This window comes from Nocardioides sp. WJ219, assembly GCF_058559815.1.
This window is the reverse complement of sequence record NZ_JBZUJV010000001.1, coordinates 675643-785919: the sequence shown is the minus strand read 5'-3', so window position 1 is coordinate 785919 and position 110277 is coordinate 675643. Positions and strand designations below refer to the sequence as shown.

Here is a 110277-nt window from a genome sequence, read left to right as displayed (position 1 = left end):
GACGTTGGCTCTTCGTCGTCGGCGACGCGAGTTCGCACTGCTCCGTGCCGTGGGCGCCACCCGGGCCCAGGTCCGCCGCATCATCACCTTCGAGCTGCTCCTCCTGAGCGTGGTCGCCGTACCGTTGGGCGCCGGTCCGGGGCTCCTCGTCGCCCGGTGGCTCGACCCGGTCCTCCGCAGGGCAGGAGTCGTCGATGCGGACTTCACCTCGACCCTGTCCCCTGTTCCTGTGGTGGGCTCGGTCCTGCTCGTGGTCCCGACCGTGCTCCTGGCGGGTCGCCTCGCCTCCCGGGAGACCGTCCGGGCCTCCCCGACCGCAGCGATCACCGACAGCGCAGCCGAGACCAGACCGATCGGCCGCGTACGCCGTTACGCCGCGGTGATCACGGCGCTCGGCGGACTCTCCGCGGCAGGGACTCCGCTGGTGGTCCCCGGCACGGTCGGTGCCGCCTTGGCCGCTTCCTCCGGGCTCCTGCTCATCGCTGCCGCTGCCCTGGCCGGTCCGGTCTTCGTCGGGTGGACCTTCCGACGCGCTGCGAAGGTGGTCCCCGACCGCGCCGGAGCGGCCACCCGGCTCGCGCTGTGGAACCTGGGCGGCTTCTCGCGCCGCCTGACCACCGTGGTCGTCCCCCTCGCGCTGGTGCTGGCGGTCGGCACCACTCAGAGCGCCCTGGAGCGGACGTTGCAGCGCGCCGCCTCCGAGCAGCTGGCCGCCGCGATCGGCACCGAGCACGTGGCCTCCTCCCCCACCGGGCTCGACCCGGCGCAGCTGGCCGCCTTGGCCGGTGAGCCCGGCGTCAGGGAGGTCGTCCCGCTCGCCGACGCCCCCGCCCAGTTCCGTACCCCCGAGGACGCGGGCCTCCCGGACAGCCTCGCGTTCGTCACGACCCTCCTGCGCGCCGTGCCGCCGCAGGTCGCGCCCGACATCTTCGACCCCGCGGTCACCCAGGGGTCCCTGGAGGACCTGCAGGGTGACGACACCGTCGCGATCAGCGCCGACACCGCGTTCGACACCGGTCTCGGACGAGGCGACACGATCGACGTACGCCTCGACGGGTCTGCCACCGTCGGTCTCGAGGTCGTCGCCGTCTACGACCGCGGGCTCGGTGTCGGCGGGCTGCTGATCGGGCCGCAGACCCTGACGGCCCACGAGGTGACCCCGGTCGTGCACCTGGCCCTGCTCGCCGCCGACGAGACCGCCACCTTCGCATCGAGCGGGACGGGTCTCACCACGACGGAGCGCTACGCTGCCGACGCCAGCAGCCCGGACGCCGAGGCCCAGCGCCTGTCCGCGCTCCTCACCCTCTTCCTGCTGCTCTTCGTCGGCGTCGGCTCGCTCAACGCCCTCGCGCTCCTCACCGCCGGACGAGTCCTCGAGCTCCGCCTCCTGCACCGCAGCGGAGCCACCGCGCGCCAGCTCCGGGCCATGACCGGTGTCGAGGCTGCGCTCACTGGTCTGGCGGCTTGGGCCGTCGGCACCGCAGCCGTCCTGCCTGCGCTGACCGGTGCCAGCGCCGGGCTGCTCGGGTCCGGCCTTCCCGTCCTCGACCTCCGCACGTACGCCGTGCTCAGCGGTGTCGTCCTCGGCCTGCCCCTCCTGGTCACCCAGCTCATCGCCGTCCGCACCGTCAGCGCCGCCACCCGCGTCACGCGCTGAACCCCTGGACCGAGGTCGACAGGGCCTGATCCACCCCACTCTGCCGCGGCGCAGCGCTCCGCCTAGGACGGTCGGGGGGCGGTGGCTTCGACGATCCCGGCGTGCGCTGTCCCTTCCCCCGCCGGCGCGACGGTCACCTCGGTCACCATCACCATGGCGCGGAGGGACTGCTCGACGTTGGCAGCTTGGCGCGGTGTGCCCGAGATGGTGGCCTCGAAGGCCCTGGTGTCCTGGGTGAGCCACACGAGCTCAGCGCGGAGCACGTCCACGGCACGGCGATGGAGCACCGAGGCGAGGCTCAGCAGTGTCGAGCGGTCCCGGCTGCCGACCACCACACGCACGGAGTAGACACCGGCTCGCTCCTGGCCCGGCCCGGCCGAGGCCGGTACGGCGGGGTCGAGGCCAGGTCCGACCCGGGCTGCGGGCGGGACGCTCACCGAGACCGGAGACCCGTCGGCGCTGGGGATGACGTGGGGAGGAGTCGCAGCTCGAGCATCGCGTGGCAGCGCGCCTCGGATCGGCCAGAGCGACGTGGCAGTGAGCTTCATGGTCGGTCCTCTGGGAGCGAGCGGGGCGGGCAGGACGGGGCAGGACGGGGCAGGACGGGTGGAGGGTCAGGCGCCGGCGCGGCGGACCGCGCGGCCGACGTGCATGAAGAGGGCGTGGCCGTCGCCGTCGTCGCCGAGGAAGGCGTGCGGCATGAACATCCCGCGGTCGGCCTCGATCGGGATCAGGCTGTCGCCGGCGTGGTGCACGAGCTCCTTGCGCTCGGCCTTCCCCCCGAGGCCCTCGGCGATGTCGCTGGGGGTCAGGTCCATCCAGATCCGACCGTCCTCGTCCTGGGAGACGACGATGTCGAACACCTCGGCCGAGTAGGTGCCGACGTAGCGGGAGGCGTCGATCGTCTCCGGGTGCGCCGGTGGTTCCGGCAGGGCCGGCAGGTCGACGTCGGCCAGGGCGGGGAGCAGGTGGGAGTAGATGTCGCGGTAGAGCGAGAACGCGTCGCCACCGTTGGTGAGCAGGGCGATGGCGACTCCCGTCTCCGGCACGATCCGGAGGAACGCGGCCTGGCCGATGGTGTTGCCGTCGTGACCGACGAGGACACCGTCGGGAGTCTCGTACAGCTCCCACCCCAGGCCCCAGTGGGTGCCCATCACGCCGAGGTCGGGCAGCCGCACCTGCTTCTCCTGCATGGCTGCGACGGTCGACTCCTGCAGCAGGCGCGTGCCGTCGGCGGCGGTGCCGCCGTCGAGGTGCATCCTCGCGAACGCGATGAGGTCGCGCGGCCGCATGGCGAGCATCGAGCCGGCCGGGCTGTTGGACCGCGTGATGGCCCAGACCGGCGCCGCCTCCGCCGGAGCCCCGGGCCCGGGCTGCAGGTGGCCCACGGCAGCGCGGAACAGGATCGCCTCGTAGGGGCTGGTGGCGGCGTGGGTGAGCCCGAGGGGCTTGATCAGGTGCTCGCGCAAGCAGTCGTCGTACGGCTTGCCGCGCAGGACCTCGATCAGGCGTCCGAGGACGCTGTACCCCGCGTTGTTGTAGGAGAAGAGCTCGTCCGGTGGGAACAGCTGCGGGACGTCGTGAAGGACGCCGAGGTACTTCTCGACGCAGTCGTCACCGACGCCGGTGTCGGTGAAGATGTCGCCCTCGAACCCGGCGGTGTGCTTGAGCAGCTGCCGGGTCGTGACGCTCGCCGACACCGACTCGTCAGCGATCCGGAACTCCGGCAGGTAGGTGCGCACCGGCACCTCCAGGTCCAGCAGGCCCTCGTCGACCAGCTGCATCACCAGCGTTGCGGTCCACACCTTGGTGATCGACCCGATCTGGAACACCGAGTCGGGGGTGGCCTCGACCCCGGTGCTCCGGCTCAGCAGACCTGCGGCATGGTCGACGACCTCGCCCTCGGCCAGCACGGCGACCGCGGCCGCCGGCACGTCGTACTTCTCGATCAGCAGGGGGAGCTGCGTGGCGATCCAGGTGTCGACGTCCTCGAGTGCGGTCATGTCGTCACGCTAGGGACGGCGGCAGCGGGGGTGTTCGTCGTGCACCACGAGAGCACCCGGACCCGTTGGTGCTGGACGACAAACCCACGCGGCAGGCCCGGGGTTGGTGTCCCCCGGCCCCGCGGGACGCAGGACCGCGGATGTGCCCGCACCACCACCACAGCCTCTGACCTGCGCCAGCAGGTCAGAGGCTGTTCTGCGTCATGACGAGGGCTCGAGGAGCCACGGGGGGTGCCGCCGGCACGCAGCAGCGCGCGACCGGGGCGGCGAGGTCGGCCGCTCAGCAGTACTCGACGACGACGCGGAACCGGGCCTGGCCCGACGCGGCGCGGTCGTACGCCGCGGCGACGTCCTGGGCGTCGAACGTCTCGACCATCGGCGTCACGGCACCGGAGGCGGCGAGGTCGAGGGCCTCGACGAGGTAGGAGGTGCCGTTGTGCGCCGAGCCCAGGATCGAGTGCCGGTTCATGATCATGGCCAGGGTCATGCCGCCCAGGTCGAGCTCGTCGAACGCGATGCCCATCAACACGGCACGACCGTAGGGAGCCAGGCCCTGGAGCGCGTCGACCGCAGACCGGTTGGAGCTCGTCGTCGAGAGCAGCACGTCGGCGCCGCCCATCGCGGCCAGCTCGGCCCCGTCGGCGACGACGTGGTGGGCGCCCAGCCGGGTGGCGATCTCCTGCTTGTCGCCGGAGGCCGTCACGGCGATCGTCTCGAACCCCGCCGCGCGCGCGTACTGCACGGCCAGGTGGCCCATGCCGCCGATCCCGACGACGGCGATCCGCTCGCCGGGCTCGGGGTCGGCCCGGCGGATCCCGCTCCACGCCGTGTAGCCGATGCACATGATCGGCGCCGCGTCGCGGTAGGTGAGCCCGTCGGGGAGCAGCACGGTGCCCGCGGCCGCCGCGATGACGTACTCCGCCTGCGCGCCGTCGACGTTGAAGCCGGACAGGACGGCGCCGGCGCACTGCGCCGCGGTGACGAAGTCGAGGGATCGGCCGCCTCGGCACCAGGCACACCGCCCGCAGGACTCCTGCAGGGCGATGATCCCGACGCGGTCCCCCAGGACCCGAGAGGTGACGCCGTCGCCGACGGCGACGACCTCCCCGACGCCCTCGTGCCCCGGGACGCCCGGGAGGTCGCGGAAGACGAGCTGCCCGCCGGTGATGTAGGGGTCGGTGCCGCAGATGCCGGAGGCGTGCACCCGGACCAGGACCTGGCCCGGCGCGGGGGTGGGCACCGGGACCTCCTGGAGGCGCCACGGCGCGCCCACGGCGTCGATGGTGGTGGCCAGCATGGTGGTCGTCATCGCGTCACCCGGCCCGGTGCTCGAGGCCGCGGCCGCCGAGGAGGTCTCGGGTCACCCGGGCGACCCGGGTGCCGGCGTACCGGGTGGAGTCGCGCGTGTCGTCACTGAGCGGGATCGTGCCCTGCCCGTCGACGTGGGACGGGCCGTACGGCGTGCCCGTCACGAACTGGATCGGGTCGGTGTAGCCGGGGGTGACGAGGACGCCGCCGAAGTGGTGGACGGTCTGGTACAGCGCGAGCAGGGTCGACTCGCGGCCTCCGCCGGTCGAGGTGGAGGTGAACCCGGAGTAGACCTTGTCGGCGAGCAGGCCCTGTCCCCACGGTCCGCCGAGGGTGTCGATGTACTGCTTGAGCTGCGCGGCGACGTTGCCGAAGCGGGTCGGTGTCCCGAAGACGATGGCGTCGGCCCACAGGGCGTCCTCCGTCGTCGCGCGGGGCTGGTCGGCCATCGCGTCGGTGTGCGCACGCCAGGCGGGGTTGGTGTCGATGGCGGCGTCGGGAGCCAGCTCGGCCACCCGACGCAGGCGGACCTCGGCGCCGACGGCCGTGGCGCCGGCGGCGTACTCGGTGGCGAGCTCGTGGACCGTGCCGGTCGCGCTGTAGTAGATGATCGCGATCTTGGGCCGGGCCGGGGTGTCGTCGGTCATGGTCGTCCTCTCGATTTGAGTGATCAGTAGTGATCACTCAAATGACGGTACGAGGCCGGGACCGCCACGTCAACTTCAGTGATCGGTTATGGTCATCCAAATGGCCAACCGCAAGTACGAGCTGCGCCAGCGCGCCGCCGACATGGACGCGACCCGCGACCGGATCACCCAGGCCGCGATCGACCTGCACGGCACGGTCGGCCCGGCCCGTACGACGATCTCGGCGATCGCCGAGCGCGCCGGGGTCCAACGGATCACCGTGACCCGGCACTTCCCCGACGACGCCGACCTGTTCGCGGCCTGCTCGGGTCGGTACTGGGCAGACCACCCGCTCCCGGACCCGGCCGGCTGGGCCGCGCCGGGCCAGGACGCGGCGCGCAACGGCTTCCGGGAGACCTACGACTTCTACGCCTCGGTCGAGCCGATGCTGACCAACGTGCTGCGCGACGCCACGGCCTCCCCCGTCATCGAGGTGTCGCTGGATCCCTACCGTGCGTTCCTCGACGCCGCCTCCGCGGTGCTCCTCGAGACCGTCCGCAGCCCGGCTCTGCCCGAGGCCCGGCGCAGTGCCCTGCGGTGGGGCCTCTCGTTCGAGACCTGGTTCCGCCTGCACCGTCTCGAGGACCTGCCGAACGACGCTGCCGCCGCGCTCGTGCTCGAGCTGCTGGTCCCTGCCTGACCCGCACCGGCACCCGACCAGCGCTCGGACCGTTCGGCCCGTTCGTCAGCCGGTTGCTGGCGCACCGGTCCTCAGGAAGCCGCGGCGGAGGGTCGCGGCGGCACGGTGCCGGTCCGGTCGGGCCCCTTCAGCATCGTGTAGGACCCCGGCGTGCGGGCCTCGCCACGCATCCACTGGACGGTCTGGCGGCACACCCGCTCCTTGATGAAGGCGCCGGCCCGTCCCCCGACGTAGATGTTGCGCGGAGTGTCGTCGCTGCGCTGCAGCTGGACCGTCCCCCGGGCGCGGCCGACGCTGATGCACTGGGCGTACATGGGCACGCTCACGTCGGTGACGGGCGTGTCCCCCCACCGGGCCAGCACGGTGTCGCCCGCGTGGACGCCCAGCGGCAGCCCTGACTGGCAGCTCATCCTGAACGGCATGCCGGACGGTGCCGCAGCGTCACCGGTGGCGACGATCCGGGCGTCGTCGACGCTCGTGAGGGTCTCGTCCGTCAGCAGCCGTCCCCGCGAGTCGGTGGTCAGTCCGCTCGTCGCAGCGAGCCGGGGCACGCTGAACCCTGCCGCCCACACCGTGAGCTCGCTCGCCAGCACCGTGCCGTCAGCCAGCTCCACATCGTCAGCGGAGACCGCGGCGACGGCGGCGCCGGGCCCTTCCACCATGGTGACCCCCAGCTTGGTCAGCTGCCGGGCGACGGACCGGCGGCCCGGCCTGCTCAAGGTCGGTGCGATCTGGTCGCTGACCAAGGTCACGCTCCGCCCCGCCGCAGCGAGCTCGGAGGCGGTCTCGATGCCCGTCAGACCACCGCCGACCACCACGATCGGTGCCGTCGTCGGCAGGTCCGCGAGTCGGGTCTTGAGCCGCTGGGCCTGCTCGAGCTCGCTGATCGGGTACGCGTGCTCCGCAGCGCCACGCACGGCTGCGGGCACATGGCTGGTGCTGCCGACGGCGTAGACGAGGTAGTCGTACTCGAGGGTCGTACCGGAGACGAGGACGACCCGACGCTCCGACGACAGGATGCGCTCGGCTGTGTCGACCACGAGCTCGGCGTCGGGGTTGAGCAGGGTCGCGTAGTCCTCGATCGCGTCATCGTCGTCGATCACGAGCTGGTGCAGCCGGATCCGCTCGACGAAGCTGGGACGGGGGTTGACCAGGGTGACGCTGACCCTCCCACTCCCCTGCATGCGGTTGGCGGCCATGACGCCGGCGTATCCCCCGCCGATGACGACAGCGCGACACATGGTGGTGTCCATGGAGCTCCTTCGGTAGCGCGACAGTGACTGATGCCTGCTACGACCACCCTCGACCTCCGGATGTGAGGTGGGGTGGAGAAGAAGGTGGAGCGTCAGGGGCAGGTCCGACCCGGACGCCGCTGCTACTCGACCAGCTTGCCGGCCGTGGACACCTCGCGGAAGCGGTCGGAGATGTCGTCCGGCACCGGCGGGATGGCCTCGCGCACCACACCCGTGCTCGGGGACCAGACCAGGTTGACCTGCAGCTCCGGGTCGAGGTCGGGAAAGTCGCTCCTGTGGTGGCATCCGCGCGACTCACGTCGTTCGAGCGCTGAGGCCAGGGTCGCGCGCGCGGCGAGCAGGGACGACCTCAGGTCGAAGGCGTGGGCGAGGTCGTGGAACCCGGCGATGTCCGGGTGGATGCCGAGATCTGCGGCCCGCTCGTCGATGCGGTCGATCTGCGCCAGGCCGCTGGCCAGGCTCACCTCGTCGCGGACGACACCGGCGTGCTCGGTCATCGTGTCGCGAACGGCGCGCTGGAGTGCGCGGACGTTCTCGGGACCTTGCGCGGCCAGGAGCGTGTCCACCTCCACTCGCGCCTCGTCGATCGCCGAGGGCGAACGGCGTGGGGTCCCCAACCCGGCGACGTACTGCGCAGCAGCCTGACCCACGATCCGCCCGTACACGAGGAGCTCGATGAGCGAGTTGCCGCCCAGCCTGTTCGCTCCGTGCAGTCCGCTCGCCGCCTCACCGATGGCGTAGAGGCCGTCGACGTCCGTGCCGTGGTCACCGGGGCGGACCCACACCCCACCCATCGAGTAGTGCGCAGTGGGCGCGACCTGCATGGCCTCGCGCGTGACGTCGAGCATCTGCAGCTCGAGCATCGTCTGGTAGACCCGCGGGAGCCTGCCCATGACGACGTCGCGCGGTAGGTGCGAGATGTCGAGCCACACCCCGCCCTCGGGTGTGCCCCGCCCTTCCTTGATCTCGGTGTAGGCGGCAAGGGCGACCCGATCGCGCGTGGAGAGCTCCATCCGCTCCGGGTCGTAGCGCTCCATGAAGCGCTCGCCCAGCGCGTTGCGCAGCACCCCGCCCTCGCCGCGCGCGGCCTCGGAGACCAGGGTGCCCGCGACGCTCTCCGGCTCGATGATCCCGGAGGGGTGGAACTGGACGAGCTCCGCATCACGGAGACGCGCGCCGGCATCGACCGCCAGGCGGAAGGAATCGCCGGTGTTCTCGTCGCGTCGGGACGAGCTCCGACGCCAGATCCGGTTGTGGCCGCCGGCCGCGAGGATGACGGCATCCGCGACGATGACGTGACGGGTGCCGGTCGAGACGTCGAACGCGTAGGCGCCGAACGCCACGTTGTCCTCGACGAGGATCCGGGTCACGTACAGGCCATCGAGGATCGAGACGCCCAGCTGCTCGGCGCGCGCGACCAGGGTGCGTTGGATCTCCAGACCGGTGTAGTCGCCCGCGAAGGCGGTGCGGCGCCAGCTGTGTGCGCCGAAGAACCGCTGCGAGATGCGGCCGTCGTCCTCCCGCGCAAAGGTCATGCCGTACCGCTCCAGGTCCCGGATCCCCTGCTCGGCGCCGCGCGCGACGATCTCGACGGTGTGCGGATGTGCGAGGTGGTAGCTCTCCTGGATGGTGTCGGCCGCATGCTGCTGCCACGAGTCCTCCGGGTCCATCGTGCCCAGGGCCGCGTTGATGCCGCCGGCGGCGAGCGCCGTGTGGGCGTCCAGACGGTGTCGCTTCCCGACCGCGACGACGTCGAACCCTTCCTCGGCGAGCTCGATCGCGGCTCTGAGACCGGACCCGCCGGTGCCGATCACCAGCACGGTGGTCGCTAGACGACGTTCGGTGTTGCTCAAGGCAGGTCTCCTTCTCGACGGTCGTGCTCTCCCGCCCATGACCGTTCGCCGACCCGAGATGTGATGTGGATGCTCACGCCAGGATCGTCCACGGCTGCTCGAGCAGGCCCGTGAGCGTCTGCAAGAACTGTGCGGCCAAGGCTCCGTCGATGATCCGGTGGTCCGAGGCGAGCGAGAGCCGCATCCGGTGCCGGATGGCCACGTCGTCACCGACCGCGACCGGCTCCCGCACCGTCGCCCCGACCGCCAGGATCGCGCCTTGCGGCGGATTGATGATCGCGGTGAACTGTTCGACGCCGAACATGCCCAGGTTGCTGATCGTGAAGGTTCCGCCCGACATCTGCTCAGGTGTCAGCCTCCGCGCGTCGGCCGCCGCCACCAGGCGCCTGGTCTGCCGCCCGATCTCCGTCACGGTCATGCGATCTGCGTCGTCGATGACGGGGACCACCAGTCCCGTCCGCGACGCCACGGCGACGCCGACGTGGACCCGCCTGTGGACGAACATCGTGGCCGCGTCGTCCGACCGGAAGCTCGCGTTGACGTGAGGGTGCGCGCGCAGCGACAGGGCGCACGCGCGGACCAGGATGTCGTTGACGCTCACCCTCTCGCGGTCGGCGGCTCCCAAGCGCTCGTTGACCTCCTTCCGCATCTGCACGAGCTCCTCGACGTCGGCGACAACCGTGACGACGAAGTGCGGCACGTCCCTCGAGCTCTCGCTGAGGCGCTGCGCGATGACCCTTCGCACGGAGTCGAACGGGACCTCCTCAGGTTCGCGCCGGTCGTGACCCGGCGAGGCACCTGGCGGTGGTGGTCCGTCGGGGACGTCGATCGTGACGGGGGCGCTCGGAGCCGCTCCTCGAGCATCGGGTTCGGGGCTCGCCTCCACGCCCGGCTGCCCATCGGTGTCGAGCAGGCGCATCACGTCGGCGCGGATGATGCGACCTCCCGGACCGGAACCAGCGATGTCGTCCAGCACGAGACCCTGCTCCCTCGCGAGGCGGCGGACCAGCGGGGTGGCCAGGAGCCGGTCCGGTCGCTGACTCGGTGCGGCGTCGGACACCGGTTCGTCAGGAGCAGGCCGGTCAACGGCGGGCCGGCCCGTGGTGGGCCGGCCCGTGGTGGGTTGGGCGTGGCCTTCCTGCTCGTCGGCGTCGGTGGCGACCTCGTCAGCGACCGCTTCCTCCCGTGCTGGCGCCGTCTCGCCCGGTGCCAGGAGCTCGGCGATCACCGTGCCGATGGCAGCCCGTTCGCCTTCCGCGACCAGGACCCTGGACAGGACTCCCGACTCGTAGGCCTCGAACTCCATCACGGCCTTGTCGGTCTCGATCTCGACGAGCGCCTCGCCGGCCTCGACGGTGTCCCCCGGCTGCTTGAGCCAGCTGAGGACCAGACCCTCCTCCATCGTGTCGGACAGCCGCGGCATCGTGATGTCACTCATGCGGCCCCCCTCCATTGGTACGGCGGCCCACCGCTGCGAGCGTGGCCCGGATGGCGTCCACGACGTCCTGACGCGAGGGCAGGGCTGCACTCTCCAGGGGTTTCGAGTAGGGCAGCGGTACCTCAGCCATGGCGACGCGACGAACGGGCGCGTCCAGGTGGTCGAAGGCGCCGTCCGAGATCGTGGCGGCGACCTCGGCGCCGATGCCGTAGGTCAGCCAGTCGTCCTCCAGCATCACTGCTGCATGGGTCTTCCGCACCGACTCCACGACGGTCTCCCGGTCCAACGGGCGGAGGCTCCGCAGGTCGACGACCTCGATGTCCAGCCCGTCGCTCTCCGCCAGCTCCTCGGCGACCTCGAGGGCGACCATGGCCATGCGGGAGTAGCCGATCAAGGTCAGGTCGCGTCCGGGGCGAGTGACCCTCGCCTTGCCGATCGTGGCGGCAGGGAGGTCGTCGGGCACGTCCCCCTTGGTGTTGTACAGCGCCAGGTTCTCCAGGAACAGGACCGGGTCGTCGTCCCGGATCGCAGCGAGCAACAGCGCTCGCGCATCGGCGGGGGTCGAGGGTGCGACCACCTTGAGCCCCGGGACGAAGGCGTAGTAGAGCTCGACGTTCTGCGAGTGCGACGCCCCCAGCTGCTGCCCTCCCCCACCGGGTGTGCGGATCACCATCGGCACGCTCATCTGGCCGCCGAACATGCCGTGGATCTTGGCCGCGTGGTTGACGATCTGGTCGAGGGCGAGGAGCGAGAAGTTGATCGTCATGATCTCCACGACCGGACGGAGCCCCAGCATGGCCGCCCCGATGGCGGCGCCGGTGAAGCCCTCCTCCGCGATGGGGGTGTCCCGCACCCGCCGAGGGCCGAACTCCTCCAGCAGCCCCGCCGTGATCTTGTACGAACCTTCGAACACGCCGATCTCCTCGCCCATCAACATGACGTTCTCGTCGCGTGACAGCTCGGCGCGCAAGGTCTGCCGAAGTGCTTCGCGGTAGGTCACGACGGCCATGCCGCGCCTCCCGGCATGGGCGCCGCGGGGTACAGGGCGTCACCGGGCAGGAGCCGCGAGTCGTTGGGAACGGGGCTGGCGTAGGTGTGGTCGAACAGGGTGCCGGCGTCGGGGAGCTCGCTGGCCGCGGCGAACGCGGCGACTGCGTCCACCTCGCGCCGCACCTCGGCGTCGAGCTGCGCGAGGGACCCAGGGTCATGGACCCCTGTCGCCGTGAGGTGTTCCGCGAAGGCGCGGACGGGGTCGACGCCCTTGAGACGCTCGACCTCCTCGCTGCTGCGGTACTTCGCCGGGTCGACGACGGAGTGCCCCTTCAGCCGCTCGGTGACTACTTCCAGCAGGTACGGCCGCCCACCCCGTGCGACGTCGACCGCCCTGGCAGCCGCGGCGGCGACCGTGTGGGGGTTCATGCCGTCCACGCGCGCCGACTCGATGCGATACCCGTCGCCGTGGCGGTAGAGGTCGGGCAGAGCCGACGAACGGGCCACCGGGGTCCCCATCCCCAGCCCGTTGTTGATGATGACGAACACGATGGGCAGGTCCCACAGGCTCGCCAGGTTGAGGGATTCGTGGAAAGCGCCGGCTGCGACCGTGCCGTCGCCCATCGTGCACATCACGATCTCCTCAGCGCCCTGGTACTGCAACGCCAAGGCGGCTCCCGTCGCGATCGGAAGCTGTCCCCCGACGATCCCGTACCCCCCGAGCAGCCGGTGGGAGACGTCGAACATGTGCATCGAGCCGCCCCAGCCCCTGGAGACCCCGTCCACGCGCCCGAAGAGCTCTGCCATCACGGCGTTCGGGTCGATGCCTCGAGCCAGGGCGTACCCGTGCTCGCGGTAGTTCGTGAACAGGTAGTCCTCGGGCCGGAGCTCGTCCATGAGGCCTGCGATGGCGGCCTCCTCACCGAGGTTCAGGTGGCAGTACCCGCCGATGAGCGCCTGCGTGTAGGCGCGCTGGGCACGTTCCTCGAAGCGCCGGATGAAGAGCATCTGTCGGTAGAAGCGCTGCGACCGCTGACGCTCCTCCTCGGTCGGCGGGGTTGCTGCTGGTGCCCTCGTCCCCGTTGTCCCAGTCCGGCGCCTCGTGGGCGTCGAGGACCGCGTCGTTCCTGACATCACAGATCTCCCGGTGGTCGACCGGCGCCTCGATGACGCCGGACAGTCTCATGAGGCATGCCGGTCATGGGGAGGGCGACATGTCGGCGTGCGACGTCCCTCGACCCGCTGTCGCCGCGCGCTCCTGCTGCTCCCCGCGTCACGCGACGCGGCGCGAGCCCTGGGGCGGCTTGACCCAGCGATACGCGCCGGCGCGCGTCCGCTCCCAGGCGAGCACCGATCTCGCGTACCTGTTGTTCAGCTCGTTGAACACCGCGGCAGGCCTGCCCTGGAGAACGGTGCCGGTCGGGCTGTCGTCAAACCGGGTCCGTTGCACCAGTCCGTCCCCGGGCCCCAGGCTCATCGCGAGGACGAGGTAGGCGAGGCCGAAGGGGTCGGGCGAGCGTCCCTCGAGTCCCGCGATGATCGTGGCGGCAGCATGACCGCCCTGTGGGATCGCGGTCGCGCACGCCATCCGCAGGGTCTCGCCGGGTGGTCCGTCGACGAAGCACCCGTCGCCCGCACCGAGGACGTCCGGGTATCTCGTGGTCTGGAGGTACTCGTCGACGACGAGCCGGCCGGAACGGTCCACGTCGAGGCCGCTGTCCCGGGCGAGCGTGGGCACCGCGAACGACGCGGCCCACACCACGCAGTCCGCGGCGATGGCCTCGCCGTCGCCGGTGCGGATCCCGGCCGGGGTCACCTCGACGACCGGGGTGCGCTCGAGGACGTTCACGTGGGACATCGCCCGAGCCTGCGTGAGGTAGGTGCGCGCCTTCGCCGAGAGGGTCGGCCCGAGCTGGGACGAGGTGACGACGCTGAGCCGGAGGGTCGGTCGTAGCGCGGCGAGCTCCGTGACGAGCTCGATGGCGGTTGCTCCTCCACCGACGACGAGGACGGACGCGTCGTCGGGAACCTCGGCGAGCCGGCTGCGGAGCGCGTGCGTTGCCTCGAGGCTGGAGATGTTGTGGGCGTGCTCGGCTGCGCCGGGCACCGAGGTGACGGGAACACCGCTGCCGACCGCGTAGACGAGCGTGTCGTAGCGCTCGGCCCAGGGCACGTTCGACGCGACGTCGACACCGTCGATCCGGTGCTCGTCGGGTCGGATCAACGTCACGCGGCCGAGCCGGAGCTCCACCGCGGGCTTGAGCAGGGAGCGGAGCGAGTGACGTGTGGCCGGCTCGGCGTCGGTCCTGGCTGCGACCTCGTGGAGACGGATCCGGTCGACGAACGACTCGATCGGGTTGACCAGCGTGATCCGCGCTCGCGACTTCAGCTTCCCCGCGAGCCGGTTGGCGCACAGGATCCCGGCGTAGCCGCCGCCGATGATGATGATGCGATGAGGGTTCGAGTCGTTCATGCTCCCTCGACGAGACACAGCCCGGTTTTGTGAGGTCTGCGTCGGACCGAGCTCCTCGGGAGCCGCAGCCGCGCGCGGTGCGCGGCGGCGGGGCTGGACGACTCAGCGAGCGTCGAGCGAGCAGGCGGGCGTCCCGCCGGGCAGTCGCGTGCGGTTGGCGGCGACCCAGTGGTAGGCGCGTCGGGCGATCGGGTCGAAGGGCCAGGTCGTCATCAGCCGACCGACCAGGCGCCACGGCAGCGGGCCGGTGCGGAGGATCGCCGCGTAGGCCCGGTGGCCGTAGTCGACGCGGCCGTCGGGGTGGACGTAGGGCATCTCCACCTGCGCTCGTTCCTCGTCGATGCCCAGCGCCGCCAGGTCGACCGACTGCACGGTGGAGCTGTCGACGTCGACACCCAGGCGCGGCACGAGCAAGGCGGCGCGCATGCAGAAGCCGCAGTCCCCGTCGTTGAGCATGAGTCCTCGGTCCATGCCACCAACGCTACGCGGGCGTCCTCAGCACGGTCCTGGGTCCGCGGAGGCGCCCGCTGTGGGACTGATCTCACCGCGGCGGCGATCCGGCTGGCAGCCTCACGATCGACGTCCGGTGGCGGTCGTGGGTGCTGAGGGGGTTCACCCTCACCGCATCCAGGAGGCACACATGCCGAGTTCGGGCAGAGCGCGGTACGACGCGTTCGACAGCCGCTGCGTGGTCCGGGGAACCCGGCGATGACCGGGACCGACGCCGCTCGGTCCGTGGGGGTACGCCCCTCGTCCAGGCTGCCGCAGCGCAAGCACCGCCAGCGGTTCGTGAGCAGGGCGCGCAGCCTCGACCGGACGCGAGCCATTCCTGGGCGGGATCGCCGAGGGTGGACGGAGGGAGACCTCGGCGGCGAACGGCTCCTGCTCGCACTCGACCAGATCCAGCAGGGTCCTCCGCGCACGGTCGCCGGCTGGAAGGCCCTGGCCGAGGGGATCCTGGTGGACGAGTGCTGCGCCGCCCACCGCAACCGGGAGATCTCGGCGTGCTACGCCTGGGCCTACATGGCTCTGCCCACGTGCTTCAAGTGGGCCGGGATGGCGGCGATCGCGTCGCACCACGTCCGCGTCGCCCTCCTTCCCCTCCACCTCGAGACCGCTCTCAGGGGCTCCTCGGACCACCCGCACAGACCGGGGATGTGGCGGGTGCTCACGGAGGACGTGAACACGATCCGGGCGACGAACAACGACATCTTCGACGACCTGTTCTGGGTCCACCTCGCCTACGTCACCTCCGAGGACGGGATCGGACTGCTCCGCGCCCTCCTGCGGGACGAGCGTCGCTACGCACCCGTGCTGGCCGGGTTCGAAGCACTCGACCAGGGCCGCCGGGTGCTGGAGGACCCGACGGCGTCACCGGCCGCTCGCGGAAGAGCACGGGACCTCGTCTGGGAGGGCAATCTCCTCCTCCTCGAGCACGAGCAGCGCGTCGTGGTGCAACCACGCTTCGATCGCCTCTCCGACAGGTACGCCCGGGTCGTCTCGCTCGGATCGGCCACCACGTTCGAGACACGTGGACCGTGGCATGCGGTCGAGTACTTCACCTCGTTCTACCTCTACACCCTCGTCCGTGCGAACCCGCGTGGCCTCAGCGGACGGGTGGATCCGCGCATCACCGACTACGACGACCGGTGGCGCTGGCTCGTGTCGAGCGTCGTGCCCCGGTTCAAACGGTTCGATGCAGATCCGCGCGAGATCCGAGCCATCCTGCGACGCATCCTCGACCAGGACCGTCGCCGCGTCTCCTCGCGTGGAGCACCCCGACCAGGAGGGACCGAGCGTCCTGGTGGCGCGTGGCGTCCCGGCGCCCCGGAGCGCCGCGCCTGCAGCGCGTGAGACCCGATCTGCCTGCGGGTGTCCGACCTGCCGTTGCGCACACCGGGCCCCTACCGCACCCGGACGTCCGTCCCGGCCGTCTCACGCCTGCCTCCGCCGGCGACGAGCCGGACGGGGTGACGAGGCGGACATCTCACCGCCCACGCATCACATCCAGCCGCGCAGAGGTGTCGAAGCAGTGAGACCCCGCACGGGATCTCGACCAGTCAGACCAGGAGGAGCGATCGTGTTCCGTACTCCACACATCCTCATCGTCGGTGGCGGCTATGCCGGCTTCTACGCCGCGTGGCACCTCGAGAAGCGCCTCAAGCGGTCCGAGGCATCCGTGACCATCCTCGATCCCCGTCCGTACATGACCTACCAGCCGTTCCTGCCCGAGGTCGTGGCGGGCTCGATCGAGGCGCGCCACGTGGCCGTGTCGCTGCGCAGGCACCTACGGCGGACCACCGTGCTGAGTGGACGCGCGACGTCCATCGACCACGGGAGCAAGTCCGTGCACGCGCGGATGAACGACGGGCGGGAGGTGGAGCTCGCGTACGACGTCATCGTGGTCACGGCTGGAGCCGTCACCCGGACGCTGCCGGTGCCAGGCATCGCCGAGACGGCTCTCGGCCTCAAGCACGTCGAGGAGGCCGTCGCGATCCGGGACGGGTTCCTCACCGCGCTCGACCGCGCAGCGGCCATGCCGAAGGGACCGGCACGCACCAGAGCACTGACCGTCACGTTCGTCGGTGGTGGTTACGCCGGTGCCGAAGGGTTCGGGGAGCTGCTGGGCCTGTCGCGCGCCGCCCTGAAGAGGTACCCGGAGATCTCCCCGGACGAGCTCAACTTCCACCTGGTGGAGGCGAGCGAGCGCATCCTGCCCGAGGTCTCCGCCAAGACCGGCGCGTGGGTGGTGCGGTCGTTCGAGCGCAGGGGCGCTCGTGTCCACCTGAGGACCACTGTCACCTCGGCTGTGGGAGGCGACGTCGTCCTGTCCTCGGGCGAGCGCTTCGAGTCCGGCCTGATCGTGTGGACAGCCGGGACCGCCGCCAACCCGACCATCTCCAAGCACACCGACCTGCCCGTCGACCAGCGCGGCCTGGTGGTCGTGCGCCCCGACCTCCGCGTCGGCACGGACGAGCACCCGGTGGTGGACGCGTGGGCTGCGGGCGACGACGCCGCCGTACCGGACCTGACACGCACCGCGTCCCCGCCCTACGTCTACACGGTGCCCAACGCACAGCACGCTGTCCGTCAGGGCAAACGGCTCGCTCGCAACATCACCAGGACACTGCGGGGCTCGGCGACCCGGCCGTACCGACACCGCACGCTCGGCACCGTCGCGACGCTGGGACTGGGGACCGGAGTGTTCGAGGCCGGACCCCTGGCCATCAAGGGGTTCCTCGCGTGGCTGATCCACCGGGGTTACCAAGGCCTGGCCATCCCGACCTGGGAACGCAAGGTTCGAGTCTTCTCCGCTTGGTTCACCGCGTTGTTCCTGGGACGCGACATCGTGTCGCTGACCTCGGTCCAGCAGCCTCGGCACGAGTTCGTCAGCGGTGGTCGTCTCGAGCACCACCCGCGGCCGGAGCGCGGTGACAGGCATGTTGCCTGAGCGGTGGGCGACGCAGCTTCGCGGACGCGTCGTTCCCAACCGCTGGGCTCACAGGTTCGGCGTCATCTCCATGGCGGCGATGGTGGTCCTCCTGGTGACGGGGATGTACCTGGCGTACTTCTACGACGCCTCGGGCCCCCACGTCACCTACGACGGCAGCTACGAGCCGTTGACGGGCGCCGAGATGTCGCCGGCCTATGCCTCGACGCTCCACCTCAGCCTCGAGGTGCGCGGCGGCCTGCTGGTGCGGCAGACGCACCACTGGGCCGCACTCGTGCTCCCGGCTTCCTTGATGCTGCAGCTGTTCAGCACGTTCTTCTCCGGCGCCTTCCGCAAGCCGCGTCGGGGGATGTGGCTGCTGCTGTTCGCGACCTTCGTGCTCGCGCTGGCGGCAGGTGTGACCGGCTACGCGATGCCGGACGACTCGTTGTCGGGCACGGGGCTGAGGATCATGCACGGGATGATGCTGGGCATCCCCGTCGTCGGCCCTCACCTCGCGTCCCTCCTCTTCGGCGAGTTCCCCGGGCACATCGTCGAGACGCTCTACCCGCTGCACGTGGTCGTGCTCCCCGGACTCCTGGTCGCCGTCGTCGCGCTGCGACTGCGCCTGGCCTTCAAGCGCGGCCCCATGCAGGTGGCGGCCGAGCGGCGCCATCACGGCGAGGTCAGCCACGCGGCCAACCTCCGAGCGGCGACCGCGCGCTCCGGTGGCCTGTTCGTCATCTCGGCCGGGTGGCTGGTGCTCATGGGCGGAACGATGACGATCGCTCCCATCTGGCTCTACGGACCCGCGGACAGCGGCAGCGCATCGAACGGCAGCCAGCCCGACTGGTACCTCGGGTTCCTCGATGGCGCTCTGCGGCTCGTGCCACCCGGTTGGGAGGTCGTGCTCTGGGGCAGGACGTGGCCGCTGGCGCTGCTCGTCCCCATGGCGGTCGTGGGCCTCTTCCTGATGCTCGTCGCTGTCTACCCGTTCATCGAGAGCCGGCTCTCCGGGGACGACGAGGAGCACCACGTCCTGGACCGCGCGCGGGACAACCCGGCGCGGACCGGCGCAGGAGCCGCCGGCGCAGTGTTCTACGGCGTCCTGTTCGTCTCCGGGGGCGTCGACATCATCGCGACCCAGTTCCACCTCTCGTTCGAGTCCCTCATCAACTTCTTGCGGGTGGCGATCGTCGCGGGCCCGGTGCTGGCCTTCGTCGTGGCGCGCGCCGTGTGCCTCGGCCTTCGAGACCGCGAACGGGTGGCGGAGGCTGTCGGCTTCGAGACCGGAGTGATCGTGCGGGCACCCGACGGTGGCTACACCGAGCTCCACGCGCCGGTTCGGGCGCCGTCCACCCGGCCGCCCGACCCGGCACTCGACCCGGCACTCGACCCGGCACTCGACCCGGTGCCGGCACGTGCGGACAGCGTGGCGTAGGCACCGACGTGGGCAGCAGGCGAAGACCTCCGGGGCTGAGTGCCCGGAGGTCTTCGCTCTGCTGGGGGGACGAGACCCACGATGCGTCGTCGGCGTCGAGGTGCCCGTCGTCGTGGGGCCGCGGGCTCAGTTCCAGAGCGTGAGCTTGTGCGGGTTCCTGACCGTGCGGATCTCGGTGATGAGGCCGTCCACGACCTCGAGGGTGGCCACAGCGACGACCCGGCCCTCGTCCCACATCACGAAGCCGAGGCCGTCCGGCGTCTCCTGCTGCTCGACCGTCCCGTACCGGTTGTTCGCCAGCAGGCTCAGGATGAAGCTCGCGACGCGACGTGCTCCGACCACGGGCTTGCGCGCGGCCGTGACGACACCGCCCCCGTCGGACCTGGCGGTGACGTCCGCGTCCAGTACAGCGATCAGTCCGGCGAGGTCCCCGCTCCGGATGGCGGCCGCGAACGCCGTCACGACCCTGTCGTGCTCTGCACGGGTCACCTGACGTCCGCGTCCCTTCTGGACCCGACGTCGGGCGGAGGTGGCGAGCTGACGGCAGGCCGCTGGGGTCCGTCCGACGATGTCGGCGATCTCGTTGAAAGGCATCGCGAAGATGTCGTGCAGCACGAACGAGACCCGTTCTGCAGGGGTCATGGACTCGAGGACGAGGAGCAGGGCCGTGCTCACCGTGTCGTCCAGCGTGACCTGCTCGAGCGGGTTGGTGGCCGCGACCGACAAGCCGTTCGCCGCGTGGGCCGGTAGGGGCTCTGGCAGCCACGGTCCGACGTAGGTCTCTCGCCTCCACCGCGCAGAGCTGAGGACGTTGAGGCAGACACGGCTGGCCACGCGGGTCAGCCACGCGCCAGGAACCTCGATCGCGTCCCGCTCCTCCTGGCTCAGCCGGTACCAGCGGACGTAGGTCTCCTGGACCGCGTCCTCGGCCTCGGCCATGGTCCCGAGCATCCGGAACGCCAAGGAGATGAGGTGCCGTCTCTCGGCGAGGACGTCGGCCCCCGGCTCAGCCTCGTCCGTCCTCCGCGCGTCAGGGCCCACTGCGTCTCCTGAGTCGTCCACCCGTCCACCTCCTCTGAGCTCTCGACCGGGTGCGGGACTGGAATGTGAGGCGGTCCCTCACATTCCCAGGTCGTGGCAGGTCGTAGGGGTGACCCACCCGGCACGCTGCGGTCGCCGTCCTCATCGATGGCGCCGAGAACGGAGACCCATGCGCATCTTCCTCGCCGGCGGCACCGGGGTCATCGGCAGGAGACTCGTGCCCGCACTCGTCGCCGCGGGGCACGAGGTCGTCGCCACGACGCGTCGGCTCGAGAACGTCGCGCAGATCGAGGGGTCGGGTGGCAGGGGCGTCGTGGTCGACGTCTACGACGCCGAGCTCCTCACCGAGCTGATCTCGACGGAGGCACCGGACCTGGTCATGCACCAGCTGTCCGACCTCCGCTTCTTCGACACCCACGCCACTGCGCGGATCAGGAGAGAGGGCACGAGGAATCTCGTGGCGGCCGCCGAGCGGGTCGGCGTCGGGCGGATCGTGGTCCAGAGCATCGCGTGGGCCTACGAGGACGGTCACGGTCTGGCCCAGGAGGACGAACCGATCGAGGAAGGGTCTGCTGTGGCGGTGATGGAGGAGCTGGCGGGACGCCTGGCCACTCCGACCATCCTGCGCTACGGCTGGTGGTACGGCCCGGGCACCTGGTACGCCGAGGGGGGCCGGGTCGCCGAGGCCGTGGCTGAGGGGCTCCTTCCCGCGACCCGCACGGTCAACTCCTTCCTGCACGTCGACGACGCCGTCTCGGCGACCGTCCAGGCGATCGACTGGCCCGAGGGCGTCTACAACATCGTCGACGACGAACCTGCGCCGGCGACCGAGTGGTTGCCCGTCTACGCGCGTGCCATCGGTGCACCTGCACCGAGCTCGACGGTCTGGTCCCCCCGGCCCTCGGGCGGCCGGGGCGCGTCGAACGCCAAGGCGAGGGCCGCGGGCTGGGAGCCCCGCTACCGCACGTGGCGGTCAGGGTTCTGCGCGGCCGGGCTGGGCGCCGAGTAGGACGCCCCCTGCGGCCGCGGTGGGAAGGCGGCCCGCTGCCCGGTACGCCGCGACGTCTCGCCGAGCCGTCGCGCGGGCCCGGCAGTCCGTCGGATCAGCGCTCCCAGGGGATGACCGTCCAGATCGGCCCCAGGTCCAGGTGCCAGTCGAGCAGGTCCTCGCGGGTGAGAGGCGGCAGGGCCGGGGCAACGTCGTCGGCCGGCAACGACGGCTCGCTGAGACGCAGCGGCTCGATCCCCACGAACAGCAGCTTGGCGACGAGGTCTCCGACGATCCGCCAGGTGGCGGGCAGCTCGCACGCCGGGCACGAGCACAAGAGCTCGGCCTCGGCGCGCGGTGTCACGTCCATCCGCAGGACGGCCGACGCCATGTCCACGGCGATCTCCGCATCGCACCGTGGACAGGTCATCAGTACCTCGATCACGACAACCTCCTCCACTGGTCCGGATGTACTTCTCCGACCGGGCAGCACCCGGTCTTGTGAGGCCACCGGTGCGCCCCGCGATGTGTGGTGCCGTACACCGGAGGCGGCCCTCCCGCCGATTCGTGCGCGACGGACGGTCGTAGCCGAGGCCTGAGCGCGGCAGCCGCGACGAGGGAGTGGGGTCGCGAGACCTAGGCTTCGCCCATGACCACCGGCGAGAAGCGGCCGTGGTGGTGGGCAGAGCAACGTTCCTCGAGCATGCAGACGTCCGTCGTGGTCGTCGGGTTGCTTCTCGCCCTGGTAGGCGTGGTCCAGGCGTTGCTCCACCTGGACGTGCGGGAGCCGCTCTTCTGGATCGGCATCGGTCAGCTGCTCTGCGGATCGGTTCTTGCTGGCACGCACGCGGCCACGCGGACTGCGCTCCGCCGCCGTGCGGAGAGGCAGTAGCTCGACAACGTCTCGCCCTGGGTGGCGCCTCACACCGCGCCGGGCAGGCCCGCGCGTGCTGCGTCGCCCTTGGTCGGTGCCCTCCTGCGCGTACCGGCGATCACCGGGAGAGCACCGTGCGCAGGGCGGTGAGCTCGGCCTCCACCCCGTGCATCTCCTCCTGCACGACGGTCGGGTCGGTGTCGCCGGGAAACAGGATCGTGAAGGTCACGAGGCTGCCGTCGCCGGCCGGGTGGACGCGCAGGAACGCCCCGAGGTCGGGGCGCTCCACCGAGAGGTAGTCGACGACTCCGAGGGCGTCGGAACGTCGGACGCGGATCCGTCGTCCGTGGTCCGGCCTCGTCGAGACCCGCCACACCCCGTCGCCGAGGTCCTCGACCCGGAGGGCAAACGCGGGAGCCCACTCCGGCAGGCGCCGCGGGTCGGCCAGGAGGTCGACGACCGCGCCCGGTGGCGCGGCGATCGCGGACGACCTGGTCGCCGAGGTGAGCGGGACGGGCGAGGCGGTGGACGGGTCCGGGGTGGCCACGGTCAGGGCCTCCCCGGCCGCAGGTCGCGGAGCCGGGCCAGCTTGCCCTCGCTCCTGGGTAGGCTCCCCGGCTGCTCCCGGCGCACGCCGACGGTGACCCCCACCTGGTCCTTGATCCGCTGACCCAGCCGGTCGGCGGCCCGCCGCGCGGCATCGTCGGCCACGCCGGGGCGCGGCTCCACGCAGACGATGAGCTCGTCGAGCCGGCCGGGACGGGTCAGCTCCAGGACGAAGTGCGGGGCCAGCTCCTCGATCGCCAGCACGACCTCCTCGACCTGGGTCGGGAAGAGGTTGACGCCGCGCAGGATGATCATGTCGTCGTTGCGCCCGGTGACCTTCTCCATCCGCCGCATGCCCGGGCGCGCCGTCCCCGGCAGGAGCCGGGTGAGGTCGCGGGTGCGGTAGCGGATCACCGGGAACGCCTCCTTGGTCAGGCTGGTGAGGACGAGCTCCCCCACCTCGCCGTCGGGCAGCACCTCGCCGGTGGCGGCGTCGACGACCTCCGGCAGGAAGTGGTCCTCCCACAGGTGCGGTCCGTCCTTGGTCTCCAGGCACTCCATCCCGACGCCGGGACCCATCACCTCGCTGAGCCCGTAGATGTCGAGGGCGTCCAGGTCGAGGCGCTCCTCGAGCTCGCGGCGCATCTCGTTGGTCCACGGCTCCGCCCCCAGCACCGCCAGGCGCAGGCTGGTCGACCGCGGGTCCACCCCCTGCTCCTCCAGCGCGTCGGCGATCGTGAGCAGGTAGGTGGGCGTGCAGAGGATGACGTCCGGGCGGAAGTCGCCGATGAGCTGCGCCTGGCGCGCCGTCTGCCCGCCGGAGATCGGCACCACGGTCGCACCCAGGGCCTCGATGCCCGCGTGGGCGCCGAGGCCGCCGGTGAACAGGCCGTAGCCGTAGGCGTTGTGGACCAGCATCCCCGGCCGCACGCCGGCGGCGCGGAGCGACCGCGCCATCAACCCGGCCCAGACCTGCAGGTCGGCGGCGGTGTAGCCCACCACGGTGGGCCGTCCCGTCGTCCCGGACGAGGCGTGGATGCGCGCCACCCGCTCCCGCGGCACCGCGAACATCCCGAACGGGTAGGTCGAGCGGAGGTCGTCCTTGGTGGTGAACGGCAGCAGCCGCACGTCGGCCAGGGTCCGGACGTCGGCCGGGACCAGCCCGAGCGCGTCGAGCTTGCGACGGTAGAGGTCGACGTTGTCGTAGGCGTGCGCGACCGTCGCCCGGAGGCGCTCGAGCTGCAGCTCCTCGACCTCCTCGCGCGTCATCCGCTCCGCGGCGTCGAGGTCCGCGGCCGGCACCGCCCGGTCCATCGGGGTCAGGGTCACCGGTTCTCCGCCAGCCAGGCGTCCGCCGTGGCCAGCACCTCCTCCCGGTCCCAGTCGTTGATCTCCTCGATCAGCTCGTCGGTCAGGAACGTCTCCAGGTCGGCGCCGCCGCTCATCGCCCCCACCTGGACGAGCAGGTCCTGGGCGTTGGCCCAGCGCTCCTGCTTGATCTCGCCGAACGTCGTGCCGTCGAACGGCGCGAGCGTGGAGGCCAGGCCCTCGAGGAGGAACGTCGCCAGCTCCGGCTCCCGCCACTGCTCGGCCGCGACCTCCTGGGTCGCCAGCTCGGCGACCTCGGGGCGCTCGATCGCGACGTAGGTGCCCTTGGCCAGCGCTCGGAGGAACTTCACGAGGTCCTGGCCCTCGAGCGCCTCCGCGGTGCTGACGTAGCCGCCGACCGGGATGCCCTCGAGCCCCTCGGGGATGATGTTCTCGACCTCGAGCCCCGCCTCGTCGAAGGCGGCGAAGTCCTGGAGGGTGCCGGTGTACGCCGCGATCCGCCCGGACTCCAGCGACTGGGCGACCGACGGCCCGCCGGGTCCGACCACCGTGGTCGTGACGTCGTCGAGGCTCATCCCGACCTGCTCGAGCGCCGAGGCGAGCAGGGCCAGGTCCTGGTCGGGCGAGGCCAGCCCGATGTTCTCGCCCTCGAGCGCGGTGAGGTCCTCGGTCCCGCTCTCCTCGGGGACGACGATGCCGTAGATGAAGTCGGTCCCGCCCGTCCGCTCGTCGTAGGGCAGGCGCAGGTCGTCGGACCGCGCCGCCGCGGCGAGGGCGTCGCTGGAGGCGATCAGGGCGGCGTCCACCTTGCCGTTCTCGACCAGCGCCGCCGCGGGGACGGCGTCGGAGATCGCCACCAGCTCGACCTCGAGGTCCTCCTCGGCGTAGAAGCCGAGCTCGCGGGCGATGACCTCGTTGTAGGTGAACAGCGAGTGGGGAGCGGGGCTCGCCACGACGATGGTGCCCGAGTCGCCGCCCCCGCTCGCGCCCGACCCGCCACCGCCTCCGCAGGCGGCCAGCACGACCGCGCTCATGGTCAGTCCCGTCGCGAGGATGCCTCGGGTCGATCTCGATGTGCTCATGCGCCTACCTCCAGGTGGGGGTGCTTCTCGTCGGTGTCGCGGCTCGTCGCGCCCGCGCGGGCGTCGACGGTGGCGCCGAGGTGGCCGAGACGTCGCTGGTAGCGACGGCGGCGCACCTTGCTGCGGAAGTTCAGACCGCTGTCGCGTCGCCAGAACACGACGAGGTGGTCGACCACGGCCACCGCGCCGTACAGGGCGAGCCCGATCGCGGTGAGGACGAAGATGACCGCGAAGGCGTCGTCGAGGTTCAGCTGGTAGCTGAAGCGCTGGACCAGCAGTCCGAGGCCCTTCTGGGCGGAGACGAACTCCGCGACGATCGCACCGGCCAGCGCCAGGGTGAGCCCGATGCGGAGCCCGGCGAAGATCAGGGGCGCGGCGGTCGGCAGCAGCACGAAGGTGAAGGTCTTGGCGCGGCCGGCCCCGAGCGAGCGGAACAGCTCCTCGGTCTGCGGGTCCGGCATCAGCAGGCCCGTCAGCGTGTTGACGAAGATCGGGAAGAAGGCGATCAGTCCCGCGACCACGATCTTGGACGAGTACCCGAACCCGAAGGTGGAGATGATGATCGGCGCGAGCGCGAGCATCGGCATCACCTGGAGCACCACCGTGTAGGGCTGGATCATGCTGCGCAGGAGCGGCGACCAGCCGGCGGCGAGCGCGAGGCTGACGGCGATCACCGAGGCGAGCCCGAAGCCGGCGAGGGTCTCGAAGAGCGTCGCCCACAGGTGCTCCCAGATCAGGCCGGTCGAGAACAGCTCGTAGGTGGACCTGACGGCGTCGCCCGGGCGGGGCAGCACGAGCGCGCTGACCCACTCGTTGCGGGTGGCCACCTCCCAGGCCGTGACCACGACGACCAGGAACACGGCCGGGGGCACGATCCGCGACCATCGCAGCCTCCCGGCGCTCCTGCCCCCCGCGGCCCGACCGCCCTGCCCGGTCATGCGGCGCTCAGCGGGTCGTCGCGGCCGGCCAGGGCGAGACGCACCTCGGCGGCGATCTCCTGGAACCCCGGCAGCCGGATCATCTCCGTGGTGCGTGGACGCGGGAGCGGGACGGCGATGTCCGCGCGGGTACGGCCGGGCCGCGGCGTCATCACCACCACCCGGTCCGAGAGCAGCACCGCCTCGGTGATGCTGTGCGTCACCAGCACCGTGGTCGAGGTGTCGGCGTCGTGGATCTTGAGCAGCTCGAGGTTCAGGTGCTCGCGGGTGAGCTCGTCGACGGCGCCGAAGGGCTCGTCGAGGAGCCGGACCGTGGCACCGGTCATCAGGAGCCGGGCGAGGGCGACCCGCTGCTGCATGCCCCCGGAGAGCTGCCGCGGGAACTTGAACTCCGACCCCGCGAGGCCGAACAGCCCGAGGAGCCGCATGCCCTCCCTGATGTCGGCCTCGGTCACCCGGCGGTGGATGCCGAGCGGGAGGAGCACGTTCTCCAGCGCCGACCTCCAGTCCAGCAGCGCCGGGCTCTGGAACATCAGTCCCACGCCCGGGTGCGGCCCACGGACGGGCTGCCCGCTCACGTCCACCTCGCCCCCGCTGGCGGGCGTCAGACCGGCGGCGATGCGCAGCAGCGTGGACTTGCCGCACCCACTGACCCCGACGATGGAGACGAACTCACCGGGCGCCACGTGCAGGTCGGCGCTCGCGATGGCCTCGAAGCCGTTGTCGAACGTCTTGCTGACCCCGGTCAGCTCGACCGAGGCAGGGGCCGGCGCTGGCGGGACGACGGAGGCGCGGGACCTGCCGCGGAAGAGAGTGGGCATGCGGTCAGGCTAGGTTCGTGACTCACGACACACCAGTGCATTCTCGGTACGAGATGAGTTACCCGGACGCATTGTCCGTGGAGTGCGTCGAGGTAAGTCACGACTTAGCGAACATGCAGTTGAGTGCCTGACTGACCCGCCCTAGCGTGGGCGGGCCGCCGACCGTCGGCCGGCATCGACGAGACGAGGTCCCATGGCACGCGGCGTGAAGAAGAGCACCACCGTGCACCACGAGCAGCGAGGCGCGGTCGCCATCGTGCTGCTGAACCGACCGGCGCACGCGAACGCGATCGACCCGCCCACGTTCGCCGCCCTGGCGGCGGCGTACCACCGGGCCGAGCACGACACGGCGACCCGCGCGGTGGTGCTCGCCGGCACCGGCGACGATTTCAGTGTCGGTCTGGACCCGGTGGCCTTCCTCCCCGAGCTCGTCGAGCGCCGGTACAGCACGGACGGCCCGGGCTGGGTCAACCCCTTCGGCACCACCACGCGGCTGTCCAAGCCGCTGGTGGTGGCGGTCCAGGGCCGCGTGGGCGCGATGGCCCACGAGCTGCTCCTGGCCGGCGACATCCGGGTCGCCGCCGAGGACAGCGTCTTCGGTCAGGGCGAGGTCAGCCGGGGTACGACGCCAGCCGGCTGCGCGACCGTCCGGATGCCGCTGGAGGTGGGCTGGGGGAACGCGATGCGCTGGATCCTCACCGGCGAGGACTGGGACGCCGCCGAGGCGCTGCGGCTCGGGCTGGTCCAGGAGGTGGTGCCCGTGGGCACCCAGCTGGACCGGGCCGTCGCGCTCGCCACCACCATCGCGGCGCACCCGCCGCTGGCCGTGCGCGAGACGCTGCGGATCGGCCGACGGGCGTTCGAGGGGCCGGCCCACCAGGTCTTCGCCGCCCAGCTGCCGGCGCTGCACGACCTGATGGGCACCGAGGACTTCGCCGAGCGCTTGTCGGCGATGCGCGAGGAGCGGGAGCCCGTCTACACCGGGCGATAGGCACCCGGCGCGAACGCCCCGCTCTCCTCGAAGAGCGGGGCGTTCGTCGTCGTGGTGCTCAGGACGCGCCGAGGGCCCGCTCGACGGCGGCCCCGAGCGCAAGCAGGGCGGCGTCCTCGCCGAACGCGCCCTCCATCGTCAGCCCGACGGGGAGGCTGTCGGCCGACCGGCGGACGGGCAGGGCGAGCATCGGGACGCCGGCGACCGTGCCGGGAGCCGTGTGGCGAGTGACGGTCGCGAAGACGGGGACCTCACGGCCGTTGAGGTCGATGACGTCGTCGGCGCCGACCGGGGGTGCGAGCACCGGGACCGACGGCGCCAGCAGCGCCTGGACACCGGACTGCTCGAACAGCTCGGCGTAGGTGCGGCGCAGGCGCAGTCGCGCCCGTCGGGCCTCCTCGTAGTCCGCGGGCTGGAGGGGCTGCTCGGCGATGTGCTGGGCCAGGCCGCGGACGTCGGGCGAGGCCAGCTCGGGCACCAGGTCGCCGAACGTCCCGAACCGGCGATCGACCGCCGTCGCACGGGCGAGCAGCAACCGGGCGGCCTCGTAGAGCACCATGGCGAGCCCCGGCCCTCCGCCGATCGCGAGGTCGTCGGTGACCTCCACGTCGACCAGCTGCACCCCGTGCTGCGCGAGGGTGGCGAGGGCGGCCTCGGTCGCCTCCGCGACGGCCGGCTCGAGGTCGTCCGTCCGCGAGCGCAGCACGCCGAGCCGGAGGCCGTCCAGCCCCGGTTCAGCGACGGCGGGCTGCCGGGTGATCACGCGGTCGACCCGCTGGACCTCCGCGACCGCGAGGGCGTGGACGCCGACGGTGTCCCGCGTCCAGGAGAGGTTGACGAGCCCGTCCCCCGGGTACCTGCCGGTGGTCGGCCGAAACCCCACCACGCCGCAGAACGCGGCGGGGACGACGACGGAGCCGCCGGTGTCGGTCCCGAGGCTGAACGGGACGACGCCGAGGGCGACCGCCGCGGCGCTCCCCCCGCTCGAGCCGCCCGCCACCCGCGTCGGATCGACCGGGTTGCGCACGGGGCCGAAGGCGGTGTTGTTGGAGGTGATCCCGAAGGCGAGCTCGTGCATGTTGGTCTTGCCGATGACGACGGCGCCGGCCTCGCGCAGCGCGGCGACGACGCCGGCGTCGGCGTCGGGCACGTGGTCGCGGAACAGCGGGCTGCCTGCCGTCGTCCGGGTGCCCCCGACGTCGATGTTGTCCTTGACCGCGAACGGGACGCCGGCGAGCTCGCCGGAGCCGTCGAGGGACTCCAGGCGGTCGGCGTCGTGGACGTCGATGAACACGCCGTGGGAGTCCGTGCTCGCCAGGGCGGCGTCGCGAGCAGCCGTGAGCCGGCGACCCGGCTCGGTCATGACAGGACGGTGAGGGCGAAGGGCATCATCCCCCGAGCCTGCATGATGTGGGGCACCAGCAGGATCATCGCCTCGGGCCCGCGCGCCGACGCGACGCCACCGAGGTCCAGGACCTGGTCCTCCGGCCAGCCGAGGTCGCCCAGCAGGCCCCGCACCTCGGCCTTGGCCGACTCGTCGTCGCCGGAGAGGAAGGCGGTGGGTGCTGCGGACAGGCTGTCGGGGGCGACCATGACCGTGAAGAGCATCGTGTTGAGCGTCTTGACGACCCGCACGCCCGGGAGCGCCGCCTGCAGCTCCTCGGCGAGGCTGCCGGTGGGGTACAGCAGCCCGCCGGGCTGTCCGGCCCCGCCACGCACGGTGGCGTTGGCGACGTCGACCAGGACCTTGCCGTCGAGCTCGGCCGCCAGCTGGCCGAGGCGCTCGACGGAGGAGTCGCCCGGGGTGGCGTTGACGACGACCGAGGCGGCCGAGATGGCGCCGGCGACGTCCTCCACGGTGACCGAGGAGTCCTTCCAGGAGGCGGCGGAGGCCTCGGGGTCCCTGCTGCCGATGTGGACGTCGTGGCCCGCGGCGGTGAGACCGTCGGCGAGGGCGTGCGAGACGCGGCCGGAGCCGAGGATGGCGATGCTGGTCATGGGGTTCTCCTGTTGTGGGTGAGCTCGCGCTGGTCGGGACTGACCTGCGGGACTGTCGAGAGGACCTCGACCGCGGCGGGGTGCAGACGAGGGGTGGTGGCGAGGAAGTCCGGGCTGCCGAGGTTCCACGGCAGGCCGCGGGTGTCGGTGACGACGCCCCCCGACTCCGCCACGATGAGCGCCCCGGCGAGCAGGCCGGAGCGGACCTGGCTGAACTGCCAGAACGCGTCCATCCGGCCGGCGGCGACCTGGATCAGCTGCAGCGTCGCGGGCACCGAGACCCGCAGGACCATCGCGTGGTCGAGCATCAGGGTGCTGGAGGTGCCGATGCGGTCGAAGACCTCGGGCGACTCGCCGGGCGCCGCCTGCCCCGTGCCGACCATGGCGGCGGTCAGCTCGCGCTTCGCCGACGGGACCAGGGGCCGGCCATCGACGTCGGCTCCCCCGCCGAGCACGGCGGTGTAGGTCTCGTCGGTGAGGGGGAGGTGGACCGCGGTGACCACCGGGACGTTGTCGCGCACCAGGGTGGCGGTGACGCCCCAGTCGGGCAGTCCGTGCGCGTGGTTGATGTTGCCCTCGACGGGGTCGGCGACCCACCACTCCCCGGGCGGGAGGAGGCCGGCCTCCAGCTCGTCGTCGACCCAGCCGGCGTCGGGCCGCAGCGCGGACAGTCGCGGCCTGAGCACGGCGAGCGACGCGTCGTCGTTGGCGTAGATGGCGGCGACCACGTCGTCGCGGGTCTCGAACTCGGGTCGTCCGGGCTGGCGGGCGACCATCGCCCGGCCGGCCTCCTGCACGGCCGCGACCAGGCCGGGGAGGAGCGCCCGGTCCTCCTCGAGGGCCGGGTTGGGGTGCGTGGACACGTCAGCTACCTCCGGGGCGTGGGTTGAGCGGGGTGAGTACCCCGAGTCGGGACTCGATGACCTCGCCCGCTGCCAGGACGGCGTCCTCCTCGAACGGCCGGCCGACGACCTGCACGCCCAGCGGCGCTCCGTCGCTGGCGACGGCCGGCATCCCCAGCGCGGGGACCCCGAGCATCGCGACCGACATCGACGGCCACTGGTGCCCCATCAGCTCCGCGGACCGGTCGACGCACTCGGCGTCGGCGCCCATCGGGAACGGCGGCTCACCGGAGACCGGCGTCAGGACCAGGGGGTAGCGGTCCATGAAGACGGACAGCTCGCGCTGGAGCATCCCCCGCCGCGACCACCCGGCGATGAACTGCGGGAGGTCGACGGTGCCGACCTCGCGGTCGTAGACGTCGTACATCAGGTCGAAGAAGGCGCGGTAGCCGGGCTCGGCCACGCGGGCGACCTCGGCCTTGAGGGCGACCGCGAACTCCGTCAGCGCGAGCTGCCACCAGAGCCGGGACGCCTCGCCGAGGATCGGCAGCGACACCTCCTCCACGTCGTACCCGGCGTCGGAGAGCCAGTCGGCGGCGACCCGGGTGGCGGCGGCCGTCTCGGCGCCGGTGGCCCCGCTGAGCACGTCGCCCGGTCCGGGGTCGGTGACGACGGCGACGCGGGGGCGGCCGGGGGTGCGGGGGATGCGGCTCGCGCCGGCGACGGCGCGGGGGTCGCGCGGGTCGAAGCGCTCCATGGCGGCGAGGCCCAGGCGCAGGTCCGCCACGGTGCGGGCAATCGGCCCCTGCGCGACGAAGGCCTGGACCGACATCGGCGGGTCGAACGAGGGCGAGCCTGCCCACGACGGGATGCGTCCGGGGCTCGGACGGAGGCCGACCACGCCGCAGCAGGCGGCGGGGTAGCGGATGGAGCCGCCGATGTCGTTGGCCTGGGCGAGGAAGCCCATCCCGGTGGCCACGGCCGCGGCGGCACCGCCGCTGGACCCGCCCGGGGTCACGGCCGGGTCGAAGGGGTTCAGGGTGGCGCCGTAGAAGTCGCTCTCGGTGGTCCACCGGGTGGCGAAGGGCGGGCAGTTGGTGCGCCCGACGAGGACCGCGCCCGCCGCGAGCAGGCTCGCGGCCTGGGGGTCGGTCTCGGTCGCGAGGTGGTCGGCGTACGCCGCGACCCCGTCGGTGGTCGGGAGGCCCTCGACACCGGTGTTCACCTTGGTGGTCAGCGGGACGCCGTGCAGCGGCCCGAGGACCTCGCCGCTGCGGCGCTGCTCGTCGGCCAGGCGGGCCCGGGCCATCGCGGTCTCGGCGTGCACCTCGACGAGGGCGTTCACCGTCGGGTTGACGTCGTCCACGCGATCGAGGACGGCCCGGGTCACCTCCTCGGAGGACAGCGCTCCCGTGCGCAGGGCGCCCGCCACGGCGGTCGCCGTCAGCTGCCAGATCTCCACGGAACTCCTCTTCTCATCGGGTGTGGAGACGAACGTAGGACGCGTGGGGATGACTTGCCAGTGCATCCTTGGTACGCCTAGGTTTACCGCCGTGCACTTGGATCTGAACCTGCTCACCGCCCTCGACGCCCTCCTGGAGGAGGGCAGCGTGGCGGGGGCGGCCGAGCGCCTCCACCTCTCGGCACCCGCGATGAGCCGCACCCTGGGCCGGATCCGCCGGGCCACCGGGGACCAGATCCTGGTGCGCACCGGCCGCACGATGACCCCGACCCCGCACGCCCTCGCGGTCCAGGGCGAGGTCCATGACCTCGTGCAGCGGGCCCGGGCAGCGCTGGCCCCGGAGCGCGAGCTCGACCTCGCGTCGCTGGACCGGGTCTTCACCCTCCGCGGTCACGACGCGGTCACCGTCGCCATCGGCCCGAGGCTGCTGGACTCGGTGCAGCAGCAGGCGCGGCTGGTCTCGCTGCGGCTGCTCGCCGAGCCGAGCGGCGACACCAACGACCTGCGCCACGGCGCGGTGGACCTCGAGATCCAGTCCACCGAGCCGGAGCTGCCCGAGATCCGCTCCGAGCTGCTGGGCGAGGACGAGCTGGTCGTCGCCATGCGACCCGACAACGCGCTCTACCGCGGCCGGATGACCGTACGGCGGTTCGCCCGCGCCGACCACGTCATCGTCTCGCGGCGGGGCCGGCTGAGCGACCCGGTCGACGGCGGGCTCGCCGAGCTCGGGTCGCCTCGCCGCGTGGTGGCCTCCGCCCCCACCAGCACGGCGGCGCTGTACTTCGTCGCCCACAGCAACCTCGTCGTCGCCGTACCGCAGCACATGTGCCACGAGACCGTCGTGCTGCTCGGCCTGCGCACCAAGCCGATCCCGCTCGACATCCCGGCCGTGCCCCTCTACCTCGCCTGGCACCAGCGCTACGACAACGACAAGGCGCACGCCTGGATGCGTGGGGTCGTCCGGGAGGCGTTCGCCGACCTCTACGACCGGCCGACCTGAGGGCGCAGGCGTCAGGCCCTCAGGCCGTCAGGCCGTCAGGCCGTCAGGCCGTCAGACGAAGATCTGCGAGATGCGCTCGTGGGTCTCCTCGTCCAGGCGGACCCGGACCGCCTCGTGCACCGCGTCCCACTGCGACGCGCGGCTCGGCGCGACGATCGGCGCGGTCACCCCCGGGTGGTCCCGCAGCCAGGCGAGCGCCAGCCCGGAGACGCTGGTCCCCTGCTCGGTGGCGACGGCGCGGAGCCGGGCGACCCGCTCGAGGTTCTCGGGCGTGTAGAAGCCGGTGTAGTACATCTCGCCGGCCACCGCGATCCGGCTGCCCTCCTCGGGGGGCGCGCCGTCCAGGTAGCGGTCGGAGAGCACGCCGCCGGCGAGCGGCGAGAACGGCGTGTAGCCGATCCCCTCGCTGATCACGATCGGCAGCACCTCGGCCTCGTCCGCACGGTCGAGCAGGTTGAGGCGGTTCTCCACGATCACCGGCCGGGGTGCACCCAGGCGGTCGGCCACCTCGAGCACGGCGGTCAGGCGGTCGGCCTTGACGTTGCTCAGTCCGTAGCCCTGGATCCGTCCGGCGTCCTGGGCCTCGGCGAAGGCGGTGACGGTCTCCTCGAGGGGCGTGACCGGGTCGGGAGCGTGGGAGAGGAAGAGGTCGACCCTCCCCAGGCGCTCGAGGGACTGGTCGAGCTGGCGCCGGACGTGCTCGGCGGAGTTGTCGAACCCGCGCGTGCCGTCCGGCCGGCTGACCAGGCCGACCTTGGTCGACACCAGCATCTCCGCGACCGGCCGGTTCTGCAGCCACTCGCCCACCGTCTTCTCGCTCTGCCCCCCCGCGTAGGCGTCGGCCGTGTCGATGAGCCGGATGCCGGCGTCCCAGGCCTCGTCGAGGCGAGCCATGCCCTCCTCCGGCGAGATGCCGCGACCGCGCGTCGCGGTCGACGTGCCCACGCCTCCGATCGACCCGGCCCCGAACACGAACTCGCTGACGGTGATCGATGACTGGCCGAGTGGTACTCGTCGCATGGGGTTGCTCCTCTGTCGGGCGGATGTCCGCCTCGACCGTAGGGGTCCCCCGATACGCGCACAAATGCAACCTTCGCATCCCTGAAGTGCATCGGACGCACTCCGCAGGAAGCGGCTACCAGGCGTAGAAGCCCCGCCCGGTCTTGCGTCCGAGGTGCCCCGCGGCGACCAGGTCGCGGAGCACCCGGGGCGGCTCGAACCTCGGTCCGAGCTCGCGAGCGAGGTGCTCGGCGATGGCGAGTCGTACGTCGAGACCGACGATGTCGGTGGTGCGCAGCGGTCCGACCGGGTGGCGGTAGCCCAACGTCATGGCGGTGTCGATGTCGTCCGCGCTCGCCACTCCCTGCTCGAGCATCCGCATCGCCTCGAGCGCGATCGCGACGCCGAGGCGGCTGCTGGCGAAGCCGGGCGAGTCGGTGACGGTGATGGCGGTCTTGCCGAGCGCCACGACCCACCCCTGCGCCTCGGCCACCAGGCGCGCGTCGGTCTGGGGACCGACGACGATCTCCACCAGGTCGCTGGCGGGAACGGGGTTGAAGAAGTGCAGGCCGAGGAAGCGCTCCGGCGCCCTCAGGCCGGACGCGAGCCCGTCCAGCGACAGCGAGCTGGTGTTGGTGGCCAGCACCGCGTCGGGGGCGGCCTGCTCGACGACCGCCAGCACCGTCGCCTTGAGACCGGCGTCCTCGGGCACGGCTTCCACGACCAGACCCGCGCCGACGAGCCGGGCTGCGTCGGTGGTGACCTCGAGGCGGGCCACGAGGTCGTCGACCGGCTCGCTCAGCAGGCCCCGCTCCGACGCCCGCGCGAGGCTCGTGGCCACGCGCTCGCGGGCCGCGGCCGCGGTGACGTCACCGGTCTCGACGACCACCACGCCCGAGCCGGCGACCAGGAAGGCATGGGCGATGCCCGCGCCCATCCGGCCGCCGCCGTAGACGCCGACGTGGTGCGGGAGGGTCATGGCTTCTCCTTGCGGCGTTCGAGGAACGCCGTCATCCGGTCGTGCTTGTCCTGGGTCTCGAAGAGCACGGCCTGGGCGACGTCGTCGAGCAGCGGGTGGGCCGAGCGCGGCGCGTGGAAGACGGCCTTGGTCAGCCGCACGGCCAGCGGCGCCTGGCGCGCGATCCGGTCGGCCCACCGGTGCCCGGCGGCCAGCAGGTCGTCGGGCTCGACGACCTCGTTGAGCAGCCGTACGGCGTGGGCCTCGGCCGCGTCGAGCACGCGGCCGGCGAGCAGGACCTCCTTGGCGAGCGGCTCGCCCACCAGCTCGCGCAGGCGCCAGGAGGCACCGGCCGCGGCGAGGATGCCGAGCCCCGGCTCCGGGTTGCCGATGCGGGTGCTGGGCGTGCCGATCCGGAAGTCGCAGGCGTAGGCGAGCTCGGCGCCGCCGCCGAGGACGTGACCCCGGAGCAGGCCGATCACCGGCATCGGCAGCCGCTGCACGCGGTCGAAGACGCTGGAGTTGATGCCGCGCAGGGCGTCCTCGCGGCGTCGCTCCCGGAGCTGCCCGATGTCGGCCCCCGCCGCGAACGAACCGCCCTCGCCGGTCAGCAGGGCGACACGGGGGTGCTCCTCGAGCAGCGCGCACGCGGCGTGCAGGGCGTCGACCAGCTCGCGGTCGATGGCGTTGCGGACCTCGGGCCGGTTGAGCCGCAGGACGACGCGGTCGTCGCGCTCCTCGACGAGGAGGACGCTCATGGCCGCTCCAGCAGCAGTGCAGCACCCTGGCCGACGCCCACGCACATGGTCGCCAGTCCGCGCCGCGCGTCCGCGCGCTCCAGCCGGCCGAGCAGGGTGAGGAGGATGCGGGTGCCCGACGCGCCGAGCGGGTGACCGAGGGCGATGGCTCCCCCGTCGGCGTTGACGACGTCCTCGTCGAGCCCGAGGTCGCGGATGCAGGCCAGCGACTGGGAGGCGAAAGCCTCGTTGAGCTCGACGGCGTCCAGGTCGTCGACGGACCAGCCGGCCCGCTCGAGCGCGACCCGGGTGGCCGGCACCGGTCCGATGCCCATCACCTCGGGCGGGACGCCCGCGGTGCCGGAGGCGACGATCCGCGCCCGCGGCGTCAGCCCGTGCTGCTCGACGAACCGCTCGCTGGCCACGACGACCGCGGCGGCGCCGTCGTTGAGCGAGCTGGAGTTGCCCGCCGTGACCAGTCCACCCGGGCCGTTGACGGGGCGCAGCGCCGACAGCGCCTCGAGGCTGGTGTCTGCGCGCGGACCCTCGTCGACGCCGACCTCGCCCGTGCGCACCGGCACGGCCACGATCTCCGCGTCGAAGCGGCCGGCCGCGATGGCGTCGACGGCCCGCTGGTGCGAGCGGACGGCGTAGGTGTCCAGCTCGTCGCGGGTCAGTCCCCACTGCTCGGCCACCCGCTCGGCGGTCTGGGGCATCGAGAGCGTGGTGTCGGCGTCGAAGCGCGGGTTGACCAGGCGCCAGCCGATCGAGGTGTCCACGACCGTGCCCGGCTTGGCGAAGGCCTTGGCCGGCTTCTCCATGACCCACGGCGCGCGGGTCATCGACTCCACGCCCCCTGCCACCACGAGGTCCGCGTCGCCGGCGGCGATCAGCTGCCGCGCGGTCGCCACCGAGGTCAGCCCCGACGCGCACAGCCGGTTGACCGTGAACCCCGGCACCGTGTGCGGGAGGCCGGCCAGCAGCGCCGCCATCCGCGCGACGTTGCGGTTGTCCTCGCCGGCCTGGTTGGCGGCGCCGAGGACGACCTCCTCGACGAGGCCAGGCTCGACGCCCGCCCGGCGTACGGCCTCGGCCACGACGAGCGCCGCGAGGTCGTCGGGGCGGACACGGGCCAGGGCGCCGCCGTAGCGGCCGATCGGCGTGCGAGCACCGTCGATCAGGAAGGCGTGGGACATGGCGGCCTCTCGTGTCTATTTACTGACCGACCGGTCTGTATTAGCGTGGCACACGATCCGAGCCGGGCGCAACGGCTCGGCGACAAGAGATGGAGACTGCCCGTGTCGAGACTTCTGGAGTCCTACGCCGCCGGCCGCTGGTACCGCGCCACCGACGAGGGGAGCCCGCTGCTGGACGCCGCGACCGGCGAGGAGGTGGCCCGGATCTCCGCGACCGGGCTCGACCTGGGCGAGATGACGACCCACGCCCGCACCGTCGGCGGTCCGGCCCTGCGCGCGCTGACCTTCCACGAGCGCGCCGCCCTGCTCAAGGTGCTGGCCAAGCACCTGATGGCCGACAAGGACGACCTCTACGCCCTGTCGTTCCGGACCGGCGCCACGACGCGCGACTCGGCGGTCGACATCGACGGCGGCATCGGCACGCTCTTCAGCTACGCCAGCAAGGGTGTCCGCGAGCTGCCCGACGACACCGTCGTGCTCGACGGCGGGCTCGAGCGTCTCGGCAGGACCGGCGCCTTCGTCGGCCAGCACGTCCACACCTCCCGCCCCGGCGTCGCGGTGCAGATCAACGCCTTCAACTTCCCCGTCTGGGGCATGCTCGAGAAGCTCGCCCCGGCGTTCCTCGCCGGCCTGCCGACCATCGTCAAGCCCGCCAGCCAGACCGCCTACCTCACCGAGCTCGCCGTACGCCGGATCGTCGCGTCGGGCATCCTCCCCGAGGGCACGCTCCAGCTGCTGTCCGGCAGCGCGTCCGGTCTGCTCGACGAGCTCACCGTGCAGGACTCGGTCGCCTTCACCGGCTCGGCGCACACCGCGGGGATGCTGCGCAACCACACCAACGTCCTGCACGGCGGCGTCCGACTGGGGGTCGAGGCCGACTCCCTCAACTGCTCGATCCTCGGTCCTGACGTGACGACCGACGACCCGGAGTTCGACCTGTTCGTCAAGGGCGTCGTGGCCGAGATGACGGTCAAGGCCGGGCAGAAGTGCACGGCGATCCGACGCACGATCGTGCCGGCCGCGATGGCCGACGCGGTCGTCGAGGCGATCTCGGCGCGGCTGGCGAGGACCACGGTCGGCAACCCCGCTCACGAGGACGTGCGCATGGGAGCCCTGGCGTCGCTGGAGCAGCGCGACGAGGTGCGCAAGGCCGTCCAGCAGCTGCGCGCGTCGGCCGAGGTCGTCTTCGGCGACCCCGACCGCGTGGACGTCGTCGACGGCGACGCCGAGCGCGGCGCCTTCATGTCGCCGGTCCTGCTGCGTGCGCCGAGGGGCGCGGTCGAGGCGCACGACGTCGAGCCGTTCGGCCCGGTCAGCACCGTGCTCACCTACGACTCCGTGACCGAGGCCGTCGAGCTCGCGGCCCGGGGGCGGGGCTCCCTGGTCGGCTCGCTGGTCACCCACGACCCCGACGTCGCCCGCACCGTCGTGCTCGGCGTCGCGCCGTGGCACGGGCGCGTGCTGGTGCTCGACCGCGACGACGCGGCGGAGTCCACCGGCCACGGGTCGCCGCTCCCCGTCCTCGTGCACGGCGGCCCCGGGCGCGCCGGCGGCGGCGAGGAGCTGGGCGGCGTCCGCGGCGTCCTGCACCACATGCAGCGCACCGCGATCCAGGCGTCCCCGGACATGATGACCGCGATCACGGGCCGGTGGACGACCGGCTCGCAGCGGCACGACGACGGGGTGCACCCGTTCCGCAAGAGCCTGGCCACGCTGGCGATCGGCGACACCGTCGCCTCGGCCGCGCGCACCGTCAGCCTCGAGGACATCGAGCACTTCGCGGAGTTCACGGGCGACACCTTCTACGCCCACACCGACGAGGCGGCCGCCCGGCAGAACCCCCTCTTCGGCGGCATCGTGGCCCATGGCTACCTCGTGGTCTCCCTCGCGGCGGGCCTGTTCGTCGACCCCGCGCCGGGGCCGGTCCTGGCCAACTTCGGCGTCGACTCCCTGCGCTTCCTGACCCCGGTCAAGGCCGGCGACTCGATCGCCGTCACGCTGACGGTCAAGCAGATCACCCCGCGGTCCGGCGCCGACTACGGCGAGGTCCGGTGGGACGCGGTCGTCACCAACGCCGACGGCGACCGGGTCGCCACCTACGACGTGCTCACGCTCGTCGCCAAGGAGTGGGACCGCTGAGACCTCCTCGGGACCCGGTCGGCCGGGTCCCGGGGCACGCTCAGAGCCGCGCGATCGCCGCCGCTGGGTTCTCGACCGCGTCGGCGACGCGCCGCATGAACCCGGCGGCCGTCCCCCCGTCGCACACGCGGTGGTCGAACACGAAGGACATCTGGGTGACCTTGCGCGGCACGACCTGACCGTCGACCACCCAGGGCCGGTCGATGATCCGGCCGAACCCGAGGATCGCGACCTGCGGGTGGTGGATGATCGCGGCGCTGCCGTCGACGTTGAACCCGCCGTAGTTGTTGAGGGTGAACGTCCCCCCGGTCATCTCCTCCGCGGTCGCGCGACCCTCGCGGGCGCGGGCGGTCAGGTCCCGGATGGCGCCGTCGAGGTCGCTGGTCGTCATCGTCTCCGCCCGCAGCACGGCAGGCACGACCAGGCCGCGCTCGGCCTGCACGGCGATGCCGAGCCCGATCGTGTCGCTGAGCACGATCTCCTGGCGCTCGGTGTCGAGGCGCGAGTTGAGCACGGGGTACTCGCGCAGTGCCGCCACCACGAACCGGGCCAGGTAGGCGAGGATCCCGGGCCCGGGGTCCGCAGCGGTGCGGGCGCTCTCGCGCAGCTCCCACAGCGGGGTCGCGTCGACGTCGACCCAGACCGTCGCCTCGGGGATCTCGGCCCGGCTCCGCGAGAGGGCGGCGGAGACCGCCCTGCGGAACCCGTTGAGCGGGACCCGCTCCCCCTCGCCGCTGACCCGACCGACAGGTCCCGGGGAATCGACGGGTACGGCGGGACGAGCGGCCTGCTCGGCGATCGCGCGCTCGACGTCGGCGCGGACGATGATGCCGTTGAGACCGCTCGGGGTGACCGAGTGCAGGTCGACGCCGGCGTTCGCCGCGATCCGGCGCACGAGCGGCGAGACCACCCGCGGCGGCCGGCGGCGGCCGGCGGCGGGCGGGACTGGGGTGGGCGCGGCCGCCGGGGCCGGCACGGCCGTCGGGGCGGTCACCGCTGCTCGCGGACGACGACGGCGGCGCGCGCCACCGCCCTCGGGCGTGCCGTAGCCGATCAGCACGTTGCCGGAGCCGGCCCTCTCCTCCTCGCGATAGACCTCCGCCTCGTCGGCGGGGCCGGTCGCGGCGTCGACGGTGATCAGCGGCGTGCCGACGGCGAGGGTCTCGCCCGCGGCGCCGTGCAGGACGGCGACCCGTCCGGCGTACGGCGAGGGCACCTCGACCAGCGACTTGGCGGTCTCGACCTCGACGACCGCCTGGTCGACGACGATCTCGTCGCCGACGGCGACCAGCCAGCCGACGACCTCTGCCTCGGTGAGGCCCTCGCCGAGGTCCGGTAGCAGGAAGACCTGCGCGGTCGAGGTGGTCACGAGTCCTCCCACTGGAGGTCGTCGACCGCGTCCAGGATGCGGTCCACACCCGGCAGCTGGAGGTGCTCCAGCTTGGGTGGCGGGAACGGGATGTCGAAGCCGGTCACCCGCCGGATCGGCGCGGCGAGTGAGTGGAAGCATCGCTCCGTGACGCGAGCAACGATCTCCGACGCCACGCTGGCGAAGCCCACGGCCTCGGCCACGACGACGGCGCGACCGGTGGAGCGCACGGCCTCGCACACGGTCGCGTCGTCGAACGGCACGATCGAGCGGACGTCGACCACCTGCAGGCTGCGCCCGTCCTGGGCGGCCACCTCAGCGGCCTCGAGCGCCGTCGGCACCGACGGCCCATAGGCGATGAGGGTGGCGTCGGTGCCCTCGCGCACGACGGCGGCGCTCCCGATGCCCGGCACCGGAACGGAGAGGTCGACCTCCTCCTTGGACCAGTAGAGCTTCTTGGGCTCGAGGAAGACGACCGGGTCGGGCGAGGCGATCGCCTCGCGCAGCAGCCCGTAGGCGTCCGCCGCGTTGGCCGGCGCCAGCACGTGGAGGCCGGGCGTGTGCGCGTAGTAGGCCTCGGAGGAGTCGCAGTGGTGCTCCACGCCGCCGATCCCGCCGGCGTACGGCACCCTGATCACCATCGGCACGCTCACGGCGCCGCGGGTGCGGTTGCGGAGCTTGGCGACGTGGCTGACGACCTGCTCGAACGCCGGGTAGGCGAACGCGTCGAACTGCATCTCGACGACGGGCCGCATCCCGTTCATCGCCAGGCCCACGGCGAGCCCGACGATGCCGGCCTCGGCGAGCGGGGTGTCGAAGCAGCGCTCGTCGCCGAACTCGGCCGTGAGCCCGTCGGTGATCCGGAACACGCCCCCGAGGGGGCCGACGTCCTCGCCGAACATGAGCACCGAGGGGTCCTCGGCCATCGCGTCGCGCAGGGCCCGGTTGAGGGCCTGGGCCATCGTGAGCTTCTCGTGGGTCACGACGCGTCGTCCCGGGCGAGCTCGTCGGCGACGAGCGCGGCCTGCTCCTCCAGCTGCGGCGTACGGCGGGCGTAGACGAAGTCGAAGAGGTCGTCGGGGACGGGTTCGACATCGCGGTTGAGCCCGTTGCGCACGTGGGCGGCCATGCGCTCGGCCTCCTCGGCGTACGCCGCCGCCCGCTCGTCGTCCAGGGCACCGCGGGCGCGCAGGTAGGCCTCGGCGCGCACGATCGGGTCGCGCTCGACCCAGGCCGCCACCTCGTCGTCCTGGCGGTAGCGGGTGGCGTCGTCGGCGTTGGTGTGGGCCTGCATCCGGTAGGTGTGGGCCTCCACGAGCTGTGGGCCCTCCCCGGCGCGGGCCCGCGCGACCGCTGTGCCGAGCACGGCCAGCAGGGCGGCGACGTCGTTGCCGTCGACGCGTTCGCCCGGCACGCCGTACCCGACGCCCTTGTGGGCCAGCGACGGCGCCACCGACTGGCGTGCGAGCGGCACCGAGATCGCGTACTCGTTGTTCTGGACGAGGAAGACGACCGGCGCCTGGAAGACCGCCGCGAAGTTGAGCGCCTCGTGGAAGTCGCCCTCGCTGGTGGCGCCGTCACCACACAGGGCCATCACGACGGTGGGCTCGCCGCGCAGCCTGGCGGCGTGGCCCACCCCGACCGCGTGCAGCAGCTGGGTCGCCAGCGGGGTCGCCTGTGGCGCGACCTTGGCCTGGTAGGGGTCGTAGCCCGAGTGCCAGTCGCCCTTGAGCAGCACCAGCACCTCGACGGGGTCGACGCCGCGGGCGACCGCGGCGGCGGTGTCGCGGTAGGTCGGGAAGAGCCAGTCGTCGGCGCCGAGCACCTGCGCCGCGGCGACCTGGCAGGCCTCCTGGCCGTGCGAGGACGGGTAGACCGCGAGCCGTCCCTGGCGCACCAGCGCGTAGGCCTGGTCGTTGAGGCGGCGGGCCGCGACCAGCGCGCCGTACGCCGCCAGCAGCGTGGCGTCGTCGGGCACGTCGTGGCCGGCCAGGCCGGTGGCGGTCCCCTGGCGATCGATCAGCATCACCGGCACGGCCGACGGCAGCAGGGCACCCGGGTCGCGTGTCATGTCGTGATCCTGCTCGTGCGGCCGTTGTGGTTCCACTGGCCGGCGAGATGCGAGAACATGTCTCGTCAGCAGCCGTTCGGCGTTGCCGATCGTCCATCGCCCGCCCGGGCCGGGCGGGAAGGACGAGACACGTGGTCAGCACCCTCGACGACACCGATCGGCGGATCCTCGACGCCCTCACCCGCGACGGCCGGATGTCGATGCGCTCGCTCGCTCAGTCGCTGCACATCTCCCGCGCCAATGCCTACGCCCGCGTCGAGCGGCTCCAGTCGGCCGGCGTGATCCGCGGCTTCTCGGCCGTCGTCGACCCCGTGCTCAGCGGCCTGGGCACCTCGGCGTACGTGACGCTCAACGTCCGCCAGGCCGACTGGCGCACCATCCGTCACCAGCTGCAGACCCTCCCCGGCGTCGAGCACATCGCCCTGGTCGGCGGCGAGTTCGACGTCGTCCTGCTCGTCCGTGCGTCCGACAACGCCGACCTGCGCCGCGTCGTCCTCGACGAGATCCAGGGCATGTCCGGCGTCATCGCCACCCGCACGCTCCTGGTCTTCGAGGAGCCGGAGCCGCTCGGGCCGGCCTAGCCCCAGCGACGCGGTCGAGGTGGGTGACGTCGGGTCGACTCAGGCGGGAGGACGACCGATCTGCAGCGCCTGCCGCTTCTGGTGCACGGTGAGGTAGCGCAGGCCGTCCGGGCCGGCGGCGAACCCGCGCCGTGACCCGCGAGGCAGCCACGCGACGTCGCCGGGTCCGAGCCGGACGTCGTCCGCGTCGACCGGGGTCAGCAACTGCCCCGAGCCGTCGACGACGTGCACCAGGACGTCGACGTCGGGTCCGTCGTGCACCTCCACACCGTCCCCGGCCGGCAGGCTGACGAGGTTCGCGTCGAGGTCGCGCGGCGTCGGGTCGAGCCGCCAGACGGCGCCCCTCCCCTCGGGCAGGCGCTGGGAGTTGGTCAGGACGCGCGCCTGCTGGGGCTGCGACGGGGAGGCCATGCCCCCACGGTAGGGACACGACGCACGGCGCCCGCCGCCGCGCCGGGGCACGTCGTCGCCGGGACCTCGCGTCGACCCGGACCCGCTCGCGACTCCCCCAGCAGCCGATGGCCCACCCGGGCCAGGCCGGTCGTGGTCAGGGCGCCGTCGGGGAAGGCCGAACGGTCGGGTAACCGGCGTTCGCGCCCGGGGCCGTCTGCGTCGTGGTCGGATCGGGCCGTCAGCCGCCGTCGTCCCCGACGACGGGCGGCACCACGGTCCACAACTCGTTCTCCCCACAGACCCCTGAGGAAGCCCTCGTGTCATCTCGTCATGTCCTGACCTGCGTCGCACTCGCTCCGTTGACGATCGGCGCCCTGTACCTGGGCGGACCGGCCTCCGCCGCGACCGCGCGACCGACCCCCGACGCGCTCCGCCTGGTGCAGGTCGGTGGCGAGAGCCTGCCTCCGGGGGCGTACACCCAGGTGGCCACCGGCTACTGGCAGACCATCGCCGTCGCCCTCGACGGTCAGGTGCGAGCCAGCGGCTACGACTACGGCGCGGTGGCCGTACCCGTCTCGCTCTCCGGCGAGGACGTCGTGCAGGTCTCCTCCGGCTACCGGCACGCGCTCGCCGTCGATGCCGACGGCGACGTCACCGCCTGGGGCCGCCGCGGGGACAGCCAGGACGCGCCGGCCGCGACGGTGTCCGCCGAGGTCCAGGACGCCGACGTCGTCCAGGTCGCGGCCGGTGACCACCAGGACCTCGCCCTGACCGCGGACGGCGAGGTCCTCACGTGGGGATCCGACACGCCCTCCTTCGGTGAGGTCCCGGCCGCCGTCTCCGACCTCGACGTCGCCTCGGTGCACGCCGACCTGCACAGCGCGGCCGTGCTCAGCACCGACGGGCGGGTCGTGTCCTGGGGCGCCGTCGGTCCGGCACCGGCCAGCCTGGCGGAGTCGACCGTGGTCGCGCTCGCGGTGGGCCGGTTCAACGCCCTCGCCCAGACCGACGACGGCGGACTCGTGGCGTGGGGGCAGGACTCCACCGGCGTCGTCGACCTCCCGCAGGCCGTGGTCGACGGCGACGTCACCGCGTTCGACGTCGGCGACCGCGGGGCGATGGCTGCCACCGCCGACGGCGTCGTGCACTCATGGGGCAGCTTCGACCGCGACATCTCCCCGCCCGCCGCCACCGAGCCAGTCGCCGACCTCCAGGTCGAGCGGTACGGCGTCACCGTCGCCTACGCCACCCTCGTCGACCTCGAGCGGCCGGTCGTCGGCGGCGAGCCAGTGGTCGGCAAGACCCTGACGGCGAGCAAGGGCTCCTGGTCGACCGAGCCCGACACCTACCACTACCAGTGGCGCAGCAACGGCGAGCCGGTCGGCACCGACTCACCGACCTACGAGCTGACGCCCACCGACGTGCACCGCTCGGTCACGGTCGAGGTCACCGCCTCCAGCGCAGGCGTCTCGGGCTCGTCCACCGCCGACGCCGTCACGGTCCGCGCCGCCACCTTCACCACCGCCCCGACGGTGCGCCTGGCCGGCACGGCTCGGGTCGGCCGGGAGCTGACGATGCGCGTCACCGACGCGGTCCCCACCCCCAGCAGCTACCTGCGCGGCTGGTTCCGCGACGGCCAGTTCATCGAGGGTGCCGGCGGGGCGACGTACCGCCTGACCAGCGCCGACCTCGGGCACCGGATCAGTGCAGGCGTCGTCGCCCTGCGCGACGGTCACGAAGCGCTCGAGGTGAGCTCGACCGAGGTGCGGGTCGGACTCGGCGCCGCCGCCTTCCGGGTCCAGACGCCCGCCGGGGCGAAGCGCGGCGCCGCAGTGGGCCTGCGCGTCACCGGGCTGGCCCCTCGCGAGTCCTACACCGCTCGCCTGGACGGCAGGGTGCTGGCGCGGGGGCGGGCCGACGCCGCCGGCCGCATCGTCCGGACCGTCACGGTGCCCCGCTCGGCCAAGGTCGGCCGGCGCACGCTGAGCGTCACCGGGTCCTTCAGCGACCGGACCGGCCGACGGGCTCTCGCCGTCCGACGCTGAGGGTGCGCGGGGTCCGCCAGCCCAGGGTCGCGGCCATGGAGGCGACGACGGCGGACGCGACGAAGGCCGAGGAGAGTCCGCGCGACTCGGCCACCACGCCGGCCGCCGACGACCCCGCTGCCTGCCCGATCACGAGGGCGATGAAGAGGAGGGCGGTGCCCGACGCCGCGGCTCGCGGGAGAAGCTCGGCGGCCCACGCGATGAGCGCGGACGACGCCGCGACGTAGGCCCATCCGAACGTCGCGCACGCGAGCAGTGCGACCGCGAGCGAGTCGCCGGTGACACCGAGGACGGCGATCGAGACCGTCACGCTCGCCGCGGTCAGCGACCAGGCCGTCGCCGGGCGGAGCCGGACGAGCAGGCGCGAGGTCAGGACCGTCGCCGTCCCGCCGACCCCCAGGGCGATCCAGGCCACGGTGGAGGCCACGTCGCTCGCTCCACCCTCGACGAGCTGGGACCGGCCGTAGGTCCACACCACGGCCGACCCGGCCCCGAGCAGCAGTGCCGCCGCTGCCGGTACCGCGAGGGGCGACCACCGGCCGAACCCCTCCTCCGCCTCGCCCTCCGGTCGCGTCCGCACCGTCTCGGGATCGGGTGCGGGTGCGGGACGATCGAGGAGCAGGACGGCGACGCCCGCCGCGGCGGTGAGCACCGCGGCGACGGCGAACCCGAGGCGCCAGTGCGGCAGGAGCAGCAGCGCCAGCACCCCGGCCGCCACCAGGCCGGGGCCGGTACCGGCGTTGACCGTCGCCTGCGCCCGGTCCCGGCGCGCGGGTGAGACGTTGCGCTCCACCACCGCCACGAGACCCGGTGAGGCGAGGCCGGCGCCCGCGGAACCGAGGACCGCCGCCGGCACGAAGACGGCGGTGCTCGTCGCCACGGCCATGCCGGCCGCGCCGGCGGCCGCCGTCAGGAGCGCGCCGAGGACCAGCAGGCGGTGCCGGTGGGGTGCGACGAGGCCTGCGACCGCGCCCACGCAGTAGGCGACCGAGCCACCGGAGGAGACCTGCCCGGCGAGCGCCGGCCCCAGGTCGAGCGACGCGTCGATGTCGGGGAGGAAGAGCCCGTACGCCAGGCGGACCAGTCCGTAGGTGCCGGCGATGAGGCTGGTGCCGGCGACGACGACTGCGGCGTCGTGCCTCCGCAAATCCGATAACGACCGTTTCACTTTGCTGAGTCTAGGCTGACGGGGTGGCCAGCCGCGCGAGCACCCGCACCAAGCTCCTGGACGCCGCGGACGAGCTGTTCTTCACCCGCGGCGTGACCCGTACCCCGGTCGACGAGGTCCTGGGTCGCGCCGGCGTCTCCCCCGCCACGCTGTACCGCGCCTACGGCAGCAAGGAGGGCCTGGTCGCCGCGGCCCTCGACCGGCGCCACCACGACTGGCTGGGCGTCTGGGACGCCGCCGTGGCGCGCGCCGGCGACGACCGGGGCCGGCTGCTCGCGGTCTTCGACGCGCTCGAGGAGTTCCAGGCCCGGCCCGAGGGCGCCCGGTGGTGCGCCTTCCTCGGGACCGCGGCCGAGTACGCCGACCCCCCGCCGGTCCTCGCGGCGGCGATCCAGCAGGACTCCGACTCCATGCGGGGGCGGTTGCGCGAGCTCGCCGAGCCCGTCGTCGGGCCCGGGGCGCCGCAGCTGGCTGACGCGCTGGTGCTCGTGGTCTCGGGTGCGCTGGCGGTGCGTCTGCGCGACGGCGGCGCGCCGGCGGTCGGGCTCGCGAGGGTCACGGCCGAGACGCTCCTCGACCACCCGGACCGGCTCCGGTAGGAGACCACCGACGCGTGGCACTCGCGTCGTTGCGGGGGTCACCGGCGCAGTCGGGTCGCGGCGCGGTCAGGATGGTCGCGTGGTCGGACGTCTGGGTGGACCGTGGGCCGGTCGGCCGCGGGCGCTGCTGCTCGTCGTCCTGGCGCTCTCGGCGGTGGCCGACCTCGCGTCGTACGTCGTCCTGGTCGGCCGCGACGAGGATCCCGTACGTCCGGCGTCCGCGTCGTCCGTGGCCCGGACCGTCGTCCAGGCGGTGGCCGACGACGACTGCGACGAACTCGATCCCCTCCTCGCCGAGGATGCCGACCTGCCGCCGGTGGTGGCGGCGTGCCTGCGCGGCGAGGTCGGCGCCGTGGAGCTGACCGGGGTGACGGTCATCGACGACACGACGTCCGGCGGCACGGCGGCCGTGACGGTCGGGGTGGCCGGGGACGGCCAGGACGCGCAGGTGGTCGTCGACCTGCGCCGCGACGACGACCGCTGGCTGGTCACCGGGATCCGGGCCGGCGACTGAGCCGGGCCCTCCTGGTCTCGTCTGGTCCCGCTTCGTCACGTCGCCGCGACGAGACGGACGAGGGCCCGGTCCGTCCGGACCGGGCCCTCGTTGCTCCGCGACGAGCGCGGACGGTGCGTCAGGGTGCTGCGCTGATCGGGCCGCCGGTCTCGGCAGCCTTTTCCTTGGCGGCGCCGACGGCGTCACCGGCCTTCTCCTTGGCGGTGTCGGCGACGCTGCTGGCCACCTCGCCCGCCTTCTCCTTGGCGGCACCGGCGGCGGCCTGGACCTTGGGGTTCTCGGCGACCTTCTGGGCGCCGGCGCGGATCTGCTCGTAGCGGTCGCGACCGGCCCGGGCGCCGACGACGTACCCGGCGGCGAAGGCGAGCCCGAGAGACAGCTTGGACATGAGGGACCTCCTGGTGGGTGTCCCTCCTGTCTACCCAACGCGTCGCGACGCCGGGCACACGCTCACGGGTGAGGCGAGCGAGAGCGCCGTCCAGGGCGAGCCGGTTCAGCCGCGCAGACGCTGGACCCGGACCGTCTGACGCCGGATCTCACGGTCGGTCCACGGGAACCGGACCCACTTCTCCTGCGAGAAGAGACGGGTCTGGTCGGCGGAGTAGCGCGAGCGCGGGTCCTCGTCCTGGCCGTAGGTCAGGATCGTGCGCGCGGTCAGCCCGCCCTTGCGCAGGAACGCGATCGACTGGATGTGCGACGAGCCGTAGGTGATCGACCGGAGCCGGTCGCGGTGGGTGCCCGGCGACCGCGACGCCAGCGCGTTGGCATTGCCGGCGGCGTCGCCGAGGCCCCCGCCGAGGGGGACGGCCGGCGCGCCCCGGTCACCGGCGACCTGGAGCCGGCCCCAGGGCGCGTCGAAGGAGACCTTGCGCCGACGCAGGAAGTCGATCGCCGCCTGCATCGCCGCGACCACCTGGGGGTTGGTCTCGGCGAGGTCCCGAGGCGTGTTCAGCGGGTCGGCGGCGTCGAAGGGCACGGTCCACAGGCCGTCGGCGGGCGCTCGGCTGATGAACTCCTCGAAGATGTGGGTGCCGACCGAGGTGGTGTCCGACCGGCCGTCCCACGCCTTCAGCACCGCGCACGCCCGGGCCTCCCCCGTGGCGGCACACACCTGGTCCAGGTCGCCGCCGACGCGCATCACCTCCGCCGCGCGCAGCCGGTTGCCGTGCTGGTGCGAGGTGAGGGTGGCCGGGGTCTCCCTGCGCCCGCCGCGGAGGCGGTCGATGACGTACTGCGAGACCATCCGCGTCCGCATCGTCCGCGCACACCGCTCGCACCCGATGATCGACGCGTACCCCTCCAGCTGGGCGGCGGGGTGGGGCAGCCAGTAGGAGTCGTTGGCGTTCATCACCCAGTCGCGACGGACGACCGCAGGCAGGTTGCGCGGACCGAACATCCCCGGGCGCTGCGCATCGGGGTCGGCGCCCCACGCGCAACTGCTCCCCGCGAAGGTCCCGTCGAGCCCCGGGAGTCCGGCGACCTGGTCGAGCAGGAGGCCGACCGGTGTGAGGCAGCGCTGCTTCATCGCGTTGGTCACGTGCGGGACGACGGAGTGGTCGGCGTAGAGCACGTCGCCGCGGCGGTCGGCCGCGGTGGTGTTGACCCACGGCATCCCGCCCGCGCGGTCCTGGCGGCGCAGGAGGTCGCGGACCGAGGTCGCCTTGCCCATCTGCAGGAACGTGTCGATGGTGCGCAGGTGCTCACCGTTGGCGTCGCGGATCGCCCAGACGCTGGCCAGGCCCCAGGGCATGAGCGTGGCGGGCGAGTCGACGACGTAACCCTGGCTGGTGCGCCAGACGTCCTCGCGGACCGTGCCCACGGTGCCGTTGGGGCGCTTGACCCTGACGGTCACGAACCGCCGCTCGAGCCGTCGCGGCCCCCGGTCGGTGAGGTAGGTCGTGGAGCCGTTCAGCAGCTTGTACTCGTACGGCGTGAACCGGTACGCCGTCGAGACGGTGTGGCTCCAGGCCACGTGGCCGTTCCAGCCGATGTTGACGGCCGGGGACCCGATGAGCGAGGCGCCGGCGACGTCGTATCGACCGGGGATGGTGAGGTGCTGCTGGGTGAAGCGGTAGCGGCCCCGCCACGGGAAGTGCGGGTTGCCCAGGAGCATCCCGCGCCCGGTGGAGGACGCGTTGCCGCCGATGGCCGTCGCGTTCGACCCGAACGGGCTGCTCGGGTCCTTGCCGAGGGCACGCAGCAGCGCGTCGCGGTCGACCTGGGAGGCCCGCAGCGGTAGCTCGGGCACGCCGGGATCGGTCAGCGTCGGCGGGGCGGCGTCGGCGATCTCCTTGACGAAGACCCCGGTCGAGGCGAGCAGGTTGGCGAGGTAGACGCCGTAGTAGAGGTCCAGGGTGGTCAGGTTCGGTCGCAGGTACCCCGCCCCGCGGCACCCGGGATCGGTCACCCGCTGGGTCCGCAGCCAGCGGTTCACGCCGGCGACGTAGCCCGTGACCATCTGGCGGGTCTCGGCCTGGGGGCCGGACCTGCCACGCAGGAGCTTCTCGACGACCCGCCGGTTGTGCAGGTCGGTGACGAGCGTGTCGACCTGCAGGTTGGAGCCGTTCATCGAGACGTGGTCGTCGTAGCGGCCTCGCGGACCGAACCAGCGTGAGCGCTGGCCGCGTCCGGTCACCACGGTGTCCATGAGCGTGCAGATCGACGCCTCGGCGGCGGCGTAGCCGCTCCCGAACCCGAGCGACGCGAACGACCTCGCCGTGACGTGCGGGATCCCGTGCCGGGTCCAGCGGATGGTGGCGTCGTAGCGCGGGCGTGGGGTTCGCGCCGGTGCGGCAGCAGCGCTCGGCAGCGCGCCGACCGCGGGCGCCGGGCCTCGCACCGGCGCGGCCTCGGTGGGCGAGGACGGCACGGCGACGAGGGCCGGGACCAGGACGAACGCCGCGAGGGCGCTGAGACCGCGGGTACGGCTGAGGCGTCGGAGGCGTCGGGGGCGTCGGGGCTGGCGCATGACCGTCCAACGGACGGGTGTGACGGCAGTTACGTCAGAGCACCGAGGTCTCGACCCGGTGCGGAGGATCACGCCGTCGGGAAGGTCTGCCGACCGCGAAGACGGAGGCGGAGGCCTGCCCCCGAGCGTCGGGCCTGTCGCACCCGGCGGACCAGCACGGCGCAGCGTCCCTCGGCCGCCCTCGGGGGCGACGAGGCGGCGGAGGCGGGGGCCACCGCACGGTCGACGAACCTGCAGAAGGCGGCGCCGAGCTGCTCGGCGGTCGGGTGGTCGGGCGCGCCGGGACCCAGCACGTCGTGCAGTGCGTCGCGCAGCCGACGGGCGACCGGGCGGGGCACCGCGAACCACCCGTGCGCGGCGTCGACGTCGTCGTCGATCACCAGCACCGTGGCCGTCTCCCCGGTGGCGCTGGACGCCTGCGGCTGCGGGGCAGGCCCGCCGACGTCGCTGACCAGCGTCGGGCGCGGCGAGGACTCGGGCGCGGGCGGTCCGGAGACCGCGCCGCCGTAGCTCGGTACGGGGTGCACGGCTCGCAAGGCGCGACGACCCTCGACGCGCAGGCCTGCCGCGTCTCGCCGCCCGGCCTCCGCGAGGAGGCGCTCGGTCGCCGCGGTGCGGTCACCTGGGAGCTGGGCCACCTCGTCGAGGATCACCTGCGCCTGCTCGGGAAGGAGCTCGCCGCGGGCCATCGCCTCCCGCACGACGGGGCTGGCGCTCAGGGCGGCCGCCAGGCGAGCCCTGGCATGGGTGGACTTCCGGGTCCGACCGGTCTGCATCGCGAGCCAGGTGGCGGTGGAGGACGCGCCGGCCTGCTGCCCGGCGTGGACCGCCTCGGACTGGTGCAGGGTGCGCAGCTCGAGCTCGGCGACCTGGTTGGCCAGGGTCGCGAGGGCGAGCAGCTGTTGTCGACATCGCTCCCCGTCGTAGTCACGCAGCGACGAGGTCGCCACCCGGCTCAGCAGGGCGGAGGCCTGCATGACGGCGTCCTCGACGTCGGGGGTCGGGTCGGGATCGTGGCCGCTGATCTGCGGCAGGGTCTGGGTGCTCATGCCCGTCAGCGCACCAGGGCCCGGGGACAGGCGCACGCCACGCTCGGCGCACCTGTGGACAACGCCTCCAGCGGAGTGGCCTGTGGACGACTCCTGGCTATTTCCACAGGGCCACACGGACCTTCGAGCCGGGGAGACCCCGGGTCTCAGAGGTAGAGACCGGCCGCCTCGTCGCCGAGGCGGTCGGCGGCGACGGCGTGGACGTCGCGCTCGCGCATGACGACGTAGGTCTCGCCGTGCACCTCGACCTCGGCCTTGTCGTCGGGGTCGAACAGGACCCGGTCGCCGACCTCGACGGCGCGGGCGTGCGGTCCGAGCGCGGCCACCCGCGCCCAGGCGAGCCGCCGCGCACCCATCGCCGCGGTGGCCGGGATCACGATGCCGCCGGAGGAGCGACGCTCGCCGGCGTCGCGGTCGAGCTCGCACAGGATGCGGTCGTGCAGCATCTTGATCGGCTGCTTGTCAGCCATCGTCGACTCCTGGGTGCCGGGTCAGCGGGTGATGCGGCGGAGCACGACGAGCACGACGAGGGTGCCGACGACGCCGCCCACGGTCTTGAGGATGTTGTCGGTGCGCGGCTCGCCAGTGACCGGGTCGACGTAGTGACCCTTGATCGCCGCCACCTCGCGGCTCGCGATCGTCTTGGGGTGCGAGCGGTGCAGGAGCTGGTCGATGGTGGTCGCCAGGCGCTCCCGCGTCTCCTCGATCTCGCGCTCGAGGTCGGACAGTTCGTTGCTCACCCGCGCAGGCTATCCGAGGCGCCGCGTTCCGGTGTAGCCCGGGCCGAGGACGGCAGCATCCGTCGGTCGACCGAGCGCGGGTCGAACCCGAACGGCAGCTCGAGGCGGTGGGCGCGCATCAGGTCGTCGTCGGTGAGCAGGTCGTACGTCGCACCGTCCGCAACCACGTGCCCGTCGCTGAGGACGACCGAGCGTGGGCACAGCTCGAGCGCGTACGGCAGGTCGTGGGTCACCATCAGGACCGTCACGTCGAGGGAGCGGACGATGTCGGCGAGCTCGCGCCGCGACGCGGGGTCGAGGTTGGACGACGGCTCGTCGAGGACCAGCACCTCCGGCTGCATCGCCAGGACGGTGGCGACCGCGACCCGGCGGCGCTGGCCGAAGGAGAGGTGGTGCGGTGGCCGGTCGGCGTGGTCGGCCATCCCGACCTGCTCGAGCGCCTCGTGCACCCGACGGTCCAGGGCGTCGCCCCGCAGCCCCAGGTTGGCCGGGCCGAAGGCGACGTCGGCGCGCACCGTCCCCATGAACAGCTGGTCGTCGGGGTCCTGGAAGACGATCCCCACCCGGCGTCGGATCTCGCCGAGGTGGCGCTTCTCGACCGGCAGGCCACCGACCGCCACCGAACCGGCCCCGGCGGAGAGGATCCCGTTGAGGTGCAGCACCAGCGTCGTCTTGCCCGCCCCGTTGGGTCCGAGCAGCGCCACCCGCTCGCCGCGGTCGAGGCTCAGGTCGACGCCGTAGAGCGCCTGGTGGCCGTCGGGGTAGGCGTAGGCCAGGCCGCGGACGTCGAGGACCGGGACGTCGACGACAGGGACGCTCACGGAGTCCGCTCGGTGCCGTAGCCGCGGGAGAGCATCGCGAGGTGGACGCGCTCGCCGCGCTCGTAGGAGCGCACGAACAGCGCGCCCAGGGTCCGGGCCAACGCCGGCCAGTGCCGCGGTGAACGGGGGTCGACGCCACGAGAACGCATGGCGACCATCATCCGACCGAGGTCGGCGGTCACGACGTCGAGGTAGCGGATCATGAAGGACATGATCTGCACCAGCAGCTCGGGCATCCGCAGCCGCCGCAGGCCCGCCAGGACGTCGGCGGGGGCGGTGGTCGCGGCGAGGGTCAGGGACGACAGGACCCCGATGGTGCCCTTGGCGGCGAGTCCCCAGGCGGCCACGAGGCCGGGCTCGGACACGCTGAGGCCGAGGACGTCGAACCGTGGTCCGGTCGCGACGAACGGGATCAGGATCGCGAAGACGAGGAACGGGATCTCGACGACCATGCGCCGGACGACGAATAGCACCGGCACCCGGGCCGCGAGGACGACCCCGAGCACGACCAGCGCGTAGGCCGGGAAGGCGGCGTACCAGTCGCGGGGGGTGGCGACCACCAGCAGGACGAACCCGAGGAGTGCCACGAGCTTGAGGTGCGCCGGGGCGCGGTGGACCGCGCTGTGGCCGGGGTGGTGCAGCCGGTGGCTGTGACCGGCGCCCACGTCAGGACGACGTCTCTGCCGGCTGCTGCGTCCGGTCCCCGTCGCTGCCGTCGCTGCCGTCAGTGCCCTCGGCACCCTCGGTGCCATCTGCGTCGCTGCGGTCACCGGAGCCCCGGCGGCGGACGGCGTAGGCGAGACCGCCCATGAGCAGCAGCGTGACCAGGACGCCTGCGACGCCGGCGATCCCGCCGCCCAGGCGGGCGTCGTCGACGCCCTTGGTGCCGTAGTCGGCGAACGGGCTGTCGCCGGTCTTGGGGTCCTCGGCGGAGTCGAGGAAGCCGGTCTCGCCGGCGACGAACTCGAGGCCGTCGGGGTGCTCGCTGGCGTAGTAGCTGCCGACGCCCGCGACGAGGAGGGCGAGCAGGAGCGCGGAGACGAAGAAGGTGCGACGGCTCATCGGACGGCCGCCGTCCGGATCTCGAGGGGGCGGGACCCGGTCAGGCCGCGGGCGCCCTGGACCAGGTCGGGCCGGGACGCGACGACCGCGGCGACGACGAGACCGGTCACCAGTCCCTCGCCGATCCCGATCAGGGTGTGCCAGCCGACCATCGCGGCCAGCACGTCGCCGATCTCGACCGGCGCGGTGCCGCCGACGGCGAACAGGGCGGTGAAGATCACCGCGACCAGCGGCACCGAGACCAGGGCGGCGAGGCCGGCGGCGGGCGGCACGGACGTCAGCCGCTTGGGCAGGACGGCGCGCAGCCCGACGAAGGCGGCGTACCCGAGGAAGCAGCCACCGAACGCCATCAGCACGATGTTGGTGCCCAGGGCCGTGACGCCCCCGTCGGCCATGAACAGCGACTGGACGATGAGCACGACGCTGATGCACAGCGAGCCGGTCCAGGGTCCGACCAGGACGGCGGCCAGGGCGCCGCCGAGGAGGTGCCCGCTGGTGCCGGCTCCGACGGGGAAGTTCATCATCTGCCCGGCGAAGACGAACGCGGCGACCAGCCCGGCCATCGGCGCGGTGCGGTCGTCGAGCTCGGCGTGGGCCTTGCGCAGCGCCACCGCCACGCCGGCCGCAGCCACGACACCGGTCACGACCGAGGTGGGCGCGTCGAGGAATCCGTCGGGTACGTGCATGGGTCGGTCCCACCCTCAGTAGGTTGGCGAGCGGCGGACCGCCCTGACGTTGGACACAATAGGTTGCTGCAAGCAGTTCGCAACAACCGCACCGGCGGATTGCCCTCACCTCCGACCCGGCCAGGAGCAGCCCGATGACCCAGACCACCCGCCTCGCCGCCGGCGACACCGCACCCGGCTTCACCCTCGTCGACGACACCGGCGCCGAGGTGTCCCTCGCCGACCTCGTCGCGACCGGGTCCCGGGTCGTCGTGTACTTCTACCCGGCCGCGATGACCCCCGGCTGCACCAAGCAGGCCTGCGACTTCAGCGACTCCCTCGACTCGCTGCGCGCGGCCGGCCTCGAGGTCGTCGGCATCTCCCCCGACAAGCCCGAGAAGCTGGCGAAGTTCCGGGACAAGGAGGGGCTGACCATCCGGCTGCTCTCCGACCCGGACAAGACGGTGATGCAGCAGTGGGCGACGTACGGCGAGAAGCAGATGTACGGCAAGACGGTGCAGGGCGTGATCCGCTCGACGTTCGTCGTCGGACCCGACGCCCGCGTCGAGGTGGCGCAGTACAACGTCAAGGCCACCGGGCACGTCGCCAAGCTGCGCCGCGACCTCGGACTGGACTGATCCCCCGACCGGGCCGGCTGACAGACTGGCCCGCACGCCGGAGTGGTGGAACTGGCAGACACGCAGGTTTTAGGTACCTGTGCCCTAGGGCGTAGGGGTTCGAGTCCCCTCTCCGGCACCGCGCGGGTGGTGGCCCCATACTGGGGGCCGTGAGCGAGCAGAGCCCCTGGGGCAGTCCCCCGCCGAACGGTCCCCTCGGGCAGCCGCCCCACACGCCGCAGCCCCCGCACCAGCCCGTGCCGTACGCCCAGCCGGGGCCCGGCGGTGCCGGCTACGGCGGCGGGTACGGCGGGAGCACGCCGTACGGCGGCAACCCCTACGGCGGCGGTCCGCAGCCGCCGAGGAAGCGCACCGGGCTGATCATCGGGATCGTGGTGGCGGTGCTGCTCGTCGCCGCCGCCTTCACCGTCACCCTGATCGTGGCCTCGAACGACGACGAGCCCGACGAGGCCTCGCCCTCGGAGACTGCCACCGACTCCAGCGACCCGACCGAGTCCAGCGACCCGACCGAGCCGACCGAGCCGACCGACTCGACCGAGCCGACCGAGCCGACGACCAGTGACGCTGCCCCCGGGCCGAGCACGGTGCAGGGTGACGGCTACACGTTCGAGCTGCCCAACGAGGCGTGGACCGACGCGACCTCCGAGGCCTCCGAGCTCGGCGGGCCGACCATCGACACGGTCGTCGTGCTCGGGCCCTCGATCGAGCTGGCGCAGAGCAACGTCATCGTGGAGGCGCTCCCCTCCGGCCTCGCCACGTCGCTCGAGGACCTCGAGGGCACCTGGAAGCGCAACCTGGCCAGCACCGACAACGCGACCCCGACCCCGATCGACGAGATCACGATCGACGGCGAGCGCGCCATCGGCGTCCGGATCGACGACCGGGTCAACGCGGCCGGCGACCCGATCATCCAGATCGCCTACCTGACCCTGCACGACGACGACCAGTACTCGATCGGCCTGTCCTTCGGCGCCCAGGGCGACGCGGTGTCCGAGGACGACTTCGAGGCACTGCTCGACAGCTGGAGCTGGGAGTCCTAGAGCCGGCCGCCGCCGGCCCGGGACCCGCTCGAAGGGTCAGGCCAGCAGGTCCGGCAGCACCGGCGCCAGTTCCCGGAGCGCAGCGCCGCGGTGCGAGATCGCGTCCTTGTCGGCCACGCTGAGCTCGGCGGTGGTCAGCCCGGGTCGCGCGTCGGCGACGAACAGCACGTCGTAGCCGAAGCCGCCCTGCCCCCGGACCTCGCGGACCACGGTGCCGTCCATGCGTCCCTCGACCACGTGCTCGCGGCCGTCGGGCAGCACGACCGCGACGGCGCAGGTGAAGTGCGCGCCACGCCGGTCGTCGGGCACGTCTGCGAGCTGGTCGAGCAGGAGACGGTTGTTGCGGTCGTCGTCCTTGGGCGGTCCGGACCAACGGGCCGAGAGCACGCCCGGCATCCCGTTGAGCGCGTCGACGCACAGGCCGCTGTCGTCGGCGATCGTCGGCAGCCCGGTCGCCCGGACGCCGGCGTGGGCCTTGAGGAGCGCGTTGCCCTCGAACGTAGGGGCGTCCTCGACCGGCTCGTCGTAGGCCGCGACGTCGTCGAGCCCGAGCACGGTCACACCGGGCACGTGCTCGGCGAGGATCCGCTCCATCTCCGCGATCTTCTTCGCGTTGCGCGACGCGAGGTGGAGCCGCGGCGGCACGGTCTCAGGCACCGAGCGCGACCCGCTGCAGCTCGGTGAGGTCGGCGCACCCCTTCTCGGCCAGGGTCAGCAGCGCGTCGAGCTCGCGGCGGTCGAACGCCGCCTGCTCGGCGGTGCCCTGGACCTCGACGTAGGACCCGGCGCCGGTCATCACGACGTTCATGTCGGTCTCGGCGCGCACGTCCTCGACGTAGGGCAGGTCGAGGCGCGGGACGCCGTCGATGATGCCGACGGAGACCGCGGCGACCGAGCCGGTCAGCGCCCCGGACACGCCGAGCGAGGCGCAGGCGTCGACCAGGGCGACGTAGGCGCCGGTGATCGCGGCGGTGCGGGTGCCGCCGTCGGCCTGGAGCACGTCGCAGTCGAGCTGGATGGTGTTCTCGCCCATGGCCTGGTAGTCGATGACCGCGCGCAGCGAGCGGCCGATCAGCCGGCTGATCTCGTGGGTGCGGCCGCCGATGCGGCCCTTGACCGACTCGCGGTCGGAGCGGGTGTGGGTCGAGGCCGGGAGCATCGAGTACTCGGCCGTGACCCACCCGAGCCCGGAGCCCTTGCGCCACCGGGGCACGCCCTCGGACGCCGAGGCCGCGCACAGCACCCGGGTCTTGCCGAACTCGACCAGCACCGACCCCGCGGCGTGGTCGAGCCAGCCGCGGGTGATGGTCACCGGGCGCAGCTCGTCGTCGGCGCGGCCGTCCTCGCGGGTGCTCATGCGGCCGACCCTAGTGACCGGTGCTCCTCACCCCCGAACCGGGGCACGGCGATGCTCCGCCCGTGGACCGGGCCTGCACGAGCAGCTCGTCGGGGCCGACCTCGACGAGCGCGACGCGGCGTACCCGGTCGCCGACAGGCTGCCGGCACCGGGACGACCGGCGGGCTGACTACTTCACCTCGGCCCTGACCAGGCGCCACAGACCGATCGCGAACGGGATGGCCAGCCAGATCGTGCCGGTCACCGCGATCTGCGCCCACTCCTCGCCGGTGGCGCGGTAGTCGCCGGTGAACAGCGGCGTCTGGGCGGTGTTGAACTCCAGCCACGGCACGACGTCGTCAAACCCGTCGATCAGGGCGCCGAGCGTGCCGGCCACGATCGGCAGGATGAAGGTGTAGACGAAGTAGGCGACGATCGCCGCGGCCGAGTTGCGCAGCAGCATCGCCAGCGCGAACCCCACCAGGACGCCGAGCAGGCTGGTGAGCAGGAAGTTCTGGACCTCGTTGGCGCCGAGGTCCCAGACCGCCTCCCCGCCGTTGACCGGGCTGAGGAGCACGCCGAACGCCGCGATGATCGCGCCGATCACGAGCGCGACGACGGCCAGGCCGAGGCCGGAGACGATCTTGGCCTTGATCACCCGGGTGCGCCGGGGCTCGAGGGTGAACGTCGCCAGGCCGGTGCGCTGGGTCCACTCGCTGGTGACGAGCAGGATCATCAGGATCGGCAGGAAGTAGCCCAGGATGCCGCCGGACAGGCCGAGCATCTCGATGTAGCCCTGCGCGTCCTCGGGGAACGCCAGCGCGCCGATCGCCGTGGCGACCAGGACGAGGCCGACGATCGAGATCGTGAACCAGCGCCCGGCACGGGTGTCGAACGCCTTGCGGGTCTCGACCGCGACGAGCCGACCGAACGGCACCGGCTCGTCGTTGCTGATGTCGATGGTGCGAGCCAGTGGGGTCGCGGTGGGTGCGGTGCTCATGCTGCGGCTCCTGCGGTGGGGGCGGTCTGGTGGGGTACGGCGTCGCGCTGGCTGTCGGAGGTCAGCTCGAGGAACAGGTCCTCGAGGCCGGCGCCCCCGGTGCGCAGCTCGGTGAGGACCAGGTGGTGCTCGAGGGCGGCGCGGCCGACGTCGGCCGGGGTCGCGGCGACCCGGAACGCGTCGCCGTCGGAGGCGGCGTCGTACCCCTCACGGCGCAGCGCCTCCTCGAGGGCGTCGCGGTCGAGGGCGGCGACGATCGTGCTGACCTTGCCGTCGCGGGCGAGCAGCGACTGCTTGTCGCCCTGCGCCACGATCCGGCCGCGCCCGATGAGGATCATCTCGTCGGCGACCAGCTCGACCTCGTTGAGCAGGTGGCTCGAGAGCAGCACGGTGCCGCCACGCCGGGCGTAGCCCTTGAGCAGGTCGCGCATCCACCGGATCCCGGCCGGGTCGAGGCCGTTGGCCGGCTCGTCGAGGATCAGCACCTCGGGGTCACCGAGCAGGGCGTGGGCGATGCCGAGACGCTGCTTCATGCCGAGGGAGTAGTTGCGCAGCCGGCGCCGCGCCTCGGCGTCGGTGAGGGAGACGGTGGCGAGCATCTCGTCGACGCGGCTCGAGGGCAGGCCCATCGTGCGGGCACCGAGCTCGAGGATCTCGCGGCCGGTGCGCCCGGCGTGCTGCGCACCGGCGTCGAGCAGGACGCCGACGTGCCGTCCGGGGTTGGGCAGGTCGCGGTAGAGGTGGCCGCCGATGGTGACGCGGCCGTGGCTGGGCGGCGTGAGCCCCACCATGACGCGCATGGTGGTGGTCTTGCCGGCGCCGTTGGGTCCCAGGAACCCGGTCACGCGGCCGGGCTCGCAGGTGAAGGAGACGTCGTCGACGGCGGTGAAGCCGCCGTAGGTGCGGGTGAGCCCGTTGACTTCGATCATGGCTCCACCCTCGTGCGGGTCGGACCGTCGCACATCGGTCCGGCGCATCGACGTCGCCGACCAAAGTCGCAGGTGGGCGGACCGCGGGACGATGCCGGGCGGTCCCCCGGTCCCTACGCTGGTCAGCGTGCCCGACGTCGTCCGCTCCAGCCCCGAGGAGTACCAGCCGCGCCTGACGTGGTGGGGGCACGCGTGGCGCTACGTGCTGGCCGCGCTGGTCAGCCTCGTGGTCTGGTTGACGATCGACCACGGCCGCCACGACGCCGCGCTGGTGGCCGACGTCGTCCTGGGCGTGGCCGCGTGGGTGCTGGTCGGCTTCCGGCGCCGGTGGCCGCTCGCGATCGCCGTCGCGGTCGCCACGATCGGGGCGTTCTCGGCCGTGGCGGCCGGGCCGTCGGTGCTGGCCGCCGTGTCGCTGGCGACGCGGCGGCGCTGGGGTCCGGTGCTCGTGGTGGCGGTCGTCAACTTCGTCTCCTCGACGGTGTTCAGCGAGCTCTACCCGCCCTCGGGGTCCGAGGCGTGGTGGGTCACGATGATCACCAACGTCGTGTTCATCTCCGCGGTGCTGGCGTGGGGCATGTACATCGGCTCGCGCCGCGAGCTGCTCTGGACGCTCCGGGCGCGGGCCGAGCGGGCCGAGGCCGAGCAGGAGCTGCGCGCCAACCAGTCCCGGCTCGAGGAGCGGGGCCGGATCGCCCGGGAGATGCACGACGTGCTTGCGCACCGGATCTCCCAGATCTCGATGCGGGCCGGGGCCCTCGGCTACCGCGACGACCTGTCGGTCGCGGAGCTGCGCGACGGGGTCACCGTGATCCGCGAGGCCGCCAACCAGGCGCTCACCGACCTGCGCGGCGTCCTCGGGGTGCTGCGCGACGGCGACGGCCTGCTGCACACCCCGCAACCGACGTACGCCGACCTCGGCGACCTGGTCGACGAGGCGCGGCGCACCGGGCTGCGCGTCGAGTACGACGACACGGTCGCGGCCGCACCGGAGCCGGTGCCGGACGCGACCGGTCGCACCCTGTACCGGATCGTGCAGGAGGGCATCACCAACGCCCGCAAGCACGCCCCCGGTGCCGAGCTCTCGATCGACCTGCACGGCTCGCCCGACGACGGCATCGACGTCGTGCTCACCAACCCCCTCGGGTTCGGCCCGACGACGACGCCCGGCGCCGGCCTGGGCCTGGTCGGCCTGGCCGAGCGGGCCGAGCTGAGCGGCGGGCGGATCGAGCACGGCCCGGCGGACGGCTCGTTCGTGCTCCGCGGCTGGATACCGTGGGCCGCGTGAGCGCGATCCGGGTCCTGCTCGTCGACGACGACCCGCTGGTCCGCTCGGCGCTGCGGCTGATGCTCGGGGGCCAGGCCGACCTCGAGGTGGTCGGCGAGGCGGTCGACGGGGCCGACGGCGTACGCCGCGTCGCCGAGCTGGCGCCCGACGTCGTGCTGATGGACATCCGGATGCCGCGGCTCAACGGTCTCGAGGCGACCCGCACGGTGCTGCAGGGTCCGCACCCGCCCAAGGTGATCGTGCTGACGACCTTCGACGCCGACGACCACGTCGTCGAGGCCCTGGCCGTCGGTGCCGACGGGTTCCTGCTCAAGGACACCCCGCCGTCGGAGATCGTCGCGGCGATCCACAAGGTTGCCGACGGCGACCCGATGCTGTCGCCGTCGGTCACCCGGACCCTCATCGCGCAGCTGCGTCACGGCGACACCGACGTCCGGGCGCGGGCCGCGGAGGCGCGACTGGCCACCCTGACCGAGCGCGAGCTCGAGGTCGCGCTCGCGGTCGGGCGGGGGCTCTCCAACGCCGAGGTCGGCGCCGAGCTGCACCTGTCGGTGCCGACGGTCAAGACGCACGTGTCGCGGCTCTTCGACAAGCTCGGGGTGACGAACCGGGTCCAGATCGCGATCTGCGTGCACGACGCCGGGTTGGACTGACCGGGACCCGGGTCGTCGCGACCGGGATCCGGGTCGTCGCGACCGGGACCTACTTCACCTCGGCGCGCAGGATCCGCATCAGGCCCAGCACGAGCGGCAGGACCAGCCAGATCGTCCCGGACACCAGCAGCTGCGCCCACTCCTCCGCGGTGTCGACCGAGAGGTCGTAGAGCGGCCCCTTCGCGTACTCGAAGTCGATGTAGGGGCGCAGGTCGGCGAACCAGCCGACGTAGGCAGCGATGATCGAGAAGGCCACCAGCGGCAGCAGCCGGTAGATGAAGAACGCCACGATCGCCGCCGGGGTGTTGAGCAGCAGGCAGGCCAGCGCGAACCCGAGCGTCATCGCCAGCACCTGGGTGACGAAGAAGCCGCCGATCACGTCGCCCTGGAAGTCCCAGGTGGTCTGGTCGGGGTTGACGGCCTCGCAGATCAGTGCGCACAGGAACCCGACCAGGACGCCGAGGACGACGGCGGCGAGGGTGAGCAGGAGGCTGACGAGGTACTTGGCCAGCATCACCCGGAAGCGGCGCGGCTCGATGCTGAAGGTCACCATCGCGGTGCGCTGGGTCCACTCGGTGCTGACCAGCATGATCGCGAGCACCGGGAGCGCGATCGCGGTGATGTAGGTGGCCAGGGCGGCGTAGTCGCCCGGGGTCGACGCCTCGTCCTGGGCGATGACGAGGACCAGGAACAGCCCCTCGACCATCACCACCAGGACCGCGATCCCGACCACCAGCCAGAAGCTCGCGAGCGTGTCGACCGACTTGCGCAGCTCGACCTGGACCAGGCGCCACATCGGGATCGCCGGGGTGCCCGAGAGGTCGATGGTCGGGCCGGGCAGCGCCGCGGGCGGACCCGACGGCGGACCGGACGGCGGACCGGACGGCGGACCGGACGGCGGACCCGACGGCGGGCCGGCGTACGGCGGCGGGGCGGGGTGACTCATCGGGGACCTCCCGGGTAGCCGGCGGGCGGGGACGGGAAGCCACCGGGCGGCGGCCCGTAGGGCGGGGGTGCCTGCCCCGGTGGCGGCTGCGGGAAGCCCGGCGGTGGGGGCGGGCCCGCGGGGAAGCCCCCGGGCGACTCGCGCTGGGTGGAGGAGGTGAGCTCGAGGAAGAGGTCCTCCAGCCCGCCCTCGACCGCACGGAGGTCGGTCAGGACGATCTGGTGCTCGGCGGCGGCGCGGCCGACGTCGACGGCCGCGCACTCGGCGCTCAGCCCGGAGCCGAGGGAGGTGACGGTGATCCCCTTGTCCCGCAGCACGGCGGCGAGCCTGTCGTTGTCGAGGGCGACGACGTTGGTGGTCACGGCGCGAGCTCCGCGGTTGGACTCCAGCAGCGACTTCTTGTCGCCCCGGGCGACGATCCGGCCGTGGCCGATGAGGATCATCTCGTCGGCGATCTGCTCCACCTCGTGCAGCAGGTGGCTGGACAGCAGGACGGTGCCGCCGCGGTCGGCGTAGCCCTTGAGGAGTCCGCGCATCCAGCGGATGCCGGCGGGGTCGAGGCCGTTGGCGGGCTCGTCGAGGATCAGCACCTGCGGGTCGCCGAGGAGGGCGTGGGCGATGCCGAGGCGCTGCTTCATGCCGAGCGAGTAGTGGCGCAGCCGTCGGGCCGCCTCGTCGTTGGTGAGCGAGACCAGGTGCAGCATCTCCTCGACCCTCGACTTGGGCAGTCCCATCGCGGTCGCGCCGAGGGTGAGGATCTCGCGCCCGGTACGGCCGCCGTGCTGGGCGCCGGCGTCGAGCAGCACCCCCACGTGGCGGGCCGGGTTGCGCAGCTGGTGGTAGGTGTGGCCGCCGATCGTGGCGCGACCGCGGGTGGCCGGGGTGAGGCCGACGAGGATCCGCATCGTCGTGGTCTTGCCGGCGCCGTTGGGTCCCAGGAAGCCGGTGACCCGGCCGGGCTGGCAGGCGAAGGAGACGTTGTCGACGGCGGTGAAGTCGCCGTAGGTGCGGGTGAGCCCCTCGACCGTGATCATGGCCGACACTCTGCCCGACGCGACGCGTCCGACACCGTGAGCGCGCCGCCGACCCCCGAAGCCGTCACCCGGCGTTCTCGAGGACGACGGCCAGTCCCTGCCCGACGCCGATGCAGATCGACGCGACGCCCCAGCGCTCGCCGGACTCGCGCAGCCGGTGCGCGAGGGTGCCGAGCACCCGCGCCCCGGACGCGCCGAGCGGGTGGCCGATGGCGATCGCGCCTCCCCAGGTGTTGGCCAGACCCGGGTCGACGGGCCAGGCGTCGAGGCAGGCCAGCGTCTGGACGGCGAAGGCCTCGTTGATCTCGACGGCCCCGATGTCGGACCAGGTGATCCCGGCGCGCGCCAGCGCGCGGTTGGCGGCCTCGACCGGTGCGAGACCGAAGTCCTGGGGGTCGAGGGCGTGGGCGCCACGACCCGCGATCCGGGCCAGGGGCGCGACCCCGAGGTCGGCGTCCGCGCCGCCGATCAGCAAGGCCGCCGCGCCGTCGTTGAGCGGGGAGGCGTTGGCGGCGGTGATCGTGCCGTCGGGCCGGAACGCCGGCGCGAGCCCGGCCAGCCTCTCCGCCGTCGAGCCGGGCCGGATCCCCTCGTCGCGGACGAGGTCGACGCCGGGCACGGGCACCACCAGGTCGTCGTAGTGCCCGGCCTCCCAGGCGGCGTCGGCGAGACGGTGCGAGCGGGCGGCGAGCTCGTCCTGCCGCTCCCGCGAGATCGAGAGCCGCTCGGCCAGCGCTTCGTTGCACTCCCCCAGCGACGTCGTCCAGTTCGCCGGCATCCGCTCGTTGACCAGCCGCCAGCCGAGCGTCGTCGACACGGCGGTCACGTTGCCGGCCGGGAACGCCCGTGACGGCTTGGGCAGCACCCACGGCGCCCGGGTCATCGACTCGACCCCACCCGCGACCACGACGTCGGCGTCACCGGCCTCGACGAGCCGCGAGGCCGTCATCGCCGCGTCGAGGGAAGAGCCGCAGAGCCGGTTGACCGTGACGGCCGGGACGCTGGTCGGCAGCCCGGCGAGCAGCACCGCCATCCGCCCGACGTTGCGGTTGTCCTCGCCGGCCTGGTTGGCGCAGCCCCACACGACGTCCCCGATCCGAGCCGGGTCGAGGTCGGGTGCCCCGGCCAGGACCCCGGAGAGCGCGGCCGCGGCCAGGTCGTCGGGGCGGACGTCGGCGAGCGCGCCGCCGAAGCGCCCGAACGGGGTGCGGGCGGCGGCGTACAGGTAGGCACTGGTCACGCGACGACCGTACGAAGTCGGGCACCGCGGCGCGACCCCGAGGGCCGGCTCAGACCTCGAAGGTGGCGCCGACCTCGGCCAGGTCGATCGGTCCGGAGTACGCCGTGCGCGCCTCCGCGAGCATGCCCTGACGGTCGAACCACGGCGGCACGTGGGTGAGCACCAACCGGGCGGCGCCGGCGCGCGCGGCGGTGGCGCCGGCGTCGACGCCGGTGAGGTGGATCCCCGGCGGGTTGTCGTCGACCTCGCGGAACGACGCCTCGCACAGGAAGACCCCGGCGTCGGCGGCGACCTCCTCCAAGCCCGCGCACGGGGCGCTGTCGCCGCTGTAGCCGACCGTCGCGGAGCCGGCGCTGATCCGCAGCCCGTAGGCCTCGATCGGGTGCTCGACCGGCACCGGCCGCACCGAGAACGGGCCGAGGTCGAACGCGCCGGCGTACTCCTTGAACTCGAACACGTCGGTCATGCCGAGGCCGTCGGGCAGGCCGTAGGCATCCGACATCCGCTCCCCCACACCGGTCGGGCCCCAGACCGGGATCCGCGGCTGGGTGCCCTGGGGGTGGTACTTGCGCAGCACGTAGAAGCCGCACAGGTCGCAGCAGTGGTCGGGGTGCAGGTGGCTGAGCAGCACCGCGTCGATGCTGAGCGCGTCGACGTAGCGCTGCAGCGGCCCGAGGGCGCCGTTGCCGAGGTCGAGCAGGATCCGCCAGGTCCGGGTGCCGCCGGCGGCGTCGGGGTCGGCGACGTCGGCCTCGAGGAGGTAGCAGCTCGCCGGGGAGTCGGGTCCGGGGTAGGAGCCGGAGCAGCCGATGACCGTGAGCCTCATGCCATGCCTCCTGCGAACTGGCTGGCCGCGACCATCTCGGGCCCGAGGAAACGACGTCCGATCGTCTCGAACTCGACCGGGGACCCCGTCGTCACGAAGCGGTACGCCGGCTCGCCGGTCTCGCGCATCAGGCCGCTGTCGGCGAGCATCCGGTAGACGTCCTTGGCGCACTCCTCGGCGCTGCTGACGAGCGTGACGTCGTCGCCCATCACGTAGGAGATGACGCCGGTGAGCAAGGGGTAGTGCGTGCACCCGAGGATGAGCGTGTCGACGCCCTCGGCGACCAGGGGGTCGAGGTAGTCGTGGGCGGCGGCGATCAGCTCGTCGCCGCCGGTGATCCCGGCCTCGACGAAGTCGACGAACCGCGGGCACGCGCGGGTGGTCAGCGTGATCTGTGGCGCGGCGGCGAACGCGTCGTCGTAGGCGCCGGACTCCGCGGTCGCCCGGGTGCACACGACGCCGATACGGCCGGTGTGGGTGGCGGCGACGGCGCGCCGGGTGGCCGGGAAGATCACCTCGACGACCGGGACGTCGTAGCGCTCCCGGGCGTCGCGCAGCACGGCGGCGCTCGCGGAGTTGCACGCGATCACCAACGCCTTGACGCCCTGGTCGACGAGGTGGTCGAGGCACTCGAGGGCGTACTCCCGGACCTCGCCGATCGGCTTCTGGCCGTAGGGCTGCCGGGCCGTGTCGCCGACGTAGAGCAATGACTCGTGCGGCAGCTGGTCGATGACCGACCGGGCCACCGTGAGTCCGCCGAAGCCGGAGTCGAAGATGCCGATCGGTGCGTCGCGCTGGCCGGGGCTGTCGGGCCACCGGGTCGGCGTCGGCGGGGTCACGAGAACCAACCGTACGGCGTGCGGGCCGCTCGGCGCAGTCGCCCCGCACGTGATCTGCGCGATGCTGCGTCCGGGGTCTTCCTCTTCATAGGGTGAGCGGGTGCTCTCGGTCCGGGACCTCCGTCGCCTCGTCGCTGCCGTCGCCGTCTCGGGGGTGGTCATCACGACCGCCGCCGTCGCGACCCCCACCTCGGCCCCGGCCGCGGGCTCGGCCACAGGGCCGGTGTTCGCCGCCCTGCCCGACGACCCGCAGGTGCTGGTCGTCTCCCTCGACGGCCTCAACCCCGACGCGCTCGAGGCGCTGGGCGCCGAGGGCGCGCCGAACCTGCTGCGGATGTTCGCCGAGGGCGCCGGCACCCTCGACGCGCGCACCCAGGTCGAGGAGACGGTGACCCTGCCCAACCACACCAGCATGGTCACCGGGCGGCGCATCGACCGCCGGCACGGCGGTCACGGCGTGACCTGGAACGACGACCGGCCGCGGCCGTCCACGGTCCACCGGGCGGCACGGCACCGGATCGGCTCGGTCTTCTCCCAGCTGCAGGGCGCCGGCAAGTCCGGCGCGCTGTTCTCGACGAAGACCAAGTTCGCCCTCTTCGAGCGCTCCTGGCCGGCGGCGGTCGACCACCTGCTGATCCGCGAGGAGCAGGACGCCGCCGTCACCGCGGCCGCCCGCCAGGACCTGGTCGCAAGCGACCGGGCGTTCACCTTCCTGCACCTCGGCGCGGCCGACAAGGCCGGTCACCGGGCCGGCTGGATGTCGCGGCCCTACCTCGACGCCGTACGCCTGCTCGACGGGCTCGTGGGCTCGATCCTGGCCGGCGCCGACGCCACGCCCGAGCTGGCCGACCTCACGATCGTGCTGACCGCCGACCACGGCGGCGTGCCGGGCTCCACGTCCCACGGCGCGGTGCGCCGACGCGCCAACTTCCGGATCCCCTTCGTCGTCTGGGGCGCCGGCGTCGCTCACGCCGACCTCTACGCCATCAACCCCGGCTACCGGGAGCCGGGCGCCGCGCAGCCTGCGCTGCGCGGCAAGCAGCCGGTCCGCAACGGCAACGTCGCCAACCTCGCGCTCGACCTGCTCGACATCGACCCGGTGCCCGGGAGCCGGTACGGCGTCAAGCGGCCACTGCGGGTCGTCGCGGCGCCCTGACGTCCTGACGTCCCGACGTCCCGACGTCCCGACGTCCCGACGTCCCGACGTCCCGACGTCCCGACGTCCCGACGTCCCGACGTCCCGACGTCCCGACGTCCCGACGTACTGACGGGTCAGTCGAAGAGCCGCGGCTGCGGCGAGCCCAGGGCCGGGTCGACGCCGTCGAACAGGCTGCTGACCGACTCCCCGGCGTGCACCCGCGCGACGGCCTCGGCGAGGAGCCCCGCGACCGAGCGCACCTCGAGCTCGGGCCACTCGCCGGGCGCGACCGGAGCCGGCACGGTGTCGGTGGTGACGATCTCGCTGATCATCGGGTGGCCGCGGAGGCGCTCGAGGGCCGAGCCGGTGAACAGCCCGTGGGTGCAGGCGACGGCGGCCTCGGTGCAGCCCTGGTCGCGCAGCCGGTCGAGCAGCTCGACGATCGAGCCACCGGTGGCGATCTCGTCGTCGAGCACGATGGCCCGGCGCCCGGTCACGTCGCCGACGATGGCGTCGATGACGACCCGGTCGTCGGCCAGACGCTTCTTGCTGCCGGCCGCCACCGGGAGCCCCAGGAGCCGGGCGAGCTGACTGGCGTCCTTGGCGTTGCCGAAGTCGGGCGAGACCACGACCCGGTCGGAGAGGTCCTGGCCCTGGAAGTGGTCGGCCAGGACGCCGATCGCGGTCAGGTGGTCGACCGGCACCGAGAAGAACCCGTGCACCTGCGGTGCGTGCAGGGTCATGGTGATCACCCGGTCGACGCCGGCCGTGGCGAGCAGGTCGGCGACGAGCCGGCCGCCGATCGACAGGCGCGAGGCATCCTTCTTGTCCGAGCGGGCGTAGGAGTAGTACGGGATGACGGCCGTGACCTTCTCCGCCGACGCCCCGCGGGCGGCGTCGACCATCAGCAGCAGCTCCATCAGGTGCTCCTGCGTCGGCGGCGACAGGGGCTGGACCAGGTAGACGTCGCGCTGGCGGCAGTTGGCGCCGAGCTGGGTCTGGAGGCAGTCGTTGCTGAACCGGGTCACGTTGACCGGCGACAGCGGCACCCCGAGGTGCTCGCACATGGCCCGGGCCAGGCTTCGGTGCGCGGTCCCGCTGAAGACGACGATCTCGCGCACGCGCCGAGCCTATGCGGGATCGTCCCGGAACGGGCAGCGACCCGGATCCCGGTCATCGTGACCCGGCTCCCGGTCGCCGCGACCGGGCTCCCGGTCGTCGCGACCGGAAGCCCCGTCGACCCGACGACCCGGCGACCGGTCAGCGCAGCTCGGCCAGCGTCGGCCACGGGTTGAGTCGGCACCCCTGGGTGCCCTTGGACTGCTGCTGCATCACCGGAGCGAGCGCACCCGGTCGGGGGCACGAGGCGTGCCCCTTGCCGAGCCAGTGCCCGGTCTCGTGGTTGACCACCATGTGGCGGTAGTCGCGCAGCGACCGGCGGGCGGCGTTCCAGGCCGGCGAGGCGTGCTGCCAACGGGTCTGGTTGATGATCACGTAGCGACCCACGCGACAGCTCCACGTGCTGCTGCAGCCGCTGGAGAACGACGGCACGGTGCTGGCCTCGGCGAGCACGACCGTGAAGGAGCCGCCACGACCCACCGGCCGGAACCGGACGCCCTTGCCGCGCCAGCCGCGGGGGTCGGCGAAGGTCTCCTGCACCTGCCGCCGGAACTCCCGCACGCTCGCGCTGATCTCGCCCTTGGTGACGACGCTGTAGGTCACGGTGCGCCGCACGTCGACCCGGTGCCGCACCGAGACGGCCGTCGAGCGCGCGGTCGCGGAGCGGTGGCCGTCGGCGTGCGCCGTCACCTCGACGCGCAGCCGGCGCCCGACGTCGGCGGGCGTGAGCTCGTAGCGGGGCGACCGGGCGCCGCGGATCGGCTCGCCGCCGCGCAGCCACCGGAAGCGCAGCCGGTCGGGCTGGGTCGACCACCGGCCGGGTCGCGCGTCGAGGACCCGTCCGAACCGGGCCTCCCCCACCACCCGCGGGGCACGCCGGTTGACCATCTCGGCCCGCACGACGCGCGCCGTCGGCGCCGAGGTCGCGCGGCCGTCGGCGCCGCTGCCGTCGGTGGCGGTGGCGGTGACCAGCACGCTGATCCGGGTGCCGAGGTCGTCGCCGTCGAGCCGGTACGTCGCCGCCGTGGCACCGCGGACCCGCTCGCCGTCGCGCAGCCACCGGTAGGCCAGCGTGACCTCGGCCGGCTCCCAGCGGCCACCGTCGGCGGTCAGGGTGCGACCCCAGACAGCCGCGCCGCGCACCTCCGGCGGGCTGGTGCTGACGACGCCGCCCTTCCCGGCCGCGGCCGAGGCAGTCGAGGCAGCGGCGGCGGGGACCCAGCCGAGGAGCAGGAGCAGGACCGTGGTGGTGCCGGCGACCACGCCAGCGGTTTGGCGCACGCGCATGTGGCCACAGTAGGTGACGTGCGCTTCCCCGACCTGCAGGACCTCAGCGACCAGGCCTCCCTCTACTGCGCCCTGTCGCAGTCCTTCCTCGCCGACCACCTCGACGAACGGCTGGGCGCGCACCGCTGGGAGGTCGACATGCACGAGCGGCGGCTGTCGTTCGTCGCCGAGGCCGGCGACCGCCGCATCGACACCCGCCTGTCGGTCGTCGCCACGCTGGCGCCCGGGCCGCGGTCGATGCTGTGGGGCTGGTCGCACCCGCAGTTCGACGACGGGTACGCCGTCCGCCTGCGTGAGCACGGCCGGCAGCACGGCATCGCGACCCTGACGACGCCCGAGGTGCCGCTCGTCCCGGACGTGCCCGGCACGTCCGGCGCGGCGCTGGCCGACGAGATCGCGCTGGCCGCGCACCTGGTCGGCCAGGTGGCGGTGCAGGTCACCGGCGACGCGCCCTACTACTCCGCCCCCACCGGCGGTGGCGCCCGAGCGGTGTTCATGCTCGACGGCGACGACCTCCCCGTCCCCCGGCTCGACCACCGGATCGCCCGGGTGGCCGGCGCGTTCGGGGCGCTGCCGATCGACGACCACCGCCGCGCGTTCCACGGGCTCGCCGTCCTGGCCGACTGGCTGATCGCCTGGGACGGGGCCTACACCAGCGCCGAGATCGTCGACCCCGTCAGCGGCAACGCGATGACCGTCTCCTTCGACGACCAGGCGCGGTTCAGCGGGCTGCGGACGACGCTCGGCCCCGGCCCGACGCCCGGCCCGACGCCCGGGCCGACGTCCGGCTGAGGACCGTCAGGCCCAGAGCTGCCCCTCGAGCCGGTCCTCGGCCTCCTCGACGGTGCCCTCGTAGGCGCCGGTGGACAGGTACTTCCAGCCGCCGTCGCACACGACGAAGACGATGTCGGCGCGCTCCCCGGCCTTGACGGCCTTGGCGGCCTGGCCGAGCGCGGCGTGCAGGATCGCGCCGGTGGAGATGCCGGCGAAGATGCCCTCGAGCTCGAGCAGCTCGCGGGTGCGCCGTACGGCGTCGCGCGGGCCGACCGAGAACCGCGCGTCGATCAGCGAGGCGTCGTACAGCTCGGGGACGAAGCCCTCGTCGAGGTTGCGCAGCCCGTAGACCAGCTCGCCGTAGCGGGGCTCGGCGGCGACGATGCGCACCTCGGGCTTGGCCTCCCGGAAGAAGCGGCCGACGCCCATCAGGGTGCCGGTGGTGCCGAGCCCGGCGACGAAGTGGGTGACCGACGGCAGGTCGGCGAGCACCTCGGGGCCGGTGCCGCGCTGGTGGGCGAGGGCGTTGGCGGCGTTGCCGTACTGGTAGAGCATCACCCAGTCGGGGTGCTCCTCGGCGACCTGCTTGGCGACCCGGACAGCCTCGTTGGAGCCGCCCGCGGCCGGTGAGGAGATGATCTCCGCGCCCCACATCTGCAGCAGCTGGCGCCGCTCGGAGGAGGTGTTCTCGGGCATCACGCACACGATGCGGTAGCCCTTGAGCTTGGCGGCCATGGCGAGCGAGATGCCGGTGTTGCCCGAGGTCGGCTCGAGGATGGTGCAGCCGGGCCGCAGCCGCCCGTCCTTCTCGGCCTCCTCGACCATCATCATCGCGGGCCGGTCCTTGATCGAGCCGGTCGGGTTGCGGTCCTCGAGCTTGGCCCACAGCCGGACGTCGGGGCTCGGCGAGAGCCGCGGCAGCCCGACGAGCGGGGTGTTGCCGACCGAGGCCAGCAGGTTGTCGTAGCGCACCCGTCCAGCATGACACCCGCCGGCGAGGGCGCCCGCTGGACCGTCCACGACCGTCCGGAACCGCCGGCGGTACGACGTGGCTCAGACGTGGCCGGACAGCTGCGCCATCCGCGTCTCGAGCGCGCCGAGGTAGGCGTCGCGCTGCTTCGGCGACACGGCGTCGCCGTCGAGGTGGCTGCAGGCCGGCAGGACGTCGATCGACAGCTTGGCCGCCCCGGCCAGGGCGCGCAGCTCGTCGAGCCGGTCGCCGAACGGCGTACCGCTGCCGGGTGAGTAGGAGCGCACCACGGCGTCGACGTCGTCGGCGAAGAGGTCGACCTTGGTGACCACGACGACCAGCCAGGTCGGGTGGGCCCGGCGGACGGCCATCGAGGCGATCCGGTGGGCGGTGACGGTCCAGTCCTCGAGCTCGCGCTCGAGCTGCTGGTCGCGGTCGACGACGGCCGGGCCGGTGGTGCCGGCCAGGCGGCGACCGGTGGCGAGGCCGTTGGCCACGACGTGCAGGACGCCGTCGACCGGGTCGTCGTGGAAGACCTCGTCGAGGGCGCCGAGGCGGGTCGCGGCGTTCTCGCCCGGCACGACCCGGAACCGGAAGCCGCGCAGTCGGCGGTCGCGGCGCACCCGGCGCTCCATCACCGCCGAGCCGGACTCCGAGGTGCCCTCGGGGTCGGCGCGGCCGCACAGGTGGTCGACGAGCTCGGTCTTGCCGGCACCGGTCATGCCGGTCACGGCCACCGTCGGGTAGCGGTGCTGGAAGACGCCGGTGACCCGCTCGCGGCCGCGGGCCAGTGCGCCGGGGACGGCGCGGACTCCTCTGCGGGGGCTGGCCATCAGCGCAGGAAGTAGGTCGGGTCGAACTCCTCGAGCGGGATGATCCGCACCCGCGGGAGCTCGGCGTTGAACGCACGGACGTCGTACTCGAGGTCGAAGTGCTCGACGCCCTCGATGGCCAGCTGGGTGCTGGTGAACTCGCGGAACCCGAGCACCCCGACCCGGCTGGTCGGGACCAGCTCCGTCAGGTGCTGGGCGAAGTCGGCGTCGTGGCTGCCGAGGACGACGTCGACGTCCTCCATCCCGCGCAGCGCCTCGAGGGTGCGCAGGATGCCGATGTCGACGACCTTCTCGTCGGCGCGCCCGGCGAGCGGCACCGGCCGGTAGTCCATGGCCAGCAGGGCCTGGACGAACCCGGTCGGCAGGGTGCCGTTGCTGGCGTTGAGGAAGAACAGCCCGGTGACCGGCTGGCCCCACTGCTCCTCGATGTACGCCGTCACCCGCTCCCAGCGGGGGCGTTCCTCGGGCAGCGGACGACGCCCGAGCACCGACGACCCGAGGGTGGCGTCGATGTTCTCGCCGTCGACCAGGACGAAGGTGCGCCGGTCGGTCATGGCGGGAGACTAGCGGGAGCTAGCTCGCGCCCCCAGCGACCGCGGGCAGCACGACGACCTGGTCGCCGTCGGAGAGCTCGGCCCCGAGGGAGCCGATGAACCGGACGTCCTCGTCGTTGATGTAGACGTTGACGAAGCGGCGCAGCTCGGGCGCGCCGTTCTTCTCCTCGACCAGGCGGTCCTTGATGCCGGGGTGGCTGGCCTCGAGGTCGTCGATCAGCGCGCTCAGCGTGGCGCCGGTGCCGTCGACGGCCTTCTCGCCACCGGTGTAGGTGCGGAGGATGGTCGGGATGCGGACCTCGATGGCCATGTGCTGCTCCTAGATCTCGGGGCTGTGCTGCTCAGGCAAGGCGGGGACGACGGTGACCTGTTCCTCGGTCACCACGCCGTCGACGATCGTGTACGACCTGAACTCCACCGGGCCCACGTTATTCCCGTGCTCGCGGGTGCTGACGAGCACGTAGTGGGCCCCCGGCTCGCTCGCCAGGCCGATGTCGGTGACGCTCGGGTAGGCCTCGGTGGCGGTGTGGGAGTGGTAGACGACGACCGGCTCCTCGTCGCGGTCCCACATCGACTTGTAGAGCGCGAGCAGCTCGGTGGAGTCGAACTCGTAGAACGTCGGGCTGCCGGCGGCGTTGACCATCTCGACAAGCCGCTCGGGACGGTCGCTGCCCTCGGGCCCGGCCACGATGCCGCACGCCTCGTCGGGGTGGTCCCGCTTGGCGTGCGCCACGATGGCGTCGTAGGTCGCCTGGTCGATGGTCAGCACGGCGTCCAGCCTAGGACCCGTCGTGCGCCCGCCTCGGAGGGGCCGGGGCGGTCAGACGGGCAGCGCCCGGACGAGCGTCTCCTGCAGGTAGGCGACCCACTCGTAGATGTCGTGGGCCTGCGCGCGGGGGTCGTCGTCGGGAAGGGCGTACCAGTACTCCTCGTCGCCGTCCTCGACGCCGAGCCGGGTCGCCAGCGCCAGCCGGATGTCGGCGAAGGAGCGCAGCCAAGTCAGCGCCTCGGCCTCGTCGAGCTCGACGTCGATCATCAGCCCGTCCTCCTCGAGCAGCGGCGGCAGCCCGCCGTCCTCGAGGGTGTCGACGACCTGCGAGGCCGCCCGGGCCTTGCCGTCGCGCAGGGTGCCCTCGGTGAACCGGCGGAACTCCGAGGCGGCCTCGTCGTCGTCGGGGTACGCCGTGGGGAACAGCCGCGCGAGAACCGGGTCCTCGGGCGGGGCCGTGGGGCCGGAGAAGTCGAGGAGCGCCTCGAGCGGGTCGCGGTCGTCGACGGTCGCGGCCTCGTTGCGCAGCAGCTCGACCAGCTGGCCGGCCAGCGAGCGCAGCAGGTCGGCCTCGAAGCCGGTGAACGTCGCGATCACGCGGCCGCTGCGCCGGTGTCGGGTGAAGCCTCCGCTCACCGCTACTCCGACTTCGAGAGGGTCGCCCACAGGCCGTACTCGTGCATGGCCTGCACGTCGCGCTCCATCTCCTCGCGCGACCCCGTCGAGACGACCGACCGGCCGTCCTCGTGGACCTCCATCATCAGCTTCTCCGCCTTCTTCTTGCCGTAGCCGAAGTGCTTCTGGAAGACGAAGGTCACGTAGGACATCAGGTTGACCGGGTCGTTCCACACGATGGTCACCCAGGGCGTCCCCAGGACCGTCAGGTCGTCGTGCTCCGGGGTCTGCGCGAGGCCGGGATCGACCTCGACGGGACTAGCGGTGGACACCTCGTCATGGTGGCACACTCGCGCTCGTGGCCGACCTCCCCGCACCCCCCTCCACGCACCCGTCGACCCACCTGGGCGTGCAGCACCGCGACGGCGTCCTGACGCTGGTGATGGACCGGCCCGAGGTGCTCAACGCGATGAGCGCCGAGATGAGCCTGGCGCTCGCCGAGCAGCTCGAGCGGGCGTCGGTCGACGACGACGTGCGGGTGGTCGTGCTCACCGGCGCAGGCGGCGCGGGGGCGGCGTTCGGCACCGGCGCCGACATCGGCGGGGCCGAGGCGCACGAGCGGTTCGACGTGCGCGCGATGGACCTCACGACGCGGCTGGTGCGCGGCATCGTGGGGTGCGACAAGCCGGTGCTCGCGGCGGTCAACGGCGTCGCCGCCGGCGTCTCGTGCTCGCTCGCCCTGGCCTGCGACGTGATCGTGGCGCACCCCGCGGCGTCGTTCCTGCTGCCGTTCGCGCGGATCGGGTTCATGGTCGACGGCGGCGCCTCGGCCACGGTCGCCGCCGCGGTCGGCCGCGCGCGGGCCATGCGGATGGGACTGCTCGCCGAGCCGCTGTCGGCGCAGGAGGCCTACGACTCCGGCCTGGTCACCCACCTCGCCCCGGCCGAGCCGGCGGCGTCGTACGACGACCTGGTGGCGACGCTGGTCCGCCGCCTCGCCGCCGGCGCCCCGCTCGCCCAGGCCGCCACCAAGCGCGCCGTCAACGCCGCCACCCTGGCCGGCCTCGACGCCGCCCTCGACCGCGAGCGCACCGGCCAGACCGTGCTGATGCGCACCGCCGACGTCGCCGAGGGGATGCGGGCGTTCTCCGAGCGCCGCAAGCCGGTCTTCCGCGGCGAGTAGGCGGCCAGGGGGGATAGTTCGTGACGTCATCAACATCGATCTGGTGGTTCGACGTTGATGACGTCACGAACTATCCCGGCCGCGCTCCCCAACAACTGTTTGACAGTGGCCCACCATCCGATGCAGGATGACTACCCAACGAGTCTTGGGGGGTAGTGGTGACGGATGGTGAGCAGGTCAGTGCGTTGCGGGCGACGGCGCACCCGGTGCGGTTGCGGATGCTCTCGCTGCTGACCGGGACGGCGATGAGCGCGGCGGAGGTGGCGCGCGAGCTCGACCTGACGCACGCCAACGCGTCGTACCACCTGCGGGTGCTGCTCGAGGCGGGCGAGCTGGTGGAGGCCGGCGAGGAGAAGATCCGGGGCGGCGTGGCCAAGCGCTACCGCTACCCGCACGAGCGCGACGGGCACAACCCCCGGGCCGGGAAGGCGTCGCCGGACGACCGGGTGATGTACGCCCGCGCCCAGTCGCTCGAGCTCGAGCGGCGGGTGGTGCTGCGCGAGCCCGGCACCTCCCAGCTGCACAGCGACCTCGAGGGGTGGGTCGCGCCCGAGGTCTGGGACCAGGCGCGCGGCCTGCTGGAGGAGGCGTCGCGGCTGCTGCACCAGCACAACCGTCCGCCGCGCACGCCCGGCACCGTGCACGTCAGCGCGACGACCTGGGCCTTCCGGATGACGGACCCGGAGATCCCGGCATGACCTGGCGCGAGTCGCTCGCCCCGCTGCGCGAGCGCAACTTCCGGTTCTACTTCGCCTCCCGCTTCGTCAACACCGCCGGCAACGCGATGGCGTCGGTGGCGCTGGCGTTCGCGGTGCTGGAGGTCACCGACGACGACCCGGCGGCGCTGGGGTTCGTGCTGGCGGCGCACACGATCCCGATGGTGGTGCTGCTGCTGTGGGGCGGTGTCCTCGCCGACCGGTTCCCGCGCACGGTCGTGCTGCAGGTCTCCAACCTGACCTCGGCAGTCACCCAGGGCGCGATCGCCTTCCTGGTCATCACCGGGGCCGCGGAGCTGTGGATGCTCGTCGCGCTGAGCGCGGTGCACGGCGTCGTCTCGGCGGCCGGCCTGCCCGCGATGGCCGGCATCATGCCGTCGCTGGTGCCGCGCGAGGAGCTGCAGCGCGCCAACGCCCTGATGTCGCTGGTCCGCTCGGGCCTGGTGATCGTCGGGCCGACGATCAGCGCCCTGCTGGTCGTCGGCGTCGGCGCCGGCTGGGCCCTCGCGGTCGACGCCCTCACCTGGGTGGCCAGCGCGATCTTCCTCGGCTTCGTCGACCTGCCGGCCCGCGAGCGCAAGGACGGCGCCTCCAGCACCTGGACCGAGCTGCGCGAGGGCTGGACGTTCTTCCGGTCCACCCAGTGGCTGTGGGTCGTGGTGCTCGGCTTCGGGGTGCTCAACGCGATCCACGCCGGGCCCTGGTTCACCCTCGGGCCGCTGCACGCCAAGGACACGATCGGCGAGGAGGGCTGGGGCCTGGTGCTCTCCGCCGAGGCCGTCGGGCTGCTGGCGATGACGCTGGTGATGCTGCGCATCCCGCTGCAGCGACCGCTGCTCTGGGGCATGCTCGGCATCTCGCTGCTCGGCGTCCCGATCTTCCTGCTCGGTGCCCAGCCGACCCTGCTCGTGCTCGTGGTGGCGGCGTTCGTCGCCGGCGCCGGCACCGAGGTCTTCGGCATGGGCTGGAACCTCGCCATGCAGGAGAACGTGCCCGACGAGATGCTGTCGCGGGTCTACTCCTACGACATGCTCGGCTCGTACGTCGCCATGCCGATCGGCCAGATCGCCGTGGGGCCCCTCGCGATCGCGTTCGGGTACGGCGAGGTGCTGATGGTGAGCGGTGCTCTCTACGTGGTCACGTGCTTCCTGGTGCTGCTCTCCCCCGCCGTGCGCCGCCTGCCGCGGGTCGCGAGCAGGCCGGAGCCGGCGCCCGCGCCCTCGTGACGTCACGCGCCGGAAACGTGCCGCGCCAGCGCGCCACTCCTGTTCACAACACCGACCTCGTCGCGTGATCCCCCGTTCCTAGCGTGAGCCGACCGGTCATCCGGACCGGTCGTCACGACAGGAGATCCCGTGAGGGTCAGCACCACCTCGCGCGCGCACAGATCGGCACTGGTCCCGCTCCTCGCGGCCCTGGTGCTGTCCGGGACCGTGCCCACGCCGTCAGCACGCGCAGCAACCCCCTCGACCGCGGCGCCGCGCGCCGCCGCGGCCGACGAGCCCGCCCTGCCCGACCCCATGGATCGCGGCGACTACACGCCGCGGACCATCCAGGAGGTCAGGCTGGGCACCGCAGCCCTGCAGGAGCCCGACTCCAGCGGCGGCCTCCCGACGACCGGGACGGCGTCGGCCCCCGAGACCCTGGAGGTCCGCGGCGCGCTGTACCACCCCGACTTCGGCGAGCGGACCGAGCCCTCGCCGTTGATCGTGCTGGTGCACGGCAACCACGGCTCGTGCGACGCGGGCCAGAACGGCGCCACCGCGAGCTGTACCCAGTTCAAGCGCAACGAGGCCGGCTACGCCTACCTCGGCGAGAACCTCGCAACCTGGGGCTACACGGTCTTCTCGCTCTCGCAGGACCAGCTGATGATGCGCCAGGACAACCCCAAGGGGAAGGGCATGCACCAGCGCCGGCTGCTGATCGCCGCCGCGCTCGACGCCCTGGGCGCCGCCGGCGCCGGCACGCTCGCAGAAGGCCCGAGCGTCACCCCGGGCATCAGCACGACGCTCGGCGGCAACCTCGACATGACCCGCATCGGCCTGATGGGCCACTCCCGCGGCGGTGACGCCGTCACCAGCTTCATCGACTACAACCGCATCCGCACCGACGGCCCGCGCTACCCCCTGCGTGGCGTCATCTCGCTGGCCCCGACCGACTACGAGCGCAAGGCGCCGTACGGCACGCCGTACCTGTCGATCCTGCCGTTCTGCGATGGCGACGTCTCCAACCTGCAGGGCGCGCGCTTCTACGAGCGCAGCCAGTACGTCAAGGGCGACGACCCGTTCCCGCGCATCCAGTCCTCGCAGCTCGGCGCGATCCACAACTGGTACAACACCGTCTGGTACGCCGACGGGGGCGCCGACGGACAGGGCAACAACGACGCGGCCTGCGGCAACTCGGCGCCGTTCGCGGCCACCAACGTGCACCCCCACAACCTCCGGCTCAGCGGTGCCGCCAGCTACACCGACCCCGCGCGCAACTACGTCATCGACAACTCCGACACCTACAACCCAGAGGTCAACACCAAGATCTCCGGCGACCCCGAGCGGATGGGCGACCAGGAGAAGATCGGACTGGCCACGATGTCGTCGTTCTTCCGCCGCTACGTCGGCGGTGAGGGCGCGTTCGAGCCGTACATGACCGGCGAGCTGTCCGACACCGAGTCGCACCTGCAGATCCCCGAGTCGGCCTGCCCGACCAGCGTGTCCGGCACCCGGATCGGCTGCGAGGAGTACGTCTCGACGAGCTACTTCCCGCCGGCCACCGAGCGCGTCGACGTGATCCGTCCCGAGATCGAGAACCCGCTGGGCCTCAACGCCCTCGGCGGCAGCCTGAGCGGGTCCGGCTTCGCCAACCCGTACGTCGCCGACGGAGGCGTCACGCCGACCCCGCGGACCACGGCCGGCGGCTACGACTGGTGCAACCCCGAGCCCGACGACTTCGCGCCGGCGCAGCTCGGCAAGGGCACGCTGCCGACCGCCGCCAAGGCCTGCCCGCTCCCGGCGGCCAACGCCCTCGGCGGCCAGGCCAACGGCATGCGGGAGAGCGCGCCGGTCAACCACTCCTACGGCCGTCAGCTGGCGCTGGCGTGGGAGGAAGGGCGGACCGCGACGTTGACCGCCGACATCCCGGCCGCCTCGGCCGACATGAGCGGGCTCGAGGCGCTGACCATGGGCGCCGACGTCAACTTCTTCGACCTGCGCAACCCGGGTGCCGACGCCCGGGGCGACGGCACGAGGACCGGCACCTCGCCCGACTTCGCCTGGCCCCAGGAGGGCCCGACGTCGTACGACCCGACGAGCACCACGCAGGACTTCGTGATCGCGCTGACCGACACCGACGGCAACGAGGCGACGGTCCACGCCGGCGACGAGCGCTGGGGCAACGCGCTGCACATGTCCACCGGCACCAACACGCCCAACACCCACATCGTCCTCGACCAGGTCCGGGTACCGCTCGGCGAGTTCGCGGCCCAGGGCGTCGACGTCAGCTCCCTGGACTCGCTGGAGCTCCGGTTCGGGGTGGCGGGCACCCCGGCCTCGGGCTCGATCCAGCTCGCCGACGTGCGGTTCCAGGAGGGCGTCGACACTCCCCTGCTCCTCTCCGACGGCACGGCGATCGACCAGGGTGCGGGCTCCGGTCCCGTCACCGACGGCCCCGACCCGGCCGCCGAGCTGGCGGCGTACGACCACTCCCCCGGCAACGTGCGCCTCGGCGACACGGTCGCCGACCCCGCCGCCAACACCACGTGGGTCGTCGACGACGACAAGGAGCAGTGCCCGGCGGCGACCACCACCGCCATCCAGGACGCCGTCGACCTCGCCGCACCCTGGGACACGATCGTCGTCTGCGAGGGCGTCTACGAGGAGTCGTCGACGCCGGTCGCCGGACCGGGCAACCCGGTCGCGACGTCGGCGCTCAACGGCCTGACGATCACCAAGCCCCTGAAGATCAAGGGCGCGGGAGCCGACAAGGTCACGATCATGCCAACACAGTCGGTCGACTCGCTCGAGGGCCTGCGGCCCTACTTGCGCGATGGCGGCGGCAACGTCGTCACCGTGTCGCGCCAGTCGCTCGGCTCGACCGACACCAACGAGATGTTCGTCGACATCTCCGGCGTGACGGTCACCTCGGGTTCGACCTGGGCCGAGGCCGGCATCGCCTACTTCGGCGCCGCCGGGCGCGTCTCGGAGAGCAAGGTCGGGCCGATGCGGGCCGCGACGACCGCCGACGAGCTGGCCGCGCACCCGCACGGCTGGGGGATCGTCAAGACCGGCGTCGTCCAGGGCACGGGCCCCGGCACCGTCGAGACGGAGCTGACCGTCACCGACAGCCTGGTCACCGGCTACCAGTCCGGCGGCATCCTGTTCGACGGCGCGAAGGGTGCCGACGGTACGGCGTCCACCACCGTCCGCACCGGCATCGAGCAGCACGGTTACGTGACCGACACCGTGGTGACCGGCAAGCCGGGGGCCGTGGTGCCGCAGACCGGCGTCAAGTACACCGGCGGGGTCAACGGCTTCGTCCGCCGCAGCCGGATCAGCGGCAACTACTTCCGGCCGGACCCGACCCGGTCCTACGGCGTCCTGCTCGCCGACGCCGGCACCGAGACCGGGCTGACCGCCTCCGGTCTCTCGCTGACGGGCAACGGGTGGGCGGCGTACAACGCCACCAGCGACGGCACCACGCCCCGCACCGACGCGCCGTTCGCGATCACGTCGAGCTACTTCGGGCCGGTCGCCCCGGTCGCCGGCGGGCCCGCCGACGCCACCACCGGTGCCGAGGCGATCTCGGGTTCGGGCTCGGTCACCACGGCCTCGCGGGTCTCGACCACGCCGGGCGGGATCCCGACGACGTACGGCGGGGTGGGCGACGCGGCGCCGTCCGCGGCGATCGTGGACCCGATCGCCTCCACCGAGGTGGCCGTCGGCGAGACGGTCGCGCCGGTGGTCCGGGCCGGCGACGACTTCGCCGTGAGATCGGCCGTCCTGCTCGCCGACGGCGAGCCCGTGGGTGAGGCCAGCACCGCGCCGTACACGTTCACCTGGACCCCGGACGCCGACCTGGCCGGGACCCAGGTCGCGCTGACGGCGATCGTGACCGACTCGTCCGGCCAGCAGGTCACGAGCGAGCCGATCGCGCTCACGGTCGCCGAGATCGCCGAGCCCCCGACCCCGGCCCCGGCGCTGTCGGTGCGGATCGCCGACCGGGACGAGAAGCGGGGCACCGCGACGGTGGTGGCCCGGGTCAACCAGGCAGGCACCGTCCGCCTGACCGGCCCCAGGCTCGTGCCGGCGACCGCGCGGACCACCCGCGCCGGTGCGGTCGGGCTCACGTCGAGGCTCCGGCCGGCGTACCGCAAGATCCTGGTCCGGCAGGGCCGCATCAAGGTGAGCGGCGAGGTGTCCTTCGCCGCCGCCGGCGGCACCGTCACCGTCAAGCGGACGTGGGTGCTCCGCCAGCGGAGGTAGCAGCCCGAGCCACCCCACTGACGGCCCTCGGCGTACTCGCGCCGGGGGCCGTCGTGGGGCTCAGCACCACTTCGTCACCAGCGCCCGCAGCACAGTGGCATTGCGGTTGGTGATGACGCTGCCGCGCAGCTGGCGTTCGATGGGCCCGACGGTGCGCGCGTCGAGCAGTCCGCCGTCGACGAGCAGGTGCACGGCACGCGTGGACGACCGGACCTGCTCGTGGTCGGTCGACAGCTGCTCCAGGTCGCCACGCGTCGCCGCGTCGGGCTCCTGCTTGAGCAGCCAGACGTAGTGCCGCCCCTCGTGCCCGGCGCCGAACCGGTCGACGTCAGCCACGACGTCACCCAGCTCGCCGGTGGTGTAGACGATCGCCGGCACCTCGAACCCGCGGTCGGCTACGTAGGCGGCCTCGAGCGCGGCCTCGATCCGGACGCGCGAGCGCATCCGGGTCTCCAGGCGCACGTTGCCGGTGTTGATGTGCGTGGCGACGCCGGTGAAGCCGGCCGCCTCGGTGGCCGCGACGATCGACTCCTTGGGGAACTTCCGCTTCGCGCCCAGGTTGATCGCACGGAGGAAGGCGACGTAGGTCGGCACGGTCCGAATCTAGGCGCTCAGCCCCAGGGCCGCATCCGTACCTTGGTGAGGCGGATCCGCACCACGACGCGCACCTGCTCGCGACCGCCGTACCAGGCGTAGGGACCACCGGTGTACTTCTGCGCGAGCCGCTCGATGTGGTCGGTGCCCCCGTCCTCGGTGGTCGAGACGACCTCGCCGTCCAGCGACCAGTAGGTGAACGGGTCGTCCGGGTCGAGGACGGCGAGGCCGACCCGCGGGTCGCGCTCGACGTTGCGCAGCTTCTGGAAGCCACGGACCGTGTTGACCACCACGTGCTCGCCGTCGGTGTCGACCCAGGTCTGGGTCAGGTGCGGCGATCCGTTGGGCATCGTCGTGGAGACCAGGCACGGGCTCGGGCGGTGCAGCAGGGAGACGAGGTCGTCGGGGAGGTCCATGGCCCCGACGCTACGGCGTCGCCACCCACCCCTCTGGTGGGCGGCTCAGAGGTTGCCGCGCAGCTCCTGCTCGCGCTCGATCGCCTCGAACAGCGCCTTGAAGTTGCCCTTGCCGAAGCCGAGCGAGCCGTGCCGCTCGATGAACTCGTAGAACACCGTCGGGCGGTCGCCCATGGGCTTGGTGAAGATCTGGAGGAGGTAGCCGTCCTCGTCGCGGTCGACGAGGATCTTGCGCTTCTTCAGCTCCTCGATCGGCACCCGCACCTCGCCGATCCGGGCGCGCAGCTCGGGGTCGTCGTAGTAGGAGTCGGGGGTGTCGAGGAACTGGATGCCGTTGTCGCGCAGGATGTCGACGCTGCGCAGGATGTCGTTGGTGGCCAGCGCGATGTGCTGGCAGCCGGCGCCGTCGTAGAACTCCAGGTACTCGTCGATCTGCGACTTCTTCTTCGCGATCGCGGGCTCGTTGAGGGGGAACTTCACCCGGTGGTTGCCGCTGGCGACGACCTTGCTCATCAGCGCGGAGTAGTCGGTGGCGATGTCGTCGCCGATGAACTCCGCCATGTTCGTGAAGCCCATGACCTTGTTGTAGAACGTCACCCACTCGTCCATCCGGCCCAGCTCGACGTTGCCGACGCAGTGGTCGACGGCCTGGAACAGCCGCTTGGGGTGCCCGGGCTGGCGGGTCACCGTGGTCGAGCGGGCGACGTAGCCCGGCAGGTAGGGGCCGGTGTAGCGGCTCCGGTCGACGAGGGTGTGGCGGGTCTCGCCGTACGTCGCGATCGCCGCGGTGCGCACGGTGCCGTGCTCGTCGGTGACGTCGTGCGGCTCGACGAGGACCGTGGCGCCGACCGCGCGGGCGTGGTCGATGCACTTGTCGACGTCGGGCACCTCGAGGGCGAGGTCGACGACGCCGTCGCCGTGCTTGCGGTGGTGCTCGTGCAGCGGGCTGTCGGGGGTGACGCCGCCGGTGAAGACGAACCGGGCGCTGCCGCTGCGCAGCACGTAGGACTTGGAGTCGCGGTGGCCGTTCTCGGGGCCGCGGTAGGCCTCGAGCTCCATGCCCAGCGCCAGCTGGTAGAAGGTCGCGGTCTGCGTGGCGTTGCCGACCACGAAGCAGACGGAGTCCATCGCGGTGACCGGGAACGGGTCGCGGCTGGCGTCGTACTCCACGAGGCCGACGAGCTCCTTGAGCTGGTCGAGGGTGAGGTCTGCCTTGAGCTCGTCCGGGGTCAGGGTCATGGCCTGAGCCTGTCCTCCGGCGACATTCTGTGCAAGGGTGACCCGACGCGCTGGACAAGTTGTGCAGCCGGGAGGCCGGAGATGGACGACCTGGACCGCACCCTGATCAGTCTGTACGCCGCCGAGCCCCGGGTGGGCGTGCTCGAGGCGTCGCGGCGCCTCGGCGTGGCCCGCGGCACCGTGCAGGCGCGGCTCGACCGCCTCGTCGCCGCCGGGGTCATCACCGGGTGGGGGCCGCAGCTCTCGCCGGAGGCGCTGGGCTTCCCGGTCACGGCGTTCCTCACCCTCGAGATCAGCCAGTCGGCCGGCCACCTGTCCGTCGCCGATCAGCTGGCGGCGGTCCCGGAGGTGCTCGAGGCCTACACGATCACCGGCACCGGCGACCTGTGGTGCCGCGTGGTCTCGCGCTCCAACGCCGACCTGCAGCGGGTCATCGACCTCGTGGTCGCCGTCGAGGGCGTGCAGCGGGCCTCGACGGTGATGGCGCTCGCCGAGCAGGTGCCCTACCGGGTGCTACCCCTGGTCGAGGCTCAGGCCCGCGAGCGGTAGAGCAGCCACAGGAAGTACGGCGCCCCGACCATCGCGACGACCAGGCCGGCCGGCAGCTCGGCCGGCACGATGACCGTGCGCCCGAGCGTGTCGGCGGCGCTGAGCAGCAGCATCCCGAGCAGCACCGCCACCGGCAGCACCCGAAGGTGGCGGCCGGCCACCAGGGCCCGCGCGGCGTGCGGGGCGACCAGGCCGACGAAGGCGACCGTGCCGGCCGCCGCGACCGCGGTCGCGGCGAGCAGCGCGGCCACGGCGAGGGCCACGACCCGGAGGCGCTCGAGCCGGATGCCGACCAGGCGCGGCGTCTCGTCGTCGAGGGCGAGCAGGTCGAGCTCGCGGTGCAGCAGCAGGGCGAGGGGCACCGTGACGACCAGGGCGATCGCGACCGGCACGACCTGTCCCCAGGTGCGTCCGTACGTCGACCCCGACAGCCAGGTGTAGAGCGCGGGGGTGTTGAACGGGTCGCTGTAGACGAGCAGCAGCGCGCACAGGCTGGTGCCGAACGCGGCGACGCCGATCCCGACCAGCACCAGCCGGTCGGGGTCGAGGGACCCGCGCCAGGTGAGCGCGTAGACGGCCACCATGGCGGTGAGCGCGCCGACGGCGGCCGCGAGCGCGATCTGCGCGGTGCTTGGGGAGTCGAGCGCGGTGACCACGATGACCGCGCCGACCGCCGCTCCCCCGGTGACCCCGAGGATGCTGGGCTCGGCCAGCGGGTTGCGGCAGACCGCCTGGGTCGTCGTACCGGCCAGGGCGAGGGCGGCGCCGGCCAGCAGCGCCGCGACCACGCGGGGGGCGCGCTCGTCGAGGCCGTACTGGACGACGGGCACGGCGTCGCCGCGGAGCCAGTTGACGACGTCGCCGGTGAGGAACCAGGTGTAGCCGCCGAGCATCCCGACGACGGCCGCGACCAGGACCAGCACCGCGAGCACGACGGCGGTGACCACGAACCGCAGCCGCCCGTGCAGGGCCCCGGGATGGGCCGACGCCGGGCGACGGGTGGGTCCGGCGTCGCGGGCCCGGCGCGCGAGCAGGACCAGCGCCACGGCGCCGACCATCGTGGTGGAGACGCCGGTCGGCACGCGCAGCGACTCCTCGGCGCCCAGCACGCCGCGCACGGCCGCGTCGGTCAGCAGCACCAGCACGGCGCCCACCAGCCCCGACAGCGGCAGCAGGACGACGTGGCGCGAGACCGCGGGGACCACCCGCGCGGCCAGCCGGGTCAGGGCCGGTGCCGCGAGGCCGACGAAGCCGATCGGGCCGGCCAGGTTGACCGCACAGGCGCACAGCAGGACGGCGAGCACCGTGCCGACCACCCGCGAGGGCAGGACCGGCACGCCGAGGCTCGACGCGGTGTCGTCGCCCAGGCTGAGGACGTCGAGACGCCGCGAGAGCAGCAGGGTGCCGACGACGGTGACCGCGACGAGCGGACCCATGGTCTCGACGCCGCTCATCCCGGTCTGCGACAGCGTGCCGCGACCCCAGGCGAACAGGCCGGTGGTCTCCTGGTCGAAGAGGAGCAGCAGGGCGATGCCGACGGCATCCAGGGCGAGCGCCAGCGCGGAGCCGGCCAGGATCAGCCGGGTGGTGGAGGCCGTGCCGCCGCCGGCGAGCAGGAGCACCAGGCCCGCCGCCAGCAGGGCGCCGCCGAAGGCGACGAAGGTGTTGCCGACGAACGGCACGCTGATGCCGAAGGCCGCGACCGTGGTCACGGCGGCGACGGCGCCGGCGTTGACGGCCAGCGTGTCCGGCGAGGCCAGCGCGTTGCGCGCCAGCGACTGGAACACCGCCCCCGCCACGCCGAGGGCCACGCCGACGACGAGCCCGGCGAGCATCCGGGGCAGCCGGGAGTCGACGAGCACCTCGGCGGTGCCGTCGGCGGCCCGGCCCAGGACGACGTCGAGCAGGTCGCCCGCGCCGATGCTGGTGGTGCCCTGGGTCAGGTGCCAGGCGGCGACCGCCACCAGCGCCGTACCCACGACCGTGACGGCGCCCGCGGCCCCGAGCACGCCACGGACGCCGACGTCCTCGACGAGGAGGGCCTCGGCGTCCGGGCGGGCGAGGGTGTCGGTCAGGACAGTGCCTCCACGTAGGCGTCGAGGATCCGCTCGCCGGACCGCGGGCCGCCGAAGGTCCAGGTGCCCTCGGGGAACGGCGTGACCCGGTCCTCGGTGACGAACGACGACCCGGTCCACAGGCGGTTGTCCTCGAGCGCGCCGAGCCACTGCGAGGCCTCGGTGCCGGTGTAGAACAGCTGCGCGTCCTCGACGGCCGTGAGGCCCTCGACGTCGGTCTGGCCCAGGCCGTAGAGCTCGTCGACCTTGCCCTCCCAGGCGTTCTCGAGGCCGAGCTCCTCGCCGAGCTCGCCCATGAAGGAACCCTGGCCGAACGGCCGGATCGACAGGGTCGAGCCGACGACGTAGGCGTCGGCGTAGACGAAGCGGGTGGTCTCGGGGGCGGCGGACTCGACGGCCGTCGTGGCCTCCTCGAGCGCGGCGTCGAACTCCTCGAGGACCGTGGTGGCCTCCTCCTCCTTGCCCAGCGCCTGCGCGATGAGCTCGAAGGTCTCCTTCATCTGGCCGATCGGGTCGGTGGCGTCGGCGCCGGCGGTGACCAGCACGGGGACGCCGGAGTCCTCGAACGCCTCGAGGTCGGGACCCTGCTCGATGATGATGAGGTCGGGATCCTTGGCGAGCACGGCCTGCTTGTTGACCGAGCCGCGCATGCCGACGTCGAGGTCGTCGCCGCCGTCGAGCGGCACCGAGGCGTTCCAGGTGCGGTAGCCGGCCACGTCGGCCACGCCGACCGGGGTCACGCCGAGCGCGAGCACGTCCTCGGTCATCTGCCACTCGGTGACGACGACGTCCTCGGCCGGTCCGGGCAGCTCGACGGTGCGGCCGTCGGCGTCGGTGAGGGTGATCGGGCCGCCGCTGGCCGCGGCCTCGGACGACTCCTGCGCGTCCTTCGTGCTGTCGCTCGGCTCGGTGCTCCCGCACGCGGTGAGGGCGAGCAGGGCGGCGGCCCCGACGGCGGTGACGGTTCGTCTCATGACTCAGCGGTTCCTTCTGGTGTGGTGGTGCCGACCTCGCGGGTCGGCGCGGACGGCCCCGGTGGCGGGGTCGACGACGGTCTCGATGGGCAGCCCGTAGACCTCGGTGAGGAGGTCGCCGGTGAACACCGAGGCCGGCGCCCCGGCGGCGCGGACGTGTCCTCGGTGGAGGAGGACGACGGCGTCGGCCACGCCGGAGGCGTGGTTGAGGTCGTGCAGGACGACGCCGACGGCGACGTCGTGGTCGTCGGCGAGGTCGCGGACCAGGTCGAGGATCTCGACCTGGTAGCGCAGGTCGAGGTGGTTGGTCGGCTCGTCGAGGAGCAGCACACCGGTCTGCTGGGCCAGGCAGCTCGCCAGCCAGACCCGCTGGAGCTCACCCCCGGAGAGCTCGTCGACGGCGCGGCGCTGCATCTCCTGCGTGCCGGTGACCTCCAGCGCCCAGTCGATGGCGGCCCGGTCGTCGGCGGCGAGGCCACCGAAGCGGCGGCGGTAGGGGTGGCGGCCGAAGGTGACGACGTCACGCACGGTCAGCCCCGACGGGTGCGGCCGCGACTGGCCGAGCATGGTGACCCGACGGGCGAACGAGCGGGCGTCGAGGTCGTGGGCCGAGCTGCCGTCGTCGAGGGTGACCTGCCCGGCCCCCACGCGGTGCAGCCGGGCGAGGGCGCGCAGCAGCGTGGACTTGCCGCTGCCGTTGGGCCCGATCAGCGCGGTGACGGTGCCGGCGTGCAGCTCGACGGACGCGCCGTGGACGACGGTCGCGTCGTGGTAGCCGAGGGTCAGGTCGGTACCGGCGAGCGTGGGCAGGTCGGCGGGCACGTCGGAAGGTTAGCCTTACCTTCCCTTGCTGCGCGACCCGGGCCGGCGGTCGGGACGGCGGACCGGCCGCGTCAGGCGAAGATCATGCAGGACGACGTCGCGTGCGCCACCTGGCGACCAGCGGCGTCGAAGAGCAGCGCCTCGGCCAGCGCCGTCCGCCGTCCGCGGTGGATCACGCGACCCTCGGCTCGGAGCCGGCCCGAGTCGGTGGTCACCGGACGCAGGAACTTCACGGTCAGGTCGAGGGAGGTGTAGCCCTCCCCCACCGCGAGGGTCGAGTGCACCGAGCAGCCGGCCGCGGTGTCGAGCAGCGTGGAGAGGACGCCGCCGTGGACCGTGCCGAGCGGGTTGTAGTGGCGGGGCTGCGGCACCAGCTCGACGTGGATCGCGCCCTCCTCTCCACCGAAGTTCTCCATCCCGATCGTCTCGGCGATCGGGGCCGGGGGCAGGTCGCCATCGGCCATCGCGAGGAGCTGCTCGAGGCCGGTCATGGTCGCGGGGTCGACACCCGGGCGATCCTGGGTCTGGGTCATGGACCCAGGGTGCCGCCGAGTGGCTGAGTCTGTCAACAAGACCTAGGCTGTGACCATGACCACCGCCCCTCCCCCCGCCCTCCAGTGGTCGACCGCCAACTGCCAGGTGGCCCGGGCGATGACCGTGCTCGGCGAGAAGGGGGCGCTGATCACCCTGCGCGAGGTCTTCAACGGGGTGCGCCGCTTCGCCGACATGCAGCGGCACAGCGGGCTGCCCAAGCAGGTGCTGAGCAACCGGCTGGCGCTCCTGGTCGAGCACGACGTCCTGCACCGCGTCCCCTACCGCGACGAGGGTGCCCGTGTGCGCCACGAGTACCGCCTGACGCCCAAGGGCTTCGAGCTCTACCCCGTCCTCGCCGCGCTCGCCGACTGGGGCTCGCGCTGGTACGCCGACCCCGACGGTCCCCCGGTCGAGCTGGCCCACCGCGGCTGCGGCTCGGTGGTGACCGCCGTGCTCGAGTGCCGCGACGGGCACCGGCTGGAGGACCCGCGCGACGTGGCGCCGCGTCCGGGCCCGGGGGCCCGTCCGCTCGCCTGACGGTTCGTCACGTCCCAGGTCCCGGTCATCACGACCGGGATCCCGGTCATCACGTCCCGGATCCCGGTCGTCGCGACCCGGGTCCCGGTCAGCCGGACTTGCGGACGGCCCAGTCGCGCACCCGGTCGATCCGGGCCCGCAGCTGCTCGGCGTTGGCGACGGCGGCGGCGGGGCCGCCGCACTCCTTGCGCAACGCGGCGTGGGTGATGCCGTGCGCCTGGCCGGTGCGGTGGTGCCAGGCGGCGACGAGACCGTTGAGCTCGCGGCGCAGCACCGCGAGCTGCTCGTGGGTGGAGACCTCGGCGACGGTGTCGGCGGCGGTGGCCGCCGGCGGTCGTGACCGCTGGGCCCTGGCGCTGTCGGCCTGGCGCTGCTGGAGCAGCTCCTTCATCTGGGCCGGCTCGAGCAGCCCCGGGATGCCGAGGAAGTCCATCTCCTCCTCCGACCCGTAGGCGTCGCCCTCGTAGAGCACGTGGTCGAAGGTGGCGTCGGACCCGAGCGCCTCGAACGGCAGCGCCTCGAGCTCGGAGGAAGCGGACTCACCGGCCTGCGCCTGGGCGAGCAGGTCGTTCTCGGCGGCGTAGATGTCGTTCTCGTCGATGACCCGGCGCCCGAGGACGTGGTCGCGCTCGACCTCCATCTCCGAGGCGTGCCCGAGCAGGACCGGGACCGACGGCAGGAAGATCGACGCCGTCTCGCCGCGGTTGCGCGCGCGGACGAAGCGTCCGATCGCCTGGGCGAAGAACAGCGGCGTCGCGATCGTGGTCGCGAAGACGCCCACCGCGAGCCGGGGCACGTCGACGCCCTCGGAGACCATCCGCACCGCGACCATCCACCGCGCGTCGCTCGCGGTGAAGGTGGTGATCTTCTTCGACGCGGCCTTCTCGTCCGAGAGCACCACGGTCGGCGCCTCGCCGGTGATCGAGCGCAGCGTCTTGGCGTAGGCGCGCGCGGACTCCTGGTCGGTCGCGATCACGAGGCCACCGGCGTCGGGCACGTGGCGGCGTACCTCGCTGAGGCGCTTGTCGGCCGCGGCCAGCACGGTGGGGATCCACGACCCGGCCGGGTCGAGGGCGGTGCGCAGCGCCTGGTTGGTCAGGTCCTTGGTCAGCGGCTCGCCGAGCCGGGCCGCGACCTCGTCGCCGGCCCGCGTGCGCCACGACATCGACCCCGAGTAGGCCAGGAACAGCACCGGCCGGACGACGTGGTCGGCGAGCGCGTGACCGTAGCCGTAGGTGTAGTCGGCCACCGAGCGCGGGATTCCGTCGTCGCCGGGCGCGTAGGTGACGAACGGGATCGGGTTCACGTCGGAGCGGAACGGGGTCCCGGTCAGCGCGAGCCGACGCGCGGCCGGCTCGAACGCCTCGCGGACGCCCTCGCCCCACGACAGCGCGTCACCGGCGTGGTGCACCTCGTCGAGGATGACGAGGGTCTTGAACCGCTCGGTGCGGATGCGCAGGGCGAGCGGGTTGACCGCGACGCCGGCGTAGGTGACCGCGATGCCGAGGAAGTCACTGGAGATCTTCCCCTTGCCGGCCGAGTACGTCGGGTCGAGCGGGATCCCCGCGCGGGCGGCCGCCTCGGCCCACTGGAGCTTGAGGTGCTCGGTCGGCGCGACCACGATCACGCGGTCGACGATCCGGCGCCCGATCAGCTCGGAGGCCACCGAGAGCGCGAAGGTCGTCTTGCCGGCACCGGGCGTCGCCACCGCGAGGAAGTCGCGCGGCGACCGCTCGAGGTAGTCCTTGAGCGCGGCCGTCTGCCAGGCGCGCAACGACGGCGCGGTGCCCCAGGCTGCGCGCTCCGGCCAGGCCGGGGTGAGGCCGGGCGTCAGGTGCGGGTCAGCGGGGTCGGTCCCCCCGCTCACTCGTCGTCGCCCGAGTCGTCCCGCATGTTCTCCCAGGCGTCCTTGCACTCCGGGCACACCGGGAACTTCTCCGGCGCGCGGCTCGGCACCCACACCTTGCCGCACAGGGCGACGACCGGGGTGCCCATCACCATCGCCTCGGTGAGCTTGTCCTTCTCGACGTAGTGGGAGAACCGCTCGTGGTCGCCCTCGTCGGTGGGGACCGTCCGCTCGTCCTCGCGCACCTTGGTGTCGGTCGCGGTGCTCGATCCGAAGCCGAAGGGGGGAGTCACGTCCTGCAGTCTAGGCGGTGGCGTCGGTGCGCACGACCAGACCACCGACACCCGCCACCAGCAGCAGGAGCGAGGGCAGCAACACGATCAGCAGGCCCGCCTGACCGAGGGCCGGGCCCTCGACGGTGGCCAGGAACGCCGCCGGCGCCAGCGCCACCAGCGCCCCCGCGACCCCGCAGGACGCCGCCACCCGGGGCCGGCGGTGGGCGGCGGCGGTCGCGGTCAGCACCAGCAGGGGCAGGGTCAGCACCAGCAGCATCGCGCCGAGCACCAGGCCGAGCCCGTGCCAGTCGTCGGAGGTGTCGGCCGCGTCGGCGACGACGACCACGAGGCCGACGACCGAGCCGAGGGCGGCGACGACGGCGTGGATGGTGGCCAGGGCCCGGACAACGAAGAGGAACGGGGACATGACCCCACCGTCGCCGTCGGGGCCGGGCCACGGCTCCGCACGCGTACTCAACCCGCACCCGCGGGCGCGCTCACCCGCGGCGCGTCGGTCAGTTGAGGTCGGGATCGGCCGGCCGCGTGGAGTGCATGGCCAGGTCGCCGGGTTGGCGGCGCAGCACGTCGCGCCACAGCGTGGTGGTGTCGGCGCGGAAGACGTCGCGGGCGACGCCGGGGACGACGTACCAGCTGCCCTCGTCGATCTCGCTCTCGAGCTGCCCGGCCCCCCAGCCGGCGTAGCCGGCGAAGATCCGCAGGCCGTCGAGCTCGTCGCTGACCAGCTCGACCGGGGTGTCGAGGTCGAGCAGCGCGAGCCGGTCGACCACCTCCCGCAGGCCGAGCACGCCGTCGCCCGCGGCCGGCGGGTCGGTACGACGCAGGGCCACCGCCAGCGCCCCGTCGGTCTCGACCGGGCCACCGCGGAACAGCACCTCGGGCTCGGCGACCACGTCGGCCCACCCGGCGAGCACCTCGGCGACGGGCAGCCCCGTCGGCCGGTTGAGGACGACGCCGAGGGACCCCTCGTCGCCGACGTCGAGCATCAGCACCACGGTCTCGGCGAAGTTGGGGTCGAGCAGGGCGGGCGTCGCCAGCAGCAGCATGCCCGGACCCACCGCGCTCCCCTGCCCCATCGCTCCATCATGACGCAAGACGGCGGCGGAGCGCCCAGGGAGGCGCACGCCGCCCGCGGTCGGGAGCGGTCAGGCGGCGAGCACCGAGCGCAGGCGCTCGAGGAACGACGGCTGCTCGGCGTCGCGCCGACCGCGCGGGGCGGCCGCCGGGTCGCCCAGGGCGCGGGCACGCTCCTCGATCCGGGCGCCGACCGGCGCGGCCGCGTGCTCGTCGCCGATGCCGGCCTGCCCGGCCATGACGGCCAGCAGGGCGCGCTCCTTGCGCGTCGCCTTCTCCATCGCCGAGGCCATGGCCTCGTCGACGGGCTCGGCGCGGTAGCGGTCGAGCACGAGCCGGACGCCGGGCAGCTCCTCGCGGGTCGCGGCCCACGCGGTGGCGACGGCCAGGGGCAGGTCGAGCGGCTGGCTGACGAGCTCGCGCTCGATGTGCCCGGCCAGGCGGGTGTGCCACTTCAGCTGCAGGGTGGCGAGCAGCTCGAGGTCGTCGGCGAAGGTCTCCGGCACGCCGTCGACGTCGACGGGCAGGACGCCGTCGCGGCGGTCGTTCGCGGTGGCGATGACCGTGCGCAGGATCTCGCCCCGAGAGTGGAAGGTCGTCCAGGTCATGGTGAGCTCCTCGGTCGTGGCCGTCCTCGCATACTGCGAGTACGTACCTCGAGTATGGAACAGACCGGCGGTAAACCAAACCTCTGCGACGGTGATCCTGGCCACCGTGCGGTGTCGCCCTCGTCACGCAGGACGCCCACCGTTGAGCGGATCTGAGCAGATCCGGGGCGAGCCCGGGGTCGACGGTCGCGCGCGTGTGGCGGCCGCCACGAGCCGGTGTGCCGCACGTCATAGGGTGGGCGGATGGCCAAGTCGTCGGTCTCCAAGCTGGTGCCCAAGGTCCCGGGCGTGCCCGGGGCCAGCCGGCGCGCGGCGTACTCGGCCTCCACGAAGCGGGCGCTGGTCGACGTGGCCGAGGAGCTGTTCACCGAGCACGGCTACGCCAACGCCTCCCTCGACCTCATCGTCGCCGGCGCCCAGGTCACCAAGGGCGCGCTCTACCACCACTTCTCCGGCAAGCAGGCCCTGTTCGAGGCCGTCTTCGAACGGGTCGAGGACGACGCCGCGCTGACGATCCAACGGGCACTCAGGGGCCGGCAGGACCCGTGGGAGAAGGCCCGCAGCGGGCTGCGCGCGTTCCTCGAGGTCGTCCAGCAGCCGCGCTACCGCCGAATCGTCGTGCAGGACGGCCCCGCGGTGCTCGGCTACGAGCGCTACCGCGAGCAGGAGGAGCGCTCGACGTTCGCCAACGTCGTCGACATCGTGCGGTCGGTGCTGGTGGCCGGGTCGTGGGAGCTCGACGAGGACATGGTGCAGACCTTCTCGCGGATCTTCTTCGGTGCGATGTCCTCGGCCGGGGAGTCGGTCGCGGTCTCCGACGACCCGATCGTCGCGGCGCAGCGCGTCGAGGTGGCGATCGGGTTCATCCTCGCCGGCTTCCAGGCCCTCACCGAGGCCGGCGTCGAGATGCCGGCCGGGCTCGAGGCGCTGGAGTAGCGCCGTCGGCCCTCACTCGAAGGCGACGTCCCCGCGGTCGGCGGGGACCAGCTCGATCCACGTGTGCCCGGCGGGCACCGTGAGCGCACCTGCCTTGGTCGCCAGCCGGAGCGGCGCGTCCAGCGACTTCTTGGTCCAGGTCCCCCGCACCAGGCGACCGCCGTGGAAGAGCAGGACCTCGCCCGAGCCGACCAGCTTGGTCTCGGGGACGGGATTGCCGGCCGGGTCGGTGTAGCCGGCGTCGCCCACCTGCACCCGCAGCACCAGCACCGTGTCGGCCGGGAACTCGTCGCCGTCGCCGGCGTAGCCGTTGTCGTTGACGTAGCCGCCGTCGCGGAAGGACCACGACGTCGTGTGGCTGCCGAAGCTCGCGTCGATCGAGGTCGCGGGCTGGCCGGCCGGCAGGTCGTCGGCGGTGCCGAACGGCAGGTAGTCCACCGGCCGGCCGGCGTCGCCCTCGGCAGACTTGGCGACCGCGCGCAGGTCGGTGAAGAGGTTGTACGGCATCGAGCGCGACGACTCGCGGAAGAACCCGGCCGACCCCTCCGCCACGTAGTCAATGCCGGCCTCGTCGAGCCGGTCGATGGTCACGCCGGCGGCGCCGCTGGTGACCATCGTGCCGTCGACCGGCGCCACGATGCCGATGTCGGAGGCGCGCATCGAGCGGACGGGGCCGACGTCGCCCGGGATCGTGGAGTAGTAGAAGGCCGCGAGCCGGGTGACCCCGCCCTCGACCAGCTCCTCCACGACGAGGTCGGCCTTGCCCAGCCCCTGCTGGGGCGCGCTCGACGGGGTGTTGTCGAGCTTCAGCACGAGCACGGGGTGCTTCTTGACCGACTCGCCCCGCTCGACCGGGAGCCCGGTCAGCGGCCAGGTGTCGGGGTCGCCGCTGACCTCGGCCCGCGGCGCGTCGACGGCCTCGGTGTCCTGGTCGGAGTCGGCTGCCGGGTCACCGCCACACCCGGCGAGCACCAGGCACGTCGCGGTGACGACCGCCAGGGCAGGGAGGCGGAGCGTGCTGGGGAAGGGCACGGGGAAGATCCTTCCGGACGGGGGACGGCGACGGTTGTCTACCGAGTCGGTGCACTAAGACACGCCCCAGTGTGCGCGCCGGTCCGCCGCCGGTGCGGCAGGCGGCCGGGCGTGTCGCCGGGAGCCCGGCGGGCGTGGTCTCGAGACGGCCGTGTCCGGCCTCCTCGACCACCGTCGGGAGCCGGCGCAGGCATCCCCGACCACTCTTGACGCTGGTCGAGCCGGGCGAGCGCCAGCGAGCCCGAGTCGAGACCCGGCGAGGTGCGCGTCCTCCTCGACCACCGTCGGGTGGCCGGGCGGCGCGGCTCAGCCGAGCTTGGCGCCGCCGTCGACGTAGAGGGTCTGGCCGGTGACGTAGGACGCCTCGTCGCTGCACAGGAACGCGGCGGCCGCGGCGATGTCCTCGGGGAAGCCGACGCGGCGGACCGGGTTGGCCTCGGCGTTGAGCTTGCGGAACTCCTCGACGTCCATCTTGAGCCGGGCCGCGGTGGCGTCGGTCATCTCGGTGGCGATGAAGCCGGGGGCGATCGCGTTGGCGTTGACGCCGAACGGGCCGAGCTCGATGCCGAGGGTGCGGGTGAAGCCCTGCACGCCCATCTTGGCGGCGGAGTAGTTGGCCTGGCCGCGGTTGCCGAGCGCGGAGACGCTCGAGAGGTTGAGGATCTTGCCGTACTTCTGGTCCACGAAGTGCTTCTGGGCGGCCTTGGTCATCAGGAACGCGCCCTTGAGGTGGACGCCCATGACCAGGTCCCAGTCGTCCTCGCTCATCTTGAACAGCAGGTTGTCGCGGGTGATGCCGGCGTTGTTGACGAGCACGTGGATGCCGCCGAGCTCGTCGACGACCCGGGCGATCGCGGCGTCGGCGTCGGCGCCGTTGCTGACGTCGGCGCCGACCCCGATGGCCCGGGCACCGTCGACCAGGGGCAGGCGGTCCGCGGCGTCGGTGGCCGCTGCCTCGTCGAGGTCGACCACCGCGACGGAGGCACCCTCCTCCGCGAGGCGCGTGGCGATGCCGAAGCCGATGCCTCGCGCTGCTCCGGTGATGACGGCGACCCGTCCGTCGTAGCGACCCATCGTGGTGACTCCTCTGCGAGTGGACGATCCGTGCGGGGCCCACGGTAGAGGAGCGGTCGGGTGCTCAGGCCAGGGCGTCGCGCAACCGCGCGGCGTACGACGCCGCCTCGCCGTCGGCGTACCTCGTGCGCGGCCAGAAGAACCCCCGCAGGCCGTCACCCTTGGTGCGCGGGACGACGTGCAGGTGCAGGTGTGGCACCGACTGGCTGACGGTGTTGTTCATCGCCACGAACGACCCCTGGGCGCCCAGCCCGTCCTTGACCGCGACCGCCAGCCGCTGCGCGGCCTCGAGGAAGCCGTCGCGGTTCTCGGCCGGCAGGTCGGGCAGCGTCTCGACGTGCTCGCGCGGCACCAGCAGCACGTGTCCCTTGAAGACCGGGCGCACGTCGAGGAACCCCACGAGGTGCGGCTCGTCGAGGACGACGTCGGCCGCCGACGTCCCCGCGACGATGCTGCAGAAGACACATCCGGGCACACCGCGACGCTACCGAGAAGCCGGGCTCGCCGCGTAACCCCATGGAAATCTGCAAGAAGTGCGCAACTTTTGCCCGCCGAAGGGTACGGCGGGGCGGTCCGCCTACCGAGAAGAACGGTGTGACCCACGTGCATCCCCCCACCTCCGTACGCCCCCCCGCTCCCGTTCACGCCGCTGCCGCCTTGGCAGTCCTGGCGCTCCTCCTCGGCGGGCTGCTGCAACCGGCTCCGACGGCCGCCGCGGCTGCCGCCGCCCCGACCTCCCGTGCCGTGGGACTCGCGTCGCTCGCGACGGCCAACGACGGCGCCGAGCACGGCGTCCGCGGATTCGTCGCGACCCCGCGGCACCGGACCTCGCTCTCGACCTCGGCGGCAGCCCGCAGCGGCGCGCGGTCGCTGCGGGTCCGCACCGGCCGCCCCCTCGCCGTCTGGGTCCGGGCGACGTCGGTGCGCACCACCCGCGTGCCGGCCGGGAGCACCGTCTACGCCCAGGCCTGGGTGCGGTCGGCGCGCGCCGGCCAGCCCGTGACCCTCGTCGTCCGCGAGATGGTCGGCGACCGCCTGGTGCAGCGGCGCACCGCGACCATCAAGCCGCGAGTCGGGACGTGGCGCCGCGTGCAGGTCATGACGCGCGCCCGTCGCGCCGGCAGTGCGGTCGGCGTCGTCGTGCGCACGCCCCGCACCTCCCGCCCGCTCGACCTGCTGGTCGACGACGTCGCCCTCGAGGTCACCCCGCCGCGGCCCCCGGCCCCGCCGACGCCGAACCCGCCGACTCCCCCGACCGAGCCCCCCACCACGCCGCCCGCCGGCGGCGGGACGCTGACCAACGGCTGCGTCCACGACGCCCGCGGCCTACCGTCCTGCGGCGCCTACCTCGGCGCGACGTACGGGTCGAACTCCGACCCGGCCACGCTGGAGAACCAGGTGGGCAACCGCCTCGGCGTGCGCCGCACCTTCTGGCGCCACGACCAGGTGGCCAACGCGGTGCGCACCGCCACCGGCGACGTCGCCGCCGGACGCCTGCCCTGGATCAGCTTCAAGCTCCCGTACTCCTGGGAGGAGATGACCGCCGGCCGCGGTGACGCCTGGACCCGCGACCTCGCCGAGAGGCTCTCCCGGGTCAACGGCCCGGTCTGGGTCGCCTTCCACCACGAGCCCGAGGGCGACGGCGACATCCAGGCCTGGCGCACGATGCAGGAACGGCTCGCCCCCCTGGTGCGGCGGACGGCCTCCAACGTCGCCTTCACCGTCGTGATGACCGGCTGGAACCAGTTCTTCGGCGAGGCGAAGTACAGCCTGGCCAACATCTGGCCCCGGGGCGTCGAGATCGACGTCGCCGGCTTCGACCTCTACAACGAGTACGGCGTGACCAAGAACGGCCGCAAGATCACCTCGTGGCCCGACTTCGACCGGGACTACTACGCCAAGATCAGCACCTGGGCCGAGTCCAAGGGCGTCGCGTGGGGGGTGGCCGAGACGGCGTACACCGACGAGGGCCACGCCCGCGACCCGCAGTGGATCGACAAGACCTACCGCGACCTCGTCTACCGCGGCGGCGTGGCGATGGCCTACTTCGACACCGTGCTCAACGCCTACGGCACCTGGCAGCTGGCCACCCCGGCCAAGCGCGCCTCCCTCGCCGCCCCGCTGCGCGGGTCGCCGTCGATGCGCTGACGGCGTCCGCGGCGGCGGGGCGGCGTGGGGCGGGGCTGGGTCAGCCCACCCAGCCGTCGCGGGCGTCGACCCCGGAGTCGGGGAAGTCGGCGAACACGCCGTCGACCCCGGCGTCGAGGTAGGCCTCGATCTCGCTGCGGACGTCGCCCTTGGCGTTGGGGTCGGTGCCGGTGCGGAAGTTGGTCGGCATGAACTGGTTCTCGTCGCGGACCGTGTAGACGACGACCCGGAGCCCGGCGCGGTGCGCGTCGCGCACCAGGGCACTGGGCGTGGTGGTGGCGCCGGCCGCGTTGCGCGGCAGGACCTGGCTCTTCTCCGGGCCGACCCAGTCGGCGTACCGGCGCACCTTGCGCAGACCCTCGGCCGAGACGATCTCGGCGTAGGTGGTGCCCTTGGCCGCCAGGTCGAACGGGCCGCCGCTCGCGCCGGTCAGCTGCACCAGCGGCACGTCGACGAGGTGGTCGAGGTCCTTGAGGTTGGAGACCTCGAAGGACTGGATGACGACGCCGCTCTTCTTGCGGTCCTTGCCGAACCGCTCCAGCGTGGCGACCAGCGGCTCCTCCAGGGAGAGCCCGATCGAGTCGAAGTACGTCGGGTGCTTGGTCTCCGGCGAGACGCCGATCTTGGTGCCGAGCTTCTTCTCCCACCGCTGCACCAGGCGCAGGACCTCGGCGAACGTCGGGACCTCGAAGCGGCCGTCGTAGCGGGTGTTGCCCGGGCGCACCTGCGGCAGCCGCTCCTTGGCGCGCAGCGTCTTGAGCTCGCGCAGGGTGAAGTCCTCGGTGAACCAGCCGGTGATGTTCGCGCCGTCGATCCGCTTCGTGGTGCGGCGGGAGGCGAACTCGGGGTGGTCGGCCACGTCGGTGGTGCCGCTGATCTCGTTCTCGTGACGGGCCACCAGGACGCCGTCCTTGGTCGAGACCAGGTCGGGCTCGATGTAGTCGGCGCCCATCCGGATCGCCAGCTCGTACGCCGCCAGCGTGTGCTCGGGCCGGTAGCCCGAGGCGCCGCGGTGGGCGAAGACGAGCGGCACGTCGAGCTGGCGGACGGCCTTGGCGGCGGCGGCGGGCTTGCGGTCGGTGGCGCGGGGAGCCGGGGCGGCCTCGGCGGAGAGCGCCGGGGCGAGCAGCGAGAGCGTGAGGAGGGCGGCGGTGGGCGCAGCGGTGCGCAGGATCCGAGGGGTCATGGACCGACACCATCGGTCCGGGGTGTCCGGGCGGTGAACGCCCCGTGGCCGTCAGTGGCAGATTCCGCCACAGGCGCGCGCCGCCGGCGCGACCACCCGCCCGCTGCCGTCGCGGGCGTCGAAGTGCTGGCTGTCGCCGCTGCCGTAGGTCCAGGAGAACCCGGCACGCAGGAAGATCCGGACCACGGGGTGGCTGCGCGAGCGCCAGGCGATCCGCGGGTGCGTCCGCGGCTGCCACCAGCTGTTGGGGACCAGCCCGGTCGCCGACCGGTAGGGGTTCTCCCAGGTGTTGACGTCGAGCGATCGGCCGTAGGAGTGCGGCGACCGGACGCCGGGCCGGTTGACGACCCAGCGGCAGTTGAAGCCCGAGGTGTTGCCGGCCGCCATGGAGCGGTGGTCGTCGGCGCCCTGGAGCCGGTCGGACCAGCCGAACCGGTCGACGCGGTACATCGAGCGGATCGGGTAGCGGCCGTCGTACATCGCGGTGAGGGCGCGGGCGTAGTTGTCGATCGCGGTGGTCGCGCCGACCACCTCGCCGCGGTAGCGGTAGCCGTCGTAGCCCCAGTAGTTGATGCGCAGGAGCCTCAGCCCGGCGCGGCCGACGGGGCAACCGTCGTGCCAGCTGCGGCCGGTCATGTCGTTCCACACCCGGTCGGTGAGGCGGCTGACGAACGGGTCGGCGCCGCGGGTCGTCGCCCGCGGCTGCGCGGGCAGCCGGACCCGCGGCCGGGGAGCACCGGCCGGCATCCGCACCGGTACGCCGGGCGGCCGGTTGTCGACACGGTGCACCGGGCTCCGGTCGCCCGTGACCCAGGCCGACGGCTCGGTGACTGCGCGCCAGCGGGTGTCGGTGCGGGGCCGGACGGTGAACGTCGCGCGCCCGCGGTCGTCGGTGCGCACCGTGCGGAACGCGCGCCACCGCTTCCCCGGCTCGGTCTGCTGGATCCTGACCCAGCCGGGCACCCGGGTGCCGTCGCCGGTGGTCGAGACGACCCGCAGGGTGACCTCCCGCTCGTCGACCACGCTGTCGGGTCCCGTGACGACGACCACCCCCCGCTTGCGGACCAGCCTCGCCGCGAGCGTCGTCGTCGCCGGGTCGGAGGTGTCGTCGCCGGCCCAGGTGGCCCGGAAGACGTTGTCCGACGGCGTCCGCGAGCGGAGCGCCGCCGCCGTCGCGCGCCCGGCGTCGTCGGTGACCACGGTGGCGAGCGGCGTCCAGGACCCGCCGACGCGCCGCTCCACCTCGACGGACGCGCCGGCGAGCGGGGTCTGGTCGGCGGCGCGCAACGACACCGTCAGCGTCGCTGTCGTGTCGGCGTACCCGGCGGGGGCGGTGAGGGTCAACGACGTCGGGTCGGCCGCCCGAGCGGGCGCGGCGACCAGGGTCAGCAGCAGGGCGACGACGGCAGCCAGGCGGACGGTCATGCCGCATCGTAGAGCGCGCGGTGGTGCGACGGAGGGGGACCCCGGGCACGAGGTGCCTGGGATCCTCCTCAGTCGAAAGAGTGGAGCTGCGGGGAATCGAACCCCGGTCCTCGAGCGTCGAACCAGGTCTTCTCCGGGTGCAGTCTGTGATGACGATTTTCTCGGCCCCGGCGCTCCCACAGACACGTCGCCGTCAGGCCCAGTCAGGTTTGAGTCCCGATCACCCCTCCTGACGAGAGGTGAGCAGCAAGTCTCCTAGATGACGCCAGGGTCCGGGACGGAGACGGATGCCCGGTCTGACGGTTCGATCACCGATCAGGCGGCGAGAGCGAACGAACTGCGCTTAGCGTCGGCAGTTATTGGTTTCCAGCGATCGTTTACGAGATGACGCTGGCTCCTCGACCCGCTTCTCCTGGAACTAACGTCCCAAGTCGAAACCGATCAGCCCCTCTTGAGTTGTCGTGCTCCACCAGTCTAGCGGGTGGGTCCCCCACCTGCTCCGGTCGGCGCTGGGCGCCCCGGGCGCTCCGAGCCGAGGAGGCGCTCGGCGTTGTGCCAGAGGACGTCGCGCAGCCAGTCGTCGCCGAGGCCGAGGGCCTCCAGCGCGTCGAGCTGGTCGACATAGGCGAACGGCAGCGTCGGGAAGTCCGAGCCCCACAGGACCCGTTCGCGCAGGTCGGCCAGCGCCCGGACCACGTCGGGGTCGAGGGGCTCACCGAAGAACGGGGTGATCGCCATCGAGGTGTCGAGGTGGACGTGGTCGTACCGGGCGGCGAGCCGGGCGAAGTCGAGGCACTCGGGGGCGCCGAGGTGGGCGACGACCACGACCAGGCGTGGGTGGTCAGCCAGCAGCCGCGCCATCGACGCCGGCCCCGTGTACGCCGTCCCGACCGGCCCCGAGCCGGCGTGCACCAGCACAGGGGTGCCGGAGGTGGCCAGCACGTCCCACACCGGGAGCAGCAGCGGGTCGTCGAGGTGGAAGCCGCCGACCTGCTGGTGGACCTTGAAGATCTCGACGCCGGCCTCGACCAGCTCGCCGACGTAGGTCGCGGCACCGGGCTCGGGGTAGAACGTCGCCGACCACACCGCCTCGGGCACCTCGGCGGCGAACCCGCGCGACCAGTCGTTGAGGTAACCGGCCACGCCCGGCTTGTGGGCGTAGGGCAGCGTGGTGAAGCGGCGTACGCCGAACGCGCGCAGCAGCGCCACCCGCTCCTCCACCGGCTGGCGGTAGCGGATCGGCCACTCGCGGCCGATCAGCGGGCCGGCGTCGTCGAAGACCCGCCACACCGCCCGCTCGATGGGCGGCGGCAGGAAGTGGGCGTGCACGTCGATGATCCCCGGCAGCCCGAGCCGCTCCCAGGACGCGCGGGTGCGCTCGACGGGCTCAGTCACGCATGCCCTTCAGCCGTCGACCGACGGCCTGCTCGATCTCGCGCTTGGCGGTGCGGTCGGCGATGGAGTGGCGCTTGTCCCACGACTTCTTGCCCTTGCCGACGCCGATCTCCACCTTGGCGCGACCGTCGAGGAAGTAGAGCGAGAGCGGCACGACCGAGAGGCCCTTCTCGCTGACCCGGCGCTCGATCTTGTCGATCTCGACCCGGTTGAGCAGCAGCTTGCGCTTGCGGCGGGCGGAGTGGTTGGTCCAGGTGCCCTGGGAGTACTCCGGGATGTGGACGCCGTGCAGCCAGGCCTCTCCCCCGTCGATGTCGACGAACCCGTCGACCAGCGAGGCCCGGCCCTGGCGCAGCGACTTCACCTCGGTGCCCTGGAGCACCAGGCCGGCCTCGTAGACGTCGTCGATGGCGTAGTCGTGCCGCGCCTTCTTGTTCTGCGCGACGAGCTTGCGCCCCTGCTCCCTGGCCATCCGTCCATCATCCCAGGCAGGGCAATCCCATTCCGAGGGCGGCGTCCCTGCGGCCTACAGGTAGCGCATCGGGTCGACGGCGGTGCCGTTCTCCAGCACGGTGAAGTGCAGGTGGCACCCGGTCGACCAGCCGGTCGTGCCGGAGTAGCCGATCACCGTGCCGCGCTCGACCTTGTCGCCCTCGCTCGCCCGGTAGCCGCTCAGGTGGTTGTAGACGAGCACCAGGCTGCGGCCGTTGACCTTGCCGAGCGAGAGGTAGAGGCGGTTGCCGTAGACCGAGTCGTAGTAGGTGTCGATGACGGTGCCGCCGGCCGAGGCGTACAGCGGCGCGCCGCAGCCGGTGCCGTAGTCGGTGCCGTTGTGCAGGCTGTAGTAGCCGTAGATCGGGTGGGTGCGGAAGCCGTACGGCGAGGTCACCGAGCCAGTGGTCGGCGCGCTGAGGTAGCCGTCGGAGCTGCCCGTGAAGCCGACCTGGTCGCGCTGGCTGCGGGCCAGCGCGAGCAGCTGCTGCTGGATCCGGTCCTCCCGGGCGCGCAGGGCCTGCAGCACCTGACGGTCGCGGGCACGGGCGGCGTAGGCGCGCTGCCGGTCGGACCTGGCCTCGGCGACCAGGCCCTGGACGCGGGTCTTGCCCGCGGCGGCCTCGGCGTACAGCGCGCGGACGTCGTCGAGGTGCTCGGCCGCCTCGACGCGCTTGGCCTCGACGGCGGCCTTGGTGCGCGCGACCTCGGCCCGCTCGTCGGTGAGCTCGGCCTCCAGCGTCTCCAGCTCGTCGAGGACCGTCTCCTGGCGACCGGTCACGACCTCGGTGCCGAGCTGGGTGGTGCCCAGCTCCTCCATCGAGCCGCTGCGCAGCACGCTGCCCATCGCCGCCAGGCGCGGGTCTCCCTGGGTGTAGATCGAGATAGCCGTCTGCCGGGCCAGGTCCTGCTGGTGGGTCGCGGCGGCCTCGGCACGCTCCATCGCCGCGGTGGCCTCCTCGAGCTCGCGCTCGGCCACGACGAGCTCGGCCTGGAGCTCCTCGTCGCGCTCGCGGGCGGTGACCAGGCGGGCCCGGGTGTCGATCAGCTCGCGGCGCGCGGCCCCGAGCCGGTCGAGGGTGCCCTGGAGCGTGGTGGTCGCCCGGGTGACCGCGCGGCTCGCCTCCTCGAGGTCGGAGGTCGCGTCGGCGATCCGGCCCTCGACGTCACGCTGGCGCGACCGGAGGTCGTCGTCCTCGTCTGCTTGGGCGAACGGGACCGCGAGAGCCGCGACGCCGACCAGGCCGACACAGGCCACGGTCAGGCGCTGGCGCGCGGCGCTGGGGAAGAAGCGCACAGGGGAAGCCAATTCGTTCGGGGAAGTGAACTCCTCGACCGTAGGCGACCGGGGTCAGAATCTGAGGTATTTGCGGGTCAGCAGGAGTGTCGGGACGATCGTCAGCACGAGTCCGGCGATCCCGATCACGACGACGGCGACGACGTAGTCGGACCACCCGATGAACGGCAGCGCGTCGAACTCGGCGTCGAGGACGTCGATGACGCCGAACTTCATCAGGGCGGCCAGACCGGCGGCGGAAAGCGCGACGCCGATCAGGGCGTTGAACATGGCCTCGAGCAGGAACGGGAGTGCGATGAAGATCCGTGAGGCGCCGACGAGGCGCATGATCTCGATCTCCTTGCGGCGCGCCAGTGCGTTGAGGCGGATCGTGTTGGTCACGAGCATGACCGCCGCCACCAGCAGGGTCACCGAGGCACCCCAGGCCGACCACTTGATCACGTCGAGGATGGTGAACACCGGCCCGACGAGCTGCTCGGCGGGCACGATGCTGCGCACGCCGTCGAGGTCCTGGACGGCGCTCTCCACCCCGTCGTAGTCGTCGGGGTCGACCAGCGTGATCCGGATCTCCTTCGGGATGTAGTCCGCAGTGATCAGCGGGTCCGTCCCGGTGAGCTGGTCCTCGGTGACGATCCCGAGCTCCACGATGTTCTCGAGCCCCTCCTCCTTGGAGATCACCTCAACCCCGTCAGCAGCCACTTCGGGGTTGGACCGGATGGTGTCGAGGATCGCGGCCTCCTGCTCGGCCGTGACCTCGGTGGTGCACTGGGGGTAGTCCGTGTCGTCCGGCGCACAGAGGTACACCTTCACCTGGAGCTCGTTGCCGATCACCTTGGTGGTCAGGCTCGCCTGCTGGTTGAGCAGGATGCCGATCCCGGCGAGCGAGAGCGAGACGAACAGCGTGATGATCACCGAGGCGTGCATAGACATGTTGCGACGCAGGCTCTGGCGCAGGTTGGTGCTGACGTGGCGCAGCTGCATGAAGCGGGGTACTCCTGGGATCGAGGGGGAAGATCGGTCGAGCGGTGCGGCGCGGGAGACGGCTAGTGCTGGAAGCCGTAGACGCCGGTCGCCTCGTCACGCACCACGACGCCGTGGTCGAGCTCGACGACGCGCTTGCGCATCTGGTCGACGACGCCGTGGTCGTGGGTGGCCATCAGCACGGTGGTGCCGGTCTGGTTGATCCGGTCGAGCAGCTTCATGATCCCGGCCGACGTGGTCGGGTCGAGGTTGCCGGTCGGCTCGTCGGCGATCAGGATCATCGGCTCGTTGACCATCGCCCGAGCGATGGCGACCCGCTGCTGCTCACCGCCGGAGAGCTCGTCGGGCATCCGGTCGGACTTGTCGGCGAGGCCGACGAGCTCGAGCGTCTCGGGGACGGTCCGGCGGATGTCGCGCGTCGACCGGCCGGTCGCCTGCATCGCGAACGCGACGTTCTGGCTGACGTTCTTGGTCTGCAGGAGCCGAAAGTCCTGGAACACGGTGCCGATCTGGCGACGCAGCCGCGGCACCTTCCAGGTCGCCAGCCGGTTGATCTCCTTGCCGGCGACGTAGATCCGGCCGGTGGTCGGACGCAGCTCGCGCAGCACCAGCCGGAGGGCGGTGGACTTGCCCGATCCCGACGCCCCGACCAGGAACACGAACTCGCCCTTGTCGACGTCGATCGACACCTGGTTGAGCGCGGGCTTGCCGGGTCCGGGGTAGGACACGGTGGCCTTCTCGAAGCGGATCACCGGATCGACGGTACCGGGAGTACGCGCCAGCACCCGGATCGGCGTGTCCGGGCGCCGGGACGACCGTGACGCAGGTCGCGACGACCGGGATCCGCGTCGTCACGACCGGGATCCGCGTCGTCGCGACCGGGATCCCGGTCACCGCGACGGGGATCCCGGTCGTCGGGTCAGTACGGTGACGTGGTGTCCCGAGCCGTCCGCGTCGCCCTGCTCGCCGTTGTCGCGACGGTCGTGCTGGTCGCGGGCGGGTTGGTCATCGGCGGGTCGGGCGACGACGACCCCACCGACGCCGGCAGCCCCTCCCCCACGCCGACCACGGCCCCGGTCGTCCCGTTGAGCGACGTCGACACGCTCACGGCCGCCGTGACGCGGGCGGAGTTCTGCGACGCCGTCGACCCCGTCGCGGTCGAGGCCGCGCTCGGCGCACCCCCCACCGACACGACGTCGTACGCCGACGGTCAGTCGGCCCAGGTGACCGGTCAGGTCGAGGACATCGCCCACGAGTTCGGTTGCGGCTGGTCGACGCGCACCGCCACGGCCCGGGCCTGGGTCTTCACCCCGCCGGTCACCCGACGCACGGCCACCAACCTGGTCGCGGCCGCGCGGGCCGAGGACGGCTGCACCCCCCAGCCGGCGGCGCCGGCGTTCGGCGACCCGACGGTCGCCCTGGCCTGCAAGACCCGACGCGGGGTCCAGGCGTCGTTCCGCGGCCTGTTCGGCGACGCCTGGCTCACCTGCACGATCGCCGGCGGGGTCGACCGGGACGAGGCCCTCGAGCGGGCCGACCGGTGGTGCGTCGCCGTCCTCGACGCCGTCCGGGCCTGAGCCGGACCGGCGCCGGGCCGCTCAGGCGGCGGCGAGGGTGCGCCGTGCGGAGCGGGCGACGAGGCACAGCGGCAGCACCATCAGGACCACGCCGAGCAGCCAGAAGTCGAGCGGCGGGCCGGTCATCGTCGACATCGCCGCGGCGACGAGCGGGAACGCGACCGCACAGCCGAGGGCGAAGGCGCCGGTCACGCGGGCGACGCGCGGAGCCGCGAGCGGGAGCCACCGCTGCCCGGCGCCGGTGACGGCCAGGGCCAGCACGGCGCCGGTGATGGCCACCGCGCCGCCGTACTCGATCACGCTGTCGAGGGCGGCGTAGAGCCAGGTGTCGGGTGCCATGCCCTTCGCCCGCGAGCCGAGGTCGAGGCCGCTGTCCCAGACGAACGGCTGCACCACCATCACCGCGAGCAGCAGCAGGGCGGTCCGCCGCGTGCTGGCCGTCGCGAGCACCTCCTGGTAGGCCGGTGCCACGTCGTCGACCTCGCCGAAGTCGGCCAACGCGCGGGCCACCGCGGTCTCGTGGTCGACGCCGGCCTCGACGAGGGCCTCCGTGGCGTCGTCGAGGTGGTCCCCGGCCTCGGCCACGAGGCTCCGCCGCGCGCGGCGTGGACCGACCAGGCGCGCGTCGAGGCGGGCCAGGTAGGTCTCGTGCGCGGTGCTCACGACGCCCATGGTCGCGCGTCGAGCGGGGCTGCGCATCGGGGAGGACCCTGACATCACGACGGCCGCAGGACGGCGGAGACCACGTCGGCGAACGACGTCCACTCCTGTCGCTTGGCCGCCAGGACGGCCACCCCGGCGCGCGACAGGGTGTAGGTGCGCCGCTTGCGGCCGGTCGCGCTGGACCAGCTGCTGTCGAGGTAGCCGGCCGACTCGAGCCGCCGCAGCGCGGGGTAGACGGTGCCGGTGGGCAGCTCGAGCGCCCCACCGCTGCGCACCGCCAGCGCCTCGATGATCGCGTAGCCGTGCAGCGGGCCCGGCTCGAGGGTGCTCAGGATCATCGCGTCGAGGTGACCGCGGAGCGCGTCGGCCTTCATGTAGACAGCCTACACGTAGATGACCTACGGTCCATTGCGTTGCCTGTCTACACATCGAGAGGTGCCCATGACCGCCACCGTCCCGCCCACCGCCCCACCCCGTCGTACGCCGTTCACCCGGCTCGCCGGTTGGTCCCGCCGTCACCACTGGACCGCCCTCGTGGCGTGGCTCGTGCTGCTCGGCGCGACCCTCGCCGCCGCGAGCGTCGCCGGTGACGACTACCGCAACGACTTCTCCCTGCCCGGGACCGAGTCCGAGCGGCTGACCGACCTGCTCGCCGCGCACGCCCCCACCCGGCAGGGCGACACCGTGACCGTGGTCGTGCAGGCAGAAGGTGGCGTGGCCGCCCGCGGCGACGACGTCGACGCGCTGGTCGCCGCGCTCGGCGGGCTCGACCACGTCGCGTCCGTCCAGCCGCCCGACCCCGACGGTGGCACCGTCTCGCCCGACGGCACCCTGGGCCTGGTCACCGTGGTGCTCGACGGGCCGACCGGCGACGTGCCGCGGGAGGCCAAGGAGGCCATCGTCGACACGGCCCTCGGCGCGGCGGGCGACGAGGTCGACGGCCTCCGGGTCGAGCTCACCGGCGACGCCGTCCGCGAGGTCGAGGAGGGCGGCGGCGGAGGCGCGGAGGGCGCCGGGATGCTGGCCGCGCTGGTGATCCTGCTGTTCCTGTTCGGCTCGCTGCTCGCCGCCTCGCTGCCGCTGGTCACCGCGGTGCTCGCCGTCGGCACCACCGTCGGCGTGGTGACGCTGGCCTCGCACGTGCTGACGATCCCCGACTACACGCCCCCGGTGCTGGTGCTCGTGGGCCTCGGCGTCGGGATCGACTACGCCCTGCTGGTCTTCGCCCGCTTCCGCTCCGAGCTCGTCGGCGGCGCCACGCGTGCGCAGGCGGCCGACACGGCGCTCGACACCGCCGGCCGCTCGGTGCTCTTCGCCGGTGCGACCGTGGTGATCGCCCTGCTGGGCCTGCTCACCCTCGGCCTGGCCTCGATGGAGGGGCTGGCGCTCGCGGTCACCCTGACCGTGCTGATGACGATGCTCGCCTCACTCACGCTGCTGCCGTGCCTGATCACCCTCTTCGGAGCCCGCCTCGAGCGCAGCGTGCTCCGCCGCGCCGCGCGCGCCGAGGCCCGCGGCCGCGAGCCGGGACGCCGCTGGCGGGCCTGGGCCGACCGGGTGCACCGCCGCCCGCTGCCGGCGCTGCTGGCCGCGGTGGCCGTGCTGGGCGCGCTGTGCGTGCCCGCGCTGTCGATGCACCTCGGGCTGGCCGACGCCGGCAACGACGCCCCCGACCGGACCAGCCGGCAGGCCTACGACCTCGTCGCCGACGGGTTCGGGCCCGGCGCCAACGGGCCGCTGGTGCTGGTCGCCGAGGCCGAGGGCGAGAGCGAGGCCGACGCCGGCCGGGCGGCGTACGACGTGGCCACCGGCACCGCCGGCGTCGCCTCGGTCACGCCACCCCAGGCGTCGTCGGACGGCGCGATCACCACCAGCCTGGTGTTCGCGACCACCGCACCGCAGGACGAGGCGACCGCCGACCTGGTCGAGCGGCTGCGCGCCGACCTGCCCGAGGGCGCCGTCCTGGGTGGCGAGACCGCGGCGACCGCCGACTTCGCCGACGCCGTGGCCGACCGGTTCCCGGTCTTCGTCCTGGTGGTGGTGGGGCTGTCGGCGCTGCTGCTCCTGGTCGTCTTCGGCTCGGTGCCGGTGGCGCTCAAGGCGGCCTGCCTCAACCTGCTCTCGATCGGGGCCTCGCTCGGCGTGGTCACG

112 protein-coding genes, 1 tRNA gene and 1 other RNA gene (2 of these 114 cut by a window edge) are annotated in these 110277 nt (G+C 72.9%); 31 read left to right on the top strand and 83 right to left on the bottom strand.

Annotation, left to right across the window (positions count from 1 at the left end):
• Positions 1–1657, top strand: the 3' portion of a protein-coding gene (locus AC4MBH_RS03835; RefSeq protein WP_491793011.1) for an FtsX-like permease family protein. Its footprint begins 128 nt before the window's first position; 1657 of the gene's 1785 nt are visible here — the last part of the coding sequence; its start codon lies off the left edge, out of view; the stop codon is at positions 1655–1657.
• A 62-nt stretch (positions 1658–1719) separates the two neighbouring features.
• Here AC4MBH_RS03835 and AC4MBH_RS03830 read toward each other — a convergent pair whose 3' ends face one another.
• The 4 genes from AC4MBH_RS03830 to wrbA form a co-directional block, all read right to left on the bottom strand.
• Positions 1720–1998, bottom strand: coding sequence for a hypothetical protein (locus AC4MBH_RS03830; protein ID WP_491793010.1), 279 nt, complete (start codon positions 1996–1998; stop codon positions 1720–1722).
• A gap of 273 nt (positions 1999–2271) precedes the next feature.
• A complete protein-coding gene (locus tag AC4MBH_RS03825; protein WP_491793009.1) occupies positions 2272–3660 on the bottom strand; it encodes a serine hydrolase in 1389 nt (462 codons plus the stop codon).
• Between the two features lie 280 nt (positions 3661–3940).
• Complete coding sequence (locus AC4MBH_RS03820) at positions 3941–4969, bottom strand: alcohol dehydrogenase catalytic domain-containing protein (RefSeq protein ID WP_491793008.1); 1029 nt, start codon at positions 4967–4969, stop codon at positions 3941–3943.
• 4 nt (positions 4970–4973) lie between these two features.
• Positions 4974–5615, bottom strand: a complete 642-nt coding sequence (gene wrbA, locus AC4MBH_RS03815) for an NAD(P)H:quinone oxidoreductase (RefSeq protein WP_491793007.1) — start codon at positions 5613–5615, stop codon at positions 4974–4976.
• A gap of 100 nt (positions 5616–5715) precedes the next feature.
• Between wrbA and AC4MBH_RS03810 the strand changes: the two genes are divergently transcribed.
• Positions 5716–6294: a TetR/AcrR family transcriptional regulator gene (locus tag AC4MBH_RS03810; protein WP_491793006.1), complete on the top strand. Its 579-nt coding sequence runs from the start codon at positions 5716–5718 to the stop codon at positions 6292–6294.
• A 71-nt stretch (positions 6295–6365) separates the two neighbouring features.
• Here the strand turns inward: AC4MBH_RS03810 and AC4MBH_RS03805 are convergent, their stop codons facing one another.
• From AC4MBH_RS03805 to AC4MBH_RS03775, 7 genes are all read right to left on the bottom strand, one after another.
• Entirely contained in the window at positions 6366–7547 is a 1182-nt protein-coding gene (locus AC4MBH_RS03805) for an NAD(P)/FAD-dependent oxidoreductase (RefSeq protein WP_491793005.1), read from the bottom strand.
• Positions 7548–7669: 122 nt separating this feature from the next.
• On the bottom strand, positions 7670–9400 hold the full coding sequence (locus tag AC4MBH_RS03800) for an L-aspartate oxidase (protein ID WP_491793004.1): 1731 nt from the start codon (positions 9398–9400) through the stop codon (positions 7670–7672).
• 73 nt (positions 9401–9473) lie between these two features.
• Entirely contained in the window at positions 9474–10838 is a 1365-nt protein-coding gene (locus AC4MBH_RS03795; RefSeq protein ID WP_491793003.1) for a dihydrolipoamide acetyltransferase family protein, read from the bottom strand.
• Entirely contained in the window at positions 10831–11847 is a 1017-nt protein-coding gene (locus AC4MBH_RS03790) for an alpha-ketoacid dehydrogenase subunit beta (protein ID WP_491793002.1), read from the bottom strand. Before AC4MBH_RS03790 ends, AC4MBH_RS03795 begins: the two co-directional genes overlap by 8 nt.
• Positions 11835–12962, bottom strand: a complete 1128-nt coding sequence (pdhA, locus tag AC4MBH_RS03785; protein WP_491793001.1) for a pyruvate dehydrogenase (acetyl-transferring) E1 component subunit alpha — start codon at positions 12960–12962, stop codon at positions 11835–11837. Before pdhA ends, AC4MBH_RS03790 begins: the two co-directional genes overlap by 13 nt.
• A gap of 139 nt (positions 12963–13101) precedes the next feature.
• Entirely contained in the window at positions 13102–14301 is a 1200-nt protein-coding gene (locus tag AC4MBH_RS03780) for an NAD(P)/FAD-dependent oxidoreductase (RefSeq protein ID WP_491793000.1), read from the bottom strand.
• A 102-nt stretch (positions 14302–14403) separates the two neighbouring features.
• On the bottom strand, positions 14404–14772 hold the full coding sequence (locus AC4MBH_RS03775) for a thiol-disulfide oxidoreductase DCC family protein (RefSeq protein WP_491792999.1): 369 nt from the start codon (positions 14770–14772) through the stop codon (positions 14404–14406).
• Between the two features lie 237 nt (positions 14773–15009).
• Between AC4MBH_RS03775 and AC4MBH_RS03770 the strand changes: the two genes are divergently transcribed.
• The 3 genes from AC4MBH_RS03770 to AC4MBH_RS03760 all read left to right on the top strand — a co-directional run bounded on the left by AC4MBH_RS03770 (position 15010) and on the right by AC4MBH_RS03760 (position 19172).
• On the top strand, positions 15010–16155 hold the full coding sequence (locus AC4MBH_RS03770; protein WP_491792998.1) for a DUF2515 family protein: 1146 nt from the start codon (positions 15010–15012) through the stop codon (positions 16153–16155).
• Between the two features lie 226 nt (positions 16156–16381).
• Positions 16382–17752 carry an NAD(P)/FAD-dependent oxidoreductase gene (locus tag AC4MBH_RS03765; protein ID WP_491792997.1) on the top strand — a complete coding sequence of 457 codons (1371 nt, stop codon included), beginning with the start codon at positions 16382–16384 and terminating at the stop codon, positions 17750–17752.
• The gene (locus AC4MBH_RS03760) at positions 17742–19172 is read left to right on the top strand and encodes a cytochrome b (RefSeq protein ID WP_491792996.1); all 1431 of its coding nucleotides are present in this window, start codon (positions 17742–17744) and stop codon (positions 19170–19172) included. Before AC4MBH_RS03765 ends, AC4MBH_RS03760 begins: the two co-directional genes overlap by 11 nt.
• Positions 19173–19298: 126 nt before the next feature.
• Here AC4MBH_RS03760 and sigJ read toward each other — a convergent pair whose 3' ends face one another.
• Positions 19299–20213 (bottom strand): RNA polymerase sigma factor SigJ, encoded by a 915-nt coding sequence (gene sigJ, locus AC4MBH_RS03755; RefSeq protein ID WP_491793059.1) that lies wholly within the window; start codon positions 20211–20213, stop codon positions 19299–19301.
• Positions 20214–20382: 169 nt separating this feature from the next.
• On the opposite strand from sigJ, the gene AC4MBH_RS03750 reads away from it, so the two are divergent.
• A complete protein-coding gene (locus AC4MBH_RS03750; RefSeq protein WP_491792995.1) occupies positions 20383–21222 on the top strand; it encodes an NAD-dependent epimerase/dehydratase family protein in 840 nt (279 codons plus the stop codon).
• Between the two features lie 94 nt (positions 21223–21316).
• Here AC4MBH_RS03750 and AC4MBH_RS03745 read toward each other — a convergent pair whose 3' ends face one another.
• Positions 21317–21646: a hypothetical protein gene (locus AC4MBH_RS03745; protein WP_491792994.1), complete on the bottom strand. Its 330-nt coding sequence runs from the start codon at positions 21644–21646 to the stop codon at positions 21317–21319.
• A 204-nt stretch (positions 21647–21850) separates the two neighbouring features.
• Here AC4MBH_RS03745 and AC4MBH_RS03740 point away from each other — a divergent pair, with 204 nt between their 5' ends.
• Positions 21851–22093, top strand: a complete 243-nt coding sequence (locus tag AC4MBH_RS03740; RefSeq protein WP_491792993.1) for a hypothetical protein — start codon at positions 21851–21853, stop codon at positions 22091–22093.
• Between the two features lie 100 nt (positions 22094–22193).
• Here the strand turns inward: AC4MBH_RS03740 and AC4MBH_RS03735 are convergent, their stop codons facing one another.
• The 5 genes from AC4MBH_RS03735 to AC4MBH_RS03715 all read right to left on the bottom strand — a co-directional run bounded on the left by AC4MBH_RS03735 (position 22194) and on the right by AC4MBH_RS03715 (position 26791).
• Positions 22194–22622: an SRPBCC family protein gene (locus AC4MBH_RS03735; protein WP_491792992.1), complete on the bottom strand. Its 429-nt coding sequence runs from the start codon at positions 22620–22622 to the stop codon at positions 22194–22196.
• Positions 22623–22624: 2 nt separating this feature from the next.
• Complete coding sequence (gene paaK, locus AC4MBH_RS03730; RefSeq protein WP_491792991.1) at positions 22625–23950, bottom strand: phenylacetate--CoA ligase PaaK; 1326 nt, start codon at positions 23948–23950, stop codon at positions 22625–22627.
• Complete coding sequence (locus AC4MBH_RS03725) at positions 23947–25032, bottom strand: ABC transporter substrate-binding protein (protein WP_491792990.1); 1086 nt, start codon at positions 25030–25032, stop codon at positions 23947–23949. Before AC4MBH_RS03725 ends, paaK begins: the two co-directional genes overlap by 4 nt.
• Positions 25029–25904 (bottom strand): ABC transporter permease, encoded by an 876-nt coding sequence (locus AC4MBH_RS03720; RefSeq protein ID WP_491792989.1) that lies wholly within the window; start codon positions 25902–25904, stop codon positions 25029–25031. Before AC4MBH_RS03720 ends, AC4MBH_RS03725 begins: the two co-directional genes overlap by 4 nt.
• A 62-nt stretch (positions 25905–25966) precedes the next feature.
• Positions 25967–26791, bottom strand: coding sequence for an ABC transporter ATP-binding protein (locus AC4MBH_RS03715; protein WP_491792988.1), 825 nt, complete (start codon positions 26789–26791; stop codon positions 25967–25969).
• Between the two features lie 193 nt (positions 26792–26984).
• On the opposite strand from AC4MBH_RS03715, the gene AC4MBH_RS03710 reads away from it, so the two are divergent.
• On the top strand, positions 26985–27782 hold the full coding sequence (locus AC4MBH_RS03710; RefSeq protein ID WP_491792987.1) for an enoyl-CoA hydratase-related protein: 798 nt from the start codon (positions 26985–26987) through the stop codon (positions 27780–27782).
• Positions 27783–27840: 58 nt separating this feature from the next.
• On the opposite strand, the gene AC4MBH_RS03705 is transcribed toward AC4MBH_RS03710, so the two are convergent.
• The 4 genes from AC4MBH_RS03705 to AC4MBH_RS03690 are packed head-to-tail and all read right to left on the bottom strand — an operon-like array spanning position 27841 to position 32084.
• Positions 27841–29145, bottom strand: coding sequence for an amidase family protein (locus AC4MBH_RS03705; protein ID WP_491792986.1), 1305 nt, complete (start codon positions 29143–29145; stop codon positions 27841–27843).
• Positions 29142–29780 carry an NADPH-dependent F420 reductase gene (locus tag AC4MBH_RS03700; RefSeq protein WP_491792985.1) on the bottom strand — a complete coding sequence of 213 codons (639 nt, stop codon included), beginning with the start codon at positions 29778–29780 and terminating at the stop codon, positions 29142–29144. Before AC4MBH_RS03700 ends, AC4MBH_RS03705 begins: the two co-directional genes overlap by 4 nt.
• The gene (locus tag AC4MBH_RS03695; protein WP_491792984.1) at positions 29777–30643 is read right to left on the bottom strand and encodes an inositol monophosphatase family protein; all 867 of its coding nucleotides are present in this window, start codon (positions 30641–30643) and stop codon (positions 29777–29779) included. The genes AC4MBH_RS03700 and AC4MBH_RS03695 overlap by 4 nt, the downstream gene beginning before the upstream one ends.
• A gap of 1 nt (position 30644) precedes the next feature.
• Complete coding sequence (locus tag AC4MBH_RS03690; RefSeq protein WP_491792983.1) at positions 30645–32084, bottom strand: amidase; 1440 nt, start codon at positions 32082–32084, stop codon at positions 30645–30647.
• Positions 32085–32175: 91 nt separating this feature from the next.
• Between AC4MBH_RS03690 and AC4MBH_RS03685 the strand changes: the two genes are divergently transcribed.
• Positions 32176–33084 carry a LysR family transcriptional regulator gene (locus AC4MBH_RS03685; RefSeq protein WP_491792982.1) on the top strand — a complete coding sequence of 303 codons (909 nt, stop codon included), beginning with the start codon at positions 32176–32178 and terminating at the stop codon, positions 33082–33084.
• Between the two features lie 51 nt (positions 33085–33135).
• On the opposite strand, the gene AC4MBH_RS03680 is transcribed toward AC4MBH_RS03685, so the two are convergent.
• The 4 genes from AC4MBH_RS03680 to AC4MBH_RS03665 all read right to left on the bottom strand — a co-directional run bounded on the left by AC4MBH_RS03680 (position 33136) and on the right by AC4MBH_RS03665 (position 36974).
• Positions 33136–34104 (bottom strand): aldo/keto reductase, encoded by a 969-nt coding sequence (locus AC4MBH_RS03680; RefSeq protein ID WP_491792981.1) that lies wholly within the window; start codon positions 34102–34104, stop codon positions 33136–33138.
• Positions 34105–34219: 115 nt separating this feature from the next.
• Complete coding sequence (locus tag AC4MBH_RS03675; RefSeq protein ID WP_491792980.1) at positions 34220–35062, bottom strand: 3-hydroxyacyl-CoA dehydrogenase family protein; 843 nt, start codon at positions 35060–35062, stop codon at positions 34220–34222.
• Complete coding sequence (locus AC4MBH_RS03670; RefSeq protein WP_491792979.1) at positions 35059–35799, bottom strand: enoyl-CoA hydratase/isomerase family protein; 741 nt, start codon at positions 35797–35799, stop codon at positions 35059–35061. The genes AC4MBH_RS03675 and AC4MBH_RS03670 overlap by 4 nt, the downstream gene beginning before the upstream one ends.
• A complete protein-coding gene (locus AC4MBH_RS03665) occupies positions 35796–36974 on the bottom strand; it encodes a thiolase family protein (protein ID WP_491792978.1) in 1179 nt (392 codons plus the stop codon). Before AC4MBH_RS03665 ends, AC4MBH_RS03670 begins: the two co-directional genes overlap by 4 nt.
• A gap of 102 nt (positions 36975–37076) precedes the next feature.
• Here AC4MBH_RS03665 and paaZ point away from each other — a divergent pair, with 102 nt between their 5' ends.
• Positions 37077–39113, top strand: coding sequence for a phenylacetic acid degradation bifunctional protein PaaZ (gene paaZ / locus AC4MBH_RS03660; protein ID WP_491792977.1), 2037 nt, complete (start codon positions 37077–37079; stop codon positions 39111–39113).
• Between the two features lie 40 nt (positions 39114–39153).
• Here paaZ and AC4MBH_RS03655 read toward each other — a convergent pair whose 3' ends face one another.
• The 3 genes from AC4MBH_RS03655 to AC4MBH_RS03645 are packed head-to-tail and all read right to left on the bottom strand — an operon-like array spanning position 39154 to position 42553.
• Complete coding sequence (locus AC4MBH_RS03655; protein ID WP_491792976.1) at positions 39154–40482, bottom strand: dihydrolipoamide acetyltransferase family protein; 1329 nt, start codon at positions 40480–40482, stop codon at positions 39154–39156.
• Positions 40479–41465 (bottom strand): alpha-ketoacid dehydrogenase subunit beta, encoded by a 987-nt coding sequence (locus AC4MBH_RS03650; protein WP_491792975.1) that lies wholly within the window; start codon positions 41463–41465, stop codon positions 40479–40481. The genes AC4MBH_RS03655 and AC4MBH_RS03650 overlap by 4 nt, the downstream gene beginning before the upstream one ends.
• Entirely contained in the window at positions 41462–42553 is a 1092-nt protein-coding gene (locus AC4MBH_RS03645) for a thiamine pyrophosphate-dependent enzyme (protein ID WP_491792974.1), read from the bottom strand. Before AC4MBH_RS03645 ends, AC4MBH_RS03650 begins: the two co-directional genes overlap by 4 nt.
• Before the next feature lie 131 nt (positions 42554–42684).
• On the opposite strand from AC4MBH_RS03645, the gene AC4MBH_RS03640 reads away from it, so the two are divergent.
• Positions 42685–43134, top strand: coding sequence for an Lrp/AsnC family transcriptional regulator (locus AC4MBH_RS03640; RefSeq protein WP_491792973.1), 450 nt, complete (start codon positions 42685–42687; stop codon positions 43132–43134).
• Between the two features lie 39 nt (positions 43135–43173).
• On the opposite strand, the gene AC4MBH_RS03635 is transcribed toward AC4MBH_RS03640, so the two are convergent.
• Positions 43174–43545 carry a cupin domain-containing protein gene (locus AC4MBH_RS03635; RefSeq protein WP_491792972.1) on the bottom strand — a complete coding sequence of 124 codons (372 nt, stop codon included), beginning with the start codon at positions 43543–43545 and terminating at the stop codon, positions 43174–43176.
• Between the two features lie 299 nt (positions 43546–43844).
• Between AC4MBH_RS03635 and AC4MBH_RS03630 the strand changes: the two genes are divergently transcribed.
• Entirely contained in the window at positions 43845–45572 is a 1728-nt protein-coding gene (locus AC4MBH_RS03630) for an RCC1 domain-containing protein (RefSeq protein ID WP_491792971.1), read from the top strand.
• Here AC4MBH_RS03630 and AC4MBH_RS03625 read toward each other — a convergent pair.
• A complete protein-coding gene (locus tag AC4MBH_RS03625; protein ID WP_491792970.1) occupies positions 45529–46719 on the bottom strand; it encodes an MFS transporter in 1191 nt (396 codons plus the stop codon). The two genes, AC4MBH_RS03630 and AC4MBH_RS03625, sit on opposite strands and share 44 nt — an antisense overlap.
• Positions 46720–46763: 44 nt before the next feature.
• On the opposite strand from AC4MBH_RS03625, the gene AC4MBH_RS03620 reads away from it, so the two are divergent.
• Together AC4MBH_RS03620 and AC4MBH_RS03615 are read left to right on the top strand one after the other, a co-directional pair.
• Positions 46764–47339 (top strand): TetR/AcrR family transcriptional regulator, encoded by a 576-nt coding sequence (locus AC4MBH_RS03620; protein WP_491792969.1) that lies wholly within the window; start codon positions 46764–46766, stop codon positions 47337–47339.
• 79 nt (positions 47340–47418) lie between these two features.
• The gene (locus AC4MBH_RS03615; protein ID WP_491792968.1) at positions 47419–47853 is read left to right on the top strand and encodes a hypothetical protein; all 435 of its coding nucleotides are present in this window, start codon (positions 47419–47421) and stop codon (positions 47851–47853) included.
• A 118-nt stretch (positions 47854–47971) separates the two neighbouring features.
• Here AC4MBH_RS03615 and AC4MBH_RS03610 read toward each other — a convergent pair whose 3' ends face one another.
• The 9 genes from AC4MBH_RS03610 to AC4MBH_RS03570 all read right to left on the bottom strand — a co-directional run bounded on the left by AC4MBH_RS03610 (position 47972) and on the right by AC4MBH_RS03570 (position 55179).
• Positions 47972–48241 (bottom strand): hypothetical protein, encoded by a 270-nt coding sequence (locus AC4MBH_RS03610; RefSeq protein WP_491792967.1) that lies wholly within the window; start codon positions 48239–48241, stop codon positions 47972–47974.
• Between the two features lie 105 nt (positions 48242–48346).
• Positions 48347–50821, bottom strand: a complete 2475-nt coding sequence (locus AC4MBH_RS03605; RefSeq protein WP_491792966.1) for a penicillin acylase family protein — start codon at positions 50819–50821, stop codon at positions 48347–48349.
• 68 nt (positions 50822–50889) lie between these two features.
• Complete coding sequence (locus tag AC4MBH_RS03600) at positions 50890–51870, bottom strand: hypothetical protein (RefSeq protein ID WP_491792965.1); 981 nt, start codon at positions 51868–51870, stop codon at positions 50890–50892.
• Between the two features lie 146 nt (positions 51871–52016).
• Positions 52017–52340 carry a GroES family chaperonin gene (locus AC4MBH_RS03595; RefSeq protein ID WP_491792964.1) on the bottom strand — a complete coding sequence of 108 codons (324 nt, stop codon included), beginning with the start codon at positions 52338–52340 and terminating at the stop codon, positions 52017–52019.
• Between the two features lie 21 nt (positions 52341–52361).
• On the bottom strand, positions 52362–52610 hold the full coding sequence (locus tag AC4MBH_RS03590) for a DUF3618 domain-containing protein (protein ID WP_491792963.1): 249 nt from the start codon (positions 52608–52610) through the stop codon (positions 52362–52364).
• A complete protein-coding gene (locus tag AC4MBH_RS03585) occupies positions 52607–53431 on the bottom strand; it encodes an energy-coupling factor ABC transporter ATP-binding protein (RefSeq protein WP_491792962.1) in 825 nt (274 codons plus the stop codon). The genes AC4MBH_RS03590 and AC4MBH_RS03585 overlap by 4 nt, the downstream gene beginning before the upstream one ends.
• Positions 53428–54096 (bottom strand): cobalt ECF transporter T component CbiQ, encoded by a 669-nt coding sequence (gene cbiQ / locus AC4MBH_RS03580; RefSeq protein WP_491792961.1) that lies wholly within the window; start codon positions 54094–54096, stop codon positions 53428–53430. The genes AC4MBH_RS03585 and cbiQ overlap by 4 nt, the downstream gene beginning before the upstream one ends.
• A gap of 1 nt (position 54097) precedes the next feature.
• On the bottom strand, positions 54098–54493 hold the full coding sequence (locus tag AC4MBH_RS03575) for a PDGLE domain-containing protein (protein WP_491792960.1): 396 nt from the start codon (positions 54491–54493) through the stop codon (positions 54098–54100).
• Positions 54490–55179: an energy-coupling factor ABC transporter permease gene (locus tag AC4MBH_RS03570; protein WP_491792959.1), complete on the bottom strand. Its 690-nt coding sequence runs from the start codon at positions 55177–55179 to the stop codon at positions 54490–54492. The genes AC4MBH_RS03575 and AC4MBH_RS03570 overlap by 4 nt, the downstream gene beginning before the upstream one ends.
• 134 nt (positions 55180–55313) lie before the next feature.
• Here AC4MBH_RS03570 and bcp point away from each other — a divergent pair, with 134 nt between their 5' ends.
• The 3 genes from bcp (at position 55314) to AC4MBH_RS03555 (ending at position 56836) form a co-directional block, all read left to right on the top strand.
• On the top strand, positions 55314–55796 hold the full coding sequence (gene bcp, locus AC4MBH_RS03565; RefSeq protein WP_491792958.1) for a thioredoxin-dependent thiol peroxidase: 483 nt from the start codon (positions 55314–55316) through the stop codon (positions 55794–55796).
• A gap of 36 nt (positions 55797–55832) precedes the next feature.
• Positions 55833–55914, top strand: a tRNA-Leu gene (locus tag AC4MBH_RS03560).
• Between the two features lie 31 nt (positions 55915–55945).
• Complete coding sequence (locus AC4MBH_RS03555; RefSeq protein ID WP_491792957.1) at positions 55946–56836, top strand: hypothetical protein; 891 nt, start codon at positions 55946–55948, stop codon at positions 56834–56836.
• Positions 56837–56872: 36 nt separating this feature from the next.
• On the opposite strand, the gene rdgB is transcribed toward AC4MBH_RS03555, so the two are convergent.
• From rdgB to AC4MBH_RS03535, 4 genes are all read right to left on the bottom strand, one after another.
• The gene (gene rdgB / locus AC4MBH_RS03550; RefSeq protein ID WP_491792956.1) at positions 56873–57493 is read right to left on the bottom strand and encodes an RdgB/HAM1 family non-canonical purine NTP pyrophosphatase; all 621 of its coding nucleotides are present in this window, start codon (positions 57491–57493) and stop codon (positions 56873–56875) included.
• A complete protein-coding gene (gene rph / locus AC4MBH_RS03545) occupies positions 57486–58193 on the bottom strand; it encodes a ribonuclease PH (RefSeq protein ID WP_491792955.1) in 708 nt (235 codons plus the stop codon). Before rph ends, rdgB begins: the two co-directional genes overlap by 8 nt.
• Positions 58194–58362: 169 nt before the next feature.
• Positions 58363–59172, bottom strand: a complete 810-nt coding sequence (locus AC4MBH_RS03540) for an ABC-2 transporter permease (RefSeq protein WP_491792954.1) — start codon at positions 59170–59172, stop codon at positions 58363–58365.
• A complete protein-coding gene (locus AC4MBH_RS03535; RefSeq protein ID WP_491792953.1) occupies positions 59169–60101 on the bottom strand; it encodes an ABC transporter ATP-binding protein in 933 nt (310 codons plus the stop codon). The genes AC4MBH_RS03540 and AC4MBH_RS03535 overlap by 4 nt, the downstream gene beginning before the upstream one ends.
• A gap of 127 nt (positions 60102–60228) precedes the next feature.
• Between AC4MBH_RS03535 and AC4MBH_RS03530 the strand changes: the two genes are divergently transcribed.
• Positions 60229–61389, top strand: coding sequence for a sensor histidine kinase (locus AC4MBH_RS03530; protein WP_491792952.1), 1161 nt, complete (start codon positions 60229–60231; stop codon positions 61387–61389).
• Positions 61386–62042, top strand: coding sequence for a response regulator (locus AC4MBH_RS03525; protein ID WP_491792951.1), 657 nt, complete (start codon positions 61386–61388; stop codon positions 62040–62042). Before AC4MBH_RS03530 ends, AC4MBH_RS03525 begins: the two co-directional genes overlap by 4 nt.
• Before the next feature lie 49 nt (positions 62043–62091).
• Here the strand turns inward: AC4MBH_RS03525 and AC4MBH_RS03520 are convergent, their stop codons facing one another.
• The 5 genes from AC4MBH_RS03520 to murI form a co-directional block, all read right to left on the bottom strand.
• Positions 62092–62988 (bottom strand): ABC transporter permease, encoded by an 897-nt coding sequence (locus AC4MBH_RS03520; protein ID WP_491792950.1) that lies wholly within the window; start codon positions 62986–62988, stop codon positions 62092–62094.
• Entirely contained in the window at positions 62985–64022 is a 1038-nt protein-coding gene (locus AC4MBH_RS03515) for an ABC transporter ATP-binding protein (RefSeq protein ID WP_491792949.1), read from the bottom strand. The genes AC4MBH_RS03520 and AC4MBH_RS03515 overlap by 4 nt, the downstream gene beginning before the upstream one ends.
• A gap of 64 nt (positions 64023–64086) precedes the next feature.
• The gene (locus tag AC4MBH_RS03510; RefSeq protein ID WP_491792948.1) at positions 64087–65262 is read right to left on the bottom strand and encodes a thiolase family protein; all 1176 of its coding nucleotides are present in this window, start codon (positions 65260–65262) and stop codon (positions 64087–64089) included.
• A 49-nt stretch (positions 65263–65311) separates the two neighbouring features.
• Positions 65312–66088: an MBL fold metallo-hydrolase gene (locus AC4MBH_RS03505; RefSeq protein ID WP_491792947.1), complete on the bottom strand. Its 777-nt coding sequence runs from the start codon at positions 66086–66088 to the stop codon at positions 65312–65314.
• Positions 66085–66927 (bottom strand): glutamate racemase, encoded by an 843-nt coding sequence (gene murI, locus AC4MBH_RS03500; protein WP_491792946.1) that lies wholly within the window; start codon positions 66925–66927, stop codon positions 66085–66087. Before murI ends, AC4MBH_RS03505 begins: the two co-directional genes overlap by 4 nt.
• Before the next feature lie 100 nt (positions 66928–67027).
• Here murI and AC4MBH_RS03495 point away from each other — a divergent pair, with 100 nt between their 5' ends.
• Positions 67028–68083, top strand: a complete 1056-nt coding sequence (locus tag AC4MBH_RS03495; protein WP_491792945.1) for an alkaline phosphatase family protein — start codon at positions 67028–67030, stop codon at positions 68081–68083.
• A 116-nt stretch (positions 68084–68199) separates the two neighbouring features.
• Here the strand turns inward: AC4MBH_RS03495 and AC4MBH_RS03490 are convergent, their stop codons facing one another.
• The gene (locus tag AC4MBH_RS03490; protein WP_491792944.1) at positions 68200–69186 is read right to left on the bottom strand and encodes a ribose-phosphate diphosphokinase; all 987 of its coding nucleotides are present in this window, start codon (positions 69184–69186) and stop codon (positions 68200–68202) included.
• Between the two features lie 139 nt (positions 69187–69325).
• Positions 69326–70471, bottom strand: coding sequence for a DUF3152 domain-containing protein (locus AC4MBH_RS03485; RefSeq protein ID WP_491792943.1), 1146 nt, complete (start codon positions 70469–70471; stop codon positions 69326–69328).
• Positions 70472–70489: 18 nt separating this feature from the next.
• Between AC4MBH_RS03485 and AC4MBH_RS03480 the strand changes: the two genes are divergently transcribed.
• On the top strand, positions 70490–71263 hold the full coding sequence (locus AC4MBH_RS03480; protein WP_491792942.1) for a DUF6882 domain-containing protein: 774 nt from the start codon (positions 70490–70492) through the stop codon (positions 71261–71263).
• Between the two features lie 6 nt (positions 71264–71269).
• Here the strand turns inward: AC4MBH_RS03480 and AC4MBH_RS03475 are convergent, their stop codons facing one another.
• The 7 genes from AC4MBH_RS03475 to clpS all read right to left on the bottom strand — a co-directional run bounded on the left by AC4MBH_RS03475 (position 71270) and on the right by clpS (position 75318).
• The gene (locus AC4MBH_RS03475; RefSeq protein ID WP_491792941.1) at positions 71270–72217 is read right to left on the bottom strand and encodes a PLP-dependent cysteine synthase family protein; all 948 of its coding nucleotides are present in this window, start codon (positions 72215–72217) and stop codon (positions 71270–71272) included.
• An 81-nt stretch (positions 72218–72298) separates the two neighbouring features.
• The gene (locus tag AC4MBH_RS03470; RefSeq protein WP_491792940.1) at positions 72299–73048 is read right to left on the bottom strand and encodes a hypothetical protein; all 750 of its coding nucleotides are present in this window, start codon (positions 73046–73048) and stop codon (positions 72299–72301) included.
• Positions 73048–73602, bottom strand: coding sequence for an NYN domain-containing protein (locus AC4MBH_RS03465; protein WP_491792939.1), 555 nt, complete (start codon positions 73600–73602; stop codon positions 73048–73050). Before AC4MBH_RS03465 ends, AC4MBH_RS03470 begins: the two co-directional genes overlap by 1 nt.
• A gap of 19 nt (positions 73603–73621) precedes the next feature.
• On the bottom strand, positions 73622–73912 hold the full coding sequence (locus AC4MBH_RS03460) for a MoaD/ThiS family protein (protein ID WP_491792938.1): 291 nt from the start codon (positions 73910–73912) through the stop codon (positions 73622–73624).
• 9 nt (positions 73913–73921) lie between these two features.
• Positions 73922–74371 (bottom strand): M67 family metallopeptidase, encoded by a 450-nt coding sequence (locus AC4MBH_RS03455; protein WP_491792937.1) that lies wholly within the window; start codon positions 74369–74371, stop codon positions 73922–73924.
• A gap of 51 nt (positions 74372–74422) precedes the next feature.
• The gene (locus AC4MBH_RS03450) at positions 74423–75007 is read right to left on the bottom strand and encodes a DUF2017 domain-containing protein (RefSeq protein ID WP_491792936.1); all 585 of its coding nucleotides are present in this window, start codon (positions 75005–75007) and stop codon (positions 74423–74425) included.
• A 2-nt stretch (positions 75008–75009) separates the two neighbouring features.
• Entirely contained in the window at positions 75010–75318 is a 309-nt protein-coding gene (clpS, locus tag AC4MBH_RS03445) for an ATP-dependent Clp protease adapter ClpS (RefSeq protein WP_491792935.1), read from the bottom strand.
• Between the two features lie 26 nt (positions 75319–75344).
• Between clpS and AC4MBH_RS03440 the strand changes: the two genes are divergently transcribed.
• The 4 genes from AC4MBH_RS03440 (at position 75345) to AC4MBH_RS03425 (ending at position 82359) form a co-directional block, all read left to right on the top strand.
• A complete protein-coding gene (locus AC4MBH_RS03440; RefSeq protein WP_491792934.1) occupies positions 75345–76169 on the top strand; it encodes an enoyl-CoA hydratase-related protein in 825 nt (274 codons plus the stop codon).
• A 158-nt stretch (positions 76170–76327) separates the two neighbouring features.
• Positions 76328–76867 (top strand): ArsR/SmtB family transcription factor, encoded by a 540-nt coding sequence (locus tag AC4MBH_RS03435; RefSeq protein WP_491792933.1) that lies wholly within the window; start codon positions 76328–76330, stop codon positions 76865–76867.
• Positions 76864–78111, top strand: coding sequence for an MFS transporter (locus AC4MBH_RS03430; RefSeq protein WP_491792932.1), 1248 nt, complete (start codon positions 76864–76866; stop codon positions 78109–78111). Before AC4MBH_RS03435 ends, AC4MBH_RS03430 begins: the two co-directional genes overlap by 4 nt.
• A gap of 129 nt (positions 78112–78240) precedes the next feature.
• Entirely contained in the window at positions 78241–82359 is a 4119-nt protein-coding gene (locus tag AC4MBH_RS03425; RefSeq protein WP_491792931.1) for an Ig-like domain-containing protein, read from the top strand.
• 60 nt (positions 82360–82419) lie between these two features.
• Here the strand turns inward: AC4MBH_RS03425 and AC4MBH_RS03420 are convergent, their stop codons facing one another.
• The 3 genes from AC4MBH_RS03420 to hppD are packed head-to-tail and all read right to left on the bottom strand — an operon-like array spanning position 82420 to position 84608.
• Entirely contained in the window at positions 82420–82953 is a 534-nt protein-coding gene (locus AC4MBH_RS03420) for a DUF1697 domain-containing protein (RefSeq protein ID WP_491792930.1), read from the bottom strand.
• Between the two features lie 17 nt (positions 82954–82970).
• Entirely contained in the window at positions 82971–83369 is a 399-nt protein-coding gene (locus AC4MBH_RS03415; RefSeq protein WP_491792929.1) for a PPOX class F420-dependent oxidoreductase, read from the bottom strand.
• 45 nt (positions 83370–83414) lie between these two features.
• Positions 83415–84608, bottom strand: a complete 1194-nt coding sequence (gene hppD, locus AC4MBH_RS03410; protein ID WP_491792928.1) for a 4-hydroxyphenylpyruvate dioxygenase — start codon at positions 84606–84608, stop codon at positions 83415–83417.
• Between the two features lie 81 nt (positions 84609–84689).
• Here hppD and AC4MBH_RS03405 point away from each other — a divergent pair, with 81 nt between their 5' ends.
• Complete coding sequence (locus AC4MBH_RS03405; protein ID WP_491792927.1) at positions 84690–85157, top strand: Lrp/AsnC family transcriptional regulator; 468 nt, start codon at positions 84690–84692, stop codon at positions 85155–85157.
• Here AC4MBH_RS03405 and AC4MBH_RS03400 read toward each other — a convergent pair.
• From AC4MBH_RS03400 to AC4MBH_RS03385, 4 genes are all read right to left on the bottom strand, one after another.
• Positions 85139–87166, bottom strand: coding sequence for an iron ABC transporter permease (locus AC4MBH_RS03400; RefSeq protein ID WP_491792926.1), 2028 nt, complete (start codon positions 87164–87166; stop codon positions 85139–85141). The two genes, AC4MBH_RS03405 and AC4MBH_RS03400, sit on opposite strands and share 19 nt — an antisense overlap.
• 62 nt (positions 87167–87228) lie before the next feature.
• Entirely contained in the window at positions 87229–88206 is a 978-nt protein-coding gene (locus AC4MBH_RS03395; RefSeq protein WP_491792925.1) for an ABC transporter substrate-binding protein, read from the bottom strand.
• 3 nt (positions 88207–88209) lie between these two features.
• Positions 88210–89028, bottom strand: coding sequence for an ABC transporter ATP-binding protein (locus tag AC4MBH_RS03390; protein ID WP_491792924.1), 819 nt, complete (start codon positions 89026–89028; stop codon positions 88210–88212).
• A 71-nt stretch (positions 89029–89099) separates the two neighbouring features.
• Entirely contained in the window at positions 89100–89561 is a 462-nt protein-coding gene (locus AC4MBH_RS03385) for a PaaI family thioesterase (RefSeq protein WP_491792923.1), read from the bottom strand.
• Positions 89562–89616: 55 nt separating this feature from the next.
• On the opposite strand from AC4MBH_RS03385, the gene AC4MBH_RS03380 reads away from it, so the two are divergent.
• Entirely contained in the window at positions 89617–90099 is a 483-nt protein-coding gene (locus AC4MBH_RS03380) for a winged helix-turn-helix transcriptional regulator (RefSeq protein ID WP_491792922.1), read from the top strand.
• Between the two features lie 88 nt (positions 90100–90187).
• Here the strand turns inward: AC4MBH_RS03380 and AC4MBH_RS03375 are convergent, their stop codons facing one another.
• The 5 genes from AC4MBH_RS03375 to AC4MBH_RS03355 all read right to left on the bottom strand — a co-directional run bounded on the left by AC4MBH_RS03375 (position 90188) and on the right by AC4MBH_RS03355 (position 93920).
• Positions 90188–91966 (bottom strand): DEAD/DEAH box helicase, encoded by a 1779-nt coding sequence (locus AC4MBH_RS03375; protein ID WP_491792921.1) that lies wholly within the window; start codon positions 91964–91966, stop codon positions 90188–90190.
• The gene (locus AC4MBH_RS03370) at positions 91963–92238 is read right to left on the bottom strand and encodes a DUF3039 domain-containing protein (RefSeq protein ID WP_491792920.1); all 276 of its coding nucleotides are present in this window, start codon (positions 92236–92238) and stop codon (positions 91963–91965) included. Before AC4MBH_RS03370 ends, AC4MBH_RS03375 begins: the two co-directional genes overlap by 4 nt.
• Positions 92239–92248: 10 nt before the next feature.
• Positions 92249–92647, bottom strand: coding sequence for a hypothetical protein (locus AC4MBH_RS03365; protein WP_491792919.1), 399 nt, complete (start codon positions 92645–92647; stop codon positions 92249–92251).
• Between the two features lie 88 nt (positions 92648–92735).
• Positions 92736–93314: a YqgE/AlgH family protein gene (locus AC4MBH_RS03360; protein ID WP_491792918.1), complete on the bottom strand. Its 579-nt coding sequence runs from the start codon at positions 93312–93314 to the stop codon at positions 92736–92738.
• A gap of 69 nt (positions 93315–93383) precedes the next feature.
• Positions 93384–93920 (bottom strand): hypothetical protein, encoded by a 537-nt coding sequence (locus AC4MBH_RS03355; protein WP_491792917.1) that lies wholly within the window; start codon positions 93918–93920, stop codon positions 93384–93386.
• Positions 93921–94163: 243 nt separating this feature from the next.
• Between AC4MBH_RS03355 and AC4MBH_RS03350 the strand changes: the two genes are divergently transcribed.
• Positions 94164–94856 (top strand): TetR/AcrR family transcriptional regulator, encoded by a 693-nt coding sequence (locus AC4MBH_RS03350; protein WP_491792916.1) that lies wholly within the window; start codon positions 94164–94166, stop codon positions 94854–94856.
• A 12-nt stretch (positions 94857–94868) separates the two neighbouring features.
• Here AC4MBH_RS03350 and AC4MBH_RS03345 read toward each other — a convergent pair whose 3' ends face one another.
• The 3 genes from AC4MBH_RS03345 to AC4MBH_RS03335 form a co-directional block, all read right to left on the bottom strand.
• Positions 94869–95888 carry a DUF3048 domain-containing protein gene (locus tag AC4MBH_RS03345; RefSeq protein ID WP_491792915.1) on the bottom strand — a complete coding sequence of 340 codons (1020 nt, stop codon included), beginning with the start codon at positions 95886–95888 and terminating at the stop codon, positions 94869–94871.
• Positions 95889–96194: 306 nt separating this feature from the next.
• On the bottom strand, positions 96195–96962 hold the full coding sequence (locus tag AC4MBH_RS03340) for an SDR family NAD(P)-dependent oxidoreductase (protein WP_491792914.1): 768 nt from the start codon (positions 96960–96962) through the stop codon (positions 96195–96197).
• Positions 96963–97026: 64 nt separating this feature from the next.
• The gene (locus AC4MBH_RS03335; RefSeq protein WP_491792913.1) at positions 97027–97437 is read right to left on the bottom strand and encodes an HIT family protein; all 411 of its coding nucleotides are present in this window, start codon (positions 97435–97437) and stop codon (positions 97027–97029) included.
• Positions 97438–97619: 182 nt separating this feature from the next.
• On the opposite strand from AC4MBH_RS03335, the gene AC4MBH_RS03330 reads away from it, so the two are divergent.
• A complete protein-coding gene (locus AC4MBH_RS03330) occupies positions 97620–99110 on the top strand; it encodes a hypothetical protein (protein ID WP_491792912.1) in 1491 nt (496 codons plus the stop codon).
• Between the two features lie 40 nt (positions 99111–99150).
• Here AC4MBH_RS03330 and AC4MBH_RS03325 read toward each other — a convergent pair whose 3' ends face one another.
• From AC4MBH_RS03325 to ftsE, 8 genes are all read right to left on the bottom strand, one after another.
• The gene (locus tag AC4MBH_RS03325) at positions 99151–100296 is read right to left on the bottom strand and encodes a glycerophosphodiester phosphodiesterase (RefSeq protein WP_491792911.1); all 1146 of its coding nucleotides are present in this window, start codon (positions 100294–100296) and stop codon (positions 99151–99153) included.
• A 51-nt stretch (positions 100297–100347) separates the two neighbouring features.
• Entirely contained in the window at positions 100348–101721 is a 1374-nt protein-coding gene (locus AC4MBH_RS03320) for a M15 family metallopeptidase (protein WP_491792910.1), read from the bottom strand.
• A 78-nt stretch (positions 101722–101799) separates the two neighbouring features.
• Positions 101800–102170: a transfer-messenger RNA gene (gene ssrA, locus AC4MBH_RS03315) on the bottom strand.
• Positions 102171–102195: 25 nt separating this feature from the next.
• Positions 102196–103116, bottom strand: coding sequence for an amidohydrolase family protein (locus tag AC4MBH_RS03310; RefSeq protein ID WP_491792909.1), 921 nt, complete (start codon positions 103114–103116; stop codon positions 102196–102198).
• The gene (smpB, locus tag AC4MBH_RS03305) at positions 103109–103588 is read right to left on the bottom strand and encodes an SsrA-binding protein SmpB (RefSeq protein ID WP_491792908.1); all 480 of its coding nucleotides are present in this window, start codon (positions 103586–103588) and stop codon (positions 103109–103111) included. The genes AC4MBH_RS03310 and smpB overlap by 8 nt, the downstream gene beginning before the upstream one ends.
• 54 nt (positions 103589–103642) lie before the next feature.
• Positions 103643–104905, bottom strand: a complete 1263-nt coding sequence (locus AC4MBH_RS03300) for a peptidoglycan DD-metalloendopeptidase family protein (protein WP_491792907.1) — start codon at positions 104903–104905, stop codon at positions 103643–103645.
• Between the two features lie 54 nt (positions 104906–104959).
• Positions 104960–105886 carry a permease-like cell division protein FtsX gene (ftsX, locus tag AC4MBH_RS03295; protein ID WP_491792906.1) on the bottom strand — a complete coding sequence of 309 codons (927 nt, stop codon included), beginning with the start codon at positions 105884–105886 and terminating at the stop codon, positions 104960–104962.
• 62 nt (positions 105887–105948) lie between these two features.
• Positions 105949–106638: a cell division ATP-binding protein FtsE gene (gene ftsE, locus AC4MBH_RS03290; protein WP_491792905.1), complete on the bottom strand. Its 690-nt coding sequence runs from the start codon at positions 106636–106638 to the stop codon at positions 105949–105951.
• Between the two features lie 183 nt (positions 106639–106821).
• On the opposite strand from ftsE, the gene AC4MBH_RS03285 reads away from it, so the two are divergent.
• Entirely contained in the window at positions 106822–107463 is a 642-nt protein-coding gene (locus tag AC4MBH_RS03285; RefSeq protein WP_491792904.1) for a hypothetical protein, read from the top strand.
• A gap of 21 nt (positions 107464–107484) precedes the next feature.
• Here AC4MBH_RS03285 and AC4MBH_RS03280 read toward each other — a convergent pair whose 3' ends face one another.
• Positions 107485–108126 carry a permease prefix domain 1-containing protein gene (locus AC4MBH_RS03280; protein ID WP_491792903.1) on the bottom strand — a complete coding sequence of 214 codons (642 nt, stop codon included), beginning with the start codon at positions 108124–108126 and terminating at the stop codon, positions 107485–107487.
• Positions 108127–108179: 53 nt separating this feature from the next.
• Positions 108180–108500, bottom strand: a complete 321-nt coding sequence (locus tag AC4MBH_RS03275) for a PadR family transcriptional regulator (RefSeq protein ID WP_491792902.1) — start codon at positions 108498–108500, stop codon at positions 108180–108182.
• A 67-nt stretch (positions 108501–108567) separates the two neighbouring features.
• Here AC4MBH_RS03275 and AC4MBH_RS03270 point away from each other — a divergent pair, with 67 nt between their 5' ends.
• On the top strand, positions 108568–110277 hold the 5' portion of the coding sequence (locus AC4MBH_RS03270; protein WP_491792901.1) for an MMPL family transporter. The gene runs 423 nt beyond the window's last position; 1710 of the gene's 2133 nt are visible here — the first part of the coding sequence; the start codon lies at positions 108568–108570; its stop codon lies off the right edge, out of view.

What these genes read in the sequence shown, in the direction of transcription:
- AC4MBH_RS03740 (WP_491792993.1), top strand. Translation starts at nt 21,851, where the DNA reads ATGACCACCGGCGAGAAGCGGCCGTGGTGGTGGGCAGAGCAACGTTCC.
- AC4MBH_RS03405 (WP_491792927.1), top strand. Translation starts at nt 84,690, where the DNA reads ATGGACGACCTGGACCGCACCCTGATCAGTCTGTACGCCGCCGAGCCC.
- AC4MBH_RS03790 (WP_491793002.1), bottom strand. Translation starts at nt 11,847, where the DNA reads ATGGCCGTCGTGACCTACCGCGAAGCACTTCGGCAGACCTTGCGCGCC.
- AC4MBH_RS03715 (WP_491792988.1), bottom strand. Translation starts at nt 26,791, where the DNA reads ATGCCCACTCTCTTCCGCGGCAGGTCCCGCGCCTCCGTCGTCCCGCCA.
- smpB (WP_491792908.1), bottom strand. Translation starts at nt 103,588, where the DNA reads ATGGCCAGGGAGCAGGGGCGCAAGCTCGTCGCGCAGAACAAGAAGGCG.
- AC4MBH_RS03675 (WP_491792980.1), bottom strand. Translation starts at nt 35,062, where the DNA reads ATGACCCTCCCGCACCACGTCGGCGTCTACGGCGGCGGCCGGATGGGC.
- AC4MBH_RS03465 (WP_491792939.1), bottom strand. Translation starts at nt 73,602, where the DNA reads ATGACCGACCGGCGCACCTTCGTCCTGGTCGACGGCGAGAACATCGAC.
- AC4MBH_RS03360 (WP_491792918.1), bottom strand. Translation starts at nt 93,314, where the DNA reads ATGGGGCAGGGGAGCGCGGTGGGTCCGGGCATGCTGCTGCTGGCGACG.
- AC4MBH_RS03415 (WP_491792929.1), bottom strand. Translation starts at nt 83,369, where the DNA reads ATGGACCTCCCCGACGACCTCGTCTCCCTGCTGCACCGCCCGAGCCCG.
- hppD (WP_491792928.1), bottom strand. Translation starts at nt 84,608, where the DNA reads ATGACCCTGACCCCGGACGAGCTCAAGGCAGACCTCACCCTCGACCAG.
- AC4MBH_RS03540 (WP_491792954.1), bottom strand. Translation starts at nt 59,172, where the DNA reads ATGAGCACCGCACCCACCGCGACCCCACTGGCTCGCACCATCGACATC.
- AC4MBH_RS03665 (WP_491792978.1), bottom strand. Translation starts at nt 36,974, where the DNA reads ATGTCCCACGCCTTCCTGATCGACGGTGCTCGCACGCCGATCGGCCGC.
- AC4MBH_RS03520 (WP_491792950.1), bottom strand. Translation starts at nt 62,988, where the DNA reads ATGAGTCACCCCGCCCCGCCGCCGTACGCCGGCCCGCCGTCGGGTCCG.
- AC4MBH_RS03780 (WP_491793000.1), bottom strand. Translation starts at nt 14,301, where the DNA reads ATGAACGACTCGAACCCTCATCGCATCATCATCATCGGCGGCGGCTAC.
- AC4MBH_RS03725 (WP_491792990.1), bottom strand. Translation starts at nt 25,032, where the DNA reads ATGAGCACATCGAGATCGACCCGAGGCATCCTCGCGACGGGACTGACC.
- AC4MBH_RS03635 (WP_491792972.1), bottom strand. Translation starts at nt 43,545, where the DNA reads ATGGCCTCCCCGTCGCAGCCCCAGCAGGCGCGCGTCCTGACCAACTCC.
- AC4MBH_RS03710 (WP_491792987.1), top strand. Translation starts at nt 26,985, where the DNA reads ATGGCACGCGGCGTGAAGAAGAGCACCACCGTGCACCACGAGCAGCGA.
- AC4MBH_RS03380 (WP_491792922.1), top strand. Translation starts at nt 89,617, where the DNA reads ATGACCACCGCCCCTCCCCCCGCCCTCCAGTGGTCGACCGCCAACTGC.
- AC4MBH_RS03700 (WP_491792985.1), bottom strand. Translation starts at nt 29,780, where the DNA reads ATGACCAGCATCGCCATCCTCGGCTCCGGCCGCGTCTCGCACGCCCTC.
- AC4MBH_RS03385 (WP_491792923.1), bottom strand. Translation starts at nt 89,561, where the DNA reads ATGACCCAGACCCAGGATCGCCCGGGTGTCGACCCCGCGACCATGACC.
- AC4MBH_RS03365 (WP_491792919.1), bottom strand. Translation starts at nt 92,647, where the DNA reads ATGTCCCCGTTCCTCTTCGTTGTCCGGGCCCTGGCCACCATCCACGCC.
- AC4MBH_RS03610 (WP_491792967.1), bottom strand. Translation starts at nt 48,241, where the DNA reads ATGTCCAAGCTGTCTCTCGGGCTCGCCTTCGCCGCCGGGTACGTCGTC.
- AC4MBH_RS03575 (WP_491792960.1), bottom strand. Translation starts at nt 54,493, where the DNA reads ATGAGCCGTCGCACCTTCTTCGTCTCCGCGCTCCTGCTCGCCCTCCTC.
- AC4MBH_RS03595 (WP_491792964.1), bottom strand. Translation starts at nt 52,340, where the DNA reads ATGGCTGACAAGCAGCCGATCAAGATGCTGCACGACCGCATCCTGTGC.
- AC4MBH_RS03535 (WP_491792953.1), bottom strand. Translation starts at nt 60,101, where the DNA reads ATGATCGAAGTCAACGGGCTCACCCGCACCTACGGCGGCTTCACCGCC.
- AC4MBH_RS03795 (WP_491793003.1), bottom strand. Translation starts at nt 10,838, where the DNA reads ATGAGTGACATCACGATGCCGCGGCTGTCCGACACGATGGAGGAGGGT.
- AC4MBH_RS03395 (WP_491792925.1), bottom strand. Translation starts at nt 88,206, where the DNA reads ATGAGACGAACCGTCACCGCCGTCGGGGCCGCCGCCCTGCTCGCCCTC.
- AC4MBH_RS03515 (WP_491792949.1), bottom strand. Translation starts at nt 64,022, where the DNA reads ATGATCACGGTCGAGGGGCTCACCCGCACCTACGGCGACTTCACCGCC.
- AC4MBH_RS03670 (WP_491792979.1), bottom strand. Translation starts at nt 35,799, where the DNA reads ATGAGCGTCCTCCTCGTCGAGGAGCGCGACGACCGCGTCGTCCTGCGG.
- AC4MBH_RS03680 (WP_491792981.1), bottom strand. Translation starts at nt 34,104, where the DNA reads ATGCGACGAGTACCACTCGGCCAGTCATCGATCACCGTCAGCGAGTTC.
- AC4MBH_RS03350 (WP_491792916.1), top strand. Translation starts at nt 94,164, where the DNA reads ATGGCCAAGTCGTCGGTCTCCAAGCTGGTGCCCAAGGTCCCGGGCGTG.
- AC4MBH_RS03775 (WP_491792999.1), bottom strand. Translation starts at nt 14,772, where the DNA reads ATGGACCGAGGACTCATGCTCAACGACGGGGACTGCGGCTTCTGCATG.
- AC4MBH_RS03825 (WP_491793009.1), bottom strand. Translation starts at nt 3,660, where the DNA reads ATGACCGCACTCGAGGACGTCGACACCTGGATCGCCACGCAGCTCCCC.
- AC4MBH_RS03810 (WP_491793006.1), top strand. Translation starts at nt 5,716, where the DNA reads ATGGCCAACCGCAAGTACGAGCTGCGCCAGCGCGCCGCCGACATGGAC.
- AC4MBH_RS03570 (WP_491792959.1), bottom strand. Translation starts at nt 55,179, where the DNA reads ATGCACGTACCCGACGGATTCCTCGACGCGCCCACCTCGGTCGTGACC.
- AC4MBH_RS03320 (WP_491792910.1), bottom strand. Translation starts at nt 101,721, where the DNA reads ATGACCGTCCGCCTGGCTGCCGTCGTCGCCCTGCTGCTGACCCTGGTC.
- bcp (WP_491792958.1), top strand. Translation starts at nt 55,314, where the DNA reads ATGACCCAGACCACCCGCCTCGCCGCCGGCGACACCGCACCCGGCTTC.
- ftsX (WP_491792906.1), bottom strand. Translation starts at nt 105,886, where the DNA reads ATGCAGCTGCGCCACGTCAGCACCAACCTGCGCCAGAGCCTGCGTCGC.
- AC4MBH_RS03600 (WP_491792965.1), bottom strand. Translation starts at nt 51,870, where the DNA reads ATGAGCACCCAGACCCTGCCGCAGATCAGCGGCCACGATCCCGACCCG.
- AC4MBH_RS03705 (WP_491792986.1), bottom strand. Translation starts at nt 29,145, where the DNA reads ATGACCGAGCCGGGTCGCCGGCTCACGGCTGCTCGCGACGCCGCCCTG.
- AC4MBH_RS03340 (WP_491792914.1), bottom strand. Translation starts at nt 96,962, where the DNA reads ATGGGTCGCTACGACGGACGGGTCGCCGTCATCACCGGAGCAGCGCGA.
- rph (WP_491792955.1), bottom strand. Translation starts at nt 58,193, where the DNA reads ATGAGCACCCGCGAGGACGGCCGCGCCGACGACGAGCTGCGCCCGGTG.
- AC4MBH_RS03605 (WP_491792966.1), bottom strand. Translation starts at nt 50,821, where the DNA reads ATGCGCCAGCCCCGACGCCCCCGACGCCTCCGACGCCTCAGCCGTACC.
- AC4MBH_RS03325 (WP_491792911.1), bottom strand. Translation starts at nt 100,296, where the DNA reads ATGACCCCTCGGATCCTGCGCACCGCTGCGCCCACCGCCGCCCTCCTC.
- AC4MBH_RS03355 (WP_491792917.1), bottom strand. Translation starts at nt 93,920, where the DNA reads ATGACCTGGACGACCTTCCACTCTCGGGGCGAGATCCTGCGCACGGTC.
- AC4MBH_RS03430 (WP_491792932.1), top strand. Translation starts at nt 76,864, where the DNA reads ATGACCTGGCGCGAGTCGCTCGCCCCGCTGCGCGAGCGCAACTTCCGG.
- AC4MBH_RS03760 (WP_491792996.1), top strand. Translation starts at nt 17,742, where the DNA reads ATGTTGCCTGAGCGGTGGGCGACGCAGCTTCGCGGACGCGTCGTTCCC.
- AC4MBH_RS03460 (WP_491792938.1), bottom strand. Translation starts at nt 73,912, where the DNA reads ATGGCCATCGAGGTCCGCATCCCGACCATCCTCCGCACCTACACCGGT.
- AC4MBH_RS03470 (WP_491792940.1), bottom strand. Translation starts at nt 73,048, where the DNA reads ATGGCCAGCCCCCGCAGAGGAGTCCGCGCCGTCCCCGGCGCACTGGCC.
- wrbA (WP_491793007.1), bottom strand. Translation starts at nt 5,615, where the DNA reads ATGACCGACGACACCCCGGCCCGGCCCAAGATCGCGATCATCTACTAC.
- AC4MBH_RS03805 (WP_491793005.1), bottom strand. Translation starts at nt 7,547, where the DNA reads ATGGACACCACCATGTGTCGCGCTGTCGTCATCGGCGGGGGATACGCC.
- pdhA (WP_491793001.1), bottom strand. Translation starts at nt 12,962, where the DNA reads ATGTCAGGAACGACGCGGTCCTCGACGCCCACGAGGCGCCGGACTGGG.
- AC4MBH_RS03485 (WP_491792943.1), bottom strand. Translation starts at nt 70,471, where the DNA reads ATGCGCGTGCGCCAAACCGCTGGCGTGGTCGCCGGCACCACCACGGTC.
- AC4MBH_RS03820 (WP_491793008.1), bottom strand. Translation starts at nt 4,969, where the DNA reads ATGACGACCACCATGCTGGCCACCACCATCGACGCCGTGGGCGCGCCG.
- AC4MBH_RS03750 (WP_491792995.1), top strand. Translation starts at nt 20,383, where the DNA reads ATGCGCATCTTCCTCGCCGGCGGCACCGGGGTCATCGGCAGGAGACTC.
- AC4MBH_RS03645 (WP_491792974.1), bottom strand. Translation starts at nt 42,553, where the DNA reads ATGACACGCGACCCGGGTGCCCTGCTGCCGTCGGCCGTGCCGGTGATG.
- AC4MBH_RS03275 (WP_491792902.1), bottom strand. Translation starts at nt 108,500, where the DNA reads ATGAAGGCCGACGCGCTCCGCGGTCACCTCGACGCGATGATCCTGAGC.
- AC4MBH_RS03505 (WP_491792947.1), bottom strand. Translation starts at nt 66,088, where the DNA reads ATGAGGCTCACGGTCATCGGCTGCTCCGGCTCCTACCCCGGACCCGAC.
- AC4MBH_RS03770 (WP_491792998.1), top strand. Translation starts at nt 15,010, where the DNA reads ATGACCGGGACCGACGCCGCTCGGTCCGTGGGGGTACGCCCCTCGTCC.